Annotated in this window: 94 protein-coding genes, 1 tRNA gene, 2 pseudogenes and 1 riboswitch (2 of these 98 cut by a window edge); of the genes and pseudogenes, 41 read left to right on the forward strand and 56 right to left on the reverse strand. The window is 62.9% G+C overall.

What is annotated here, in order from left to right:
- On the forward strand, positions 1 to 1360 hold the 3' portion of the coding sequence (locus GSQ75_RS16285; RefSeq protein WP_158755935.1) for an amino acid permease. The gene continues 149 nt to the left of window position 1, outside the view; the window shows 1360 of its 1509 coding nt (coding positions 150-1509); its start codon lies beyond the left edge, outside the window; the stop codon is at positions 1358 to 1360.
- A 12-nt stretch (positions 1361 to 1372) separates the two neighbouring features.
- On the opposite strand, the gene GSQ75_RS16290 is transcribed toward GSQ75_RS16285, so the two are convergent.
- Positions 1373 to 2440 (reverse strand): GGDEF domain-containing protein, encoded by a 1068-nt coding sequence (locus tag GSQ75_RS16290; RefSeq protein ID WP_158755936.1) that lies wholly within the window; start codon positions 2438 to 2440, stop codon positions 1373 to 1375.
- Positions 2441 to 2706: 266 nt separating this feature from the next.
- On the opposite strand from GSQ75_RS16290, the gene GSQ75_RS16295 reads away from it, so the two are divergent.
- Both GSQ75_RS16295 and GSQ75_RS16300 read left to right on the forward strand, forming a co-directional pair.
- Positions 2707 to 4605: a M61 family peptidase gene (locus tag GSQ75_RS16295; protein WP_158755937.1), complete on the forward strand. Its 1899-nt coding sequence runs from the start codon at positions 2707 to 2709 to the stop codon at positions 4603 to 4605.
- Between the two features lie 166 nt (positions 4606 to 4771).
- A tRNA-Arg gene (locus GSQ75_RS16300) sits at positions 4772 to 4848 on the forward strand.
- 296 nt (positions 4849 to 5144) lie between these two features.
- On the opposite strand, the gene GSQ75_RS16305 is transcribed toward GSQ75_RS16300, so the two are convergent.
- Both GSQ75_RS16305 and GSQ75_RS16310 read right to left on the reverse strand, forming a co-directional pair.
- On the reverse strand, positions 5145 to 6629 hold the full coding sequence (locus tag GSQ75_RS16305; protein WP_158755938.1) for a PLP-dependent aminotransferase family protein: 1485 nt from the start codon (positions 6627 to 6629) through the stop codon (positions 5145 to 5147).
- Positions 6630 to 6938: 309 nt separating this feature from the next.
- Positions 6939 to 7241, reverse strand: coding sequence for a hypothetical protein (locus GSQ75_RS16310; protein ID WP_158755939.1), 303 nt, complete (start codon positions 7239 to 7241; stop codon positions 6939 to 6941).
- Positions 7242 to 7772: 531 nt separating this feature from the next.
- Between GSQ75_RS16310 and GSQ75_RS16315 the strand changes: the two genes are divergently transcribed.
- The 8 genes and pseudogenes from GSQ75_RS16315 to GSQ75_RS16345 all read left to right on the forward strand — a co-directional run bounded on the left by GSQ75_RS16315 (position 7773) and on the right by GSQ75_RS16345 (position 22852).
- Complete coding sequence (locus GSQ75_RS16315) at positions 7773 to 8054, forward strand: hypothetical protein (protein WP_158755940.1); 282 nt, start codon at positions 7773 to 7775, stop codon at positions 8052 to 8054.
- Between the two features lie 105 nt (positions 8055 to 8159).
- Positions 8160 to 10436 carry a winged helix-turn-helix domain-containing protein gene (locus GSQ75_RS16320; protein WP_254058617.1) on the forward strand — a complete coding sequence of 759 codons (2277 nt, stop codon included), beginning with the start codon at positions 8160 to 8162 and terminating at the stop codon, positions 10434 to 10436.
- A 755-nt stretch (positions 10437 to 11191) separates the two neighbouring features.
- Positions 11192 to 14041 (forward strand): TonB-dependent receptor, encoded by a 2850-nt coding sequence (locus GSQ75_RS16325; RefSeq protein WP_158755941.1) that lies wholly within the window; start codon positions 11192 to 11194, stop codon positions 14039 to 14041.
- Positions 14042 to 14610: 569 nt separating this feature from the next.
- The gene (locus tag GSQ75_RS16330; protein WP_158755942.1) at positions 14611 to 14874 is read left to right on the forward strand and encodes a transposase; all 264 of its coding nucleotides are present in this window, start codon (positions 14611 to 14613) and stop codon (positions 14872 to 14874) included.
- Between the two features lie 262 nt (positions 14875 to 15136).
- The gene (locus GSQ75_RS16335) at positions 15137 to 18187 is read left to right on the forward strand and encodes a TonB-dependent receptor (protein ID WP_254058618.1); all 3051 of its coding nucleotides are present in this window, start codon (positions 15137 to 15139) and stop codon (positions 18185 to 18187) included.
- A gap of 68 nt (positions 18188 to 18255) precedes the next feature.
- Positions 18256 to 18501 (forward strand): annotated as a pseudogene (locus tag GSQ75_RS19340) (tetratricopeptide repeat protein); the annotation flags it as partial.
- Positions 18502 to 18798: 297 nt separating this feature from the next.
- A complete protein-coding gene (locus tag GSQ75_RS16340) occupies positions 18799 to 20088 on the forward strand; it encodes a tetratricopeptide repeat-containing sulfotransferase family protein (RefSeq protein ID WP_254058620.1) in 1290 nt (429 codons plus the stop codon).
- 337 nt (positions 20089 to 20425) lie between these two features.
- A complete protein-coding gene (locus GSQ75_RS16345; protein WP_158755945.1) occupies positions 20426 to 22852 on the forward strand; it encodes a TonB-dependent receptor plug domain-containing protein in 2427 nt (808 codons plus the stop codon).
- A gap of 78 nt (positions 22853 to 22930) precedes the next feature.
- Here the strand turns inward: GSQ75_RS16345 and GSQ75_RS16350 are convergent, their stop codons facing one another.
- The 3 genes from GSQ75_RS16350 to GSQ75_RS16360 all read right to left on the reverse strand — a co-directional run bounded on the left by GSQ75_RS16350 (position 22931) and on the right by GSQ75_RS16360 (position 25552).
- On the reverse strand, positions 22931 to 23533 hold the full coding sequence (locus tag GSQ75_RS16350) for a hypothetical protein (RefSeq protein ID WP_158755946.1): 603 nt from the start codon (positions 23531 to 23533) through the stop codon (positions 22931 to 22933).
- A gap of 136 nt (positions 23534 to 23669) precedes the next feature.
- Positions 23670 to 24494 (reverse strand): NADPH-dependent 7-cyano-7-deazaguanine reductase QueF, encoded by an 825-nt coding sequence (gene queF / locus GSQ75_RS16355; protein ID WP_158755947.1) that lies wholly within the window; start codon positions 24492 to 24494, stop codon positions 23670 to 23672.
- A 65-nt stretch (positions 24495 to 24559) separates the two neighbouring features.
- Positions 24560 to 25552 carry an aldo/keto reductase gene (locus GSQ75_RS16360; protein ID WP_158755948.1) on the reverse strand — a complete coding sequence of 331 codons (993 nt, stop codon included), beginning with the start codon at positions 25550 to 25552 and terminating at the stop codon, positions 24560 to 24562.
- A gap of 104 nt (positions 25553 to 25656) precedes the next feature.
- Between GSQ75_RS16360 and GSQ75_RS16365 the strand changes: the two genes are divergently transcribed.
- Positions 25657 to 26556, forward strand: coding sequence for a LysR family transcriptional regulator (locus GSQ75_RS16365; RefSeq protein ID WP_158755949.1), 900 nt, complete (start codon positions 25657 to 25659; stop codon positions 26554 to 26556).
- A gap of 39 nt (positions 26557 to 26595) precedes the next feature.
- On the opposite strand, the gene GSQ75_RS16370 is transcribed toward GSQ75_RS16365, so the two are convergent.
- The gene (locus tag GSQ75_RS16370) at positions 26596 to 27348 is read right to left on the reverse strand and encodes a glutathione S-transferase family protein (protein WP_158755950.1); all 753 of its coding nucleotides are present in this window, start codon (positions 27346 to 27348) and stop codon (positions 26596 to 26598) included.
- A 191-nt stretch (positions 27349 to 27539) separates the two neighbouring features.
- Positions 27540 to 27944, reverse strand: a complete 405-nt coding sequence (locus GSQ75_RS16375; RefSeq protein ID WP_158755951.1) for an acyl-CoA thioesterase — start codon at positions 27942 to 27944, stop codon at positions 27540 to 27542.
- Positions 27945 to 28173: 229 nt separating this feature from the next.
- Between GSQ75_RS16375 and GSQ75_RS16380 the strand changes: the two genes are divergently transcribed.
- Positions 28174 to 30513, forward strand: coding sequence for a S9 family peptidase (locus tag GSQ75_RS16380; RefSeq protein WP_158755952.1), 2340 nt, complete (start codon positions 28174 to 28176; stop codon positions 30511 to 30513).
- An 82-nt stretch (positions 30514 to 30595) separates the two neighbouring features.
- On the opposite strand, the gene GSQ75_RS16385 is transcribed toward GSQ75_RS16380, so the two are convergent.
- From GSQ75_RS16385 to GSQ75_RS16405, 5 genes are all read right to left on the reverse strand, one after another.
- Positions 30596 to 31810, reverse strand: a complete 1215-nt coding sequence (locus tag GSQ75_RS16385) for an FtsX-like permease family protein (protein WP_158755953.1) — start codon at positions 31808 to 31810, stop codon at positions 30596 to 30598.
- Between the two features lie 8 nt (positions 31811 to 31818).
- Positions 31819 to 33123: an ABC transporter permease gene (locus tag GSQ75_RS16390; protein ID WP_158755954.1), complete on the reverse strand. Its 1305-nt coding sequence runs from the start codon at positions 33121 to 33123 to the stop codon at positions 31819 to 31821.
- Positions 33124 to 33277: 154 nt separating this feature from the next.
- Positions 33278 to 35206 (reverse strand): M56 family metallopeptidase, encoded by a 1929-nt coding sequence (locus GSQ75_RS16395; RefSeq protein WP_158755955.1) that lies wholly within the window; start codon positions 35204 to 35206, stop codon positions 33278 to 33280.
- 1 nt (position 35207) lies between these two features.
- Positions 35208 to 35594, reverse strand: a complete 387-nt coding sequence (locus GSQ75_RS16400; RefSeq protein ID WP_158755956.1) for a BlaI/MecI/CopY family transcriptional regulator — start codon at positions 35592 to 35594, stop codon at positions 35208 to 35210.
- Between the two features lie 128 nt (positions 35595 to 35722).
- The gene (locus tag GSQ75_RS16405; RefSeq protein WP_158755957.1) at positions 35723 to 36769 is read right to left on the reverse strand and encodes a ribonucleotide-diphosphate reductase subunit beta; all 1047 of its coding nucleotides are present in this window, start codon (positions 36767 to 36769) and stop codon (positions 35723 to 35725) included.
- 12 nt (positions 36770 to 36781) lie between these two features.
- Here GSQ75_RS16405 and GSQ75_RS16410 point away from each other — a divergent pair, with 12 nt between their 5' ends.
- Positions 36782 to 37156, forward strand: coding sequence for a four helix bundle protein (locus GSQ75_RS16410; protein WP_256369807.1), 375 nt, complete (start codon positions 36782 to 36784; stop codon positions 37154 to 37156).
- 57 nt (positions 37157 to 37213) lie between these two features.
- Here the strand turns inward: GSQ75_RS16410 and GSQ75_RS16415 are convergent, their stop codons facing one another.
- Positions 37214 to 39700 carry a ribonucleoside-diphosphate reductase subunit alpha gene (locus GSQ75_RS16415; RefSeq protein WP_158755959.1) on the reverse strand — a complete coding sequence of 829 codons (2487 nt, stop codon included), beginning with the start codon at positions 39698 to 39700 and terminating at the stop codon, positions 37214 to 37216.
- Positions 39701 to 39853: 153 nt separating this feature from the next.
- A riboswitch (cobalamin riboswitch) is annotated at positions 39854 to 40069 on the reverse strand.
- Between the two features lie 162 nt (positions 40070 to 40231).
- Positions 40232 to 40570 (reverse strand): P-II family nitrogen regulator, encoded by a 339-nt coding sequence (gene glnK, locus GSQ75_RS16420; RefSeq protein WP_077440644.1) that lies wholly within the window; start codon positions 40568 to 40570, stop codon positions 40232 to 40234.
- Between the two features lie 193 nt (positions 40571 to 40763).
- On the opposite strand from glnK, the gene GSQ75_RS16425 reads away from it, so the two are divergent.
- The 3 genes and pseudogenes from GSQ75_RS16425 to GSQ75_RS16435 all read left to right on the forward strand — a co-directional run bounded on the left by GSQ75_RS16425 (position 40764) and on the right by GSQ75_RS16435 (position 44992).
- A complete protein-coding gene (locus GSQ75_RS16425; RefSeq protein WP_158755960.1) occupies positions 40764 to 41018 on the forward strand; it encodes an accessory factor UbiK family protein in 255 nt (84 codons plus the stop codon).
- Positions 41019 to 41167: 149 nt separating this feature from the next.
- A pseudogene (locus GSQ75_RS16430) lies at positions 41168 to 42665 on the forward strand (YifB family Mg chelatase-like AAA ATPase).
- A gap of 509 nt (positions 42666 to 43174) precedes the next feature.
- Positions 43175 to 44992, forward strand: coding sequence for a sodium:proton antiporter (locus GSQ75_RS16435; RefSeq protein WP_158755961.1), 1818 nt, complete (start codon positions 43175 to 43177; stop codon positions 44990 to 44992).
- Between the two features lie 34 nt (positions 44993 to 45026).
- Here GSQ75_RS16435 and aceA read toward each other — a convergent pair whose 3' ends face one another.
- Both aceA and aceB read right to left on the reverse strand, forming a co-directional pair.
- The gene (gene aceA / locus GSQ75_RS16440; protein ID WP_158755962.1) at positions 45027 to 46328 is read right to left on the reverse strand and encodes an isocitrate lyase; all 1302 of its coding nucleotides are present in this window, start codon (positions 46326 to 46328) and stop codon (positions 45027 to 45029) included.
- 49 nt (positions 46329 to 46377) lie between these two features.
- A complete protein-coding gene (gene aceB / locus GSQ75_RS16445) occupies positions 46378 to 48006 on the reverse strand; it encodes a malate synthase A (RefSeq protein ID WP_158755963.1) in 1629 nt (542 codons plus the stop codon).
- A gap of 123 nt (positions 48007 to 48129) precedes the next feature.
- On the opposite strand from aceB, the gene GSQ75_RS16450 reads away from it, so the two are divergent.
- A complete protein-coding gene (locus GSQ75_RS16450; RefSeq protein ID WP_158755964.1) occupies positions 48130 to 49170 on the forward strand; it encodes a LysR family transcriptional regulator in 1041 nt (346 codons plus the stop codon).
- Positions 49171 to 49188: 18 nt separating this feature from the next.
- Here GSQ75_RS16450 and GSQ75_RS16455 read toward each other — a convergent pair whose 3' ends face one another.
- From GSQ75_RS16455 to GSQ75_RS16485, 7 genes are all read right to left on the reverse strand, one after another.
- Complete coding sequence (locus GSQ75_RS16455; RefSeq protein ID WP_158755965.1) at positions 49189 to 49785, reverse strand: 1-acyl-sn-glycerol-3-phosphate acyltransferase; 597 nt, start codon at positions 49783 to 49785, stop codon at positions 49189 to 49191.
- Positions 49782 to 50204, reverse strand: a complete 423-nt coding sequence (gene arfB, locus GSQ75_RS16460; protein WP_158755966.1) for an alternative ribosome rescue aminoacyl-tRNA hydrolase ArfB — start codon at positions 50202 to 50204, stop codon at positions 49782 to 49784. The genes GSQ75_RS16455 and arfB overlap by 4 nt, the downstream gene beginning before the upstream one ends.
- Positions 50205 to 50293: 89 nt before the next feature.
- Complete coding sequence (locus GSQ75_RS16465) at positions 50294 to 51007, reverse strand: pseudouridine synthase (RefSeq protein WP_158755967.1); 714 nt, start codon at positions 51005 to 51007, stop codon at positions 50294 to 50296.
- An 84-nt stretch (positions 51008 to 51091) separates the two neighbouring features.
- Positions 51092 to 52801: a ubiquinone biosynthesis regulatory protein kinase UbiB gene (ubiB, locus tag GSQ75_RS16470; RefSeq protein WP_158755968.1), complete on the reverse strand. Its 1710-nt coding sequence runs from the start codon at positions 52799 to 52801 to the stop codon at positions 51092 to 51094.
- Complete coding sequence (locus GSQ75_RS16475; RefSeq protein WP_158755969.1) at positions 52798 to 53448, reverse strand: SCP2 sterol-binding domain-containing protein; 651 nt, start codon at positions 53446 to 53448, stop codon at positions 52798 to 52800. Before GSQ75_RS16475 ends, ubiB begins: the two co-directional genes overlap by 4 nt.
- A gap of 26 nt (positions 53449 to 53474) precedes the next feature.
- Positions 53475 to 53945: a tRNA (uridine(34)/cytosine(34)/5-carboxymethylaminomethyluridine(34)-2'-O)-methyltransferase TrmL gene (trmL, locus tag GSQ75_RS16480; protein WP_158755970.1), complete on the reverse strand. Its 471-nt coding sequence runs from the start codon at positions 53943 to 53945 to the stop codon at positions 53475 to 53477.
- Positions 53946 to 53996: 51 nt separating this feature from the next.
- Complete coding sequence (locus GSQ75_RS16485; protein ID WP_158755971.1) at positions 53997 to 54200, reverse strand: hypothetical protein; 204 nt, start codon at positions 54198 to 54200, stop codon at positions 53997 to 53999.
- A 336-nt stretch (positions 54201 to 54536) separates the two neighbouring features.
- On the opposite strand from GSQ75_RS16485, the gene GSQ75_RS16490 reads away from it, so the two are divergent.
- Positions 54537 to 54950, forward strand: a complete 414-nt coding sequence (locus GSQ75_RS16490; protein WP_158755972.1) for a DUF4156 domain-containing protein — start codon at positions 54537 to 54539, stop codon at positions 54948 to 54950.
- Positions 54951 to 55034: 84 nt separating this feature from the next.
- Here the strand turns inward: GSQ75_RS16490 and GSQ75_RS16495 are convergent, their stop codons facing one another.
- Positions 55035 to 55448, reverse strand: coding sequence for a DoxX family protein (locus GSQ75_RS16495; RefSeq protein WP_158755973.1), 414 nt, complete (start codon positions 55446 to 55448; stop codon positions 55035 to 55037).
- A gap of 93 nt (positions 55449 to 55541) precedes the next feature.
- The gene (locus GSQ75_RS16500) at positions 55542 to 57260 is read right to left on the reverse strand and encodes a thiamine pyrophosphate-dependent enzyme (RefSeq protein ID WP_158755974.1); all 1719 of its coding nucleotides are present in this window, start codon (positions 57258 to 57260) and stop codon (positions 55542 to 55544) included.
- 235 nt (positions 57261 to 57495) lie between these two features.
- On the opposite strand from GSQ75_RS16500, the gene GSQ75_RS16505 reads away from it, so the two are divergent.
- The 5 genes from GSQ75_RS16505 to pssA all read left to right on the forward strand — a co-directional run bounded on the left by GSQ75_RS16505 (position 57496) and on the right by pssA (position 62826).
- On the forward strand, positions 57496 to 57990 hold the full coding sequence (locus tag GSQ75_RS16505) for a MarR family transcriptional regulator (RefSeq protein ID WP_158755975.1): 495 nt from the start codon (positions 57496 to 57498) through the stop codon (positions 57988 to 57990).
- 3 nt (positions 57991 to 57993) lie between these two features.
- Positions 57994 to 60111, forward strand: coding sequence for an FUSC family protein (locus GSQ75_RS16510; RefSeq protein ID WP_158755976.1), 2118 nt, complete (start codon positions 57994 to 57996; stop codon positions 60109 to 60111).
- The gene (locus GSQ75_RS16515; RefSeq protein WP_158755977.1) at positions 60101 to 60301 is read left to right on the forward strand and encodes a DUF1656 domain-containing protein; all 201 of its coding nucleotides are present in this window, start codon (positions 60101 to 60103) and stop codon (positions 60299 to 60301) included. Before GSQ75_RS16510 ends, GSQ75_RS16515 begins: the two co-directional genes overlap by 11 nt.
- An 8-nt stretch (positions 60302 to 60309) precedes the next feature.
- Positions 60310 to 61347 (forward strand): HlyD family secretion protein, encoded by a 1038-nt coding sequence (locus tag GSQ75_RS16520; protein WP_158755978.1) that lies wholly within the window; start codon positions 60310 to 60312, stop codon positions 61345 to 61347.
- A gap of 78 nt (positions 61348 to 61425) precedes the next feature.
- Entirely contained in the window at positions 61426 to 62826 is a 1401-nt protein-coding gene (gene pssA / locus GSQ75_RS16525; protein ID WP_158755979.1) for a CDP-diacylglycerol--serine O-phosphatidyltransferase, read from the forward strand.
- Here pssA and GSQ75_RS16530 read toward each other — a convergent pair.
- Together GSQ75_RS16530 and GSQ75_RS16535 are read right to left on the reverse strand one after the other, a co-directional pair.
- Positions 62810 to 63430: a GNAT family protein gene (locus GSQ75_RS16530; RefSeq protein WP_158755980.1), complete on the reverse strand. Its 621-nt coding sequence runs from the start codon at positions 63428 to 63430 to the stop codon at positions 62810 to 62812. The two genes, pssA and GSQ75_RS16530, sit on opposite strands and share 17 nt — an antisense overlap.
- Positions 63431 to 63460: 30 nt before the next feature.
- The gene (locus GSQ75_RS16535; protein WP_158756170.1) at positions 63461 to 63667 is read right to left on the reverse strand and encodes a DUF465 domain-containing protein; all 207 of its coding nucleotides are present in this window, start codon (positions 63665 to 63667) and stop codon (positions 63461 to 63463) included.
- A 111-nt stretch (positions 63668 to 63778) separates the two neighbouring features.
- On the opposite strand from GSQ75_RS16535, the gene ttcA reads away from it, so the two are divergent.
- From ttcA to GSQ75_RS16565, 6 genes are all read left to right on the forward strand, one after another.
- The gene (gene ttcA / locus GSQ75_RS16540; protein WP_158755981.1) at positions 63779 to 64645 is read left to right on the forward strand and encodes a tRNA 2-thiocytidine(32) synthetase TtcA; all 867 of its coding nucleotides are present in this window, start codon (positions 63779 to 63781) and stop codon (positions 64643 to 64645) included.
- A gap of 37 nt (positions 64646 to 64682) precedes the next feature.
- Positions 64683 to 65885, forward strand: coding sequence for an amino acid aminotransferase (locus GSQ75_RS16545; RefSeq protein ID WP_158755982.1), 1203 nt, complete (start codon positions 64683 to 64685; stop codon positions 65883 to 65885).
- A 159-nt stretch (positions 65886 to 66044) separates the two neighbouring features.
- A complete protein-coding gene (locus GSQ75_RS16550) occupies positions 66045 to 66962 on the forward strand; it encodes a recombination-associated protein RdgC (protein WP_158755983.1) in 918 nt (305 codons plus the stop codon).
- A gap of 118 nt (positions 66963 to 67080) precedes the next feature.
- Positions 67081 to 67851: a YgjP-like metallopeptidase domain-containing protein gene (locus GSQ75_RS16555; protein ID WP_158755984.1), complete on the forward strand. Its 771-nt coding sequence runs from the start codon at positions 67081 to 67083 to the stop codon at positions 67849 to 67851.
- A gap of 101 nt (positions 67852 to 67952) precedes the next feature.
- Positions 67953 to 68531 (forward strand): isoprenylcysteine carboxylmethyltransferase family protein, encoded by a 579-nt coding sequence (locus tag GSQ75_RS16560; RefSeq protein ID WP_158755985.1) that lies wholly within the window; start codon positions 67953 to 67955, stop codon positions 68529 to 68531.
- 88 nt (positions 68532 to 68619) lie between these two features.
- Positions 68620 to 69345, forward strand: coding sequence for a hypothetical protein (locus tag GSQ75_RS16565; RefSeq protein WP_254058621.1), 726 nt, complete (start codon positions 68620 to 68622; stop codon positions 69343 to 69345).
- Positions 69346 to 69442: 97 nt separating this feature from the next.
- Here the strand turns inward: GSQ75_RS16565 and GSQ75_RS16570 are convergent, their stop codons facing one another.
- The 9 genes from GSQ75_RS16570 to GSQ75_RS16610 all read right to left on the reverse strand — a co-directional run bounded on the left by GSQ75_RS16570 (position 69443) and on the right by GSQ75_RS16610 (position 80402).
- On the reverse strand, positions 69443 to 70030 hold the full coding sequence (locus GSQ75_RS16570) for a sterol desaturase family protein (protein WP_158755986.1): 588 nt from the start codon (positions 70028 to 70030) through the stop codon (positions 69443 to 69445).
- 164 nt (positions 70031 to 70194) lie between these two features.
- Complete coding sequence (locus tag GSQ75_RS16575; RefSeq protein WP_158756172.1) at positions 70195 to 71139, reverse strand: alpha/beta fold hydrolase; 945 nt, start codon at positions 71137 to 71139, stop codon at positions 70195 to 70197.
- A gap of 137 nt (positions 71140 to 71276) precedes the next feature.
- Positions 71277 to 73130, reverse strand: coding sequence for a M1 family metallopeptidase (locus GSQ75_RS16580; RefSeq protein ID WP_158755987.1), 1854 nt, complete (start codon positions 73128 to 73130; stop codon positions 71277 to 71279).
- Between the two features lie 73 nt (positions 73131 to 73203).
- Positions 73204 to 73845: a glutathione S-transferase family protein gene (locus GSQ75_RS16585; RefSeq protein ID WP_158755988.1), complete on the reverse strand. Its 642-nt coding sequence runs from the start codon at positions 73843 to 73845 to the stop codon at positions 73204 to 73206.
- Positions 73846 to 73923: 78 nt separating this feature from the next.
- A complete protein-coding gene (gene pip / locus GSQ75_RS16590; protein ID WP_158755989.1) occupies positions 73924 to 74874 on the reverse strand; it encodes a prolyl aminopeptidase in 951 nt (316 codons plus the stop codon).
- 25 nt (positions 74875 to 74899) lie between these two features.
- Positions 74900 to 76600 (reverse strand): acid phosphatase, encoded by a 1701-nt coding sequence (gene acpA / locus GSQ75_RS16595; protein WP_158755990.1) that lies wholly within the window; start codon positions 76598 to 76600, stop codon positions 74900 to 74902.
- 31 nt (positions 76601 to 76631) lie between these two features.
- Positions 76632 to 78194 carry a peptidase S10 gene (locus GSQ75_RS16600; RefSeq protein WP_158755991.1) on the reverse strand — a complete coding sequence of 521 codons (1563 nt, stop codon included), beginning with the start codon at positions 78192 to 78194 and terminating at the stop codon, positions 76632 to 76634.
- Between the two features lie 15 nt (positions 78195 to 78209).
- Positions 78210 to 79766: a peptidase S10 gene (locus tag GSQ75_RS16605; RefSeq protein WP_158755992.1), complete on the reverse strand. Its 1557-nt coding sequence runs from the start codon at positions 79764 to 79766 to the stop codon at positions 78210 to 78212.
- Between the two features lie 141 nt (positions 79767 to 79907).
- Positions 79908 to 80402 carry an Lrp/AsnC family transcriptional regulator gene (locus tag GSQ75_RS16610; RefSeq protein WP_158755993.1) on the reverse strand — a complete coding sequence of 165 codons (495 nt, stop codon included), beginning with the start codon at positions 80400 to 80402 and terminating at the stop codon, positions 79908 to 79910.
- A gap of 125 nt (positions 80403 to 80527) precedes the next feature.
- Here GSQ75_RS16610 and GSQ75_RS16615 point away from each other — a divergent pair, with 125 nt between their 5' ends.
- Together GSQ75_RS16615 and GSQ75_RS16620 are read left to right on the forward strand one after the other, a co-directional pair.
- On the forward strand, positions 80528 to 81448 hold the full coding sequence (locus GSQ75_RS16615; RefSeq protein WP_158755994.1) for a DMT family transporter: 921 nt from the start codon (positions 80528 to 80530) through the stop codon (positions 81446 to 81448).
- Between the two features lie 20 nt (positions 81449 to 81468).
- The gene (locus GSQ75_RS16620; RefSeq protein WP_158755995.1) at positions 81469 to 82167 is read left to right on the forward strand and encodes a glutathione S-transferase family protein; all 699 of its coding nucleotides are present in this window, start codon (positions 81469 to 81471) and stop codon (positions 82165 to 82167) included.
- A 7-nt stretch (positions 82168 to 82174) separates the two neighbouring features.
- Here the strand turns inward: GSQ75_RS16620 and GSQ75_RS16625 are convergent, their stop codons facing one another.
- The 3 genes from GSQ75_RS16625 to GSQ75_RS16635 form a co-directional block, all read right to left on the reverse strand.
- Positions 82175 to 82828, reverse strand: a complete 654-nt coding sequence (locus GSQ75_RS16625; RefSeq protein WP_158755996.1) for a Pr6Pr family membrane protein — start codon at positions 82826 to 82828, stop codon at positions 82175 to 82177.
- A gap of 68 nt (positions 82829 to 82896) precedes the next feature.
- The gene (ubiE, locus tag GSQ75_RS16630; protein WP_158755997.1) at positions 82897 to 83652 is read right to left on the reverse strand and encodes a bifunctional demethylmenaquinone methyltransferase/2-methoxy-6-polyprenyl-1,4-benzoquinol methylase UbiE; all 756 of its coding nucleotides are present in this window, start codon (positions 83650 to 83652) and stop codon (positions 82897 to 82899) included.
- Between the two features lie 10 nt (positions 83653 to 83662).
- Positions 83663 to 85018 carry an amidohydrolase family protein gene (locus GSQ75_RS16635; protein WP_158755998.1) on the reverse strand — a complete coding sequence of 452 codons (1356 nt, stop codon included), beginning with the start codon at positions 85016 to 85018 and terminating at the stop codon, positions 83663 to 83665.
- Positions 85019 to 85940: 922 nt separating this feature from the next.
- Here GSQ75_RS16635 and GSQ75_RS16640 point away from each other — a divergent pair.
- Positions 85941 to 88829, forward strand: coding sequence for an autotransporter serine protease (locus GSQ75_RS16640; protein WP_158755999.1), 2889 nt, complete (start codon positions 85941 to 85943; stop codon positions 88827 to 88829).
- 148 nt (positions 88830 to 88977) lie between these two features.
- Here GSQ75_RS16640 and plsB read toward each other — a convergent pair whose 3' ends face one another.
- The 3 genes from plsB to GSQ75_RS16655 all read right to left on the reverse strand — a co-directional run bounded on the left by plsB (position 88978) and on the right by GSQ75_RS16655 (position 93782).
- Positions 88978 to 91611, reverse strand: a complete 2634-nt coding sequence (plsB, locus tag GSQ75_RS16645) for a glycerol-3-phosphate 1-O-acyltransferase PlsB (protein WP_158756000.1) — start codon at positions 91609 to 91611, stop codon at positions 88978 to 88980.
- Between the two features lie 25 nt (positions 91612 to 91636).
- The gene (locus GSQ75_RS16650) at positions 91637 to 92569 is read right to left on the reverse strand and encodes a hypothetical protein (RefSeq protein WP_158756001.1); all 933 of its coding nucleotides are present in this window, start codon (positions 92567 to 92569) and stop codon (positions 91637 to 91639) included.
- A gap of 325 nt (positions 92570 to 92894) precedes the next feature.
- Positions 92895 to 93782: an HAD family acid phosphatase gene (locus GSQ75_RS16655; protein WP_158756002.1), complete on the reverse strand. Its 888-nt coding sequence runs from the start codon at positions 93780 to 93782 to the stop codon at positions 92895 to 92897.
- A gap of 139 nt (positions 93783 to 93921) precedes the next feature.
- On the opposite strand from GSQ75_RS16655, the gene GSQ75_RS16660 reads away from it, so the two are divergent.
- On the forward strand, positions 93922 to 94953 hold the full coding sequence (locus GSQ75_RS16660) for a hypothetical protein (protein WP_158756003.1): 1032 nt from the start codon (positions 93922 to 93924) through the stop codon (positions 94951 to 94953).
- Positions 94954 to 95043: 90 nt separating this feature from the next.
- On the opposite strand, the gene GSQ75_RS19255 is transcribed toward GSQ75_RS16660, so the two are convergent.
- The 3 genes from GSQ75_RS19255 to GSQ75_RS16670 all read right to left on the reverse strand — a co-directional run bounded on the left by GSQ75_RS19255 (position 95044) and on the right by GSQ75_RS16670 (position 98637).
- Positions 95044 to 95931 carry a sulfotransferase gene (locus GSQ75_RS19255; protein ID WP_254058622.1) on the reverse strand — a complete coding sequence of 296 codons (888 nt, stop codon included), beginning with the start codon at positions 95929 to 95931 and terminating at the stop codon, positions 95044 to 95046.
- A gap of 171 nt (positions 95932 to 96102) precedes the next feature.
- Complete coding sequence (locus GSQ75_RS19260; RefSeq protein WP_254058623.1) at positions 96103 to 96261, reverse strand: tetratricopeptide repeat protein; 159 nt, start codon at positions 96259 to 96261, stop codon at positions 96103 to 96105.
- A gap of 396 nt (positions 96262 to 96657) precedes the next feature.
- Positions 96658 to 98637 (reverse strand): UvrD-helicase domain-containing protein, encoded by a 1980-nt coding sequence (locus GSQ75_RS16670; protein WP_158756004.1) that lies wholly within the window; start codon positions 98635 to 98637, stop codon positions 96658 to 96660.
- A gap of 123 nt (positions 98638 to 98760) precedes the next feature.
- Between GSQ75_RS16670 and GSQ75_RS16675 the strand changes: the two genes are divergently transcribed.
- From GSQ75_RS16675 to GSQ75_RS16685, 3 genes are all read left to right on the forward strand, one after another.
- Positions 98761 to 100092 carry an NAD(P)/FAD-dependent oxidoreductase gene (locus tag GSQ75_RS16675; RefSeq protein ID WP_158756005.1) on the forward strand — a complete coding sequence of 444 codons (1332 nt, stop codon included), beginning with the start codon at positions 98761 to 98763 and terminating at the stop codon, positions 100090 to 100092.
- Positions 100093 to 100243: 151 nt separating this feature from the next.
- Positions 100244 to 100876 carry a thymidine kinase gene (locus tag GSQ75_RS16680; RefSeq protein ID WP_158756006.1) on the forward strand — a complete coding sequence of 211 codons (633 nt, stop codon included), beginning with the start codon at positions 100244 to 100246 and terminating at the stop codon, positions 100874 to 100876.
- Between the two features lie 29 nt (positions 100877 to 100905).
- On the forward strand, positions 100906 to 101673 hold the full coding sequence (locus tag GSQ75_RS16685; protein WP_158756007.1) for a hypothetical protein: 768 nt from the start codon (positions 100906 to 100908) through the stop codon (positions 101671 to 101673).
- Positions 101674 to 101682: 9 nt separating this feature from the next.
- On the opposite strand, the gene mutM is transcribed toward GSQ75_RS16685, so the two are convergent.
- The 5 genes from mutM to GSQ75_RS16710 are packed head-to-tail and all read right to left on the reverse strand — an operon-like array spanning position 101683 to position 105874.
- Entirely contained in the window at positions 101683 to 102510 is an 828-nt protein-coding gene (gene mutM, locus GSQ75_RS16690; RefSeq protein ID WP_158756008.1) for a bifunctional DNA-formamidopyrimidine glycosylase/DNA-(apurinic or apyrimidinic site) lyase, read from the reverse strand.
- Positions 102511 to 102525: 15 nt separating this feature from the next.
- Entirely contained in the window at positions 102526 to 103017 is a 492-nt protein-coding gene (locus tag GSQ75_RS16695) for a hypothetical protein (protein ID WP_158756009.1), read from the reverse strand.
- A gap of 3 nt (positions 103018 to 103020) precedes the next feature.
- Positions 103021 to 104376, reverse strand: coding sequence for a GldG family protein (locus tag GSQ75_RS16700; RefSeq protein WP_158756010.1), 1356 nt, complete (start codon positions 104374 to 104376; stop codon positions 103021 to 103023).
- A complete protein-coding gene (locus tag GSQ75_RS16705; RefSeq protein WP_158756011.1) occupies positions 104376 to 105146 on the reverse strand; it encodes an ABC transporter permease in 771 nt (256 codons plus the stop codon). The genes GSQ75_RS16700 and GSQ75_RS16705 overlap by 1 nt, the downstream gene beginning before the upstream one ends.
- On the reverse strand, positions 105143 to 105874 hold the full coding sequence (locus GSQ75_RS16710; RefSeq protein WP_254058624.1) for an ABC transporter ATP-binding protein: 732 nt from the start codon (positions 105872 to 105874) through the stop codon (positions 105143 to 105145). The genes GSQ75_RS16705 and GSQ75_RS16710 overlap by 4 nt, the downstream gene beginning before the upstream one ends.
- Before the next feature lie 209 nt (positions 105875 to 106083).
- Between GSQ75_RS16710 and GSQ75_RS16715 the strand changes: the two genes are divergently transcribed.
- Complete coding sequence (locus GSQ75_RS16715; protein WP_158756013.1) at positions 106084 to 107277, forward strand: fatty acid desaturase; 1194 nt, start codon at positions 106084 to 106086, stop codon at positions 107275 to 107277.
- A 388-nt stretch (positions 107278 to 107665) separates the two neighbouring features.
- Here the strand turns inward: GSQ75_RS16715 and rpmG are convergent, their stop codons facing one another.
- Entirely contained in the window at positions 107666 to 107833 is a 168-nt protein-coding gene (rpmG, locus tag GSQ75_RS16720; RefSeq protein ID WP_158756014.1) for a 50S ribosomal protein L33, read from the reverse strand.
- Positions 107834 to 107843: 10 nt separating this feature from the next.
- Positions 107844 to 108080, reverse strand: a complete 237-nt coding sequence (gene rpmB / locus GSQ75_RS16725) for a 50S ribosomal protein L28 (RefSeq protein WP_072759006.1) — start codon at positions 108078 to 108080, stop codon at positions 107844 to 107846.
- A 317-nt stretch (positions 108081 to 108397) separates the two neighbouring features.
- Between rpmB and secB the strand changes: the two genes are divergently transcribed.
- From secB to GSQ75_RS16740, 3 genes are all read left to right on the forward strand, one after another.
- Positions 108398 to 108901 carry a protein-export chaperone SecB gene (gene secB, locus GSQ75_RS16730; RefSeq protein ID WP_158756015.1) on the forward strand — a complete coding sequence of 168 codons (504 nt, stop codon included), beginning with the start codon at positions 108398 to 108400 and terminating at the stop codon, positions 108899 to 108901.
- A 10-nt stretch (positions 108902 to 108911) separates the two neighbouring features.
- The gene (locus GSQ75_RS16735; protein ID WP_158756016.1) at positions 108912 to 109937 is read left to right on the forward strand and encodes an NAD(P)H-dependent glycerol-3-phosphate dehydrogenase; all 1026 of its coding nucleotides are present in this window, start codon (positions 108912 to 108914) and stop codon (positions 109935 to 109937) included.
- A 113-nt stretch (positions 109938 to 110050) separates the two neighbouring features.
- Positions 110051 to 113068 (forward strand): DEAD/DEAH box helicase, encoded by a 3018-nt coding sequence (locus GSQ75_RS16740; RefSeq protein ID WP_158756173.1) that lies wholly within the window; start codon positions 110051 to 110053, stop codon positions 113066 to 113068.
- Positions 113069 to 113119: 51 nt separating this feature from the next.
- On the opposite strand, the gene GSQ75_RS16745 is transcribed toward GSQ75_RS16740, so the two are convergent.
- The 3 genes from GSQ75_RS16745 to GSQ75_RS16755 all read right to left on the reverse strand — a co-directional run.
- On the reverse strand, positions 113120 to 113803 hold the full coding sequence (locus tag GSQ75_RS16745) for an HAD family hydrolase (RefSeq protein WP_158756017.1): 684 nt from the start codon (positions 113801 to 113803) through the stop codon (positions 113120 to 113122).
- Positions 113804 to 113874: 71 nt separating this feature from the next.
- Positions 113875 to 114888: a glucokinase gene (glk, locus tag GSQ75_RS16750; RefSeq protein WP_158756018.1), complete on the reverse strand. Its 1014-nt coding sequence runs from the start codon at positions 114886 to 114888 to the stop codon at positions 113875 to 113877.
- Between the two features lie 113 nt (positions 114889 to 115001).
- On the reverse strand, positions 115002 to 115343 hold the 3' portion of the coding sequence (locus tag GSQ75_RS16755; protein ID WP_158756019.1) for a S53 family peptidase. 1266 nt of this gene lie beyond the right edge of the window; the window shows 342 of its 1608 coding nt (coding positions 1267-1608); the start codon falls outside the window, past its right edge; its stop codon occupies positions 115002 to 115004.

Raw genomic sequence — 115343 nt, forward strand, 5'->3', positions numbered from 1 at the left:
GCTGGCCGGCCAGCAGGCCGCCACCAATGCCGGCCCGGCAGTAGCGTTGAGCTTCATCATCGCAGGCCTCGGCAGCGCCTGCGCGGCACTTTGTTATGCCGAGTTCGCCGGGCTGATCCCGGTCACCGGCAGCGCCTATACCTACGGTTATGCCGTGCTCGGCGAGTTCGTCGCCTGGATCATCGGTTGGGATCTGCTGCTGGAATACGCGCTGGTGGTCGCGGTGGTGGCGATCGGCTGGTCCGGCTATGTGCAGGTGCTGCTGAACTCCGCCGGCGTGCATCTGCCGGAATGGGCGCAGCAGAGCATGAGCGCGCAGACCATGCAGTACTACCTGCAGCAGGTCTTCGGTATGCACGGTGCAACCGTGATCGCCGAGCCCAGCGACGGCCACCGTTTCAACGTGATTGCCGCCGGTGTATCGGTGGCGGTGGCGGTGCTGCTGACCGTGCGCACCGAATGGGGTGCGCGCTTCAATACGGCGGTGGTGACGATCAAGGTGATCGGCGTGTTGCTGGTGGTGTTGGTGGGCGTGTTCTACATCAATACCGCGAACTGGCACCCGTTCATTCCCGCACGCATCGTCGATGCCACCACCGGCATCGGCCACTTTGGCTGGCAGGGCGTACTGACCGGCGCCAGTGTGGTGTTTTTCGCGGTGTTCGGCTACGACACGCTGACTACCGCGGCGGAAGAATCGAAGCACCCGCAGCGCGACCTGCCGCGCGCGGTGCTGCTCTCGCTGGCGATCGCGATGGTGCTGTATATCGCGGTGTCGCTGGTGCTGACCGGCATCGTTCCGTACAGCACGCTCAGCGGCGAGGCCTCGGTGTCGGATGCATTCGAATCGATCGGCCTGCACTGGCTCAGCATCATTATCGCGATCGCCGCGGTGATCGGCGTCACCAGCGTGTTATTCGCCTTCATGCTGGGTGCGGCGCGGATCTGGTTCGCGCTGGCACGCGACGGCCTGCTGCCGGGATGGTTTGCGAAAGTCAGCCCGCGTTTCGGCACGCCAGCACGACCGACCATCATCCTTGGATTGTTTACGGCACTCATAGCCGGCCTGTTGCCGATCGGCGAGGTGGCCGAGCTGGTGAACATCGGCACTCTGAGCGCGTTCATCATCATCTGCGGCTCGATCATGCTGCTGCGTGTGCGTCGGCCCGACCTGCAGCGCAACTTCCGCACGCCGGCGGTATGGTTCACTGCGCCACTGGGCATCCTGTTCTCCGCCGTGCTGATCTACGGCTTGCCATGGATCACCTACGAGCGCTTCGTGATCTGGATGGCGCTGGGCTGTGTGATCTATTTCGGCTATGGCATCCGCCACAGCAAGCTGGCGCAGGCTGGTGGTTAGTGGGGTCTTCGATCAGACGCTGGCGATCCGGTCGCGTCCATTGTTCTTGGCCTGGCGCATCGCCTGATCCGCCCGCGCCAGCAGGGTCTCGACGGTCTCACCGGGCTGGCTGCATTCGGCGATGCCGATGCTGACGGTCAGTGCGCCATCCGGACGCCGGATGGCATGTACCGCCAGTCGCAGCTGTTCGGCCCGCTGACAAGCCTGCAGTAAATCGAGTCCCGGCAGCAACAACGCAAATTCCTCGCCGCCGATGCGGCCAATCAGATCGCTCTGGCGCGTCTGCGCGCGCAGGGTTGCGGCCAGGGCGACGAGTGCCGCATCACCTGCGGCATGGCCATGATCGTCATTGAGCTGCTTGAAGTGATCGGCGTCCAGGAACAGCATGCACACCGGTTTCTGCTGGCGGCAGATATCGCACAGCGCAAGCCGCGCCAGTTCGAGGAAGCGATTGCGCTGCAGCAGGCCGGTCAGATCATCGGTATTGGCCCTTTCGCGCAGCCGGCGCTCCAGCCGAAACTGTTCGAACAAGGTGCGTGCCATGAACGCACGCAGCACCGCAGCCAGCGAAACGGCAATCGCCATGTAGACGAGGTATTGCACCACGTGCAAGCCATCGGTACGCAGCACCAGCATGGGCAACGGCCCGAGCGCGCAAAGCGCCATCGCGATGCTGAAATCCCAGGTTTCGAGCCAGATCACCGACGACGTTACCGGCAGCAGCAGGCCCGGCATGACCCATGGTTGTCCCGGTGCGCGGCCGATGTTGTTGAGATTGATGCCGACTTCCAGCAACAGCACGCATGACAGGGCCAGCACACTGAGTAGCCGTGGCTGCTGCACGCGACGCGTCGCTGTTGCCACCAGCAGCAGTGGCAGGAGCGGTGCCACCCGCAATGACAACGGTACTGGCGAGCTACCCAGCAGGGCGCCCGCCGTGGTCGCAGCCGCATAACCCAGCATGGCGACCAGCATCAACGCATGGATCATCGGTGCCATCTGCTGTGCCAGATAGCGGGTGTACTCGCGGTGCTGTTCCGGATCGGCGGCGTGCGGGTTTTTGGCGAACAAGGCTTGCATGCGTCTACCGGTAATTGAGGAACAAAGTGATATCGGCATGGACGCAGCAAGATGGATGCCATGATCGCGTCGGCATGGCCGCGATGCCCCGGACCGGCACGCGATCATGACCTTCGGCATGGGTTAAGCGCGGCAGCAGAGGTCTAGCATCGACGTCTTGAATCCGCGCCATGACAACCCGGCAGCGCGGTTTTCCTGTGCCTGGCGGGTCTGGCAGCCATGCTGACAGATCCTGATCCATCCTCATGCCCCGTTGGAGAATGCTTTTGAAAGTCACCCGTCTCGCTTCCGCCCTCGTCGCCACCGCCTTCGGGTTGGCCAGTTTCGCTGCACTGGCGGATGTCCCGGCGCCGCAGGATGTGCCGTATCAGGGCACTTTGAAGATCAGCGTGGATGCCACCGACCTGGCCCATCGCATCTTCCGCGTGCACGAGGTGATGCCGGCGCAGCCGGGTCCGTTGACCCTGCTCTATCCGCAGTGGCTACCGGGCAACCATTCGCCGTCCGGCCCGATCGACAAGCTGGCCGGCCTGGTGGTGACTGCCAATGGCAAAGTGCTGCCATGGACGCGCGATACGTTGAACGTCTATGCGTTCCATGTCGAGGTGCCGCAGGGCGCCAGCAACGTCGAGGTGGATTTCCAGTTCTTGTCGCCGCAGAGCACCCACGAGGGTCGCGTGGTGATGACGCCAGAAATGCTCAATCTGCAGTGGAATGCCAACACGCTGTATCCGGCTGGCTACTACAGCCGACGCATCATGGCCGAGACCAGTGTGAAGTTTCCCGCCGGCTGGCAGTTTGGCAGCGCGCTGGAAGTGGCTTCGCGCGACGGTGATACAGTGAACTTCAAACCAATCAGCTACAACGATCTGGTCGATTCGCCGATCTACGCCGGCAAGTATTTCAAGCGCGTCGATCTGGATCCGGGCGCGAAGACGCCGGTGCACATGGACATCGTCGCGGATGCGCCGAAGTATCTGGAGATCACGCCGGCGCAGTTGAAGGTTCATCAGAACCTGGTGCAGCAGATGTACAAGATGTACGGCGCGCATCACTACGACCACTACGATTTCCTGTTCTCGCTCAGCGACAAGATGAGCGGCAACGGCCTGGAGCATCACCGCTCCAGCGAGGACGGCGTCGGCACCAACTACTTCACCGAATGGGACAAGAACGCCGTGCTGCGCGACCTGTTGCCGCACGAATTCAACCACTCGTGGGACGGCAAGTACCGTCGTCCGGCCGACCTGTGGACGCCGAATTTCAACGTGGCGATGCAGGATTCACTGCTGTGGGTGTATGAAGGCCAGACACAGTTCTGGGGTTACGTGATGGCCGCGCGCTCGGGCCTGTGGACTGAAGATCAGGCCCGCGACATGCTCGCCTTCGTTGCCGCCACCTATGACAAGGGTCGCCCCGGCCTCGCCAGCTGGCGCAACATCCAGGACACCACCAACGACCCGATCATCGCCCAGCGTGCGCCACTGCCGTACCGCAATTACCAGGGCAGCGAGGACTACTATTCCGGCGGCCAGATGATCTGGCTCGATGTCGATGCCAAGCTGCGCGACCTGAGCAAGGGCAAACATTCCATCGACGACTTCGGCAAGGCCTTCTTCGGCATGGACAACGGCAGCTTCGTCACCAACACGTATACCTTCGACGACGTGGTGAAGACGCTCAACGGCATCGAGCCGTTTGACTGGGCCAGCTACCTGCGCAGCCATCTGGACGGCCACGGCCCGTTGATCGGCGGCATCGAAGGCCACGGCTGGAAACTGGTCTATACCGACCAGCCCTCTCCCGCGGTGAAGGCGGTGGAGGCGCATCGCCATTTTGCCGACCTCACCTATTCACTCGGTCTCTCGGTCGGTAAGGACGGCATGATCGGCGACGTGCTGTGGGACGGCCCGGCATTCAAGGCCGGCATCTCGCCGGGCATGACCGTAGTCGCCGTCAACGGTCACGACTACGACGGCGACGCGCTCAAGGATGCGGTCACCGCAGCAGCGAAAGATCAGAGCCAGGGCATCGACCTGCTGGTGAAAGACTTCGACCAGTACAAGACCGTGCACGTCGACTACCACGGCGGCCTGAAATACCCGCATCTGGTGCGCGACAGCAGCAAGCCTGACACGCTGGCCGACCTGCTCAAGGCCCGCTGAGGCAAGCCGGCGCCGCGCTCCCGCAGCAACCGGGAGCGCGGAGGGATCGGCGGATGCTACTGTAAAGCCATCCCGCTGCTGCTGCGGCCTGGTTCATGCCCCTGGCAACTCCGCTATACTGCGCACCCGTGGTGCCGGCCTTCGCCAGCACCACGCGGTCATGCATGCGCCCGTAGCTCAGCTGGATAGAGTACTGCCCTCCGAAGGCAGGGGTCGTGGGTTCGAATCCCGCCGGGCGCACCATTTTTCCGCGATGCCTCCATGTTGTGCGTTTAACCATATTGGCCAAACGGCCAAGTTATGGTGAGGCGTTACTCGCCGCGCAGGCACGCGTAGAGGCGTTTTCCACCTTACGTGCCAGTTCGAACTTGCGCTGAAAAGAAGCTTGCGAGATCTGCACGCGCGGTCGGGCTTCAGCAGCAACGGTTGCGTGTAGCTGCGGTCATCGACGTTGAACCGACGGTATACGAGCTGGGTGGCGACCATGCGCCACCACTTTGTGACCGTGTTCGTGGGCTTCCCTCAAATGGGCCAAGCCATCATCCGGAATGTCGCCTCAAGGGCAACGATTCCATTGACGTACAGATCACTCTCGCATCTATCGCATCCAGGCATATGCCGAACAATTGGGCAGCCTCCTGCAGCTCCAAACTGGACAGCCCGCAGTAGCCGAGAAGAAGGCCAGGTATGGCGGGCGCCGCATGGTAGTGCGGCGCTATCGGGTACAGTCCGAGCCCGCGCTGATGCGCGTAATCGATTAGGGCCTCCAGCTGTGCGTGATCGTAGTCGCGCAACCAGACAACGACGTGCATGCCGGCATGCGAATCCGCAATCTGGATGCGCTCACCGGCATAACGTCGCAGCCCATTGAGCAGCACTTCGCGGCGCGCCTTGAGCGTTCTTCCCATTTGCCGCAGATGTCGCTCAAAGCCGCCGCTCTCCATGAAGTGCGCCAAGGCGGCCTGTTCAATCACCGGATTACAAATATCGGCCAGATATTTGGCATTGATGAAATCCTGACGCAGCGCTGCGGGCAACACCATATAGCCCAGACGCATCGAGCCGAACAACGTCTTGGAAAAGGTGCCCACGTAGATCACGCGGTCACCCTCGTCGAGCGAACGCAATGCTGCCAGCGGTTGGGAGTCGAAGCGAAACTCGCTGTCGTAGTCGTCCTCCAGAATCCAGCTTTGTCTTGCTTCGGCATAGCGCAACAGCTCCAGGCGTCTTGACAACGACATGGTTTGGCCGGAAGGGAACTGATGTGAAGGTGTTACACAGATCAGGCGGGGTGCTTGCACCGGCAACTCAGCACATACCAGGCCCTCGCGGTCCGTGCGCACGGGCAGCAGGTTGGCCCCGTGCGCAGCGAGTGACTGCCACATGCCGAAATAATGCGGTTCTTCCATGACAGCAGCGTCTCCTTCGTTCAGCAGGACACGCGCGGTCAAGGCATAGGCTTGTTGTGAACCATTGATGATGAGCACGTGGTTCGGATGCGCATCAACACCGCGCCGAAGTGCCAGGTAGCGACAAATCTGTTCACGCAAGGCAAACAGTCCTTGCGGGTCTCCTCGTTCAAGCGGGGTATAGACCGCAGCGCGAGCGAGTTCACGGGCCCAGAGGGTACTCAACGCCGGTTGGGTCATCGGTTCGCCATATTGCATGTTCAGACGCAGCCCGTGATGGCGGCGCGTAATCAATGGGTCTCTCTGCGTTCTCGCACGCTTTGCGTAGAGGGACGGTGCTGCGATGGGCTCCGCTTTCAGCAAGCGAAGTGGCGGAGAGGTATGCAAGTTGCTGACGTAGCTGCCAGCGCCAACCCGGACATAGACGAAGCCTTCGGCACGGAGTTGCTCATAAGCCGCCAATACGGTGATGCGCGACATGCCAACTTCCAGGGCAAGTGCGCGGGTGGACGGAAGGCGCGTATTGGCTTTCAATCGCCCGCTGAGAATGGAAGCTTTCAAGGCACGGGTAAGTTGTGCGTAAGCCGGCCCTTGACCATCGAATTCGAGGAACATGGAAACCTCAACTAATGGTTGTACGGCTCACGCGGCTGTCCGGATCAGCACGCTGCGTCCGCAGCGCCCTCGAACTGACCGCATCTCTGTCGAGGCGACCGCGCGTGATTCTGAGGTGCCGGAGGACTCCGGCCGTGCCCATACGATTGCGCCGCACGTGATGCAGCTCCCCGTGAGGTTCGCCATCATGGCGTGCGGCTTTTCGCCGCCATGACGACGAACGAAGGGGGCGGACCACCTGCGGGCGGCGGCAAGCGGCGAAATTCACCGTCACTTCTGTCGATGCGCTCGGCGTGACGCCCGTCATCCTCATCGACTCGGCACGCTCGCCACGGCGCCTGCACTCAGTACCGGTGTGGCAACGATCCGAGGTGATTCGTCGATCGCCCGTGCAACGATGGTCTGCGGCCCCAGGTCCACATGGCGCCGGGCCTCCATCATTCGGGCTTCGTGTTGTGCCTTCGCGAACTCAGCTGGCGAATGGGCGACGATAGCTAACACCGCGAAGCCGTTGTGGAGCTCAACAATTTGCTCGTCCTCGTGGGCGATGGCCACAGTGCCGATGCAGGTCAAACCGAGAGCGAGGGTTGCGCCAATCATCAGTCGTTTCATGATGTTCTCCCGATGGGGATGGATTCCCGTACGCAGAATCCTAGGTGGCTGCCGCGGGTGCTGCTTGAGAAAATCTCGCTAAAACCGTGAGGCGTTTGCTAGGTTATTTACAGAAACGAGCGCGATTCGTTGGCGCGAGCGGTCGGGGGAGTGTTTCGTCTTTGCTCTGTCGCGTCGGGCAGCGCGGTCGACGCGAAGCTGGTGGCGCGCAGCAGCGGGCCAAAAGCAGAAGTCGTGCGGACGGCGCGCCACGTACGCTGTCCCGAATCGATGTGCATTGACCCGAGCAATACGTGGGCTGCGGATTCCAGTCCGATTAACACCTATTCTGGACAGAAATGACCAGTACAGTGCTGCTGACCAATGTCATCCGGGGCTTTGGTTGTTCTCAATGGAGTGAATGTCGATTTGCCAGTCCCTTGTTCGTCGTTCAGACGTACGGTCTTTTGTTGCGTCAGACGTGCAGTCACGCCCGGCGGGTCGAGCGCACCTCATACACCTCATAAGGGAGCGGAATAAGGGAGCAAAGAGATGAAGAGAAAATCCATTTTTTTCATATACTTGGCATCCACATACATGTTCGCCGCGCCGGTTGTCGGCGTCGCCGCACAACAACCGTGCCCTGGCTACCCACACGTGGCGTCACTTTCCCAATACCCGATGACTGATCGTGCTGCGGAAATAGTGTTGGCGCGGAGCGCTGCGCCTGCAGCGGTGCCGATGGAGCCGGATGTTGGCAAGCCGGAAATGTGCCTTTTAACCCATGGCGGACATTGCAGAACCAGCGTAAAGGTGACCAACAACAGCATCTGATTCAGATGGCGCTGGAATGCTGTTCGGTCAACAACGAAGTCCACACTTGGCCATACCGAGGCTCGCGTCAGACTTGGTGTAGCCTGAACAGGAGCAGGAGCGGGAATGGAGGTCGAACAAATGGCTGTAGAGTCCGCCCCTGCCGCATGGATTGCATTCGGTAGGGTCGAGATCGACACCTTGGGTCATCGCCTGTTTGTCGATGGCGGCGAGGTCGCGCTCGAGCGCAAGGCATTCGCCGTACTCGTGCTGTTGGCGCGTGAACCCGGCCGTGTGTTGAGCCGTGACGAGATTCTCGACGTGGTGTGGGGGCATACCCATGTCACGCCTGCCGTACTCAGCCGCATCATCGCAGTGTTGCGTCATGCGCTCGGCGAGAGCGGCGAGGAAAGCCACTATCTGCATACGGTGCATGGCATCGGCTTCCGCCTCGATGCCCAGGTGCGATCCGCCGCGTCGCGTGAGAAGTTGATGGCGTACAGGGCATCAGCGGCCACGGAACCTGCGTTCTTGCCGGCCCTCACCAGCGATGTCGCCGCGCGACCGACCACAACGGCAGCGAGTCCGGCGACGCTACCCTTGCGGCCTGGCAAGACACGTCGGCTCGAAAGGCGACTCGTTGCCATTATCACGGGCCTGCTCGTGGTGGCGGCCGCGATGCTCGGGTGGCGCCAATTCGCACATCACCCTGCGGACACGGTGCCGGCGGTCGATCTCAAGTCCATCGCGGTGCTGCCGTTCGAGAGTCTCAGTACAGACCAGAACAACGCGTATTTCGCCAGCGGCATGCAAGACATGATCCTGACCCAGTTGGTGGGTATCGGCGGACTCAAGGTGATCTCCCGCACCTCGACAGAGAAGTACCCGAGCCATCCGGAAGACGTGAAAACCATAGCGCGACAATTAGGCGTGGCGTCGCTGCTCGAGGGCACGGTACAGAAGGCCGGCAATCAGGTGTTGATCAATGTGCAGCTGATCGATGCAAATAGCGGCAACCATCTCTGGGCGAAAGCCTACACGCGCACGCTGGACGACGTTTTCAATGTGGAAGGCGAGGTTGCGCAGAACGTGGCGGAGGCGCTGAAGGTGCAGCTGACGTCCGCCGAGACTGCGCGTATCGACAGAGTGCCGACCTCGAACGCCGTAGCCTACGATTTGTACCTGCAAGCCGGGGCACATGCCAACCGCGCTTACGATGATCCCACGCTGTCATCGTCCGAGTTACCCTTTGCGATCTCGCTGTATCAACAGGCACTGGCCAGGGATCCGGACTTCGCGCTGGCCGCGGCTGCGCTGTCGCGCGCCCATATGCAGATGTATTTCTTTGCACCTGATCGCACGAACGCGCGACTGGATGCGGCGAAGACCGCCGCCGATCGCGCCCTGGAGCTGCAACCGAATCTGGGCCAGGGACATTACGCGCTGGGGTTGTATGACTACTGGGGGCATCGGGACTATGCCGGTGCCACCACCCAACTGGAGCTGGCTCGGCGCGCATTACCCAGCAGTGCCACCGTGGAACTCATTATCGCCGCGATCGCCCGGCGCCAGGGTCACTGGGATGAGGCGGTGGCGCTGTTTCACACCGCCACCGTACTTGATCCACATAGTGAATTTGCGTTCGACCAACTCGCCGTGACCTATGAAAGCATGCATCGCTACGCAGATGCCGACCTGGCCTATGCCGGTGCCATCGCGGTGAGCCGGGATCCCGTCGCCAATCGCGTGGCGCAGGCCTTCAATCGCCTGATGTGGAAGGGTGATCCGACACCGCTGCACGCCGCGCTGGCCGCGCTCGCGCCGGGCAGCGATGCCTACACCAGCAATATCATGACCATGTATTTCGAGCACTGGTTGGCGCGCGATTATGCCGGTGCCATCAAGATAGCCGAGGCGGACAAGGCCGATGACTGGGCCGACCCGAACAACATTGTTCTGCCCCGACACCTGTATGTGGCGTGGGCCTTGCAGGCGGCGGGAGACACGGCCAAGGCGACGGCGACGTATGCCGAGGTTGCGGCGCGCATGCGCACCGCCCTCGTCGAGCGACCGGACGACGCGGACCTGCATCTGGCTCTGGGATTTGCGTATGCCGGGCTCGGCCGAAAACCCGAGGCTGTCGCTGAAGGTGAGCGTGCCGTCGCCTTGATGCCGGTCAGCAAGGATGCCCTCACCGGACCGGATATGCTCGCGGCGCAAGCGCAACTGTATGTGCGGGTTGGTCAGCCCGAGCAGGCCATTGCCCTGATTGGGCATGTGCTGTCCATACCTAATGGCGCCCCCCTCTCGAGTGCGTTGCTCCGGCTCGACCCAGCCTGGGATCTGCTGCGCGACGATCCACGCTTCAAGGCGCTGCTGTTGAAGTACCCCAGCAGCGGCTAGCCTGCCGTTCGCACCGCTCCACACCACACCACACCAATCCAGGCCAGTGCGTGGACACCCTTCTGATGGACCTCCAGGTTCTTGGTTTGGGCCTCGAAAACCTCCCAGGGACGTTATCCCGGCCGCTATCAACAACCGCCGGGATAACGCGCCTGATAAAAGGTTTTGGAGGCTCCTTGCCATGAAAAATTCAAGCTTCCTCCTTCCCGGCAGTTATTCCGTTTTTCCGGTCTAGTGGTCATGGAAAACTTGAAGAAAAGTGGTTATATCGAACTTTGTCTCACTTGGGTCAGGTTGCCTGCCATTAATGGAAACTGGTCCTATCCGAACCGAGTCAAAGTGGATATATGAAATCACTTTTCGTTTAGATATCGTGAATACCTGTTAAAAATGATATTAAGCGTTTTGAATAATTGGTGATAAGTCTATTGAGCCGCCGTTCTCGACAATTGCTGCTTTATTAGAAGTGGGATAGGGGGCGATGGCGGATCATATTTCAAGTAATTACGCGGCTCGCGAATATTCGAAAATGATTTTGTTTGCGAGAATGTCTTGTGGTCGGCTTTTCTGATATCGAACAGAGCATGGCTTTATTGTGTCGACATTAAATGCCTGCATCAGAAACTCGCTTGCACAAAATAAAATCGACAATGAGACTGCATCGACTCCGCATTGAAAATGCGTGCTGGTGGGGATTGTTCAAGGTGCGTGCACCGGCCTCAATCATCTTTCCTAAATCCGGGGGAATATGGATAATGATCAAGTCGAAATTGACGGTTGCCGTGATGGCAACCCTGGCGCTTGGCTATACCTCTGCCTATGCGCAGTCGGCCCAGACCGATGCATCCCAGCAGAGCACATCCCAGCAGAGCACCGATCAAGCGCCGGACACCGCCAACGCCAAGAAGCTGCAGGCGGTCACCGTAACCGGCTCGCTGATTCCGCAGACGCAAATTGAGACGGCAACGCCCACAGTGACCATCACGGCGGACCAATTGAAGGCGCGTGGATTTGCCACGGTGGCACAGGCGCTACAGCAATCTTCCAATGCGGTGGGCAGCGTGACAGGCCCTGAGGCTGTAGGAACTTTCACACAGGGCGCGCAGACGCTTAGCTTGTTTGGTCTATCACCCGGCTACGTGAAGTACCTGATCGACGGCCGCCCGATGGGCAATTTCCCCGCGCTCTACAACGGCAGCGATGTTTTCAACAATCTGAGCAGCATTCCGGTCGAGATGGTCGACCACATCGACATCCTGCCGGGCGGGCAGTCGTCATTGTACGGTTCGGACGCGATTGCGGGCGTGATAAATATCGTGCTCAAGAAAAAGATCGACGCACCGGTGCTGGACGTGCGCTATGGCTGGAACAGCAACGGCGGCGGTGCGGCGCGCCGGGGCTATCTGGCCGATAGTTTCAATGTCGGCAAATTCAACCTGATTGCCGGCGTGCAATTCGAGAGTACACAGCCTATCTGGGCCTACGATCGGCCGCTGACCGCCCAGGCTGATCTTGATGCCGTTGGCGGACCCATCGCGGAGCGGGATTATTTGGCCACTGATCCCACGCTGGGCATTGATAGCTATAAATTCGCGGATCCCAACAATTGCGCCAACACGACGGCTGGGTTCGGCGGAACGACGGGGTACAGGTATCGCGCCAATAGCGGAAATTATTGCGGGTCGTACTACGGGGAACAGGCTTACGTCACGCTGGCCAATGAAAGCAAGACCGCAAACCTGTATACACACGCAACCTTTGACGTCAACGATAACCTGCAGTTGTACAGCGACCTGCTCTACAACTACCAGGAGCAGAAATACCAGCCGGGAGGGGCCGCCGACTGGCTGACTTCAAGTTCAGGCCTGACATTTTACGACCCCATCCGGGCTCAGTATACGGATCTGCAGCGTATCTTCTCGCCGGAAGAAGTGGGTGGCTACCAGAACTCCATGAACAAGCAGATTGAAAACGCCTATATGTTCAGTCTGGGTGGAAAAGGCACGTTCGGGCAGTCGAACTGGGACTACGATCTGGGCTTTACGCATTCCAACGACAAGACCGACGAACGTGATTACGTCGCTTTCACGAATCCCATCAATACCTTCTTTACCAATCGTGTGCTGGGCCCGGACTTGACATCGACCCTGGGGCCGGATCCCGATGGTTATGGGGTACCCGTCTTCGAGCCCAACTACGCCGCTTTCTATACCCCGATTACGCCAGCGGAATATCATAGCTTCACCGGTTATGCCACGACATTGGGCAAGACCTGGGACAATATGTTGCGCGGACAGGTGACTAATGCCTCGCTATTCACCTTGCCAGGCGGCGATGCCGGCCTCGCGGTCGTGCTGGAAGGAGGCAACCAGGGCTGGGGCTATGTGCCGGACCCGGGTTATTTCAATGGAGATATCTACAATTATACCGCGGACCAGGGTGCGGGGCATCGCTCGCGCTATGCCGCCACGACCGAGTTGAATTTTCCTCTGCTGCAGCAGCTGACCGTGGATGTATCCGGTCGTCAGGACGGATACGAAGTATCCGGCCACCAGGTTAAGCACAATACGTATACGGTGTCACTGGAATATCGCCCTTTCGAGAGTCTGTTGCTCAGGGGCAAATACGGCACGGCGTTCAAGGTGCCCACCTTGGCTGATGAGTATTCCGGGCCGAGCGGCTACTACAGCACGGTCACCGATTACTACAACTGCGCTAAGTTGGGGTTCACGGGCCCCACCTTGGGCCAGTGCCCGGGCGTCTATTCTCAAGCAAGCTATTTCAATAGCACCTCGGGCAATGTCAATCTGAAGCCGATCACGGCGAAAGACTGGAATTATGGCGTCGTATGGGCGCCGACATCGAAGCTCTCGGTGACCGTCGATTATCTGCACTTCGACATCCGCAACGAAGTGGGGACGGTGCCACCGGACACGATTTCACAGGAGAATTCCCTTTGTCTGCAGGGGATTCTTAATCCCACTACGCCGAGTTGCATCAATGCGATCAACGCGATTACGCGCAATCAATTCGGTACGATTGAGGATATCTACACGCCGAATCAGAACATAGCGCGGGAACGGGTCAATGCCATCACCGCCAATCTGAATTATCAAGTAGATATTGGCATCTATGGCAGCTTGTCGTTCTCCGGTAGTTACAGCGACGAGCTGAAGCATGAAGAGCAGCCGCTCGCGGGCGACCCGTTCATCAACTACCTGGACAGCCCGCTGTACAGTACCGACTTCAAGACCAAAGCCAATGCCTCGGTGACCTGGAGCCTAGGTGAATGGACCGCCACGTTGTTTGCCAACCGTGATGGTCGTTCGCCTAACTATCTGGCAACCACTCTTGATAATTATTCATCGCCCGGTACGGGTTATCTGGCAGCTTGGGTTACCTATAACGGCAGCGTGCAATACAACCCGACGAAAAATCTGACGCTGTCCTTCCTGGTGAACAACTTGTTCAACAAGATGCCGCCAGTGGATAACAGTTATCCGGGCTATGTATTCGGCCCCTACAACTCAGCGAATTACAGCGTATATGGGCGCCAGTTGTATCTGGAGGCGACGTACAAGTTCGGCAACCGCTCTGCCCAGTAATTGCCAGAGTCTGATTGCAATTCAAATGGCCCGGCCTTCGCGGGCCATTTTTATGCATGTGTATTGGCCTCTATAGCTTGTGAGATGCCCATCTACCAGCCCACCCCCTCGACAGTGACCCCTGCCTCGGACTGCTACAGATTGAACGCAATCTGCTCTTCGGTGAACTTCGACTTCTTTATGGCGGCAGACTTCCTTTGGGCCTGAGTATCGCCGAATCTCTCTACTTCCGGGTCGTGATATTTCGAGGGGCGGTACCTAATGGTATTCGGCTGTCTGATAGTGGTCATAACGAAATTGAAGAAGAGTGGCTATATAGGACTTTGCCCGACGTTGTTCCGGGTGCCTTTACTTTTTGATGACTGGTCATACCCAGACTGAATCAAAGTGGATATATGAAATCACTGTTCGTTTAGATATCGTAAATGCGAGGTAACAACGAAAGAAATGCATTTCAAGTGAATCATTATCTCGTGATCAAGCCCAATTTGCGTCCGGCATCAATGGTCACGATATAAGCGCTTAATCGAATAGTTGCTTGCTGCCGGTTGATAAGGAAGGGGGCATGAATGCGTCCGACATATTATCCAGAAGAACTGAAGGCTGAAGCCATAAAAATGGTTGTGGAGCGCCATCTCCCCGCGTCCGTGGTTGCGTCGAGACTTAATGTTCGAACCGACGCGGTTCGAGTATGGGTGAGAAGGTTTCGTTTCAGCAGTAGGCCATTGCCTGGCGCCGAATTTCACCGCCTGAAGGTAGATCTTCATGAGGTGGCTGTCGAGCGCGATGCTTTAGTTAGTCTGGCGGCCCGCTTGCTTGCCAAGTTTGGTTGACGGCTTGCCAGTGCCGGCCTGCATTAACGATCTGGCTGCCCGTTATCAATGATGGCTGCTCCGGCTGAAGCAGCCAGGTATCGATGACGGCCGCAACCACATTTACTTTACTGATATATGGCTTCGATGAAGAGGCCGAAAAACGATCAGGGTGGCAGCTATTCCTGGTTCATGAAAATCATCGGAGGGTGTCATGAAATTTGGGGTCAAGAGACTTTCTTCGGCAGTTCGGATCGCCCTTTCTCTCGGCGCGGTTACTGCCATGGGTATCACCACCAGCGCATTTGCCCAGACCGTCGGCAATCAGCCTGCGACGCAGAATTCCAGCAACGCGCAAACGTCGGATCAAGCCAATCCTCCAAAAAAAGTAGCTACCTTGCAGACGGTTGTGGTCACCGGTTCGCTGATCCGCCGCGTGGATCTGGAAACCTCCAATCCGGTGGTCACGATTGACCGCGCGCAGATCGAGGCGACTGGCAAGATGACGCTGGGCGACCTGGTACAGGATCTGCCGGCGATGACAGGCGGCAACACCAATCCGCAGGTCAACAACGGCGGCGGTACTGGCGCTTCCACCATCAACCTGCGTGGTCTTGGTGCAAAACGTACCCTGATTTTGGTCGATGGTCAGCGTGTGATTAGTTCCATCGGCACGGTTACTTCGACCGAAGGTGAATCGCCGGATGTGAACGCCATCCCGGCTGCCATGATCGATCGCATCGAAGTATTGACCGACGGCGCTTCGGCGACCTATGGCTCTGATGCGATCGGCGGCGTGGTGAACTTCATCCTGCGCAAGGACTACCAGGGCGCGCAGTTCACGGCCAACGTCGGCGAATCCGACCACAACGACGGTGACCAGTCGGGCTACAGCTTCACTTTCGGACAGACGTCCGACAAGGGAAGCATCATGGGCGGCATCGAATACAACAAGCAGGACGGCGTGGAAGCGGGCAACCGCAGTTTCTCCAAGAACGCGGTGTCGATCTATGGCACCAATGGCACGGGCCCGAGCGCGCCGCAGCCGGTGACCGCCCACGTCGGTGGATCATCGTCTTCACCCTACGGTCATATCCAGGTCACCGGCACCCCCGTGCAGGGACTTTTTGGTTGCAGCTTCGTGGCGCTTAACCCGGGTGGCAACAGCGCAGACGTCAACACTTCCAACTACCACTGCTACCAGGACAACGGCCCGAACAGCGACAAGTACAACTACGCGGCGGTCAACCTGATCCTGACCCCGCAGGAGCGCACCAACGCGTTCCTGATGGGCACCTACAACCTGAGCGACAACGTTCAGGCCTACATGAATGCCTACTTCAACAAGACCTCGTCGAATTTTCAGCTGGCCCCTGGCGTCTACGGCGACCAGCCTTATGTCGCCGCCAACACGATCATCGATGTCAACAATTACTTTAACCATTTTGGCGCCACCTTCAGCAGCGCCGGCCCGACCTACAACGCTCGTCTGGCCTCCCTCGGCAACCGTGTGGCGACGTTTGGTTCCAACACCGGTCAGGTCAATCTCGGCTTGAAGGGCACTTTCTCGTTATTCAGCCAGGACTGGAACTGGGATGCCGGCCTTGACTATGGCCATTCGGGCGCGGTCACCACGACCTTGAATCTGCCGAATGCAGGCAAGCTGTACACGGGCCCCTCCTACATGTCAGCCACAGGCCTGGCGTGCGGAACGGCGGCGGCTCCTATCGCCTGCCCGGCTGGAATCACTTCGACGGCTTTGGGGTTCAATCCGTTCGACCTGTACTCACCGGGTTCGGTCGCTGCGCTGAAGGCAGCCGCGGCACCGGCCGTCACCAATGAATATTCGAGCCTCAAGGAGTGGCACGCAGGCATCAATGGTGGCCTGTTCAGCCTGCCCGCGGGCACGGTGCAATTGGCGGCTGGTGTCGACTATCGCCAGGAATACCTCAACTCGAACGTGGATCCACTGCTGGCATTCGACCCGGTCGCCGGTACCTGTGTGCTGGGTAGCCAATGTGTCTCGGCCACGCGTGGCGGCTATAACGTGAAGGAGGTCTTTGCGGAAACCTTGATTCCCATTCTTAGCGAGCTGCCGCTTATCAAGTCGCTGAACGCAACCATCGGCGATCGCTACTCGCGTTACGACAATGGCTACGGGAGCACCAACAACTTCAAGTTCGCGGTGGAGTACAAGCCGATCGACGATCTGTTGCTGCGTGGCACCCTGGCGAACGTGTTTCGTGCCCCCAATCTCGCGGAGGCATTCAATGGGGCGGCGGCCGACGCACCGAAGCTGTCAAACGATCCCTGCAATGGCTATACCGGCACGCCGGTCAACCCCGCCTGCGTCAATGTGCCGACGAATGGCACTTTCATCAACCAGGCCGTCGCCGCCAACAACCAGATCACCGGCATTCTGTCAGGCGCCCAATTCGCCGGTATCCAGCTCAAGCCTGAGCAGGGCAAGTCGTTTGACTTCGGCGCGGTCTACAGCCCGTCGTGGGCACCAGGCCTGTCAACCACGGTTGATTTCTGGCATGTGTATCTCAACAACACCATCACCACGGTTGATGCGCAGAGCGTCCTCGATGTCTGCGCCGCTGGCAACCTCGCGTTCTGCTCGCAGATTCATCGCAATCCGGTCGTCGGACCCAACCAGGGCCAGATCCTGACTATCGGCGAGCCAACCGCCAACTTGGGTACGCTGAATACCGGCGGCGTCGACTGGTCGGTAGCCTACAAGTTGCCCGAATTCTCCTTCGGTAAATTCACGCTCGGCATCAACGCCACCTACCTCAAGTATTACAACCTGCAGACTGCCCCGGGTACGGCGGGCAACACGACCTATACCGATGCGGGCCATTTCCTGTCATACGGTTCGGCGCAGGAAGCGGCCTGCCCGGGCGAGGGCACCTGCCTGTTCCCGCGCTGGCGTGCCCAGGGTTTCGTGAACTGGCAGCTGGGTAATTGGGATGCCTCCTGGCGCATGCGTTACATCGGTCGCTTCCAGATGGGTTCGGCGAGTCCGTCGCAGGATGTGTTCCCGGATGGCCAGTGCTATTACCAGGGCAAGCCGAATCCGGCGGGCGGCGTTTATCACTGCACCATCACCGGTGCGGAGTTCAAGTACGGCGCCACCGTCTACAATGACGTGTCGTTTGGCTACAACATCGAACCGTTGAACACGCGCATCGACTTCGGTGTGAACAACGTCTTCGACAAGCAGCCGCCCGTGCTGTACGCGAACAACTCGCTCAACGCCGACACCGACCCGAGCGATTTCGACCTGATGGGTCGTTACTTCTGGGCCCGCGTGACGGTCAAGTTCTGAGCGTCAAGCGAGTGCGTTAACCTTGAAGGGCCGCGTGAGTCGATCACGCGGCCCTTTTTATTGATGTCATGACTACTGAAACCACCACCCTGATCGTTCAGGCCCTGCAGGCAGCGAGACCAGCCGATGCGGAACGACTCTGTCGTGCGCAACTGGCCGATAACCCCAATGACGAGCAAGTAGTGCAGTTGCTTGCCCTCAGCCTGCATTTTCAGCGCCGCCTTGCCGAAGCCCTTGCGGCTTACGCCCGCTTGACCGAGTTGCAGCCAGAGTGCAGTGCCTATTGGTGCAACTACGGCACCGCATTGCTGGAAAGTGGCGTGACACCGGAAGCAGAGCGCGCGTACGCGATTGCGATCAGGCTGGATCAGGGCAATCTCATGCCCAAGGTCCAGCTGGGTTTGCTGTTGCTCGCGCGCAAGGACTGCCTGGCCGCGCGCGAGACATTGCTTGACGCGTTCGAACTCGACAAGAATTTGCCGCTGACGCGAATCCATGCGGCAAACGCCTGTTGCCTGTGCCAGGATTTTCATGGCGCCGCGGACTTGCTGAAGCCTTGGCGAACATGGTTGCCGCTGGAGAGCGAACCGCTGCAGCTGGAGCTGGCCAAATTGCTGCAGCTGATGGGCGATACGCCGTCCACCGCCGTACTTTTCGAGGATCTGATTGCCCGCAACCCGTCCCATCTGGAGGCACGATTGCTGCTGGCGAAGGTGTACGAAAGAATGAACGAACTCGCCCGCAGCGAGATCATGGCGCGCGCTCTGCTTGGGGACCCCATTGTCTCGACCGAGGCGGCAAGGAGCGACGTCCACCACCTGCTCGCTACACTGGCCCTGAGAAACGGCGACCTCGCAAACGCGCGATCCGTGCTGGAACAATGCGGACCGCGGCACGCCAGCGACTACGCGCATTATTTCGAGTTGGGGGAGACATACGACAAGCTCGGCGCGCCGGGCCAGGCAATGCAGGCCTTGCGGACGGCGCACGAATGGCAGGTGCAGGAGCTACGGATAGCGTCGCCTGAGTTCTTCCTGCCGGAGTGCCCGGCGCTGCCCGCAGCACTTCCACTGGTGACTCCCGATGCCTATCGCCGGTGGTCGACAACGAAGGTGCCCGACTCAAGGGATTCGCCAGTCTTCATCGTGGGCTTCCCCCGTTCCGGAACGACCCTGCTTGAACAGATGCTGGACGCACATCCGGGCCTGCAGTCGATGGACGAGAACCCTTTCTTCAACCGGCTTGCCGACAAGCTGAAGAGTCATGACGAGGGGATCATGGACAAGCTGGAACTGCTCCAGCAACGCGATTGCGACGAGCTGCGCAAGCTCTATCTGGTCATGGTTTCCGAGAAGATCCCGCGGCGCTGGGATGCGCAACTGGTGGACAAGAACCCGCTGAACATGCTCTGGGTGCCGCTGATATACCGGCTGTTTCCCCGGGCGAAGTTCATTCTTGCGGTGCGCCACCCGTGCGACGTGATCCTGAGTTGCTATATGCAGAACTTCCGTTCCGGCATCCTGGGTGCCGCCTGCGCCAACCTGCCGCGGCTGGCTTCCGCTTACGTGGGTGCGATGGATTACTGGCTGCAGAATATGGGTATCTTTCAGCCTGATGTGCTGGTGTCACGCTATGAGGATCTTGTGGCAGATTTTCCCGGGCATACTGCGCGTATCGCCCAATTCTTGGGACTGGATGATGCGACGCCGATGTTGCGGTTCGACCAGCACGCGCGCAACAAGGGATACATAGCCACCCCGAGTTACAACCAGGTCATTGAGCCAGTGAACAGAAAGGGCTTGAATCGCTGGACGCGGTACCAGCAGGAGTTCGAGCTGGTGCTCCCCACGCTCGAACCCATGCTGCGACACTGGGGCTATTCGGTTGAGGCTGACGATTGAGAACTCGCTATGCCAATACCGGATGATGTGACACTGCAAGCCAGGCGGGCACCCCATAATCGGCTGACTCAGCTTGGGAATCGAGCCGCGCTGTTCCCGGAATACTTCTCCCGTAATTGCCAGATGCTGCGGCAGCGCAGCGAGCCTGCAACCACCTGCTCGTAGTAGCGTCTGCTCCAAGGGGGCGGGGTCTTGTGCTGCCTTTCAGAGGGCGGACGTCGCAAGAGGTGATGGGGTGCCACGGTGAAAGCCGCGGGACATGCCACTGTCATGCACGGCCGACAACATGTCCGGTCATGCTCGTCTCGAGCGGGCCATGCGGTATCAGGGGAAGTGCATGTCGAATTCCAAAGCAGACGTTGGTGTGCTGGCGTCACGCCGCACCTGGCTGTCCTGGTCCATCCAGTGCCTGTTGCTGGGTATGGCGCCGCTGGCTGTGCAGGCGCAGGACCAGCCGTCTGCCAATACACCAGCGCCAGCCAGTACGCCGGCGCCGACCAGCGCGGTCAACCTCAACCGGATCGTGGTGACCGCGCAGAAGCGCGAGCAGCAGGAAAAGGATGTGCCGATCTCGATCTCGGCGTATTCCGGCAATTTCCTGAAGACGCTCGGCATCACGCATATGGATGATCTGGGCCGCTACGCGCCGGGCGTGCAGATACAGGTGCAAAGCCCGAACACACCCAGCATCGCGATACGCGGCATCACCACCGACGACACATCGGCCAATACGCCCGGGCGTGTGTCGGTCTTTCAGGATGGCGTGGACATCAGCCGCGCGGTTGGCTCGATCGTGGCCCTGTACGACATGGATCGCATCGAGGTGTTGCGGGGCCCACAGGGCACGCTGTTCGGTCGTGGCGCCGAGAGCGGTGCGCTCTCGCTGATCGACAACAAGGCGAATGACACCACTTCGGGCGGCTTCACCACCGAGTTCGGCAATTACGACAGCCGCATGTTCACCGGTTTCTTCAATACCCCGCTCAGCGCCGACGTGGATGCGCGCGTGGCGGTCTACGACAGCGAGCACGAGGGCTACATCCAGAACCTCGCCGGCGGCACGCTCGATGGCGAGGACACCAAGGCGGTGCGCGCCAGCCTGCACGTGAAGACCGGCGAGCAGAGCAGCATCGATCTGGTCGCCAACTACCAGTACGACACGCCTCCGGGCACCGATTTCCGCAGCCTGCTGCCGGACAGCCAGGGCTCGACCAACGTGTTCGGTGCCGCCGACCTCAACGAAGGCGGTGCACTCGGCATTCGCCGCAAGGTCTACAGTCTCGCCGCGCTGGGCAGCTTCCAGCTCAGCGACGACTGGACTCTGAACACCACCACCGGCTTGCGCAGACTCGATTCCAACGAAGAGTTTGACGCGGACGGCTCGCAGCTCGATATGCTCAACTTCGGCAATCATTCGCGGACCCACCAGGCCAGCCAGGAAATCCGCTTCAACTACGACAGTGGTGGGCGCTTCACAGGTTTCTTCGGCGCCAACTTCTTCTACGAGAACGGCAGCCAGGCGGTACCGTTCAACACCGACGAGCGCAGCCTGCTGATCGACCTGATCCCGCTGGCGCGCAGCCTCGATCCCGGTGTGGTCAATCTTCTTTTCGGCCCGACGGATCCGCCGTTGCTGACCCCGAATTTCCAGCCGAACCAGCCCTACAGCGTCATTCCATTGCTCAACACCCCGCTTAATCCGGATGAGAAAGAAGGCTTCGAGAACTACGGCAGCACACGCTCGTACGAGGTGTTTGCCGACGGTACCTTCCACATCAACGACAGCTTCGATATCACTGGCGGCTTGCGCGCGTCGCGCGAGGACATCACCGCGGGCTATCAGGTGTTCAACGCCACTGGCCCCAATGCGGCCAGTATCGGGCCGGCCTTTGCGCTGTTTGGAGCCGGTGTCAACGGTATTACCGCGCCCAACGACCTGTTCGCGCCGACCAACGGCAAGCTCATCGGCGCGAAGAGCACCAATTCGGTGGTGGGCCGCCTGATCGGCAGCTGGCGCGTCAACGACGACATCAATGCCTATGTCAGCGTCTCGCGTGGTCGCCGGCCGGATGCGCTGACCTTCAACGTCAATCCCAATGGCAGCTATACCAAGGAGGTGTTGCCGGCGGAAACCTTGTGGAACTACGAGGTTGGCGTCAAGGGTTCGGCGGATGAGGGCAAGTTCGTCTACGACCTCTCCGCGTTCTATTACAAGTACACCAATTTCCAGAGTCAGGTGTATCAGAACGGGCAATACATCGCGGTGAATTCCGGCCGCGCGCACGCGCCGGGTTTCGAGACTTCGCTGCAGCAGGAGTTCACCTCCGAGCTGAGCGCTTTCCTCAATTACAGCTACCTGCATGCGCGTTTCGACGACACTGACCAGAACGGCAACCCGCAACAGTACGCGGGCAACCATCTGCGGCTGGCGCCGGACAACACGGTGTCGCTAGGCCTGTTGTGGAATGTTCCGTTGGCCGCCGATCGGGCGTTCTACTTCCGCCCCAGCTACACCTGGCGCTCGAAGGTGTACTTCGAGGACGACAACAATCCCAACTACGTGCAGGCCGGCTATGGCCTGCTCAACCTGCGCACCGGCGTGACGTTCGACAAGGGACGCTGGGACCTGGGCATCTGGGGCAGCAACCTCGCCAACAAGAAATACCTGATCGATGCAGGCAACACCGGCGAGGACTTCAATCTGCCGACGTATATCCCCGGCGCGCCGCGAACCTATGGCATCAGCATCAGCGGCAAGTTCTGAGTGCGCTGCCACACCGCGTAGCTCAAATGCAGAAAGGGCCCAGCGGGCCCCTTCTGCATTTGAAGCGGGAAGATCGGATCAGTGCTTGCTGATCTCAAAGTTCTGCGTGGTGACCGGCTTGCCATCGAGCGAGATCTCGATCTTGTAATGGCCTTCCGGCCACAGATCCGGGTTCTGCACCATGAACGTGGTGACGGCCGGCCCATCGGTGGCGAGGGCCTGACTGATGCTGCTGATCAATTGGCCGTTGCCTTCCAGGTAACTCCATTTGGCGTTGAGCGTGGCACCGTCGCTGCGACCGGTGGTGGCGACGCTGGCGTAGATGATCTTGTCGCTGGCGGCAAAGCGGTTGCCAGCCTGGCTCACCTGATGCGCGGCATTGACGGCGTTGCCGAGCGTCACGCTGGCCACACTGAGCGCAGCGGTGGCAGAAGCGACAGGTATGTTGGCTACGGTGGCATGCACTGTTGTGTTGGCGATGGCTGGCGTGGGCGGTACGGTTGCAGCTTTCTTGCTGGTGCTGGCCGCAGTGGGCTTGGCAGCGGTTGGCGCAGTAGCGGTAGTCCTCGCAGCCGCCGGCGAACCGGCTGGCGGTGCCGGGGCGTGCTTGCCGCAGGCGCCGAGCAGCAGGCAGGCAAGACTGACGCTGTACAGCGCGACCGAGCGTATGGAACGTGTCATGCGGAAACTCCACTGGCGTGACGCGGCGGTGGCCGCAGCGCTGTCCGGATACCTGGATCAAGGATACCGAGGCTAGCCCTGTCGATCTGAAGCGCCGATTACCGGGTGATCGCGCCACCGCGATCACCGTGGGAATCTACTGGCGAACCGTGCGTGTATTGTTCGGTGTGGCCGGCATGCTGCTGCGGAAGGGGTTGATGTCCAGGCCGCCGCGGCGGGTGTAACGCGCATGCACGCTCAGCTGCTGTGGAGCGCAGCGCTGCATCAGGTCGACGAAGATGCGCTCCACGCATTGTTCGTGGAACTCGTTGTGATCACGGAACGAGACCAGGTAACGCAGCAGACCGGCGTGGGCGATCGGCGCGCCACGATAGACGATCTGCACGCTGCCCCAATCGGGCTGGCCGGTGACCGGGCAGTTCGAGCGCAACAGGTGCGAAACCAGGGTTTCCACGACCGGGTTGGCACCGGCATCCGCATGCAGGAAATCCGCCTGCGGTGGGCCGTAGTGGTCGATGGCAATGTCCTGGCCATCGAGCAGATGGCCGTCCAGATCGGCGACGGCGTATGCGGCCGCACTCGCGTCACGGAGTTGCACATCGACCAGGGCACCGGCGGCGGCGGACAGATCCCGTGTCAGCGTGGCGGCAAGCGTGGCAGCATCATTGACGCGCTCTTGCGCGAACCCGTTCAAGTACAGCTTGAGCGATTTCGACTCGATGATGTTCGGCGAAACTGCCGGTACGCGGAACTCGGCCAACGCCACCACAGGTTTTCCACGCACGTCGAGCCATGAAAGCTCGTAGGCGTTCCAGATGTCGACGCCGTGGAACGGCAGTGGCTCGGCCACACCGATTTCCGCGCGCTTGATTTCGCGCGGTATCGGAAACAGCAGACTGGGGTCGTAGCGGTCGGCATAGATGGTGCTCTTGCCGAGCGGTGAATGTTCAGGGGTACTCATGCGGCGAAGTTTAGCGGTTTTGGCTGCTCTCCCTTCGGTCGCAGGGAGAGCAACAAGAGCAGACGTTACACGTTGACCATCTTCATCATGGCTCCGGCATATCGCTCGCCGGCCACGGCATCCGGCGGAAACACCGCATCGATCGCCTTGAGTTCGGCAGCGCTGAGTTGCACGTCGAGCGCACCGAGGTTCTCGTCCAGCCGCGAACGCTGCTTGGTGCCGGGTATCGCCAGCACATCCTGGCCCTGCGCCAGCACCCAGGCCAAGGCCAGCTGAGCCGGCGAGCAGCCCTTGTCCGCGGCCAGCGCCTTCACCTGTTCGACCAGTTGCAGGTTGCGGGTGAAGTTGTCGCCCATGAAGCGCGGACTGCTGCGACGGTAGTCGTCGGCATCGAAATCCTCCGGCGTGCGGATCGCGCCGGTGAGGAAGCCGCGGCCCAGCGGCGAGTAGGCGACCAGGCTCACACCTAACTTGCGGCAGGCGGCGAGCATGCCGTTCTGCTGTGGGTCGCGGGTCCACAGCGAGAACTCACTCTGCAGCGCGGCGATTGGATGCACCTTGTAGGCGCGTTCCAGCGTGCCGCCGGATGCTTCGCTCATGCCGAGATGACGCACCTTGCCGGCATGCACCAGTTCGGCCATGGCACCGATGGTTTCCTCGATCGGCACGTTCGGATCGACGCGGTGCTGGTAGTACAGGTCGATGGTTTCGATGCCGAGCCGCTTCAGGCTGGCGTCGCAGGAGGCGCGCACATACTCCGGACGGCCGTCGACGCCGCGTGCCTGCGGATTCGCCGGATCACGCACGATACCGAACTTGGTGGCGATGAAGGCCTGCTGGCGACGGCCCTTGATCGCCTTGCCAACCAGCTCCTCGTTGGTATGCGGGCCATACACATCGGCGGTATCGAGCAGGTTGAGGCCGCGCTCCAGCGCGTGGTGGATGGTGGCGATCGATTCGACATCGTCACGCTGGCCGTAGAACGCGCTCATGCCCATGCAGCCGAGGCCGAGGGCGGAAACCTGAGGACCGTTCTTTCCAAGAGTGCGGGTCTGCATGGCGTTGCTCCGGTGGGTGAAGGTGGGTGCATGGTGCGCCGTGCCGGCATTCGGATAAATGCTCAATAATGGCCATCACTATTTCATTAGTGACAACAATCATCATGGATCGTCTCGAAGCGATGCGGTTGTATACGCGGATTGTCGAACTGGGCAGCTTCACCGCTGCCGCGGACGACCAGAACCTGCCGCGTGCCACCGTCACCCACGCGATCAAGCGGCTGGAAGTACGGCTCGGCGCACAACTGTTGCAACGAACCACCCGTCGTGTGCGCACCACCCGCGACGGCGAGGTGTATTACGGCCACTGCGTGCGCCTGCTGGCCGATATGGACGAAGTCGAAACCGATTTCCGCGAGGCTGCGGTACAGCCGAAAGGGCGCTTGCGAATCGATCTTTCCGCCGCGCTGGCGCGACTGCTGGTGATCCCGGCACTGCCCGCATTCTGCGCGCGCTTTCCGCAGATCGAACTGGATATCGGTACCGGTGATCGTTACGTTGACCTGGTGCGCGAAGGCGTCGACTGCGCGGTACGGGTCGGTGAGCTGGGCGATACGGGGATGATCGGTCGGCGCGTCGCCCTGTTGGCGCAGGTCACCACAGCCAGCGCCGATTACGTACGCCGACACGGGCGGCCGGAATCGCTGGTGGCCTTGCATGAGGGTCACTACGCAGTGAACTGGGCCTCGCCGACGACGCGCCGTGCCGAACCGCTGGAATTCATGGTCGGTCGCAAGCGTCGCGAGGTGAGCCTGCCCGGAAAAATCACCGTCAGTGGAGCGGATGCCTATCTTGGATGCTGCAAGGCTGGTCTCGGTATCGCACAGTTCTCGCGCTATCGGATCGAACAGGAGCTGGCCAGCGGCACGATGTGCGACCTGCTGCCGGCAACACCGCCGCCACCATTGCCGATGACCGTGCTGTATCCACCGCAGCGGCAGATGCCCGCGCGGCTGCGCGTGTTCGTCGACTGGCTGGTCGAGCTGACGGCCGGGCAGCGTTGAGGTTGCTCGCAAGCCAAGGAAGCGACTGCAGCAGCATGATTAAGACTCGCGCGATGTACCACGCCGGGGCGTACTGGTTCCGAGTGTGTCACTGGTCAGTGGTGCGCCGGCAGTGATCAGCGCGCCACGTTGCTCGGCCAGCGGCAGGCGCAGCATGCAGTCCTCGAAGCGGGCGAGTTTCTGGAATGCCGCAAGAGCCTGGACCTGCGCGACGAGCGCTGCGCAGCGTGGCCAGCGCACAGCATCAATCGCGTAGCGCACGAATGAGGCCGTGCGGAAAAAGCTGGCGATGCTGATGTCGGCGATCGACAACGGGCCGAACAGGAAACCGTCTTCCGGCAGCTGGCTTTCCAGGTAGTCCAGCGTGGCGGGAATATCCACTTCGCGCGCGTGCTTCACCACGGCTTCATCGGTGGTTTCGCCGAAGATATGGCGCCTGATCGCCAACTGATAGAACAGCCGCCAGATCAGCCCGTCGGCCAGACGCGTGTCGGTGTATTCCTCCAGCCAGCGTGCCTGTGCACGGTCGGCAATGTCAGCCGGATACAACGCTGGCGCGGGATACCTTTCTTCCAGGTACTGGCAGATCACCGAGGAATCATTCAGCACGAAACCGTCGTCGATCAGCACCGGGATGCGCCGCAGCGGGCTGAGCCGCGAGAACTGGTCGTTGCCGACGAAGGGTGCGATCGGATCGATCTCGTAGTCGATCTCCTTCAGCTCCAGGCACACCAGCACCTTGCGCACATAGGGCGAGATGTAATTGCCGATGATTCTCAGGCGAGCAGGCATCGAACGACTCCGTTTACGGCAAGCAAAGGTAGAGCTGCACTGCTTGCGGCAAGCAAGACATGGTTACGCCGCTTGCGGCCAGCAAGATATGGCTTTGCCGCTTGTGGCAAGCAGAATGTGGTTTCGCTGCGTGTTACAGGGCAATCAGCCTGAGCGAGGTCGCGGCCAGACGTCAAGCGGAAGACTATGCTTCAAGAATTTACGTTTAGATGTACGACAGGCAGCGCCGGGATCGGCGTCGGCGAGCCGTTGGAATCCAGCGCGATCATCACGAAGCGACCGGTGGTGCACACACGGCGATCGCCGCTGAGCAGATCTTCGGCGGTCATCTCTACCTCGACGTGCATCGAGCTGCGGCCGACATTGACCACGCTGGCGACCAGTTCCACCAGTTGGCCCGTACGCACCGGCACGCGGAAGCTCACCTCTTCGGATCGCGCGGTGACCACGGTGCGTCGTGCGTAACGCGAGGCGACGATGAAGGCGGCCTTGTCCATCCACGCCAGTGCCTGGCCGCCGAACAGCGTGCCGAGGTGGTTGGTGTGGTCCGGGAAAACCATTTCGAGCAGGCGGGCTTCGGTTTGGGCAGTCGTCATGGGGTCGCATTGCATGGTGGGAAGTGTGGCTGGCGGCAGTACTTGGTGGCGCCAGCGGAGAAGTGCGGCGCCAGTCTAGTTTGTTTGCGGCAAACGGCGTGATCGCGTAGTCGCATGGACCTCTGGCATGGGTAGCCGGGGGCCGTATCGCGTTAGCATCGTGCGGATAGGGTGCGGAGCCGGCCATCGGGCCGCTCTGACGCCATCCGGTTTCCCGTGGGAGAAATGCATGCATTCGATGATCGGCAAGTCGTGTCTGTCCGGTATGGTGGTGATGGGGTTGTTCTCGAGTGGCGTGGTCGCCGCGCAGGGCAGCACCTTGAGTGCGAGCGACTACGCGCAGGCGGAACGCTTCATGGTTTACAACACCGCGCCGCTGGTCGATCACGACGTGCACCGAGTGAAGTGGCTGGACGACACCCACTTCTGGTATCGCGACCACGATGTCCGTGGCGATCACGTCATGCTGATGGACGCGACCACCGGCAAGGTCGCGCCGGCGTTCGACCAGGCCAAGCTGGCCGCCGCGCTGGGCAAGGCCAGCGGCCAGCCGCTAGACACGAAGAAACTTCCACCGCTGCTCGATTACAGCGTGAAGCCGGATGGACGTTACGACGTCGACCTCGGCGGCAAGCATTACCTGTGCGACCTCAAGGGCACCGGCGAGTGCACCGACGCGGCGAAACTGGTGAAGACCGGCAGCGAGCCGGGGCTGCTGTCGCCGGACAAGAAGACCGAAGCCTTCATCCGCGACTGGAACCTGTGGCTGCGTGACGTAGCGACCGGCAAGGAAACCCAGCTGACCACCGACGGCGTGAAGGACTTCGGTTACGCCACCGACAATGCCGGCTGGATCCATACCGACCGTTCCGTGCTGAACTGGTCGCCGGACTCGACCAAGATCGCCACCTACCAGCAGGACCAGCGCGGCGTGGGCGAGATGTACACCGTGCGCACGAAGGTCGGCCACCCTGAGCTGGACGCGTGGAAATATCCGCTGCCCGGCGACAAGAAGGTGTTCATGATCGAGCCGGTGGTGATCGACGTGGCCTCGCGCAAGATGGTGCGCCTGCAACTGCCGCCGCAACAGCGCCTGTCCAGCCTGTGCGACGACATCAGCTGCAGCAGCGACGGCCATTGGGACGACCTGCAGTGGGCGCCGGACAGCCGGACCCTGGCGCTGGTGACCACCTCGCGCGACCGCAAGCACGAATGGTTCCGCGTGGCCGATGCCGCGACCGGCGCCGTGCGCACCGCGTTCGACGAGAGCGTCAAGGATTACTTCGAAAGCGGCATGGACACCGCCAACTGGCAGTACCTGCCCAAGACCAACGAGGCGATCTGGTTCTCCGAGCGCAACGATTGGGGCAACCTGTACCTGTACAGCCTCGCCAGCGGCAAGCTCGAGCATGCGATCACCAGCGGCGAGGGCAACGTCGTCGACGTGCTGCACCTCGACCGCAAGGCGCGCACGCTGTGGTTCACCGGTGTGGGCCGCGTGTCGGGCGTGAATCCGTACTACCGGCAGTTCTGGAAAGTCGGTCTCGATGGCGGCCAGTCGGTGCTGCTGACGCCCGAGGACGCCGACCACATCATCAGCATGTCGCCCGACGGCAAGACCTTCGTCGACAGCTATTCCACGCCCACCGTGCCACCGGTGACCGTGCTGCGTTCGTCGGATGATGGCCACATCATCGCCACCGTGGCGAAGGCCGACATCACGCGCCTGAAGGCAGCCGGCTGGGTGCCGCCGATCCCGATCACGGTGAAGGCGCGCGACGGCAAGACCGATCTGTACGGCATGATGTTCAAGCCGACGAGCTTCGACCCGCACAAGAAGTACCCGATCATCGACTATGTCTATCCCGGCCCGCAGACCGGCTCGGTGCGCGGACGCAGCTTCTTGCCTTCGCGCGGCGACAACCAGGCGCTGGCCGAGCTCGGCTTCATCGTGGTGGCGATCGACGGCATGGGTACGCCGTGGCGCTCGGCCAGCTTCCATCACACCTGGTACGGCGACATGGGCGACAACACGCTGCCCGATCAGGTCAAGGGCATCCAGGAGCTGGCGCAGCGCTATTCGTGGATCGACATCAACCGTGTTGGCATCTGGGGCCATTCCGGTGGCGGCAACACCACCGCCGACGCGATGTTCCGCTACCCCGACTTCTTCAAGGTCGGTTGGGCCGAGAGTGGCAACCACGACAACCGCAACTACGAGAACGACTGGGGCGAGAAGTACCAGGGTCTGCTGGTGACCAACAAGGACGGCAGCACCAACTACGACAACCAGGCCAACCAGGACATGGCGAAGAACCTCAAGGGGCGCCTGATGCTGGTGCACGGCACGATCGATGACAACGTACCGCTGGGCGAGACCATGCTGGTGGCCGATGCGCTGATCAAGGCCAACAAGGATTTCGACATGCTGATCATCCCCAACGTCCACCACGGTTATGCGGCCGCCACGCCGTACGCCACGCGCCGGCGCTGGGACTACTTCGTGCACAACCTCGCCGGTGACACCCCGCCGAAAGAGTACGAATTGAAGGCGTGGCCCTGGATGTGAGTTCGCCAGTGAGAGCATCAGTATCAGCGGAAGCCTGAGCGGTTCCGCTGATGCTTCACCCGGCTGACGCACGCCCTGCCGGTCAGTCCGCCCGGGTGGCCACCACCGGCGGTACCGCTGCCGCGCGCAGCGCCGGGCCGAGCACCGCGCCTTGGCCGAGCAGCCACAGCAGGACGGCGCCGATCGGCAGGTAGAGGAACGGCAGTCGCGGCAGTTCGTAATGCGTCATCAACCACAGGTTGACTGCATAGGCCAGCAGCATGCCCAGCACGGTGCCACCGCTGACGATCAGGAAATTCTCGGTCTGCACATAACGCAGGATGTCGCCGCGAGTGGCGCCGATGGCGCGGCGAATGCCGATCGAGCGCCGTCGTTGCTGCACCCAGAAACTGGCGAGGCCGGCGATACCCAGCGCGGTGACGAACAGCAGCCCGGCCGCCGCCGCCAGCAGCAGGCCGATCATGGTGCGGTTGCGGCGGAAGTAGTCGTCGCGCAACTGGGTGAAGGTCTGCGATTTTCGCAGGATACGATTGCCATCGAGTTGGTTCAGCACGTCGCTCGCCTGTTGCAGCACGCGCTCGCGTTCCTGCGGCGCGGTGCGCAGGACATAGCTGATATCCACGGTGTCCGGCAACAGCGGAAGCAGGGTGCTGTACTCGTTGCCCACGGCCTCGCGCAGCTGCGGCCGCAGCAGATGATCGACCACGCCGACGACGCGTACCGGATTGTCGCCGGGATAGATCTCCTTGCCCAGCGCGCTCTGACCCGGAAACAACCGCTCGGCCAGCGCGCGGGTAATGATGGTGACCGGTACATGGTTGATGCCGGCCCAGTCATGCGCACTGTCCATCGGCAGGTATTCGTCAGGCAGGAAATCGCGCCCCCCGACCAGATGCAGACCCAGCGTTCCGAGCTCGCCCGGGGTGCCGTTGTAGGCGGTGGCGGTGAGGTCGGTTTCGGCGTTCGGCGTGGTGGCGATGCCATTGCTCCAGTCGTTGCCGTTGAACGGCAGCGCATCGACCGCGGCCACGGATCTCACGCCGGGGATCTGGCGCAGGGCGGCCACGTCGGCGGCATGTCGGGTCAGTGGATTTTCGTTCTCGTCCAGGCCGATGCTTTCGACCGTCACCAGCTCATCCTCGGCCAGTCCGCTGGGCTGACGCAGCTGGGCGGTGCGGTTGACGATCATGAACACCACATTGCAGACGATGGCGCAGGTCAGGCCGACCTGCAGCACCAGCAGCAGCACGGTGAGCTTGTGGCGGGTAAGGCTGGATAGCAGCGGTCGCAGTGGCATGGATCACCTCATTGGGTCTTGAGCTGCAGGGCGGGAGCGATGTGGCAGGCGCGCCAGGCCGGCAGCAGTCCGGCCAGCACGCTGGCGCATACCGCCAGCGCAAACGTGCCGAGCAACATGGCGGCATCCATCTGAGCCAGTTGCGCGTAGCCGTCGGGACGCTGGCGCACGCTCCACAGGCCGAGCTCGGCGATACCGAGGCCCAGCACGCCGCCGGCCAGCCCGATCACCGACGACTCGATGCCGAACTGCAGGAAGATGTCACGTCGCCGTGCACCCAAGGCCCGGCGCACGCTGACCTCGCCGCTGCGGCGCAGGAATTTCGCCAGCAGCAGGCCGACGATGTTGAGCATGCATACGCCGAGAAAACCCAGCGCCAGCCACAGCTGCAGGCGCAGGTCGGAGGGGATCACCTGCTGCCTGGTGAGCCAGTCCATCAGGCCGTAGAGCCGGGCATCTACGGGGCGTGGAAAGCGGCCATGCGCCTGCTGATCGCGCCAGTAGTCGCCGAGGAAATCCCGATAGGCGCGTGCCTTGGCCGGGTTGTCCAGCTGAACCCAGAACTGCAACCAGTTGCAGTGGTCGCTGGTACGGGCATCGCCGCCGTTGCCCCAGCACATGAAATTGCCGACGAAATTGAGCTGCAGATCCAGCGCCGTCTGCAGCGGCAGGAAAAACTCGTCGGTCTTGCCGAAGGCGCGGTCGTTGACCTGGGTATAGAAGGTCGGCTGCGGATACCAGTCGTCCAGCACGCCGATCACGCGGAAGTCGGTGTTCTTCAGTCGCACCGTGCGGCCGATGCTGGGCATGTCACCGAACAACTTGTGGCTGAGCTCGGCGTTGAGCACGATGACCCGCGCGCGCTGCTCGTCCTCCTGTGCGGTCCAGCCGCCGCCGGCACGGAACGGCACGTCGAACATCGGAAAGAAGTCTGCCGTGACATAGTGTCCGGACTGGAAGAACGGTCGCAGCGAACTCTGCAGGGGACGGATTGGCGCCGAACCCGAGGCCATCGCGGCCTGCCGATCCGCGCGATGGGCGCGCAGCAGATTCATCGCATCCGGCCAGGTCAGGTTGCCGTTGGGCGCACTGTCCTTGGTGGTCTTGCTGCGCACCAGCGGGCGGGCGTCGAGCTGTGGCACAAACAACTGCGCGCTGCGGCCGGGCAGCGGATCGCCCGACATCACATGCAGCACGGTGATCATGGTCATGCTGGCGCCGATGCCCAGGCCGATGGCGAGGATCATCAGCGCGGTAAGCACCTTGCTGCGTTTCAGGCTGCGCAGCGCAAGAGCGAGGTAGTAGCCGAACATCGTGGAATCTCCTGGCCATCTGCGGACGCAGTTTCCCGGCACCGCCTGCCGAAACAGGCGGCTCGTTGAGCCTTCGAACTGACTGCCGGCGAAATGGATGGCCGCGTGCGCCGGCAGCGCGCGGGTAACGGCAATCCGGTCGCTGCGGCGTTACTCAGCGCCGGCTTACGTTCTCGGCCAGGCCTTTCGCCAGTGCTTCGTTCAGCAGCTTGTTCATCGCCTGCTCGGCGTCATGTGCGGCTTGTTGCTGGCGTTGCTCCAGCGCGTGCTGCTGTTTTTCAAGCCCTGCCTGCTGCGACTCCAAGGTGCGCTGACTGGCATCGAGTTCACTCCGCAATGCCGCGTGGCGTTGCTCGAGCCGCGCCTGTTCTGCCTCGAGTGTGCGCCGTTGCGCGTCGAGCGCTCGCTTGTCGTCGGTCGTTTGCACTGCCGCTTGTGCCGAGAATTGCGCCTGTCGCTGTGCTAGCTCGGCCTGCTCCTGGGCGAACCCGGCATCACGCGCGGCCAGGCCGGCCTGCTGGCCGGCAAGCCGGCCCTGTTCGCCCGCAAGCTGACCTTGCTGGCGTGCCAGTTCGGTCAGCGGTGCATAAATGTTCCTGGCGTGTTCGAGGAATGCCTTGTCGCGAATGATGTAGGCAGCGCTGCCGTGGCGGAACCACAGCATGGGGGCCTTGTTCGCCTGGTGCAGATCCTTGACCGCGGCGAGGTCGGTATCCGAACCGTTGATTGTGATGGTGTCGCCATCGAACAGTGCAAAGCCATCGCTGGCATTGGCGCGGGTGTCGATGTCGATGTGCCGGGCCGAGAAGCCACCGAAGCTCGGCGGAACGGGAGGAGGTGGTGGTGCAGGGGGCGCCACAGGCGGAAGCGGCGGAAGCGGTGGTGGTGGCGGAGCCAGATGAGTTGGCAATGCGCCCGGCAGCGATGGCATGGCGGGGAGTGCTGCAGGAGCCGGAGCAGGGTGAGCAGCAGGGGCTGCTGTCACAGCCGTGTCCGGACTTGCCTGTGCCTGATCCGTACTACTTGCGGTGACGCGATAAGGAAGCACGCCGGCAAGTGCGACGAGTGCGACGAGTATCCAGCCGCGCGTGCGCGACATGGCGTTGGTGTTTTGCTGCAACATGATCAGTCGCCTCCTGAGGTTCTGGAATGTTGGAGATGCACCGGCGAGGCCGGAGTGCATGGGATAGGCCACGCCGAGGCGCAACAGCAGGCGCCCGTAATCCTGCGGTGCCGCACTATGCTGCTGCAGCACCTGCGCATCACAGGCGGCTTCGCGATGAAGTGCGTACTCGCGCATCGCCCACGCCACCAGTGGGTGGAAAAAGAACAGCCGTTGCGCAATCGCCGGTGCCCAACCCAGCCAGAGATCGCCGCGACGCAGATGGGCTAGCTCGTGGGCGAGCGCCATCGATGATTCTTCCGGCGTCAGTACCTCGTTGGCTGGCAGCAGGACGCAGGGGTGCCACAGACCGGTTACCTGGGGCGACGTAATCGCATGTGACATGCGCAACTGAGGACAGTGGCGCAAGCCGAGCATGCGGACCTGCTGTACACACGCTGCCTGCAGCTTTGCATCGTGCAGTGGCGTGGATTCGCGTAGCACCTGGCGCGTTTTCCGCCATTGCCGCGCGACGAGCAGCAACTGTGCAAGCAGGCCGGCGAGCCACATGGTCACCACAAACGAACGCCAGGGGAACGGGCGCGTCGGCGTCGACGCGTGCGTTGTCGTCTGCGCGGTTGTCATCGTCGGAGCCGTTGGCAAGGACGGCACGGCAACCTCTGATGGCGTGGCGGCTTCGTCCGATGGCGCGATCGCGGCGATCTGTGGACTGGCCGTTGCTGCGATGGGTGCGGGCGGCGATGCCGGAGACAGCAGCGGCAGTTCTACCGGTGTGCTGGCGACCAAGCCGACGATCAACTGCACGCTGAGTATCCACCACAGCATGCAGCGGATCGCCGGTGACAATCGCGGCATCCAGCGACCCAGCAGCCATAGCGCGCCGATCAGCAATACCGCCTGCGCGGATGTCCAGGCGAGGCGGACCAGCAAGGTATCGGTCAGGGTGTGAATCGCGTTCATCTCACGACTCCTTGCGCTTGGACTGCAGCTGCGTGACCAGCGCTTCCAACTGCGCCAGTTCGGTGTCGGAGACCTCGGCGTGCTCGGACATCCAGGCCACGAACGGCGAGACCGAACCGCTCAGCGTTTTCTCGACAAAGCTGCCGACGGCGCTGCGCATTGCCTCACCGGGCCCGGTGGCGGTGCTGTAGCGGTACATGCCCTTGACCTGCCGGCGCTTGAGATATCCCTTGCTGCGCAGGCGTTCCATCATGGTCAGCACGGTGGAGCGCGCCAGTCCGCGCGGCTCGCCGTAGCCGATGGCCACTTCACCTACCGAGGCATGGCCGCATTCGTCGATGTGATGCAGCAGCGCCAGTTCCTGGTCGCCTATGGTGGATTTGCGCATGGCCGGAGGTCCGCGTGACTACATATGTAGTCACGCTACGCCATGCTTACACGTGTAGTCAATAGGCCGGGCGGCACTCCCGGCGCTCGCTGCGTGGCACAGCCGGGCCAACCGGCGAACCAGGCGCGTCAGAACGCCACGTCGAACGCCACTTCCCCTTGCACGCCGACTTGATACGCCGACACCCGGCGCTCGAAGAAATTGGTCACTTCCTGTACGTCCTGCAGATCCATGAAGTCGAACGGGTTCTTCGCGCCGTACTTCTTCGGCATGTCGAGCTGGGCCAGGCGCTGGTCGGCGCAGTATTCGAGGTACTGGCGCATGTCCTTCACCGACAGGCCGACCACGCCGCCGGAGAGCACGTCCTCGGCGAACAGGGTTTCGCAGGCGATCGCGTCTTCCATCATCTGCTCGACCTGCGCGCGCATGGTGTCGTCGAACAGCTCGGGCTCCTGTTCGCGCACCGTGCGCACGACATCGAATGCGAAGGCCATGTGGCCGCTCTCGTCGCGGAACACCCAGTTGGTACCCGCGGCGAGGCCATGCAGCAGGCCGCGCGAGCGCAGGTAGTAGACGTAGGCGAATGCTGCATAGAAGAACAGGCCTTCGATGCAGGCGGCGAAGCAGATCAGGTTGAGCAGGAACTGCCGCCGCTGTTCGCGCGTTTCCAGTCGCTGCAGGCCCTGGATCGAATCGATCCACTTGAAGCAGAACTCGCCCTTGGCGCGGATCGAGGGGATGTTCTCGATCGCCGCGAACGCCTTGTTGCGCTCGGCCGGATCAGGAATATAGGTGTCGAGCAGGGTGAGGTAGAACTGCACATGCAGCGCCTCCTCGTACAGCTGGCGCGACAAATACATGCGTGCTTCGGGCGAATTGATGTGCTGATACAGATTCAGCACCAGGTTGTTCGACACGATGGTGTCGCCGGTGGCGAAGAACGCTACCAGGCGATGGATCAGGTGGCGATCGGCGGCGGACATCTTCGACGAGAGGTCGGCCGTGTCCATCGAGAAATCCACTTCCTCGACCGTCCAGGTGTTCTTGATCGCGTTGCGGTACATCTCGTAGAAACCGGGATAACGCATCGGGCGCAGGGTGAGCTCGAATCCCGGGTCGAGGAGCGAAGGAGAGAGTGAAGAGGAGTGAGAAGTGAGAGACGATGTTTCGGACATGGAGGTGTTCCTATGCATTATCGAGAGACGGTGGTCTGGAAGAGAGCCATGCAAGTCGCTCTGGAGGTCTATCGGCTCATGCGGTTCCTTCCGCGTGAAGAGACGTATGGCATGCGTGCGCAAATGACCCGGGCGGCGGTATCTGTGCCAAGCAATATTGCTGAAGGCTGGACTCGGGAGTCGAAGGCGGAGAAACGCCAATTCCTCACCATTGCGCAAGGCTCGCTTGCGGAATTGGAAACCCAGCTGACGCTGTGTGAAGAGATCGGTTGGATGGATGTTGCGCAAACGCATTCCCTTCGGGAATGCGTCGACGAAACCAGCCGCATGCTAACGACATTCCGCCAACGCCTGCGATCACAAGGCCGCCCTAGCAAAGAGGAGTGAGAAACGGGCTCTTTGCCTTCTCTCACTCCTCACTCCTCTTCATTCACTTCCTGCTCGTCACTGGCAAGCCTCGCAGTACTCGGGGTTTTCCAGCGAGCAGAACACCGCGGCATTGGCCTGCGCCTGATCCACGACCAGCACGGTCTTGTCCGTCGACACGGTGGTTTTGGTGATCTTGGTGGCGGGGCGCGAGCGCAGGTAATAGGTGGTCTTGATGCCGGCCTTCCATGCGTACATGTACATCGAGCTGAGCTGGCCGATGTTCGGGTTTTCCATGAACAGGTTCAGCGACTGGCTCTGGTCGATGTAGGCACCACGCGCGGCACCGAGTTCGATCAGTGCCTTCTGCGGCAGCTCCCACACCGTGCGATAGATCGCGCGCAGGCGTTCCGGAATCACGGTTATGCCCTGGATCGAGCCTTCCGCCAGTTTGATCGCGTCGCGAATTTCTGACGTCCACAGGCCGAGTGTCTTCAGTTCGTCGGCAAGGTAACGATTGACCTGCAGGAAATCGCCCGACAGCGTCTCGCGCTTGAACAGGTTGCTGACCTGCGGCTCGATGCACTCGTAGCAGCCGGCGATCGAGGCGATCGTGGCAGTCGGGGCAATCGCGATCAGCAAAGAGTTGCGCAGGCCATGTTGCTTGATGCGTTCGCGCAGCGCATCCCAGCGCGCGCTGTCTTGCGGCGTGGCATTCGGCCAGTAGTCGAACTGCAGTTCACCGTTCGCCGCGCGGCTCTCGGCGAAGCCCGGGTGTGCGCCTTCGACCGCGGCCAGTTCGGTCGACATCGACAGCGCGTGGAAATAGATCTCCTCGGCGATGCGGGTGGACAGTGCCAGCGCTTCGGTTGAATCGAACGGCAGCCGCAGTTTGAAGAACACGTCCTGTAGGCCCATCACGCCGAGACCAACCGGCCGCCACTTCATGTTGGCAGTACGCGCGGTGTTGATCGGATAGAAGTTGAGATCGATCACCCGGTTGAGCTGGCGCACGGCGGTACGCACGGTCGAGGCGAGCTGTTCGAAATCGAACGCGTAGCTTTCATCGGCGGCGCGGACCACGTGCCGCGCCAGGTTCACCGAGCCCAGATTGCACACGGCCGTTTCGCTGGCCGAGCTCACTTCGAGAATCTCGGTGCACAGGTTGGACAGGTGGATCACATTGTCGGGATGAGCGGTCTGGTTGCTGGTGGCGTTGCAGCGATCCTTGAACGTCATCCAGCCGTTGCCGGTCTGTGCCAGCGTGCGCATCATGCGGGCATACAACTCGCGCGCTTTCACCGTCTTCACGGCGAGGCCGTTCGCTTCGGCTTCGCGATAGGCGCGATCGAACGTCTCGCCCCAGCTGTCGACCAGATGAGGCATCACCTTCGGATCGAACAGCGACCAGTCGCCATCGCTTTCGACGCGGCGCATGAATTCGTCGGGAATCCAGTTCGCGATGTTGAGGTTATGCGCGCGACGTGCGTCATCGCCGGTGTTGTCGCGCAGCGCGAGAAAATCCTCGATGTCGGCGTGCCACGATTCGAGATACACGCAGGCCGCACCCTTGCGCTTGCCACCTTGGTTCACCGCGGCGACCGAGGCGTCCAGCGTCTTCAGCCACGGCAGCAGGCCATTCGAATGGCCGTTGGTACCCTTGATCAGCGAGCCACGCGAACGCACCCGCGAATAAGCCAGGCCGATGCCGCCGGCGAACTTGCTGAGCTTGGCGACGTCGGCGTACTTGTCGTAGATCGACTCCAGCGAGTCGAGCGGCGAGTCGAGCAGGTAACACGAGCTCAGCTGCTCGTGTGCGGTGCCGGCGTTGAACAGGGTGGGCGAGCTGGCGATGTATTCCAACGAGGACAGCAGCCGATAGAGTTCCAGCGTTTCGCCGATCTCGTTGCCGCCGAGCGCGCAGGCGATGCGCATGAAGAAATGCTGCGGCGTCTCGATCACGAAACGCAGCTGCGGATGGCGCAGCAGGTAACGGTCGTACACCGTGCGCAGACCGAAGTATTCGAAGCGGCGCGTGGCGAGCGGATCGATCGCGTCGTTCAACTTGCGTGCGTTGATGGCGACGAAGTCGCGCAGGCGCGCGTTGAGGATGCCCAGTTCCGCGCCGCGCGCGATCGACTGCGAGAAACTCTGGATTTCCTGGCCGCTCACTTCCTTGTCGATGTAGGCCCCGAGCAGGCGCGCGGCGAGCTGGCCGTACTCCGGCTCTTCAGCCGTCAATGCCGCGGCGGTGCGGATCGAAAGCTGGTCCAGCTCCTGGGTGGTGGCGCCGTCGTAAAGGCCGCCGATGGTCTTCAGCGCCACGCGCAGCGGGTCGACGCCATGCAGACCTTCGCTGCTGCGGGTCACCGCGCGCACGATCTTGTTGACGTCGACGGTTTCCTGGCCGCCGTTGCGCTTGGTCACGCGCATCTGGGCCGGGTTGTGCGGTGGGGTCAGGGCGAAGGTGTCGTCGGGTGACGCCGCTGCCTCGGTCACGGCTTCGGCGGGTGAATCGACGCGCGCGGCGGTGCGCTCGCGGGTAGCGGTGTTCTGAGGTTGCATGGCTATTGGCTCCCGGCATGGACATCAAACACCTGCTCCCGCGCGCAGGGCCTGAAGCGATGGATTCCGGGAACGGGTCACAGTGCAGGCGCCATGCGGCCTACTGCACTGCGACGTGCCTCCCCGCGGAAGCCGTCACTACGCACCGGGACACGTTCGTCCCGATGTGCCGGCAGGTCTTCGGACTTGCGGACATGGATCTTGCGATCCGCCTACTTGTCCCCGCTTCCCAGTCGTTGACGACCAGTGCATGTGGCGACGTTCGTTTCCGCTTTACCGCTGCGGGGCAGTTCCGGAATTACACCGGATTCCCTTTTAAGCCCGACCGACGATCGCGTCTGGACGGGCACCGACGGACACAACATATCGGGTGCACCGGGCAGGGTCAACCCAACAAGTTGTGCACAAGTCGGGGGATAAGCCGTGCGCGGCAAGGCGCGGCGCGGGCTGCCACGGGATTACTTTTTTTCGTGGCTTGAGGGTTACTGAGGGGCCGGAACCATCCGGCGCGTCAGGGTGCGCTGACAGGGATCAGAGCGCGTCGTGGTCCAGTTCGCCGGTGCGGATGCGGATCACCTGCTCCAGCGTGCTGACGAAAATCTTGCCGTCGCCGATCTTGCCGGTGCGGGCGGAGTGCTGGATTGCTTCCAGCACGCGATCGAGCTGGTCGTCGGCAATCGCCACTTCCAGCTTGATCTTGGGCAGGAAATCGACCACGTATTCGGCACCGCGGTACAGCTCGGTGTGGCCTTTCTGGCGACCGAAGCCTTTCACCTCGGTCACCGTCACGCCCTGCACGCCGACCTCAGCCAGCGCCTCGCGCACATCGTCCAGCTTGAATGGCTTGATGATCGCCACGACCAGCTTCATGGGTCTTCCTCAGTCGGCAGGCATCGACACGACAGGCGATGCAGAAGCGCATTCTGCCTGCCTGGCTTGGTGTTGTCGCCTGATAACGGTGTGTGTAGGACAATTCCTACAGTTTTTGACGGAGCGTACCGATGGCGTACTCACAATCCATTTATCTAGAATTCATTTCGACAAGCTTGAGGCGCTGTTCACGATGAACAGGCAGGATATCGATCAGATTGCCCTGCGACTTGTGTCGTTGGTACCGCCAGGACTGGCACAGGCGCAACAGGATTTGCGCGCCAACTTCCAGGATGTTCTGGCGCAGGGACTGCGCCGCCTCGATCTGGTCACCCGCGAAGAATTCGAAGTCCAGACACAGGTGCTGGCGCGTACCCGCGCCAAGGTCGACGAATTGGAGCGACGCGTGGCCGAACTTGAGGCTGCCGTAGCTGCCCGCGGGGGCTAGCAACAACCAACCTCCCGGGAGCCGCCCCCGATCCGTCACCCTCACCCCGAGAACGATCGGGGGCGGTTATTTATCCAGCACTGTCGATGGAGTCGCGTGATGTCCTTGCATATCAGCGACTCCTTCGTGCGTCAGCGGCCTGCGGTCGCATGAGTCTTGCCGTCACCCTCAGCCGCGCCCAGGAAGGGATCGCCGCGCCGCAGGTGATGGTGGAAGTGCACCTGTCCGGTGGCTTGCCGGCAACCAATATTGTCGGCCTGCCCGAAGCCGCGGTGCGCGAGGCGCGTGATCGCGTGCGCGTGGCGATCCAGAACACCGCTTTCGAATATCCCAACCGTCGGGTCACCGTGAATCTGGCGCCAGCCGAGCTGCCCAAGGATGGCGGTCGTTTCGACCTGTCGATTGCGCTGGGAATCCTCGCGGCCAGCGGTCAGGTGCCGCGCGAGAAACTGGATGACTGCGAATTCCTGGGTGAGCTGGCGCTGACCGGTTCGCTGCGCAGCGTCTCCGGTGTGTTGCCGGCGTTGCTGCGCGCGCGCGCGCGGTCGCCGCGTGGTGGTGCCGCGCGAGAATGCTGCCGAGGCCGCGCTGGTGCCGGATGTGGATGTGCGGGTGGCGGACACGCTGGCCGAAGTATGCGGCTGGCTGCGTGGCGCGCAGGAATTGTCCGCGCCGATCGGCATTCCCAGTGATGGCGGTGCTGACAGTGGCCCGGATTTGAGTGATGTGCGTGGCCAGCTGCAGGCGCGCCGTGCGCTGGAGATCACCGCCGTCGGGGGCCATCACCTGTTGCTGATGGGGCCGCCCGGCACCGGCAAGACCATGCTGGCCGAACGGCTGCCCGGCATCCTGCCGCCGTTGTCCGAATCGGAGGCGCTGGAAACCTGTTCGGTGCTGTCGGTGGCCGGGCAGGATACGGATCTTGCGCAATGGCGACGTCGGCCATTCCGCGCGCCGCACCATACTGCATCGGCGGTGGCCCTCGTTGAAGGTGGCTCGTACCCGCGCCCGGGCGAAATCTCGCTGGCGCACAACGGCGTGCTGTTCCTGGATGAGTTGCCGGAGTTCAGCCGGCACGTGCTGGAAGTGTTGCGCGAGCCGATGGAATCCGGCCACATCGTGATTTCGCGGGCGGCGCGACAGTCGACGTTCCCCGCACAGTTCCAGCTGGTCGCTGCGATGAATCCCTGTCCCTGTGGATACGTCGGCGATCCCCGTCAGCGCTGTCATTGCACGCCAGATCAGATCCAACGTTACCGCTCGCGCATTTCCGGCCCGCTGCTTGATCGCATCGATCTTTGCGTGGAAGTACCGCAGGTACCCCTGGCCGACCTGGGTTCAGCACGCAGTGTGCATGACGAGGATTCGGCTACCGTGCGTGCGCGCGTACTCAAGGCGCGGCGGCAGTCGCTGATGCGGGCGGGACGGCCGAACGCGGAAATCAGCACGCGCGAACTGGAGCGCGATTGCGCACTGGGTCCGGTCGAACGGCATTGGTTCGAGACGGCGCTGGAGCGGCTGGGCTTGTCCGCGCGCGCCTATCACCGCGTGCTGCGGGTCGCCCGCACGATTGCCGACCTTGATGGTGGTGCCGCTCTGCTTGAACGCGAGCATCTGGCCGAAGCACTGCAATACCGACGGTTCTGAATGGGCTGCCGGTCGTTGCGCGACTGGCGTTCACTGCGGTCGGCTGGACGTATCCACCGGCACATGTTCCGATAGCCGCCAGATATGCACAAATTCCTACTTCTTGTAATGTTGTTCGCACTAGCCAGCTGCGTAAATGCAGTGAAAATGTGCGGTCTTGAGGCATCTCCCGAGTGGAGGCAGCTTCGCGCGGCTCCGCCTGAGCAAGCTGAACTTATGAGGCTTATCAAAAGCAAAGAATCTCCATTTCCCTCATACGATCAGCACAATCACTACTGGTTTCAACGCGCGGACGGAGCACTCTTGTTATGCCGTCAAGATCCGCAGCCGTCCTCAGATCCGTGTAGCAGCGACGGTTGGCAGTTCACACATCACGGTTCCGCTTGGCAGGCTCAAAATAAATGGACTAACTTGTGTCCAATCGAATAATTCCGTGAGCGCATAACTACTCGTTCAAGGCGGACGCTTCGCCACCACTAAACTCCATCGATATTTTCCCAGGGATTGCGATGACTATCGAGCTCGGCCTGATGCTCGCCGGCATGCTGATGATCGGCTTCCTGTCGCAATGGCTGGCGTGGCGCGTGAAGCTGCCGGCGATCCTGTTCCTGCTGCTGGCCGGCATCGTGCTGGGGCCGGTCAGTGGCGTGCTCGATCCGGACAAGCTGCTGGGCGATCTGCTGTTCCCGATCGTGTCGCTGGCAGTGGCTCTGATCCTGTTCGAAGGCAGCCTCACTTTGCGCTTCCACGAGTTGCCGGGCATCGGCCACGTGGTACGCGGACTGGTCAGCTACGGCGCGGTGACCGCGCTGTTGCTGCTGGCGCTGGCGGCGCACTTCGTGGCTGGGCTGAGCTGGTCGATCGCCTTGCTGTTCGGTGCGCTGGCCTGCGTGACCGGGCCGACGGTGATTGCACCGATGCTGCGCACGCTGCGGCCAAATGCGCGCATCGCCAACACGTTGCGCTGGGAAGGCATCGTGATCGATCCGCTCGGCGCGCTGTTCGCGGTGCTGATCTTCGAGGCGATCGTGTCGCGCCAAGAAGGCCACACCATCGGCATCTTCATCGCCACGATCGGTTGCGGCACGGTGATCGGTGCGCTGAGTGCGTGGCTGACAGGATCCCTGCTGCGCCGACAAATGATTCCCGAATACCTGCAGAACTACGCGGTGCTGGCGGCGGTGCTGTTTGCCTTCAGTGTCTCCAACGTGATCACCCATGAATCGGGATTGCTGGCGGTGACCATCATGGGCATCGCGCTGGGCAATATGCGCGGCGTGCACATCGACGACATCCTCGACTTCAAGGAAAGCCTGACCACGGTGCTGGTGTCGGTGCTGTTCATCCTGTTGGCGGCGCGCCTGCACTGGCCGCTGCCGGACGGCATGCTGGGCGCCGGCATCGCGCTGTTTGTGATTGCCCAGTTGGTGGTGCGGCCGCTGACCGTGTTGCTGTCGAGTCTGGGCAGCGCACTGACCTGGCGCGAGCGCGCCCTAATCGGCTGGGTGGCGCCGCGCGGTATCGTGGCGGCGTCGGTGTCGGCGCTGTTTGCACTACGCCTCAATGCGCTGGGTGTGGCGGGTGCCGGAGCTCTGGTGCCGCTGGTCTTCATCCTGATCATCGGCACCGTGGTGTTGCAGAGCGCGACCGCGCGGCCGCTGGCGAAGTGGCTGAAGGTGGCCGAGCCGGAGCCGCGCGGCCTGTTGATCTTCGGTTCCGACGAGGTGGCGCGGGCGATCGGCAGGGCGCTGGACGAGGCGGGCTTTCGCGTAATGCTGGCCGATGATGACTGGGAAGGCATCCGCCGGGCGCGCATGGAGGGACTCACCACGTTCTTCGGCAACCCCGCCTCGCCGCATGCCGAGCGCCATCTGGATTTGACCGGGATCGGCCGGCTGCTGGCCGTGTCCACTCATCGCGAGCGCAATTCGCTGGCCTGCGTGCATTACCGGCAGGAGTTTGGCCGCGACAAGGTGTATCGGTTACGCAACCTGACGCCACAGGAAAGCACGGATCGAGCGGCCTTGTCCGGCACGCTGTTGGCGCCGCCGCTGTTCGACGAGGAGATGACCCACGGCCGTTTTGCCGAAATGCTCGGGCACGGCTGGCGCATCAAGACGACCCGGCTCAGTGCCACGTTTGACTGGCCGCACTTCATCGAGCAATACGGTTCGAATACGGTGCTGATGTTCGGGGTGGAGGAAAAGGGCGCGTTGCGCGTGGCCTCGACGAAGCGAGAGTTGGAACCGAAGCCGGGCTGGACGGTGATTGCGCTGGTGCCACCGGCATTGCCGGAAGCGAGCGTGGCTACGCCCGTTTCCGCCTGAGTGCACCGCCCTGCGGGCAGGGCGGCGCGTACTGTCAGCCGACCGCGTGCCGCGGCGCGAACTGTGCTTCCTCGGTCGAACCGGTCAGCGCGGTGGTCGAGGACTGGCCCTGCTGGATCGCCTGGGTCACCGCGTCGAAGTAACCGGTACCCACTTCGCGCTGATGCTTCACTGCGGTGAAGCCACGCTCGGCCGCAGCGAATTCCTTCTCCTGCAGTTCGACGAACGCGCTCATCTGACGGCGCGCGTAGCCGTGAGCCAGGTCGAACATGCCGTAGTTCAGGCTGTGGAAACCGGCCAGCGTGATGAACTGGAATTTGTAGCCCATCGCGCCCAGTTCCGTCTGGAACTTCGCGATGGTGGCGTCGTCCAGATTCTTCTTCCAGTTGAAGCTGGGTGAGCAGTTGTAGGCGAGCATCTTGCACGGGAATTTCGCGTGGATGGCCTCGGCGAACTTGCGTGCATCCTCCAGGTTCGGCTTGCTGGTCTCGCACCAGATCAGGTCGGCGTACGGCGCATAGGCGAGGCCGCGGCTGATCGCCTGGTCCAGGCCTGGATGCACGCGATAAAAGCCTTCGACGGTACGCTCGCCGGTGACGAAGGCCTTGTCGTTCTCGTCAATGTCGGAAGTGAGCAGGTCGGCGGCGTCGGCATCGGTGCGTGCTACCAGCAGGGTCGGCACGCCGGCGACGTCGGCGGCGAGGCGCGCGGCGTTCAGCTTGTCCACCGCTTCGCGCGTCGGCACCAGCACCTTGCCGCCCATGTGACCGCACTTCTTCACCGAGGCCAGCTGGTCCTCGAAGTGCACGCCGGCGGCACCGGCCTCGATCATCGCCTTCATCAGCTCGAATGCGTTCAGCACGCCACCGAAACCAGCCTCGGCGTCGGCCACGATCGGCACCAGCCAGTCCATGTCGTCCTTGCCCTCGGCGTGATGCAGCTGGTCGGCGCGCAGCAAGGTGTTGTTGATGCGCTTGACCACCAGTGGCACCGAGTTCGCCGGATACAGCGACTGGTCCGGATACATCTCGCCGGCGACGTTGGCGTCGGCCGCGACCTGCCAGCCGCTGAGGTAGATCGCCTGCAGGCCGGCCTTGACCTGCTGCATCGCCTGATTGCCGGTGAGGGCACCGAGCGCGTTGACGAAGTCTTCCTTGTGCAGCGACTTCCACAGTCGTTCGGCGCCGCGGCGTGCCAGCGAATGTTCGATGGCGACGGTGCCGCGCAGACGCACCACATCCTCGGCGGTGTAGTTGCGCTGGATGCCGGTCCAGCGGGTGTTGTTGTTCCAGTCCAGGGTGATCTGTTCGGCAGTGGGCAGCGTGGTGTTTTTCATGGCGTGGCTCCGTGGAATCGAAGGTGGTGCGAGGCTCGGCCGGCGGGCGTCAACCGAGCTGGTCGTAGGCAGGCAGGGTGAGGAAGTTGCCGAGCTGGTCGGCATGGGTCAGGGCAGACAGCAGGGCAGCGGCAGCATCGACGCGACGTGCGCCGGGTACATCGCTGTCGCGCAGGCGATGGGCATGTGCCGCGAGTGCGTGATCGAACAGAGCGAAGTCGATCGGTGCGTGGTCGGCGAACTCCAGCGGCCCCCCGGCCGGCGTCCCGTCGGCCGGAACGTCGGCATGGTGCAGCCACTGCCACAGCTGCGCGCGGGCGATCTCGGCAGTGGCGGCGTCTTCCATCAGGTGGTGGATCGGCACGCAGCCGAGGCCGCCCAGCCATGCCGCGGTGTAGCGCAGGCAGACTTCGACGTTGTTGTCGAAGCCGGCACGGCTGATGGTGCCGTTCGGCGCGACAAGCAACTGTTCGCGGCTCACCTGCACATCCGTGCGCAGCACATCGAGCTGGTTCGGTGTCGGCATGTACTGGTCGAAGATCTGCTGCGCCACCGGCACCAGTGCCGGATGCGCGACCCAGGTACCATCATGGCCGGCCTGCACCTCGCGCAGCTTGTCGGTACGCACCTTGGCCAGTGCAGCTTCGTTCGCAGCGTCATCGCCCTTGATCGGAATCTGCGCCGCCATGCCGCCCATCGCGAATGCGCCGCGGCGGTGGCAGGTCTGGATCAGGAGCTCCGAATACGCCTTCAGGAACGGCACGGTCATCAGCACTTGGCCGCGTTCCGGCAGCAGGCGGTCGCGATGGCCGCGCAGGGTTTTCAGATACGAGAAGATGTAATCCCAGCGACCGCAGTTGAGGCCGACGATGCGGCCACGCAACGCGTGCAGGATTTCGTGCATCTGGAACGCTGCTGGCAGCGTCTCGATCAGCACGGTGGCCTTCATGCAGCCGGTCGGCAGGTTCAGCTCGCTCTCGGCCAGCGCCATCACCTCGTCCCACAGCGCTGCTTCTTCCATCGCCTCCAGCTTGGGCAGGTAGAAGTACGGGCCGCGGTCGCGCGTCTGCAGAGCGTGGGCGTTGTGGAACACGAACAGGCCGAAATCGACCAGCGCGCCGGCCATCGGTTCGCCATCCACGCTGAGGTGCTTGTCGATCAGGTGCCAGCCGCGCGGGCGCACCACCAGCACGGCGGGATTGGCATTGACGCGGTAGTGCTTGCCTTCGGCCGTGGTGAGTTCGATCGTGCCGTTCACTGCGTCGCGCAGGTTGAGCTGGCCGTCGAGCTGGTTGGCGAAGGTCGGTGCCGAGGAATCCTCGAAGTCAGCCATGAACACCTTCGCGCCGGAGTTCAGCGCGTTGATGATCATCTTGCGCTCGACCGGGCCGGTGATCTCGACGCGGCGATCCTGCAGTGCCGCCGGAATTGGTGCCACGCGCCAGTCCGACTCGCGGATCGCGGCCGTGTCGGCACGGAAATCCGGCAGCTCGCCGGCGTCGTAACCCGCCTGGCGGACGCGTCGGGCCTGCAGCAGGCGCTGCCGTGTGGACTCGAACTGACGATGCAGTTGCGTCAGGAAACCCAGTGCGGCGGGCGTCAGGATGCTTTCGTAACCGCTGCGGTCGGCGTGGATCTCGATCGTGCCCGACTCGAGTCGTTCCCTGGGTACTGCCATGACTTCGCTCCGTTCTCTTGGGACTCCGAAGCTAGGTCACGAATCATGTGTTTGACAAAGTGAATGTTTCAATCATTCCTATGAGCGTTGACAATGTTATGTCTAACATATTGAATTGGAAACATGAAAAGACCGGTTGAATCGCTGAACAAACCCAAAAAAGTGCGCCGCAGCGCAACAAAAAAGCCGACCGGCGGCGAACCGGCGAATGAAAGCGGTGCCCGTTACTACTACAAAGGCAATCGCCACAAGCAGTTACGGGCATTTGTGACGGTGGTGAAACTGGGCACGCTGACCCGTGCCGCCGAAGCGTTGTACCTGTCGCAACCGACGATCAGCCTGCAGCTGCAGGCACTGGAACGGGAACTCGGGGTGAGCCTGGTCGAGCGTCGGCGCCGGCGCATCAACCTCACCAATGCCGGCGAGGCGCTGTATGAGCTGGCGCGGCCACTGGTCGAGGGCTGGGAAACCCTCGATCGCGACTTCCAGAGTCGGGTGCAGGGACTGCAGGGTGGCCGGCTGACCATCGCGGCCGGTACCTCGACCATCCAGTACCTGCTGCCCGAGCTGGTGCGTCGTTTTCGCGAGCGCTTTCCTGCCGTGCAGCTTCAGCTGGCCAATGTCACCGGCAAGGACGGCATGGCGCTGCTGCGTGCGGACGATGCCGACTTCGCGGTCGGCTCGATGCTGGACGTGCCGAACGACATCGCCTGGGCACCGGTGCATCACTACGACCCGATGCTGATCATGCCGCCGGATCATCCGCTGGCGGCGAAGGAGAAGATCACGCTGGAGGATCTGTCACCGTACGGGCTGATCCTGCCGCCGCAGCGCCTGTCCACTTACCGGCTGGTCGACCTGGTGTTCCAGCAGCGCCAGGTGCCGTACCACGTCGCGATCGAGGTGGGCGGCTGGGACGTGATCAAGGAATACGTGGCGATGGGCATGGGCATCTCGATCGTCACCGGCATCTGCATCACCGAGGCCGATCGTGGACGTCTGGCCGTGCGCAACATGAAGCAATACTTCCCGCAGCGCAGCTATGGCGTGGTTATGCGCAAGGGCAAGTTCCTCAGTGCGGAGGCGCGCGCCTTCATCGACCTGATTCGTCCCGGCCTGCTGACTCATCGCGATTACGACGAGTCCGGGCACTCGCAGCGCTGATGTGCCGATGAAGACGGTTCAAACGTTGCGGTGCTTGCCCTTGAACGGCGCGTAGAACGCGCGCAGACGGGCGATGTCCGCTTCCATATCGTCGCTGGTCGGAAACAGCGTACCGAGCTGGATGGTCTTGTCGGGATAATGGAACGCCACAGGGAAAATCGGCACGCCGGCGTCATGGGCGATGTGCCAGAAGCCGCTCTTCCAGCGCACGACTGGTTTGCGCGTGCCTTCCGGTGCAATGCCAAGCCAGAGTTTTTCGCGCTGGCGGAACTGGTCGATCATCTGCTCGACGATGCCCTTGGTGGCGCCGCGATCGATGGCCATGCCGCCGAGCCGGCGCAGCAAGCCACCGAGCGGTCCGTGGAACAGCTCCTGCTTGGCCATGAAATGCACGTCGGCGCCGATCGCCACTTTGATCAGCAGGCCCCAGACGCCGTCCCACCATGACGAATGCGGGGCGGCGATCAGCACCAGCCGGGGGACGTCGGGGAACTCGCCGGCCAGTCGCCAGCCGGCCACGCGCAGCACGGCGCGGCAGGCCCGGCGCTGTAGTCCATTGTGCAGATGCGGCATCTGCGATGGCAGTTGCGCCGGTGTTGGCAGATATCCCTTCATTCGAGATCCGGTTTGCGCGAACGGGCCTGCTTGATCTTGCCACGCTGTTGCTTGCCGACCAGGCGGCGCTCTTTCGAGGCGCGCGTAGGTTTGGTGGCAACGCGTTTCTTCGGCGGCATCAGGACGCCGCGGATGATCTCGACCAGGCGTTCGCGCACGTCGTCGCGGTTGCGCGCCTGGTCGCGGAATCGGCGTGCCTGGATGACCAGCACGCCTTCGCTGGTCAACCGGCGATCGCGCCGCGCCAGCAGGCGAGTGCGGATTTCTTCCGGCAGCGACGGCGAGTTGATCACGTCGAAGCGCAGCTCCACCGCGCTCTCGGTGCGGTTCACATGCTGCCCGCCGGGGCCGTCCGCGCGCAGGAAGCGCTCGAACAGTTCGGATTCGGGCAGGGTGATGCTGGGGCTGACGATCAACATGCAGGGAGTGTAGAGGGCTAGAAGTGAGTAGGTGAAGCGAGGAGTGAGAGGTGAGAGAAAACGGCCGCGCGTCCCGCCCCTGCTTTCGCTCACGCCTCTTCACTGACTCCTGGCAATATCCAGCCGAAACGCTCAAGCAGTGCGGTGTACTCCTGGTCGAGCGGCGCCTCGATTTGCATCGCCTGACCGCTGAGTGGATGCGAGAAACGCAGCCGCAACGCATGCAGCAGCATCCGATGACAGCCGAAGTGCTGTTTGTATAGCCGGTTATGATCGCCGCGACCGTGCTGGCAGTCGCCGATTACCGGGTGATGGATGTGCGCCAGATGCTTGCGGATCTGCCGGAAGCGGCCGCTTTCCGGCTCGGCCAGCACCAGCGCATAACGCTGCTGCGGATAGCGGCCCAGCTCGATCGGTACTTCGATCGTGGCCAGTCGTTGGTACTGCGTGCGTGCTTCGCGCCGCGGCCCGGTTTCGCGCGAGCCGGGCAGCGGATAGTCGATCACGCCTTCCAGCGGGTCGGGCCAGCCACGTACCACCACCAGATACTGCTTGTGTACCGAGCGGCCCATGAACTGTTCGCCGAGCGTGGCGGCGACGTTCTTGCTGCGCGCGATCAGCAGCACGCCGCTGGTGGCACGATCGAGCCGGTGCGCCAGATACACACTGTCGCCAATCTGCTCCCGCATCTGGTCGATCAGGAATTCCTCGGCGTTGCCGACCATCTTCGAGCGATGCACGGCGAGATTCGCCGGCTTGTTCACCGCGATCAGCGCGTCGTCCTGGTAGAGAATTTCAAGCATGTGTGTTGTTCATGTAGGAGCCCGCTGGCGGGCGATGGATCGCGCAAGAGTATCGCCCGCCAGCGGGCTCCTATATGGCCGTGATCAGCGGCGCGGCCAGCCGATGGCGAAGGAGAGCAGCCCGGCAACAGCGACGAGCAGCGGTGACCACACGTCATGCTGGGGAGTGAGCGTCCACAACAGCGCGGCGGCGATCAGTAGTGCTGCGCCGAGGAAGCTGCAGGCGAGCAGTTTGTGCTGGCGTTTTGCGTTATCCAGGGTCAGCTTCAGCGCCATGGGATCGCTCACGCTGCGTTGTTCACCGCGGCCGATCTGACGCAAGGCATCGCGCACGAGTTCCGGGAGTTGCGGGGCGATGTGCAGCCACTCAGGTAGCCGCTTGCGCACATCGCGCAAGGTGCGCAGCGGACTGTAGCGTTCGCGCAGGATGCGCTTCAGCACGGGATGTGCCACCGCCCAGATGTCGATCTCCGGATCGAGCATGCGGCCGACGCCTTCGATGTTGAGCAGGGTCTTCTGCAGCAGGATCAGCTGTGGCTGCAACGTCAGCTCGAAGCGGCGCGCGGTCTGGAACAGCTTCACCACCAGCTCGGCCAGCGAGATCTGCGACAGAGGGCGGGTGAAGTACGGCTCGCACACGGTGCGAACCGCCGCTTCCAGTTCGTCCATTCGCACGTCAGCTGGCATCCAGCCGGCGGCGACATGCAGCTGCGCGATGCGCGCGTAGTCGCGTTCGAACAGGGCGATGAAGTTCTGCGCAAGCCAGTACTGGTCGGCCTCCGGCAGCGAACCCATGATGCCGAAATCCAGCGCGATGAAACGCGGCTCGCCGGTGCGCGTCGGGTCGACCCAGATATTGCCGGGGTGGGCATCGGCGTGGAAGAAGTTGTCGCGGAACACCTGCTCGTAGAACACGCGCACGCCTTTCGCGGCGAGTGCCTTGCGGTCGAGGCCGGCGGCGTCGATCGCGGCGATGTCGTCGCTGCTGATGCCGTGCACGCGCTCCAGCGTCAGCACGCGCTGCGCGGTCAGTTCCCAGTGCACCGCTGGCACGTACAGATCCACGCCGCTGTCGAAGTTGCGCTTGAGCAGACTGGCGCTGGCGCCTTCGCGCTGCAGGTCCAGCTCGTTCTCCAGCATCTTCTCGACTTCGGCCACCACGTCGAGCGGGCGGATCTTGTCGGCGTTCGGATGCCAGCGCTGGGCCAGCTCGCCGAGCGAGTGCAGCAGTTTCACGTCGCGCGCGATCTGCGCATCGATGCCGGGGCGCAGCACTTTCACCACGACCTCGCGACCGTCGTGCAGCGTGGCCGCGTGCACTTGGGCGATCGAGGCGGAGGCCAGCGGCGTTTCGTCGAACCGGGCGTACAGCTGGCCAACCGGCGATTTCAGTTCGCGCTCGACGATCGCGCGCGCTTCGCTGCCGGGGAACGGCGCGACCTGATCCTGCAGCAACGACAATTCGTCGGCGATGTCGGCCGGTATCAGGTCGCGTCGGGTCGACAGCACCTGGCCGGCCTTGACGAAGATCGGCCCCAGTTCGGTCAGCGCCAGCCGCAGTCGTTCGCCGCGCGACAGCTGCGCCACGTTCGCGCGCGGCCGCGTCAGCAGCGCCAGCCGCAGTCGTTCGCCGCGCGACAGCTGCGCCACGTTCGCGCGCGGCCGCGTCAGCAGCGGCCGCAGCAGTTTCAACGGACGGTACAGATGCGCAGCGTCGACCAGTTCGTCGAGGCGGTACGCCAGCAGGACCGAGGCGACCCGCAGCAGCCGTGGCACCACCTTTAGCGGCGTCACGCGGCGTTGCCTTGCAGGCGTTGAATCAATCGTTGTACGCGCGACTCCAGCCGCTCGCTGCGTTCGCGCAGGTGGTCTACGCCATCGAGGAAGCCCTCGACTTCGCCCGGCGCCAGCGCGATGCGTGCTTCATCGCGAAGCCAGTCGGCGCTGTCTTCGGTGAGATGTGTCGCGGTTTCGCGGGCGTGAGCGAGACCTTTGCGCACGGCCTTCGCCAGCGGCACGCCGAGCACGTCGCCGAATGTGCGGGCGAACGCCTCCTCGAAATCCGGGGCGAACTTGCTGGCGAGTTTTTCCAACCGGCGTGCCAGCTCGGCGTCACCGGCGATCTCCACCTTGCCCGGTGCGATGCCGTCGTCGTCGCGGCGGAACATCATCGCCAGCAGGCTGCCCGGGGTGGCGGCGACGCGCAGCTGGCTATCGTCTTGCGGCGGCCCGACGTGCAGACGGGCGTCTTCAACGGTCACTGCCAGTGCGATTTCCGGTCCGCGCAGATGCAGTTGCACGCTGCGGCCGTTCAGCGCGGCCAGCCGCTGCTGCGTGTCCGGATCCAGCGACAAGGTGTGGTTCAGCGCGGTTTCCAGCGCGCGGCCGGCGAGTTTGCGCAGTGGTTGCGGCAACCAGGAGTTGGGAGTGGCGGCATTCATCCGGCGATTGTAGCCGGCCGCCGGGGTTAGACGTTCGCGGCGCCAGGGAAGCCGAGCTGGCGCCAGGCCTCGTACACCGCTACGGCGACCGTGTTCGACAGGTTCAGGCTGCGGCTGTCCGGGCGCATCGGCAGGCGCAGGCGTTGTTCGGTGGGGATCGTTTCCAGCACCTCCGCCGGCAAGCCCGCAGTCTCGCACCCGAACAGCAGTGCATCATCGTCGGCAAATTGTGCATCGACATGGGCGACCCGACCGCGGGTGGTGAAGGCGAATACGCGTGGCGCGCCGATCAAAGCGAGGCAACCGGCCAGGTCGTCATGCACCGTGACGCGGGCGTACTCGTGGTAGTCCAGGCCGGCGCGGCGCAACCGTGCATCGTCGAGCTCGAAACCGAGCGGTCGGATCAGGTGCAGCGCGGCGCCGGTATTCGCACAAAGGCGAATCACGTTGCCGGTATTCGGCGGGATCTCAGGGCGGAACAGGATGACATGCAGCATCCGGTCATTATCGCGTGCCCGCGCACTCCGGCGGTAATTTGCGTTGCGTGCTCAACCATTCAGTCGCGGGCAGACCACGCCATCCGCCGGTAGCGCGCAGGCAGTCGGCGCGGTCGGCAGGATGGAGCTGACGCTGCGGCTGCTGGCTAGCTGCACGGCCGGTGGGGTGGCAGTCACCATGGCGCCCATGACCAGTGAGCAAACGGCCATGCAGGCAACGAAGAGAGTGCGCAACATAAAGGTTTCGAATTTCATGATCATGTCTCCGATGAAGGGGTGGGTTCCTGTAGCCATATCGGAGCAAGTGCCATGCCAAGGGCGATATTAAATATAAGATGTTGATATATAAGCAATAGATGTGCGTGCACATGGCGATTTTGACTGTCCGCGGACAACCGGACGGGCACGACCCGGACAGTTGGATGAGAGGCGCCGGGGTGATTGGGATTGCGATCAGCAGCTCACGGTGATCGGCGTTTCGGATTCGTTGGGGGACGCGCTGGCGTCCTCGCGTTAGGATGGAGGCGAGTTGGCACGGTCTAGTTCGTTTCCCCCAAACGCCCCTTTCCAGTTACTGCTGCGGAGCCATCCATGCGTAAAACCCTGTTGTTGCTCGTTCCCGTCCTGTTGCTCGGTGCATGCGCCTGGGGCATCACCCTGGACGATGCCGCCAGGAACGTCCACACCGCGTGGAATGGCGATGTCTCCGGTTGCCGCGATCTGGGCAAGGTCACCGTCTCGGTGATGGACCACGTCGGTCCGGTCGATCGCAACAACATCACCGTGCGCGACGAGCTGGAAGTACTGGCGCGCAATCAGGCGGCGCAGATGCACGCCGATACAATCAAGCCATTGGCCGACCCAGCCGATGGTTCGCAGCCGTGGGGCGCGTATCAGTGCGGCTCGCGCCAGATCAACCCGATGCACTCGCCGAATGCGCCGGTCAATCCCAATCCCAACGCCGCGCCCGGCGACACGCAAACCTTCCCGGTACACAGCGGCTGAGCCAAGCCACGGGTTCGGGATGGAAAAAGGCGCCCTTGGGGCGCCTTTTTCGTAAGCATCCACGTCGTGGCGACCAGCGGCTATCTATCTCCGATCGATGGAATACTTCCCTGCTCCAGTGACCGACAGCAACAGCAGGCCGCCCACGATGCTCACGTTCTTGTAGAAGTTGATCATGTTTTCCATGCGCGCGGCGTCGACCATCGTCCAGTAGTGATGTCCGATCATGGCGGTGGCCAGGGTATAGACAGCGAGTAGGAGTGCCACTGGCCGCGTATAGAAACCGATCACGATGGCAATGCCGAGGAAGAATTCCGCGACGACCGCGATGACGGCTGATACCTCAGGAAGCGGCACTCCCTGTGCGGCCATATAGCCGACCGTACCGGAGAAACCCGTGAGCTTGCTCCAGCCGAAGATCACGAACAGAACCATGAGCAACACCCGGGCAATCAGGATCAGTTCGTCCTTGCGGTTCTCGAAGAGTGTGTATCGCATGACTATTCTCCTTGGTTTGAAGTACGCACCACGAAAGCTGAGGTGAGTGAACCAGATCCATTTGCGAGCCTGAGTGAGGGGCAGGCAACGATTTCACTTGAGGAAGTTCGATTCAATCAAGTCGATCACGTCATGCGCACGGCCGCTGAGCACAGCCTTGGCGCCATACAGCACGGTCCCAAGCACCATGCCCGGCTCGATACGCGGCGGCATCACCAACTCCGTGCGATTGACGTGCACATCAAGCAACGCCGGACCGGGATGCGCGAGGAACTCGAGGATGGCCGGCTCCAGCTTTTCGTTGTGGTCGACGGTCCAGCCGCGGAAGCCAATGATTTCCGCCAGTTTGCCGAAGTCGGGATTCTGCAGATCGGTAAACGCATTGAGCAGGCCCTCGACCTTCATTTCCAGTTCGACGAAGCCGAGCGTGCCGTTGTTGAACACGACGATCTTGAGCGGGATCTTCTCCTGGATCGCCGTCAGCAAGTCACCCAGCAGCATCGCAATACCGCCATCGCCCGACAGCGCGATCACCTGCCGCTCGGGCAGCGCCTTCTGGATGCCCAGCGCCTGTGGCATCGCGTTGGCCATGGTTCCGTGCAGCAGGCTGGTGAGAGTGCGGCGTTTTCCATTGACGCGGATATGCCGCAACAGCCAGACCATCGGGCTGCCGCCATCGGCGACAAAGATCGCATCGTCGGTCGCGTGCTGATCCAGCAGCGATGCCAGCTGCTGCGGATGGATCAGGCCATCGCCGCCCGGCCTGGCCTGATGCTCAAGATCCGCCAACGCCTCACGGAACAGTGCCAGACATTCGTCCAGGTAAGCGTGCTCCGCGCGTGGATTCAGGCGCGACTGCAGCGCGTCCAGGGTCGCAGCGATGTCGCCGACCGCGCCGATCTCGACCGGGTGGCGCCGGCCCAGATGGGTCGCGTCGATATCGATCTGGATCACGCGTGCATCTTTCGGATAGAACTGCCGCCACGCGAAGTCGCAGCCCAGCAGGATCAGCGTGTCGCAGCTCGTCACGGTGTGGAAGCCGGCCTTCGAACCGAACACACCGGTCATGCCGACATTGAACGGGTTGTCCGGCTCCAGATAATCCTTCGCCCGCGAGGTGTGGGCCATCGGTGCCTTCACGGTGTCGCAGAAACGCACGACCTGGTCATGGGCATCTTCACAACCGGCGCCGGCATAGACCGCAATACGGCCACCTTCGTTGATCAGCGCGGCGATGCGGTCCAGTTCGGCATCCGCGGGGCGCGTCACCGGCGTCGGCACATGTACTGCATAGGCCAGACCGTCCTCCACTTCCAGCGCCGAGATATCGCCGGGCACGATCAGCACGGCGACGCCGCGTTTGTTGAGGGCGGTCTGCGCTGCCAGCGTGGCGAGCCGGCGTGCTTCAGTTGGATTGATCAGCACCTCGCAGAACACACTGCAATGACTGTAGATCGGTTTGAATTCGACTTCCTGTGGAAAGTCGATGCCGAGTTCGTTGGTCGCCACCTGGCTCGCGATCAGCACCAGCGGCGCACGGTTGCGGTTCGATTCGTAGATGCCGTTGATGAAATGCAGGCTGCCCGGCCCGCAACTGCCCGCACAGGCGGTGAGTGTGCCGGTCATATAGGCCTCGCCGCCGGCCGCGAACGCACCGGCTTCCTCATGCCGCATATGCACCCAGTCGATCCCGCTGCGGCGGATCGCGTCGGTGACGTGGTTCAAGGTGTCACCGACCACGCCGTAGCAACGCTTCACGCCGGCCTTTTCGAGTACGTCGACGATGATGTCCGCCACTTTCTTCTTTGCCATGACAACACTCCGGGGTTGTATTGACGCTAGCAGCGTGCGTCGACGCTACGGGGCAATGGGGCATATTGCCGTAAACCGTACTCCTCTCTCTGGATCAGGGCATCCAACAGACGGCGATCGAGAACCGTGCCCGCGATCCCTTGCATCGGATATTGCCGATTTCATGCGACGCGGATAAGATTCACATATAGATATTACATTTATGTATTAAATGATCGCGGATCAGGCCAAGGCCATGAGCAGCTTCCTTCCTACCGAACAGCGCCTGCAGATCACTTGCCGGCAGCATCCCGCGTTTCCGCGTGAGCCGGCCGTGCTGGTGCGCTTGATCAAGCACATCTACAAGCGAGTGCATGACGATGCCAATGCGCTGCTCAAGCCATGGGGCATCAATCATCCGGAATACAACTTGCTGATGATGCTGTACGGCACCGAGAGGTATACGCTGAACCCGTCACAGCTGGCGGAGGCGGCGGGGGAGAAATCCGCCAACATCACCCGGCTGACTAACGAGCTGTGCGACAAGGGGTTGATCGAACGCACCGCCAGCGACGAAGATCGTCGCAAGATCGCACTCACCTTGAGCAAGGCAGGCATTGCGATGATCGAGAGCTTTCTGCCCGACATCTGTACCTTGCTGGAGCGCCAGACCGCCGGTCTGCAGCCGCGCGAAATGCTGCAGCTGGAAAAGCTGCTGAAGAAATTCCTGGGTCAACTCGAGCTGGCCTGAGCGATGTCGACTGTCCCCGCCATCGATTCCGTGCCGGCCATGTCGCGCTGGCCGTGGCTGGCCGAGTTTCTTGCCGGTGAGCGGCGCGCGTGGATCTTCGTGGGCAAGTCGCTGCTGGCGATCTACACCGCCGCGTGGCTGGCGATGTGGCTGCAGCTGGAACAGCCGGCGACCACCATGATCACGGTGACAATCGTGATGAATCCGCACAGCGGCATGGTGCTGGCGAAGAGCTTCTATCGTGCGATCGGCACGCTGGCCGGCAGTCTGTTCGGATTGGCGCTGATGTCAGTGTTCCCGCAACAGCGCGAGCTGTTCCTGCTGAGCCTGTCGCTGTGGGTAGGGCTATGTGCCGGCGGCGCTACGCTGTATCGCAACTTCATGTCCTACGGTTTCGTGCTGGCCGGTTACACCGCCGCGATCGTCACGTTGCCGGCGATAAATAATCCGCTCAACGTGTTCGACTCGGCCGTGATGCGCGTGAGCGAGGTGCTGCTCGGCCTGCTGGTGGCTGCGGTCGTCAGTGACCTGGTTTTGCCACAGCGGCTGCGCATGGTGCTGCGCCAGGGCGCGCGCGAGCAGTTCGCGAAGTTCACCGACTTCGTGCGGGGTAGCACCGGCGGCCTGATTCCACGCGCGCAGATGGAGCAGGTGCACTTGGCTTCGGTGCGTACTGCCGTGCACTTGGAGGACATGCGCGCGTCGGTGATCTTCGAGGATCCGGAGGCGAACGTGCGGAGCACGCGCATGCGGCTCCTCAATCAGCGCTACATGGCCGCCGGCACCAGCTTCCAGTCGCTGCACCACCTGATCAATCGGCTGCAACGCGGTGGCAACCCGGCGGTCGCCAATACCTTGATCACGCTGTATCGGCCGATCGGTGTCGCCTTGTCGCCCGAACCCGTACAGCAGCACGATCCAGCAGTACTCGCGGCACGCTTGGCGGAATGCGTGGCGCAGTTGCCGGCGCAAGTCGCGGCCTCGCGCGCATCGCTGGTCGAGCCGGCGGTGCTGCTGGAATTCGACACCGGCGCCGCCCTGTTGCAGCGCTTTGCCACCGAGTTGCGTGATTTTTCTGCGCTGGAAGTGTCGCTGCGTGGAAAGCAGGCGCGCGGCACGGTGGAGCGGGTGCACTTTCGCCGCGCCAACGACATCGCCGGCGCGGCGATTGCGGTATTGCGCACGTTCCTCACCATGGGCGTACTCAGCATGTTCTGGCTCGCCAGCGGCTGGGCGTATGGTGCCAGCGCGATGCTGCTGGCAACGATCTTCAGCGGCCTGCTGGCGGCTTCGCCGAATCCGATCAGCGCCGCCACGCACACCTTGTTCGGCTATGTAGCCGGCATGCTGGCCGCGTTCGTCGTGGTGTACGGGTTGCTGCCGGGAAGTGACGACTTCGCCGCGCTGATCGCCGCCAGCGCGGCATTCCTGCTGATCGGGCCATACCTGACTACGCGTGACACGCTGCCGGGTGTCGGCGCCGGCTACTCGCTGGGCTTTGTCTACATCCTCGCGCTGAAGAATCCGATGGTGTATGACCCGACACATGCCTTCAACGACGCGATCGCGCAGGTCGCCGGTATCGTCTTGGCCGGCCTCGCCTTCGTGTTCGTACCGACAGTGATCGGCAGCGCCTGGCAGCGTGCGCGCCAGGTGCGCCGGATGCGTGAACTGGTGGCGCTGGTGGCGAATGCGCCTCTGGACGGGTTGGCGTGGCGTTTCGAGAGCCTCAGCCGCGACCTGTTCCAGCAGGTGGTGACGCATACGCGGCCAGGCAGTGACGAATCGCGCAGCCTGTTGGCGTGGGGGCTGGCGGTGCAGGAGAGTGGTCGCGCGGTATTGGAGTTGCGTCGGGAGTTGGCCGACAGCCACGACCTTGCTCCGGCCGCGCGCGCTGCCGCGACCGCGGCGGTGCAGGCCGTGGGACGGCTGTATCACCAGCCTGATGCAGTGCGATGGCATGACGCCGATGCTGCGGTGCGCGAGGCGATCATCGCCACGGCTGCCGTGCCGGCGGTGCGCCAATATCTGTATCAACTGCACAGTGCGTTGCGCGATGACGAATCACCGTTCGCCATGTACATCCCGCCATCCTCGCCGGAGTCCGTCCATGCCACATGAAGTCGCCATCTATGGCGTGCTCGTGCCCGGACTGCTGCCGGTGTTCCTCGGTTGCCTGTTGCTGATGGTTCTGCTGGATCTGGTGGTGGGTCGCCTCGGTCTGTATCGCCATGTGTGGCATCCGGCGTTGTTCCGGTTTGCCGTGTTCGTCTGTCTGTTCGGCGCCGCCGGACTGTTGCTGATCCATTGAGTCATCTCATGAAAACCCAGTCATTGCTGCGCTTCCTGTTCACTGCCGTGGTGGTCGTCATCGCGCTGCTGCTTGGTCATGCGCTATGGAAGCACTACCTGTACGCACCGTGGACGCGTGATGGCCGCGTGCGTGCGGAAGTGGTGCGCATCGCGCCGGATGTGTCTGGACTGGTGACGAAGGTGGCCGTGGTCGACAACCAGACCGTGCACAAGGGCGATGTGTTGTTCACGATCGATCCGGACCGCTACAAGTACGCGATGGCGCAGGCTGAGGCGAACCTTGCTGCCGCCGAGGCCAGTGCGCGTGCTGCCGGGGCCAACATCAATGCCGCACTAGCCGCGGCCAACGCGCGCAAGACCGAGTTCGAGATGCGCCAGGAGCAGGCCGCACGACGCCAGCAGCTCAGCGATGTGATCGCCAAGGAGTCGCGCACCGACGCGGCCGCCGCCGCCGAGGTCGCCCGTGCCAGCTGGCAGCAGGCGCAGGCCAGTGGCAGCCAGGCCAGTGCCGCGCGCGAGCAAGCGCAGGCCGCGGTGGAGCAGGCACAGGTGGCGCTGGATACCGCCCGGCTCAACCTCGCGCGCACCAAAGTGCTGGCGCCGACGGATGGCTATGTTACCAACCTCGACGTCCGCGTCGGCGACTATGCCGCAGTCGGTAGCCCGCGTCTCGCGCTGATCGACAGCCACAGCTATTACATCTATGGCTACTTCGAGGAAACCAAGCTGCCGCAGTTGCACATCGGCGATCCAGTCGACATCCGTCTGATGGCCGGTGGCGTGCACCTCAAGGGCACTATTGCCGGCATCGCGCGTGGCATCAGCGATCGGGACAACCCCAGCGGCAGCAACCTGCTGGCCGACGTCAATCCCACCTTCAACTGGGTGCGTCTGGCCCAGCGCGTGCCGGTGTACATCGCGATCGATACCAGCGACTTGCCGCCGGATACCGTACTCGCCGCCGGCATGACCGCCACGATCGAGGTGCACCCGCACCAGACGGACCATGCGGCGGCTGACAAGTCGCCGCGCGTCGGCATGTAAGAGCCTGTCATGGGCTTCAGGTAGGCGCATCCGCAACAGTTTGCGATGATGGGGGATGTTGCGGATGCCATGCCCCCCATGAACAAGTTGATGACCACGCCCCGTCGCCTGGCGCGACGCATTCTTTCGCCGCTGCGTAGACCCAAGGCGCAGGCGTTGCTGGATGCGCTGCCGGCGTTCGCCGTAGCAGCCGCAGCGATCGAGGTGCTGCCCGATCCGGCAGCGTTCCGGCACATGCTGTTGCAGCAGATCGCGCAGGCCACCCGGCGCATCGTGATCGTGACCTTGTACCTGGAGGATGACGAAGGCGGCCGCGAGGTGCTGGACGCGTTGTATGCGGCGAAGGCCACGCAGCCGGCGCTGCAGATTTCGGTGTTCGTCGACTGGCATCGGGCGCAGCGCGGACTGATCGGCAAGCAGAAAAGTGCCGGCAATGCGGGTATGTACCGCGAGTACGCCGCGCGGCTCGGGCCCGGCGTCGACATCTACGGCGTGCCGGTGCAGAACCGCGAGCTGTTCGGCGTGCTGCACCTGAAGGGCTTCGTGATCGACGATGCGTTGCTGTATAGCGGCGCGAGTCTCAATGACGTCTATCTGCAGCGGCATGGGCGTTATCGGCTGGATCGTTACCATCTGTTGCGGCATCGCGGACTGGCCGATGCAATGGCAGCTTTCGTGCAGCGTTGTTTCGTCGGGAGCGAGGCGGTGCGCCGCTTGAATGTGCCGGACGTTCCCGCCACGCGCACGCTGCAGGCACCGATCCGCGACTTCCGCCAGGCCTTGCAGCAGGCCCACTATGAAGTGCCGCACGACGCGCCGGGGCCAGCTGACGTGGCGGTGACGCCGCTGCTCGGTTTCGGTCGCAGCGACAACGCGCTCAACGACATCCTGCTGGCGCTGTTGCGCAGCACACGCGAGCGGGTGATCCTGCTGACACCATATTTCAATCTGCCGCGTCCGGTGCGTATCGTGCTCGGTCAGTTGCTGCGGCGCGGCTGCACGATCGACATCATGGTCGGCGACAAGACGGCGAACGATTTCTATATTCCGCCGGGGCAGCCGTTCAAGACGATCGGGCTGTTGCCGTATTTGTACGAAAACAATCTGCGGCGTTTCGCGCGGGCGCATCGTCAACAGATGATCAGCGGCCAGCTCAACCTGCATCTGTGGCACGACGGCAACAACAGCTATCACTTGAAAGGCCTGTTCGTCGATGACGACATGGCCGTGCTCACCGGCAACAACCTCAACCCGCGTGCGTGGGCGCTGGATCTGGAAAATGGCCTGCTGCTGCGCGACCCCGCGCGCTTGCTGCATGCAAAGCATCAGGCCGAATGGGCGGCCTTGAAACGACATGCCACCAGGTTGCCTGACCACCGCGCGCTGGAAAGTCCGCGGCACTACCCCGCGGAGGTGCGCAAGCAATTGAAGCGATTGAACCGCACCCGCCTCGACCGGCTGGTCAATCGCCTGCTGTAGTGGCCTGTGCACCGCTCAGGCGCTGCAGTCGCAAGCCAAGCCAGCGATCAACGTCCGGCCATTCGCTGGCGAGAATGGAATAGCAGACGGTGTCGCGCAGCGTGCCATCGGGACGTCGCTTGTGGGCACGCAGCAGCCCGTCGCGATGTGCGCCGAGGCGCTCGATCGCGCGCTGCGAATCGAGATTGCGATGATCGGTGTGGAACTCCACCGCCACGCAGTCCAGTGTCTCGAACGCGTGCTTGAGCAGCAGCCGTTTGCACGCGGTGTTGAGGTGGCTTTTCTGCCAGCGTTTCGCGTACCAGGTGTAGCCGATCGCGAGGCGCGGCAACTTGGCTACGAAGTCGTAATAGCGGGTGGTGCCGACGATTTCGCCGCTGGATTTCTCGCGTACGGCGAATGGCAGCATCAGGCCATCGGCATGACCTTGCAGTGCTTTTTCGACATAGGCGCGCGCGTGGCCCGGTGCCGGTGCACTGGTGAACCACAGGTTCCATAGTTCGCCATCGGCGGCGGCGGCTTCCAGTGCGGCCACGTGATCGAGGCTCAGCGGTTCCAGCACGACGTATTCGTCCTGCAGGCAGGTCAGGGTAAGGGGATTCATCGGTAGTCCGGCGGGAGAGGCAGATGACGCTCAGGCGTCGAGATCGGGAATCAGCTTGCTTTCGAGCCGCGCGATGTGATCTTTCAGCAGCAGCTTGCGCTTCTTCAGCCGGGTCAACTGCAGTTCGTCGCGGCCGATCGCGGTGGCCAGCTGTTCGATCACCAGATCGAGATCGCGATGCTCCATCCTCAGCTCGGCGAGCAGATGGACGATTTCGGCGTGATCCTGAACCTGCATGGCGGCGGCGATGGCTAGGGAGAACCCTCCTAGTCTAGCGCCGTTTGGCATCTCCGGAAGTTGATCGGCCAGCCGGCTACAATGGGGGTCGTCTCCACCTGCTTGGCCATCATGTCCGCCCATCCTGCCCATACCCGCACGCCAGCCGCCGAGGCCGACAGGCTGGCCCGGCGCCTGCGCCACCAGGTGGGGCAGGCGATCATGGATTTCGGCATGATTGAGGACGGTGACCGGGTGATGGTGTGCCTGTCCGGCGGCAAGGACTCCTACACCTTGCTGGACATGCTGCTGCAGCTGCAGGCGAAGGCGCCGGTGCGCTTCGAGCTGATCGCGGTGAACCTGGACCAGAAGCAGCCGGACTTTCCCGAGCACGTGCTGCCGGAATATCTCAGCGCGCGCGGCGTGCCGTTCCATATCATCGAGCAGGACACCTACAGCACGGTGACGCGGGTGATCCCGGCCGGCAAGACCATGTGCAGCCTGTGTTCGCGGCTGCGTCGTGGTGCGCTGTACAGCTGGGCGGCAGCCAATGGCATCACGAAGATCGCGCTCGGCCACCATCGCGACGACATCCTTGCCACCTTCTTCCTCAACATGTTCTTCCAGGCACAGCTGAAGGCGATGCCACCGAAGCTGCGTTCGGACGACGGCCGTCACGTGGTGATCCGGCCGCTGGCGTATTGCTGCGAAAGTGACATTGCCGCCTATGCGCTGAATGAAAATTTTCCGATCATCCCGTGCAATCTGTGCGGCTCGCAGGACAACCTGCAGCGCAAGGCGGTGCAGCGCATGCTGGCCGAGTGGGAGCAACTTCAGCCCGGCCGCAGCGAGAACATTTTCCGCGCGCTGGCCCATGTGTCACCCTCGCAGTTGGCCGATCGCATGTTGTTCGATTTTGCCGCGCTGGGCGCGCAGTCGAGTGTGTCTTCTCCGTGGCCAGTCGACGCAGCGGATGAGACCGCCGCCACGCAAGCTTGAACCTTTTCATCCCCACATCACCTGTCGAGTAACCGCCGTGTCCTTCTTTGTATCCGTTGAAATGGCCCCGGGCGATCCGATCCTGGGTTTGACCGAGACCTACCTGGCCGACCCGCGCCCGGGCAAGATCAATCTGGGCGTGGGCATCTACATCGACGAGCAGGGCCGCATCCCGCTGTTGCCGACGGTGCACGAAGTCGAACAGGCGCTGGTCGCGGCCGGCAAGCCGCGCGGCTACCTGCCGATCGACGGCCTGCCGGCGTACAACCAGCTCACCCAGCAGCTGCTGTTCGGGGCCGAATCGCCGCTGCTGGTTGCCGGTCGGGTAGCCACCGCGCAGACCATCGGCGGCAGCGCGGCATTGCGCGTGGCGGCGGATCTGCTGAAGCAGGTGGCCGGCGCCGGCGCGAAGATCGCGATCAGCAACCCGAGCTGGGGCAACCATCATGTGGTGTTCCGCACGGCTGGCTTCGAACTGCTTGAGTACCGCTATTACGATCCGGCCAGCCATGGCCTGGATTTCGCCGGCATGCTGGAGGATCTGGGCAAACTGGAGCCGGGCACCGTGGTGTTGCTGCACGCGTGTTGCCACAACCCGACCGGCGTGGACCTGGATGCAGCGCAATGGCGGCAGGTGATCGCACTGCTGAAGGAGCGCCGGCTGCTGCCGTTCATCGACATGGCCTATCAGGGTTTTGACCAGGGCATCGAGCAGGACGCCCTCGCCGTGCGTCTGCTCGAGGCGTCAGGGATCGAGGCGTTCGTGGTGGCCAACTCGTATTCCAAGTCGTTCTCGCTCTACGGCGAGCGCGTGGGCGCGCTGTCGATGGTCGGCGCCGATCGCGACGAGGCGGCGCGGCTGCTGTCGAAGATCAAGCAGACCATTCGCGCGAACTATTCCAGCCCGTCCACGCATGGCGCCAGTCTGGTCGCCGGCGTGCTCGGCAGTGTCGAGCTGCGCGCGCGCTGGGAGCAGGAGCTGGGCGAGATGCGCTCGCGCATCCATGCGATGCGTGCCGGTTTTGTCGACAAGCTGGCTGCGCTCGGTGCGCCGGATTTCAGCTTCATCAACAAGCAGGCCGGGATGTTCTCCTATTCGGGCCTGAGCAAGGCGCAGGTGCACCGGCTGCGTGATGAGTACGCGATCTACGCGCTCGACAGTGGTCGCATCTGCGTGGCGGCGCTGAATCGCGCAAACCTCGATACGGTGGCCGCGGCAGTCGCTGCCGTTAGCCGCTGACACCCTCATGACCGTCATCCCGGCGAAAACCGGGATCCAGCGTCTTTGCCCTTCTCAAGGCACTGGCTGACCAGCTTCGCTGTTATAAGGCACCTCCGGCTTTTGCCGGAGTGACGACGAAACCACCTGCCTTCGGGCCGTACCTCATCCGGATATTGAATGTTCTTTCGCAATCTCACGCTATTCCGTTTTTCTCCTACCGTTGCCACCGATCTGAAGCGCCTCGATGACGCGCTGGCCGAACATCGGCTGCGCCCGTGTGGTCCGCTGGAGATGTTCACCAAGGGTTTCGTGCCGCCGGTCGGGCGTGGCGAAGGCGAGCCACTCACACATACCGTGAAGCACTGCACCCTGTTCACCGTTGGCGGCGAAGACAAGCTGCTGCCGGCCGCGGTGATCAATGACGAACTGCATCGCAAGGTACAGAAGATCGCCGAGGAAGAAGGCCGCAAGGTCGGTGGTCGCGAGCGCAAGCGGATCAAGGAGGATCTGCTGAACGAGCTGTTGCCGCGCGCCTTCGTGCGCAACTCGCGGATGTCCGCCTATGTCGACACCAAACATGGCTGGCTGGTGCTGGATACCTCAAGCCGCAAGTCGGCCGAGAACGCCTTGACCCAGGTCCGCGAGGCGCTGGGCAGCTTCCCGGCTGTACCGCTGGCGCCCGAGGAAGGCCCGCGCGTGCTGATGACCGACTGGCTGGCCAACGGCAACCTGCCGGCTGGGCTGGCCCTGGGCGACGAGTGCGAGCTGCGCGACCCGGCCACCGCCACCGGCGCGATCGCTCGCTGCCGCCGGCAGGACCTGGATGCCGAGGAGGTCAAGGAGCACCTGCGCAACGGTAAACAGGTCTTCCTGCTTGGTCTCACCTTCGATGAGCGGATCAGCTTCGTGCTGGGTGAGGATCTGGTCATCCGCAAGCTGAAGTTCCTCGATGTGGTGATGGACGAGCTGGGCGACAGCCAACAGGACGCCCAGGCCGAGCTGGACGCCAGTTTTGCCTTGTTGACGCTGGAACTAGAGCGGCTGCTGGGCAAGCTGGAGGAGTGGTTCGGGTTGCCACGCCCGGCCGACAGCTGAACGAAAAACCATTCCCGTTTGACCTGCCGGAGCGCCATACTGGTCGTCCGCCCGCTTGCGGGCGGCGCGGAATCCCCCACTGATATCCGAACAGGCCTTGGTACGAACGGGCAGGCTTATGGCGCAGCATCTGGAAGGCGATTGGCTGGAACTGGCGACGGTTGGCGGCAGCATCATTCGGGTGCTGAAGGCCGCCCATCCGCGCGCGCGCCGGCTGCGCCTCACGGTCACTCCGACGGGTGCGCGGGTGACCTATCCGTACGGCACCCATCCGGCCCAGGTCAACGCGTTCCTGCGCAGTCACGCCGAGTGGCTGGAGCAGAAGCTCGACGAGTTGCACCTGATCGTCAAGCCACTGCCGCCGTTGCGCATGGGCTATCCGTGCAACTTCCCGTTGCGCGGCGAGAAGGCGGAACTGGACTGGGCTGAAGGTGCCTATCCGAAGATCGAACCGCACGCGGCCGGGTTGACCCTGGTGATTCCGCGTCCGCATACCCGCGCGTTGCCGATTGCCCGTGGCCTGCTCGCTTCGCATCTGGAAGTGTTGATTCGCCGTGACGTCTCGCGCTGGCTGGCCATCTATGTGCCGCAGCTTGGGCTGGCGCCGACCGCGTTGAAGATCCGTCCCATGAAGAGCCTGTGGGGCAGCCTCGATACCCGTGACCGCATCAATCTCGATCTCGCGCTGGCGCTGGCACCACCGGCTGCGTTGCGTTACGTGCTGGTGCACGAGCTGTGTCATCTCAAGGTGCGCAACCACTCGCCGCGGTTCTGGGCACAGGTCGGCAATCTGCTGCCGGAATGGCGTGAGCAGCGCGACTGGCTGCGCCAGCATGGTGCGATCCTCAAGGCCGAACTCGATCGTCTGGTGGGCGACGTCGCCGATTGAGCAGGCGCCGCTGAAGGAACGGCCGATCAAGCCGGTCTATCGGAAACCTGAAAAAGCGCGAGAATGAGCGCGCCTGACGACTTCATCATCCAGGGGTGATCATGGATATCTCGTTCACTACGTTGGCCGTGGCGGCATGGCTGTTCTTTCTGGGCTACTGGCTGTGGAGTGCGCGTCGGCTGAAGCCGTCCACGCGCGCGGAGCCGGCGCTGCCGCGCTTCTTCAAGTACTGGCTGCCAATCATCCTGGCGATCCTGCTGATGTGGCCCTCAACCTGGCTTGATGGCACGCCCCTTGGCGATCGTTTGCTGCCAGATACCTATGCGACGGCGCTAACCGGCCTGCTGCTGATCGTGGCCGGCGTGGTGTTCGCGTGCTGGGCGCGTTACATCCTCGGCAGCAACTGGAGCAGCGAGGTGCAACTCAAACAGGACCACGAACTGATCGAACGCGGGCCTTATCGCTACGTGCGCCACCCGATTTACACCGGCATCCTGCTCGCGCTGCTGGGCACCGTCGTGCTGCTTGGCGAATGGCGCGCCCTGGTGGGCTTCGTCATCATGTTCGTCTCGTTCTGGCGCAAGTTGCGGCTCGAGGAAGCCTGGCTGAGCGAGCACTTTGGCCCGGCTTACGGCGAATACATGACCAGGGTGAAGGCACTCGTGCCCGGGATACTATGAGAGGCGGCATGCCTGCGGGCGTGACGTATCAACCGGTACCGGGTTCGCGCGTTCTCGACTCTTGCCACTCAATCACAAGGAAAGTCAGATGCTGCGTCTGCTGATCGCTTCAAGCTTGTTGTTGCTGTCCGTTTCGGTCGTGGCTGAAACCATTGATGCGCCGATGGTGAAGGCCGGGGACAGCTGGGTTTACAAGGTGACTGTTGAACGGGGGCCGCAGGGTTGGGCCCAGCACAATGAGGATTTCTCGGTAGCGCACGCCGATGCATCCACGATTTTCGTATCTGTCAAACAGAGCGGATCGCAACAGGCGCCGACCGAGGAGTTGGCCGGTGCGGACTGGAGCCGTTCGCGTGACATCAACGGCAAGCAGCAGGTAGTCAGTCGCCCGTTTGCCTTCCCGCTGGAGGTGGGCAAGAAGTGGGAGCTCAAATACACCGAGGCCAATCCCAACCCGAAGCATCTGAGCGAGACTTTGCAAACCGGATATACCGTCGTCGGCTGGGAGGATGTCGAAGTGCCGGCCGGCAAGTTCAAGGCCTTGAAGATCGAGGCCGAAGGCAACTGGACGGCTGTAGTGGCACCGATGAATCAGGCTTCAGCGCAAGCGGTTAACACGACAGGTGGTTCGGCCGCGCTGGTCCAGACCAACCGCGTGACGCCGCACACCGTCTCGGGCCGTACCTACCGGGCTTTCTGGTACGTGCCCAGCGTCAAGCGCCTAGTCAAGTCAGTCGAGGAGTCCTACAGCTCCAACGGCATCCGCAGCGAGCGTTTCACCTACGAGCTGGTGTCGGACAAAGTCTCAAGCTGACTCCGTCATCGGGCACCTCGCTGATACCTGTACGACTGCTGCAGGTGCCGGGGGTGCCTGATCTACCGGGAAATCCGGCAGCAGCCGTCAGATCGGTTCAGAACTTCCGAGGCTGCCGCGTGTAGCGTGTGCCCAGCAACACGTCCCACAGCGGCGTGGTGACGCCGAAGTTGCTGTCCGGGTGGTAATGGTGCACGTGGTGGGCGCCAGCCCAGCGCCGCAGCAGCGGGTGCTTGAAGCGGACATGGTGGATGGTGAAGTGGCTCAGTCCGTAGGCGATGTAGCCGAAGGTCACCGAGCCCATCATCAGGTAGGCAAACCCGGTGGGCATGACCAGCACGCACAGGCCCGTCAGGATGAGCAACACGGCTCCCGGCAGGAAGAACGGCAACGAATCGTAGCCAAGCGGCCGCTCGTGATGCATGCGGTGCCCCTGCTCGAACAGCGGGATCCGCGTGTGGAACATCCAGCGGTGAAAGAAATATTCGACGAAGCTGAAGGCAAACAGCCCCAGCGCAATCGCCAACAAGGCGGTCAGGGGGCCACCGGCATTCAGGCGCCAACCCTCGACAATGAGCAGCAGGCCCAGGGTGACGTCCACGCCGACCTCGACCCAGTAATTGGTCTGCGTACTGGACATGCGCACGATGGAATCCACACCCGCCCGCATGAGGTTTCGCGTCATCGGTCGCTGCATGTTTCCGTCATCTTGCAAGAAAACACTCCAATCTCCAGAGTCATGGCCTTATTGTCACATGTTGTCATGCGCAATTCACAATGATGTGTCACGGGCAGCTGACTCGCAGCTGACCCGCGCGCGCAGGTTGGCGCCGGGTGCGTGGCTCAAGCTCAATGTGACAACGCGAATCCGCTGAGGATCTGCGCGGTTTCCTCAGGCTTCTCCAGCATCGGCATGTGGTTGCAGCCGATCAGGGTACTGGTGCTGATCGAACTGGCATGGGTCAGGCCATTGCGCAGGCTGTCCAGCGCCGAAATGTCGACGATCTTGTCGTCATGGCACCACAGGCCGAGTACCGGCATTTCGAACTGGCCCAGGCGGTTCTGCAGTGCGAGGTATTGCGACGGGTCACGCAGCTCGTTGAAATTGCTTTCGATGAAGGCGCGATCCAGCTGGTTGCGCTTGATGAGCACATCGATGATGCGGCCTGGCATATCGAGTGGTTTCTCGAAGGCCAGCGCGGTGGCGCGCGCAAAGCCGACGCGGTCGTCGAACAGGAATGGGTCCTTGCCGGCCATGGCCTCGCGGGTAAACGCGTTTTCCTGAGCCTTCAGGCCATACGCATCGACCAGCGCCAGCTCGGTGACATGCTCCGGGTGCTCGGCCGCATAGACCCCGGCAATGGCGCCGCCCAGCGAATGGCCGACCAGTACAAAGCGCTGCAACCTGAGCGTTTCCACGAAGGCCTGCAGCCGAGCGGCCTGGGCATCGACGTTGTAGCTGGCACCGGCCATGCGCGAGGACTCGCCCCAACCGGGCATATCGGGAATGATCAGGTGGAAGTGCGGCGTGAGCAGTTTGGCGACCGGTAGCCAGACCTCCTTGTTCGCGGCAAAACCGTGTAGCAGCACGATGACCGGGCCGTCACCGCCCTCGTAGTAGACCCAGCGGGTGTCCCCGGCCTGCACCGAATGCTTCTCGAGATGCGCGGTCATTGCCTCGCGCATGTAGTTCGCGCGCAGCAGCAACTGCGGCGCGAACAGGTAACTGCCACCCAGCACGATGATCAGGATTCCGCCGAGCCACGCCAGGAATTTCAGCCGGCGCAGCAGCATGCGTTTCCAGAGTGGGGTGGCGGTGACGTTTGTTGATGGCGGCATGATGGTTTCTTGATGGGTCGTGACTGGCAATGCTCCCTCCCCTGCGACCTAAGGGAGTCCCTTTTCGGGGCACACAGGGGGAGGAGCTGTGATTACTGCGCTTTCTTTGCCTTGGCGATCAGATCTTCCACCACCTGCTGGGTCAGTGGGTGGTAGCCGGCCTTGGCCTTGGCGTAGACCTGTTCGGCATAGGCCAGACCTCCCGGTGTCCCAACCAAGGCCTTGTACAACGGCACGGTCAGATACAGCCGGCCGATGCGGATCATGTGCTCGGCGGCAGCCGGCCACACGGCCTTGTCACCGGCAGTGATCGCATGGCTGTACCAGCGCATGCCGATCTCGGCGTTCGGCGTGCCGGTAAGATGCCAGGCGGCGTCGAGCTGCTGGATCTTGGCCAGCGGGGTGACGTCCGGCAGGCGGTCGAGGAAGTACATCCATTCCTGCGTGTTCCAGTCTTTGGCGCCGAGCTTGTCGGCCGCCATCTGGCCGGCGAGAAAGGCGCTGCGCTCCTGATCGATGGTGTCGAAATGCGGTGAATCGGGCAGCAGCGCATCCTTCGGGATGCCGCTGCCGTAGACCCAGTCCTGCACCTCGGCCCAGCTCATCTTGCCGGGATACTTCTCGATCAGGTTCGGCTTCATGTAGTTGAGCATCTGCTCGGTGGTGATGCTCTGGAACGCGAAGTGGTTGAAGTAGCTCTTGAGGTAGTTGTCGAACGTGGCACGACCGAAACGCTGTTCCAGCGTGCGCAGGAACCACGAGCCCTTGTCATAGGCAACGTCGGACAGCGAATCGTCGGCGTCGATGCCGCGCGGGTCCGGTGCCAGCTTCTGCGAGTTGGCCGGCATTGCACCGATCTCCTTCTGCAGTGCGCGGGCCGACAGCAATGCTTCCTCATCGGCCAGGCCCTTGCCGTACAGCGCTTCGGTGATGCGCCCCTGCACGTAGGTAGTGACACCTTCGTTGAGCCAGATGTCGCGCCACGACGCGGCGGTGACCAGGTTGCCCGACCACGAATGCGCCAGCTCATGCGCGACCAGCGAGACCAGGCTCTTGTCGCCGACCAGCACGGTCGGCGTGGCGAACGTCATGTCCGGGTTTTCCATGCCGCCGTACGGAAACGACGGCGGCAGCACCAGGATGTCGTAGCGGCCCCAGCGATACGGACCGTACAGCTTCTCCGCGGTGGCGATCATCTGTTCGGTGTCTTCGAACTCGTGCGCCGCCTTGCCGACCACCGAGGGCTCGGCATAGACGGCCGAACGCGGGCCGGTTTCCTTCACCGCGATGTCGCCGGCGCCGATCGCCAGCAGGTAGGACGGGATTGGATGCGGCTGGTCGAACGAGTAGTCGCCATTCAACGGATGCTTCGCATCGTTGAGCGCGCTCATCACCACGCGCACATTCTTCGGCGCGGAGACGTGGGCGGTATAGGAGAAACGGATCGCCGGTGAATCCTGCAGTGGCACCCACGAACGCGCGTGGATCGACTCGGATTGCGAGAACATGAAGGGCAGCTTCTTGTCCGCCGTCTGCGCCGGGGTCAACCACTGCAGGCCGGACGCGTCCGGCGATGTGGTATAGACGATGCGCACCTGCGCCGGATGCGTCGGCGTGGCGATCGTGAGCTTCTCGCCGAGCTGCTTGTCGCGCGGCGCCAGCGCATATTTCAGCGGCGTGGTTTTGCCATCGGCGCCGAGCGCTTCGATCTTCGCGATCTTCAGGTCGCGCGTGTCCAGCACCAGCGACGGCGCCTGCGGGTTCTTCCATTCCAGTTTCAGCGTGGCCTGGCCATCCAGCTGCTTGTGCGGGAAGTCCAACTTCAGGTCGAGGTCGAGATGGGTGATGACCACCTGGTCGGGCTGCGCATAGGAATGCGGTTCGCTGGCGTAGGCTGCCAATGGCAGCAACAACGCGCCAAAGGCGAAGGATGGCAGGAGGCGCATGGGGAAATCTCGAACCGGAAAACCCCGAGTATGCCACTGCCCTTGTTCCGCTCGCCCGTGGCGAAAGCTGGGGTTACGGCAATTCGTTCACCGAATGCGGGTCGATCGCATACGGATGCATGGCGGCGAGGAAGCCCGGCTGAGCCTCAATCCACGCGATCCACGTACGAAAATGTGGATAGGCATCCAGCGCCAATCCGGCTTCCCCGGCGCGGCTGGCATAGGCGAATACCGCCATGTCCGCGATGGTGTAACTGTCGCCGGCGAGGAAAGGGCGCGTCGCCAGTTCGTGCTCAAGGATGCCCAGCGTGCGCCGTGCCCCGGCGCGCTTGCCCTCGATCAACTCGGGCGAACGTCGCGACAGCTTGCCGGTCATCGTCCAGTGGCGCAGCGAGCCGATCACCGATTCCACACGCTCCTGTTCGAAATGCAGCCATTGCTGCACCTTGGCGCGATCGAACGGATCGGCGGGCAAATACGGCGTGCCCTCGGCGAGGTAGTTGAGGATCGCATTTGATTCCGCCAGCACGCGGCCATCGTCGAGCTGGATTGCCGGCACGGTGCCGGTCGGACTGATGCGACGAAACGCCGCGGCCTGTCCTTCACCTTCGAAGATGCTGATCGGCACCGTGCGATACGGCCGGCCCAGATGATTCAGCAGCAGGCGCACCTTCCAGGGATTCTGTGAGGGCAGGTAGTCGAACAAGGTCAGCATGGGCATCTCCGTGGATAGGTGATGCCGATACTGGGCGTCGCAACCCTTGGGTGATATACGTTTCTTGCGCGCGAAACTTCAGACGTAGCGATCCGCCAGTTTGTCGGTGGCCTGCACCAGCTGATCGACGATCGCGGGCTCCGACGCGGCATGGCCAGCCAGCACGATGTGGAAGTCGGCTTCCGGCCACGCAGCATGCAGGTCGCAGGCACTTTTCGCGGGACAGATGATGTCGTAGCGGCCGTGCACGATGGTGGCGGGGATGTGGCGGATCTTTGTGACATCGCGCAATAGCTGATCGGGTTCGAGCCAGCATTGGTTGCGGAAATAATGTGCCTCGATACGCGCCAGACTCAGCGCGACCTCGGGTGCGGCGAAACTCGCCTCGGTCTCCGGGCTTTCTTCCAGCGTGATGCTGCCGCCCTCCCATGCGCCCCATGCCTGCGCGGCGGCGAGCCGTACGGCCTCATCGGCCGAATTGAGTCGCCGCCAATAGGCCTCCATCATCTCGCCGCGTTCTTCCGCCGGAATCGCCGCAGCGTAACGCTGCCACTTTTCCGGCAGAATCCACGACACGCCACCTTCCTCGTAGAACCAGCGGACTTCCGCCGGGCGGCACAGGAAGATGCCGCGCAGCACCAGGCCGAGCACGCGTTCGGGATGCGTCTGCGCGTAGGCCAATCCCAGTGTGGAGCCCCATGAGCCACCGAACACCACCCAGCGCTCGATGCCGAGTTGTTCGCGGATCGTCTCGATGTCGGCGACCACTTGCCAGGTGGTGTTGTCGGTGAGGTCGGCGAACGGAGTGGAGCGGCCGGCACCGCGCTGGTCGAACAGCACGATGCGATAACGCGCCGGATCGAAGAAACGCCGGTGATACGTCGCCAGCCCTGCACCAGGCCCGCCATGCAGGAAGATCACCGGCAGGCCGGCGGGATTGCCGCACTCCTCCACGTACAGCGTGTGGATCGCATCGACCGCGATGCGATGGGTCTGGTACGGCTCGGTCTCGGGGTACATCTCGCGCATGACAGCGGTTCCGTTGATGCAGTGATTACGTAGCGTCGAATTGCAGCGCCGCTGTGAGGTCGCCGGGTGGCGGACCACCGGCGGCGATCATCGCCTCGTCGCGCAGCTTCAGGCCAGGCAGTTGCTCCAGCCCGAAGCGGCGGGTTATGAAGCGCAGGATCGAGCCAGTGTCGTAGATGGTGTGATCGACGAAGCCCTTCTTCGCGTACGGCGATACGACCAGCGCCGGGATGCGCGAACCCGGTCCCCAGCGATCGCCCTTGGGCGGCGCCACGTGATCCCACCAGCCGCCGTTCTCGTCCACCGTGACCACCACCAGCATGTGCGGCCATTGCGGACTTTTCTGCAAGGCCTCGACCACCTTGGCAAGGTGACGGTCGCCGGCTTCCACGCTGGAATAGCCGGCATGCATGTTCAGATCGCCTTGCGGCTTGTAGAACGACACCGGCGGCAGCGTGCCGGCCTCGATCGCGGCGATGAAATGATTGCTGTCGGAACTCTCACCGATACCGGCATCGCGCAGGTGCTGCTGTCGTGCCGGTGTGCCGGGCGCGAAGCTGCGGAAGTAGTTGAACGGCTGATGATGGATCTGGAAGTTCGGGCTTTCCGGAAACACGTGATGGTCGCCGTCGCCGTGTCCGTCCAGCGCGAGTTGCCAGCCGCCGGCGTACCAGGCCCAGTCGACCCCGGCATTCGACAGTGCATCGCCGATGGTCAAATGCACCTGCGGCGGCAGCGTGGTCGGGCTGTCGGCGTCGGCGAGTTGGGGGTAGTGCGCATCGTGGCTGAATGCTGGTGCGTAGGCCGGGCCGATCGTGTTCACCGCCCAGAAGTCGGGCGTCAGCGCATCGGGCGAAGCGAACTTCGCGCGTCCCTGCATCGCGCTGGCTGGCGTGTTGTCGGTCAGTACCGGGCGGAGCCCGGTGGGGTCATCACCTTCGACCTGGGCCAGCTGGAATTTTCCTGGCCGCTGATCCGCGTTCGGGTAGAACGGCGGTTGTGCGGCAGCCAGGTATTGATGGTTGAGAAACGAACCACCGAAGGCGCCCATGAAGAAGTTGTCGCACAAGGTGTATTGCTGCGCCAGCTGCCATAGCTGCAGGTTGGTCGCGTTGTCGCCGTAGTGACCCATCACCATCGCGCCGGTATTGCCCCAGGCGACGAAACCATCATTCCTGCCGCCATTGATCTGCAGCTGGTTCTCGTAGAAACGGTGCACCAGGTCGCGTGTGACCACGCCGTGCGGCAATGCTTCGCCCGCTGGCGTATGCAGGGCAAAGGGGCGATTGGGCAAGCCGGTGATGGCATCCTCACCGATCTGGTAGTGCCGGCCATCGACGACCTGCGCATGCGGCGCGAGGCCGCCCCAGATCGGCGGCAAGCTGGTGAGCAGGCTGCCGTCGCGGTCGCGCTGGCGGTATTCGGGCGAGTCGAGATCCTTCAGTGGTTGCGCCAGCCCGGGGAAGTGCGCGAACAGATTGTTGAAGCTGCGGTTCTCGGCATACAGCACCACCACCTGCTGGATGTGCCGGCGCAGCAGGGCGTCGAGCGTATCCGCACTCGTGTCAGCAGTCGCTACTGACCGGCTGTCGCCGGGCGGACGGCAGCTGCCCAGGGTCAGTGCCGCACCGGCCAGTGCGATGCCGCCGAGCAGGCGCCGGCGTTCGGGATTGGGCGGTGCGTCGTCAGCCGCCACCGGCGGCTGGTCAGTGGGCTTGCGGGTCATCGGATCGGTCGGCAGGTATCAGCCTCCGATTCTAGGACTGTGGCGCCGTCTCGTCATAGAAGCGCGCCAGGTCCGCCTTGACCTGCTTCAGCGCATCCACGTCGAAATAGATCATGTGCCCGGACGGATAGAAACCGAACTCGATGTTCTTGCGGACCGCCGGGTCGAGGCCGAGATGGCCGAGGTCGAACTCGGTGGCATAGAACGGCGTGGCGAGGTCGTAGTAGCCGTTGGCCGAGAACACTTTCAGGTGCGGATTGCGGCGCATCGCGTCGGCCAGGTCGGTGCCGACGTACGGTGCCTGGGTGAAGCCATGGCCACCCTTGCGCTTCCAGTCCCAGCCACTGTTGATCACGCCGTAGTTGTTGGGCAGATAGGCGTGATCGCCGGTGTACTTCAGTTCGCTCTCGGCGTACTGGTTGAACGCCGCAAGGTAGGCGCCGGTGGCGGCGTCGCTGGCGGCATCACCGTCAGGCGTTTCGCCGGCGGCATCCGGGTCAATGCCTTCGAAACGGCCGTCCAGACGTCCGACCGTGCGGCGCTGGTCGCGCAACAGCTCCTTGCGAAAACGGCTGGGATCGATGCGCAGGTTCGCCTGCTTTATATAGGTTGGCGACAGGCCGATGTACTGGCTGAGCTGGTTGGCGATGCGGTCGGCCTCGGTCGGCTCGATCGCGTCACCCTTGGCCAGCGCCAGCGTGTAGTCGGTATCGGCGAAATGGCGCACGCCGGCGAGGAAGCTGGCGATATCGGCCGGCTTGTTCGGCACCTTGTTGTGGTACCAGGCGATCGCCGCCTCGCTGGGCAGGTTGACGATGTAGGCATGGTCGACGCCAGTGCTGGACCACACGTTGAAGTCGAGGATCGACGACATCAGCACGACGCCGTTGAACTCCATGCCCTGGTCCTGCAGCAGCTTCACCAGCACTGCCGAGCGGGTGGTGCCGTAACTCTCGCCGAACAGGAACTTCGGCGAATTCCAGCGATGGTTGTCGCTGACATAGCGGGTGATGAACTTCGCGAACGCATCGGCATCCTGATCCACGCCGTAGAAGTTCTTGCCCTCGGCGGCGCCGACCAGTTGCGAGTAGCCGGTGCCGGGCGCGTCGATGAAGACCAGGTCGGTCTTGTCGAGCAGGCTGTAGTCGTTCGGCACGGTTTCATACGGCGGTGGCGGGATCGGCTGGTCGCCGCGGTTGGCCACGCGCACCGGACCGAATGAGCCCATGTGCAGCCACATGCTGGAGGAGCCGGGGCCACCGTTGTACATGAAGGTCACCGGCCGCTTGCCCGGCTTGCCATCATCCACGGTGTAGGCGACATAGAACACGCTGACCGTGGGCTTGTCCTTGTCGTCCTTGATCAGCAAGGTACCCGCGGTGGCCTTGTAGCTGATCGTGCGATTGCCGATGCGCACGCTGTGCTTGCTGACCACGGCACGCTCGGGCGGGATCGGCAGTTCGTCCTTCTTGCTGTCCTTGTCGGTCTGCGCGGTCTTGGCGGCATCCTTCGGCGTGTCGTCGTCGGCGTGTGCAGGAGCACCCATTACCAGCAGCAGGGCGAGGGCGAGCGGAGCGAATAGAGATTTGTGCATGATGGCGATTCCGTATCAGCGCTGCGGAGCGGCATGGTCGTAGAAGGGCGCGAGGTCGCTCTTGAGCTGTTTCAACGCGTCGGTGTTGAGATAGATCATGTGCCCCGAGGGGTAGTACAGGAATTGCAGGTTGCCGCGCAGCGACGGATCGAGGTTCATGTGCGCGAGGTCGTACTCGGTGATGAAGAACGGCGTGGCGAAGTCGTAATAGCCGTTGACCGAAAGTACCTTGAGGTTGGGATTGGTGCGCATCGCGTGGGCGAGATCGCCGGCCACGTAGGCCAGTGGCAGCGGGCGCCGCACGCCGGCGGCCTTGTGCTTCCAGTCCCAGTTCTTGCTGATCTCGTCGAACGTGGGCCGGTAGTCCAGATCGGTGTGGTAGTTGAGCTGCTTGTCGATGTAATCGTGGAACGCGCCGACGAACGCACCGCTGATGCCGCTGTCGGAGGCGTCGTAGTCGGGAGTTTCGCCCGCGGCATCCGGGTCGGTGCCGGTGAAGCGGCTGTCATAGCGGCCCAGGGTGAGGCGCTGGTCACGCAGCAACTCCTTGCGGAAGCGGCTGGGATCGACCCGCAGATTGGCTTCCTTGACGTACTGCACCGACAGGCCAGTATAGGCGGCAAGCTGCTGTGCCACGGCATCGAGCTGAGCGTCCGGGAGATTCTGTCCCTGCGCCAGCGCAGCGGCATACGGGCCTTGCGCCCAGGCGCGGACCTGCTCGAGGAAGGTCTTCAGGTCGGCGGGCTTGTTCGGAATCTTGTCGTGGTACCAGGCAGCGGCGGCATAGGTCGGCAGGTAGCCGACGTAGCTTTCGTCGTAACCCGGGATACGGATGCCGTAATTGAGGATCGACGACATCAGGATCACGCCGTTGAACGCCATGCCCTTGTCCTGCAGCGCGTCGACCAGCGCAGCGGAACGGGTGGTGCCATAGCTTTCGCCGTAGAGGAATTTCGGCGAGTTCCAGCGCTTGTTGAGGCTCACGTAACGCTGGATCGCGCGGGTGAACGCGGAGATGTCCTGGTCCACGCCCCAGAAGTCCTTGCCGGTGGCCTTGCCCAGCGGACGCGAATAGCCGGTGCCGACCGCATCGATGAAGACCAGGTCGGTCTTGTCGAGCAGGCTGTCGCTGTTTGGCACCAGATGGTACGGCGGCGGTGCGGTGGCCTCGGGGCTGGCTGTCTCGATCCGCATCGGTGCGAACGAACCCATGTGCAGCCACATGCTGGAAGAGCCCGGGCCGCCGTTGTACAGGAAGGTCACCGGCCGTTTCTCCGGCTTGCCGGTGTCGACCGTGTAGGCCACGTAGAACACGCTGGCCTGCGGCTCGTTCTTGTCGTCGCGGATGATCAGCGTGCCGGCGGTGGCGGTGTAGCTCACCGAATGGCCATGGATGCTGACGCTGTGCTTCGTGCGAGTGGCGGTTTCGGTGGCTGCGGCCTTGGCGTCATTGGCTTCGGCATGCTTGCCGGTGCCGGCCTTGGCCGACGCGGGGGCTTCGTCGGCATGGCTGGCAGCCAGCGGTGCAAACACGAACGCGCTGGCCAGCAGCAGGGAAATCAGGTGGCGCATGGGGACTCCAATCACATCGAACCAGTCATGGAGTATGCGTGCCTGCCCGCGTCTGCGACCGTGACAAAAGTACTAGGTCATAGTTGGACGTCTAAATACGCTGGCGCATGTCGTACGACGGCGCGGATATCAGGCAGGCAGTCAGCCGCGCGACATGGCCCGCGCGGCATTCCACATCGCGCGCGTCACCGGACGGTTCTCGTGTGGTGTCTGCAACACGATCAGGGTAGTGGTGCTGGTGCTAGCGCCGGTCTTGAGCAGGCGGTCGAGCACCGACTCCAGGTGGCTGATCGACATCGCCACCACGTGCAGCAGGGCCGAGTCCTCGCCGGCCAGGCGCCGGCATTCAAGCACTTCGGGGATATCCGCCACCAGCGCGCCGATGCGCGCGCAGGTGATGCCGTCGCAGCGCAGCCGGATCATCGCGCTGATCTCGTAGCCCAGCCGCTTCGGGTTGACCGTGGCGCGGTAACCGCTGATCACCCCGGCTTCCTCCAGCCGCTTCACCCGTTCGGCTACCGCTGGCGCAGACAGGCGCACCTTGCGACCGAGTTCGGCGTAGCCCAGGCGCGCGTCCAGCTGTAGGGCTTCCAGCAGCTGCCAATCTTTGCTGTCCAATTCGGGTTTCGATTCCAAGGCGGGATCACTCACTGTTTGATTCGATCAACGGCGAAACATCAGGAAAACGATTCGATGCATTATTCCTCGGCGTCATCGCCAAGACTAGGATGCGCACTTCCCTGCCTCGGAATCCGTTCCCCATGGACACCTCTGAGCGCCTTGACGGGCGCGCACTTTTCTACATCGGCATCGCGCTGCTGACCTGGTCGTCGGCGTACGCCGCGATTGCCTATGCGCTGGCCTCGTTCACCCCGGGCGAGGTGGCGTTCGCGCGGCTGACGATCGGCTCGCTGTGCTTCGCCGTGCTGCTGCTGGTGAGGCGCGTGCCGCTACCCGCGCGACGCGACTGGCCGCAGCTGGCGTTGCTCGGCGTGATCGGGCTGACCGTGTATCACCTGTGCCTCAACTACGCGGAAACACGCATCGCCAGCGGTACCGCGGCGATCCTTATCTCGCTGGTTCCCGCCGCCACCGCTGCGGTATCGGCGATCTGGCTGCATGAACGCTTGTCCGCGCGCACGCTGACCGGCCTTGGCATAGCGCTGGTCGGTGTGGTGATGGTGGTGCTGGCCAGCGGCAAGCAGGTGAAGTTCGAACCGATGGCGGCGCTGGTATTGCTCAGCGTGCTCGCCTCGGCGATTTACTGGGTCGGCCAGAAGCCATTGTTCGCGCGCAACAGCATGGTCGGCGTTACCGCATTCACGTTTTTCGCCGGTACGCTCGGTGCGCTGCCGTTCGGTACGGGCGTAGCGCAGGCGCTCATCGCTGCGCCGTGGTCGCATATCGCCGCGTTGCTGTGGCTGGGCATCGCGCCCACCTTCATCGGTTATCTCGCGTGGAATGCCGCGTTGCGCCGGGTCTCTGCTTCGCAGGTCTCCAGCTTCATCTACTTTTCGCCGCCGATCGCGGTGTTGATCGGCTGGCTATGGCTGGGCGAGCGCCCCGGTATGCTGACCCTGGTTGGTGGCGTGGTCACCGTTGGTGGCGTGGTGCTGGCGAATGCGCGGCGGCGGACCGCACCGATCGTTCCGGTAGCGTCCGACACCTGCGAACAGAACTGAACCAGTTAGAGGGCAGCGGCATGTACGAGCTGTATATCGCCAACAAGAACTACTCGTCCTGGTCGTTGCGGCCATGGCTGCTGTTGAGTGAACTCGGCATTATATTCGAGGAGCGGCTGGTGTCGTTCGCGCCCGGCACCGGATCGAGCTGGAGTGCCTTTCGCGCATTCTCGCCGAATGGCAAGGTGCCGTGCCTGCACGATGGCGACACGGTGGTATGGGATTCCCTGGCGATTGCGGAGTATCTGGCCGATCGTCATCCGGGAGTGTGGCCGGCCGATCCGAAGGCGCGCGCATGGGCTCGCTGTGCGGCCGCCGAGATGCATTCGGGCTTCAGCGCCCTGCGCATGTATTGCGCGTTGAGCTGCGGTTTGCGCATCCGCTTGCGTGACGATCTGCCAGCGGCGTTGCACAGCGATATCGCGCGTATCGATGAGTTGTGGCGTGAGGGTCTGGCCCGCTTTGGTGGCCCGTTCCTGGCTGGCAACGCGTTCGGTGCAGTCGATGCGTTCTTCGCGCCGGTTGCCTTCCGCATCCAGACCTATGGCTTGGCGCTGAGTGATACGGCGACTGCCTACGCGCAACGCCTGCGCGAACTGCCGCCGATGCGTCGCTGGTATGCCGACGCGCTGCAGGAGAGCTGGCGTGATGCGGAGCACGAGGAAGAGGTGAAGCAGTTCGGCACCTTGCTGGCGGACTTGCGCGTGCCGGCAGGCTGATGTCGTTTCAGGGCTGCACAGACAGCGGCGTGCGCCGCACCTGCCAGCGTCCCAGTGCAACCAGCAACAACGCGACTGCGACGAATACCAGCAGCACCGCGCAGGCATCGACCAGTACGAGCAGATAACCCAGCTTCGTGACGTCGAGGAACGGATAGGGATACCAGTGATCCACTGCGCCACGCGCCAGCACGTAGGCGAAATAGGTAGCCGGATACAACTGCCAGACGATAACCTGCGGCCAGCGCAGCGTCGCCTTCGGCACCGCCAGCCACCAGTACAGCAGGAACAGCACCGGCATCACCACGTGCAGGATATTGTCGGTGACGATCTGCCAGCCCTGCGGCTGCCATAGCTGGCGCAGCATCAGGTTGTAGATCGCTGCGACGATGACGATGCTCATCGAGATCGCGGTATGCACGTCGGGCCGGGTGAAGAAACGGCTGAGTGTTCCACGCGGCCCGCGTGCATCGGCAGTCAGCGCCAGTGCCACCAGCACGTTGGTCAGGATGGTGAAGTAGCCGATATAGGTCCATACCCCGGCCAGTGCACCTTGCCCATTCGCTATGCTCAGCTGGATCGACAAAAGCAGTTGTAGCGCGAGCGTGAACCAGCCGAGCAGGGCGGCAATGGCGGCGAACAAGCGGTAACGGTTCGGCATGGACGCAATCACTCGATGGGATCAGGCCGATTCGATCTGGTAAGAGATCCGTGTCACGGGTCTGCAGCCTAAAGCTTGTACGCCCGATGGATCGCCACGATCCCGCCACTCAGGTTGCGCACTTCGACGCGGCCGAAGCCGGCGCGCTCCATCATGCCTTTGAGGGTCTGCTGATCCGGATGCTTGCGGATCGACTCGGCGAGGTACTGGTAGCTGTCGGCGTCGCCGGCGAACAGCTGGCCCAGCTTCGGCAACACCTTGAACGAGTGGAAATCATAGAGCTTGCCGAACAGCTCGCTCTGCACCTTGGAGAACTCCAGCACCAGCAGGCGGCCGCCGGGCTTGAGCACGCGGCAGATGTCGGCCAGTGCCTTGTCCTTGTCAGTGACATTGCGCAGGCCGAACGCCATCGTCACCGCATCGAACGAGTTGTCCGGGAACGGCAGTACTTCGGCGTTGAGTTGTGCCCAGCGCAGGCCGCTGACCAGACCACGATCAGTCATGCGATCGCGGCCGACGCCAAGCATCGCGGCGTTGATGTCGCCGACCACCACTTCACCCGCGTCGCCGACAACGGGCTTCAGCAGCGCGGCGATGTCGCCGGTGCCGCCGGCCAGGTCCAGCACGCGGTCGCCGCGGCGCACACCGCTGATGGCCACGAAATGCCGTTTCCACAGCCGGTGCACGCCGAACGACATCAGGTCGTTCATCAGGTCGTAGCTGCGCGCGACCGAGGTGAATACCTGGCCGACCAGCTTCTGCTTGTCACCGACCGGGACGTCGCGGAAGCCGAAATGGGTGGTCTTGGATTGCGGATCGTTCATACGCGTAATGCTACAGGGTTGGCTTGCCGCCGTCCTTGTAGACCACGCCGTCCTTCATCACGAAACTGACATGCTGCATCGTGGTGATGTCGTCCAGCGGGTTGCCGGGTACGGCGATCACGTCAGCCTGGCGGCCCACCGCAATCTGCCCCAGCTGGTCCTGCTTGTGCAGCAGTTCGGCGGCATGGGTGGTGGCGGCCTGCAGCACGAACATCGGCGGCATGCCGGCCTGCACCATGTACTCGAACTCCTTCGCATTCTCGCCGTGCGGATAGACGCCGGCATCGGTGCCGAACGCGATCTTCACGCCGGCCCGGTACGCCTTGCCGGCGGTGGCCTGGATGATTGGGCCGACCTGCTCCGCCTTGGCAGCGACCTGTGGCGGGTACCAGCCTTCCTTCGCTTTCCCTTCGACGAACTTGCCGGCGATGATGGTCGGCACGTACCAGGTGCCGTGCTCCTTCATCAGCTTGATGTCTTCGTCATCCATGAACGTGCCGTGCTCGATCGAGTCGACGCCGCCGAGCACCGCGCGGCGGATCGCTTCGGCGCCGTGCGCATGCGCCGCCACGGTGAAGCCGTAATCGTGCGCGGCGGCGACGACGGCCTTGATCTCCTCGAGGGTCATCTGCGAATTGCCGACACTGCTGCTCTCGTCGAGCACGCCGCCGGAGGGCATGATCTTGACCAGGTCGGCGCCGTCCTTGTAGTGCTGGCGCACGGCTTTCCAGGCGTCTTCGGGCGAATTGATGATGCCGTCCTTGGGGTCGGGATCGCCCTGCAGGTCCCAGCGATAGCCGTCGGTTGGGTCGGCGTGGCCGCCAGTGGTGCCGACGAACTGGCCGGCACTGAAGATGCGTGGTCCGGGCACCAGGCCGGCATTGATCGCATTGCGCAGCGCGATGGATTCATTGTGCTCGTCGCCGACGTTGCGCACCGTGGTGAAGCCAGCCAGCAGGGTGCGCTTGGCGTAGACCGTGCCCTCGATTGCGTAGTCGGCGGGATTCAGACGGAACTGGTCGCTGTAGGTGGTCTTGCTGAACTGCATGGTCAGGTGGGTGTGCGAATCGATCAGGCCCGGCATGCAGGTGGCGTCGGCGAGTTCGATCTGCTGGAAGCCGGCGCCGGCCTTGTTCGCGGCATCCTGGTAGGGCTTGCCGTCAAGGCTGCCGCTGCGCAGCTCCTTGATGCGTCCGTCTTCGACGATTACGGTAGTGGGACCCAGCAGCTTGCCGGCCACAGGGTCGACCAGGCGGGCGCAATGCAGCACGCTGACCTCGTGGCTTGCGGGTGCGTCGGTAGCCAACGCGGCGGCTGGCAGCGACAGGGCGATGGCAGCAAGGGCGAGCGCGCGGCTGGTGGTCATGGATGGTCTTCCGGCGGGGCAAGCGGCCATCTTAGGCGTGCATGCCGGCCACCGTCACCGTGACATTAGGCATGGCGATCCCCTGCGAATGCTTGTGTACCGCGTGTGGCCAAGGCGCTCAGCACATTGGTCTGCCGGGGAGCTGGGTGATGCGCTGATATCCCCTGGTTGCCGATTTATTTATCGCGCTGCGCATGGCGATGGCGAACTGCAACGGTAGCAATGTTATTTCCCACTTGGTGGTATTTGCATGCGTGTTTATGGCGGTCAAGGCGCGCCGCAATATAATACGAATATCGTTGTAATTTACGATTATGCCAGGCCATGACTTGGCTTTATCAATCGGCTTGTCGTAGCCCTTCGCAGATACCGTCGAATTCTGTAATCGCGTAGCATTACCTACAGAACAGGGGCTTCGATCAATGCATCAGCTTGGCGCCGTATCGCGCATGGGTTGATGTGCGATTTCTGCAAGAGACGTCGTGCTTTCATCAGTTCCGATCTCGCTGTTTGCCCTGATGGCAAATAGCTGGATCGGCTGCGTGGAACAATGCACGAAAGGCACCTGGAACAGGGCAGAAACAGAGATAAGTGGGTTGCGTTTGCCCTGCTTGTCTCAATCCAGGATTTCGAAGGATCGATGGCTGATGAACCGATTGGGCAACACGCATCTCAACACCTGGATACCGATCGGGCAAACAAGCCGACTTCTGATTTGCGTGCTTGGCAGCTGCTGGAAGCTGTCTTGTGCTGACAACACCGCGTCAACTTCCATTCCTTGGCAATTGAACTGACATCACGGCAGCGAATAGCTGTTGCGTTGAGGTCAGCTCGTACCCTGATTTTATGTGTTGCTACTACCGGCGTGGCTTGCACGTCCTGCGACACTTTTATCCCGACTCAAAAGCATGGAGCTGTATTGATGAGCCTGATTAATCGTCACAACGCAATCGCACTTGCCGTGGCTATTGCCTTGACCAGCACGCTGACAGCTTGTGGCGGCGGAGGTGGGGGCAATGTTCGACCAACCCCCATCGCCCCGCCACCTGCGCCCGCACCGGCACCAGCGCCCGCACCGGCACCGGCACCGGCACCGGCACCGCCTCCGTCCGGCTACAACCCGAGCCAGCTTGATCCGGAAAACGTTCCGCAGGCGTGGGCGATCGGCGGCAGCCCGACCAGCAATCAAGGACAGGGCGTGGAGGTGGGTATCATCGATTCGGGTGCGCAAGCAGACAATCCCGCACTCGTAAATCGCATCAGCTGGTTCAAGGATTACGTCGATCCCACCAATACGACGCCGCAGGACCCGTACGGCCACGGTACGGTCATGGCAGAGATGATCGGCGGCACGGCGAATGCAGACGGCCCCAGTGGATCCTACAACTACGGTGGCGTGGCGCCGCAGTCATCACTGTATGTGGCGCGGATCAGCGACGGCTCAGGCAACTACGACTTGAATTTGGTGCCGCAGGCCCTGTCCGATCTGACCGCGCAGGGAGTCAAACTGATCAACAACTCCTATGGCGGCTCCACATTGATCACGAGTGTTGCCTTCAACAATAGTGAGGTAGTAGCGGACTACACCACCTTCTCGTCGGTCATTGGAAACCAGCAGCTGGCAGTTTGGGCGGCTGGCAACAGCGGCAATGCGCAACCCAGCGTGGAAGCGGGCCTCCCATATTTCCACCCGGATATCCAGCAAAACTGGCTCGCGGTAGTCAATGTGGAGCTGAATTCCAGCGGCCAGGTGACGGGCCTTGATCCCACGTCCAATGCCTGCGGCGTGGCAGCGTCATGGTGCCTGGCTGCCCCAGGTTACATCTACTTCACACCGGTGGCCGGTACGGTGTTCTCAACGGGAGTCGGGGACGGTACCTCAGCTTCCGCAGCGGTGGTTACCGGTGTAGCCGCCCTGGTGTGGCAGCGCTTTCCTTATTTCACTGCAACGAATGTTCAGGAGACTCTGCTCACGACTGCCACGCCGCTGGGAGATCCATCTCTGTTCGGCTATGGCCTGGTCAACGCGCTTAAGGCGGTGAACGGCCCCGCTGCATTCAATTGGGGCGGATTCATCGTCAATAACATGCCTAACGGAACTACCGGCGTATTTGCCAACGACATCAGTGGTACGGGTTCATTGGTGCTCGGAGGATTCGATCTGGGTACCCTGGTGCTCACCGGCAACAACACCTACACCGGTGGCACGACAATCGAGTCAGGCACGCTGAATCTGACAGGTTCTCTCGCCTCCGATGTCTCGGTGGGAAGTAGTGGGTTGGTGGTGGGTGGGTTGGAGGGATCCGGAACCATCAATGGCAACCTAACCAGCTCCGGCTTTGTGTACAGCATGAATGGCGGACTCAAGATCAATGGCAATTACACCGTGCAGGTGGGAACCACAAACGAAGGTACTCCCAGCGAGGAAACCGACATCGAGCTGGGTAGCCCGCTGCGGGTTTCGGGGACGGCAACGTTAAACAGTTCGCCGGTTGTTGCGGTTATACCCAACGGCTATACACCACAAATCGAAGAACCGCTGCTTTACGCTGGGGCTATCTCGGGTACATTCAGTTCGCTCGGAATCGGCCTGAGTGGGAGCGGGACTCCCATCTACTACACCGGTACGCTTTCCTATACGCCCATCGAAGTTGATGTTGCGCTCACGCGTGAATCCGTTTCGAGTGTTGCAGAAGCGGTGATGCCGCAGGTCGCAACAACGCAGCAGACGGCGCAGCATATCGAAGCGGCGTTGAAGCAGGCGGATCAATGGGCTGTGAACAGCCCTGCCCAACATGAAACGTTCCTCAATGCCGCGGGTGAATTCCTGCATGCGGACTCGATCGCGGAGGCGGCAGCGTCGATCAACAGCCTATCCGGTCAGTTGCTAGCATCATCGCAGGGCTTGACGTTCGAACAGGCTGGCATCGTGAATCGCACGGTGGCCGATCGCCTGACGGATATCGGTAATGGCGGTTCGCAGCAGGGTGCCTGGTTCCAGGGCACCGGCGCGAGTGGTGATATCGCGCGCAGCGGTTATGCCACTGGTAGCTACACGGGTGGTGGTGCTGTCGTTGGCTACGATGCTGCCTTGTCCGACTCTTTCAGTCTGGGTGCCGGACTGGATTGGAATCGCCTGGGTTCCACTTACACCATGCAGGGCGGTACCAGCAGTTCGCGCAGCACGGGCGGCATGCTGTACGGCAAGTGGACGGACAACAATGTGTACCTCTCCGGCCGGCTTGGTCAGGACTGGATTTCCAGTTCGGTCAGTCGGTGGGCCGATCTCGGCATCACGCCCGCGGCGATCTACAGCACGCGCCACGACCGCATGGATTCGGCCTATCTGGAGGCGGGTTACAACGCCCGATCCGACGCGTGGACGACGACGCCATTCGTGTCATTGGGTGACGGATATCTTTCGCGTGGAACGATTGCCGAGCAGGGTGCGGGTGGTTTCGGCATAGCGGCAGGTAGTGAAAACTTCAATCAGAGCAATGCCCAGATCGGCGCGCGTATCGCCTATCACTGGATCTGGAATGGCGGCCAGATGTCGATCAAGGGCTTTGCCTTGTACCAGCGCGTCCTGGCCGGTAGCGACCTTGGCTTCACCGCCGCCTATGCCGGTGCGCCGGATGCAACATTTCAGCTGGAAGGCGTGAATTCGCCACGGAACTCAGGCTGGGTTGGCCTGGGCCTCAACACCGTGCTGGATAACCGCTGGTCGTGGTTCGTCAATCTGGACGAACAGGTCGCGTCAGGTGGTACCAAGGCCAGCGTGCTGAGCGCAGGGGCGCAATACAGCTTCTGATCGACGGCTGGTTGCATGGCGTCGACATAGGCCGATGCCATGCAACCAGCAGATGATGGTTTTGAAGGATGCTCGAAATGAGTACCTGTTACGTGCGGACGATGAGACACGCCAACTAACGGTGATCCAGATCCCGTGCGCAGTACGCTCAGGATTTCTCGTTATCCATCGGTGCATGTTCATGCCGTTCGGCGATCACATGCCGTTCGTGCAGCTCCTCGCTGACGTGTGCTGTCTCGACCAGCCCGGATTGCGCATGCGCTACTTCGGCGGCGTTCGGTGCGGATTCCTTTTCATTGCCACCGGGTGTGATCTTGAGGATCGAGTGGCGTACTTCGCGTGACAGGATCACCTTGGCGTCGCGCACGATGCCTTCCAGTGCGCTGGCGTAGTCAAGCTTGCCGGCGTCGTCGGTCCACACGATGCGGCGTTCGCGCAGCTTCTGGATGAAGCCGCGGAACAGCGCCTTGTCGAAGAACTCTGGTGCCGACAGTTCGTTGAGCAGGCTCAGCCGCTGGGCAGTGAGTGCGCAGGCATTCTCGAGTTCGGCGCCGGTCATCGTGTGCGGCCCGTTCTTGGCCAGCGCGGCGATGGTGATGTAGTAGCGCTCGAATGCCTGGATCAGGCTGCGCGCGATCACTTTCAACTGGAAGGCGCTGTCGTCCTGGCCGGGGGCACGTTCCAGTACGCGGCCGTCGCCGGTCGATTCAAGCATTCCGCGGCGCACGAAGAAGTCGATGGTTGCCTGCAGTTGTGCGCCGAATCCTTCCTCATCCCACGGCAGGAACAGCTCGCCCTGGATGAACGGATAGATGATCTTGCCCAGCCGCAGCACCGAGGCGCGCGACATGCGGCGGTTGTTGAGGAAGCAACAAGCCACCCAGGCGGCGGCGGCGGTGAGGTGCAGTACATTGTTGCGGAAGTAGCTGAGCAGCACGGCCTGCTCGCCGGTGGCAGTCAACACGTCGCCCAGCGGGTGCTGCACGCGCTGGATCCAGCCCATCTGTTCGCCGTAGGCGATGATCCCGGCCGGGTTCATCGGGGTCAGCGTGACGCGATCGGAATACGGCAGCTGCTCCAGCATGGCCTTGCTCAGTTCGAGCTGGGCGAGCAGGTCGCTCTCGGCCATAGCATGCTTGGGCGTGGCGAGCAGAGCGAGCGCCAGCAGGTTGATCGGATTGACGTCGGCGGCGCGGTTGATATTGACCTGGATCTTTTCGGCTAGCTGGTCGACCACGCCGTTGAGCCACTCGGGCTTGGCATCCGGGTCGGCACTGGTTGCACGCCAGTCGGCGCTGGCGGCCTCCAGCAGCGGGGTCAGTTCGATCGGCTCACCGAAGTTCAGTGCCACATGGCCATAGCGCTGGCGCAGCACCTTCAGCCCGCGCAACAGGCCGAGCAGGGACTCCTTTTCCTTCGGCTTGCCGCTGAGTTCGCCGGTATAGCTCTTGCCCTCCATCAGCTTCTCGTAGCCGATGTACACCGGCTGGAACAGCACCGGCCGGCGTGGCGCACGCAGGAAGGCGCGCACGGTCATCGACAGCAGCCCGCCGCGCGGTGCCAGCAGACGCCCGGTGCGTGAGCGGGTGCCCTCGGTGAAGTATTCGATCGGCACACCGCGGTCGATCAGCTGCGCCATGTATTCCTTGAACACCACCGAGTACAGCGGATTGCCGGTGAAGCTGCGGCGCATGAAGAACGCGCCGCCGCGACGCAGGATCGGCCCGATTCCCGGCAGGTTGAGGTTCACGCCGGCGGCGATATGCGGCACCACCACGCCGGACACGTGCAGCTGATAGCTCATCAACAGGTAGTCGGCATGGCTGCGATGGCTGGGCACATAGACCACTTCGTAGCCGGGCGCCGCGGCGCGGGCCTTGTCGAAGTGGTGCATCGCGATGCCGTCGTACAGCTTGTTCCAGAAATTCGACAGCAGGAACGACACCGAACGCACCACCGGATGCGAGTAGTCGGCGGCGATTTCCATGACCAGCTTGTGTGCCTTGCGCCAGGCCTTGGCATGGCTGATCTTTTCCTTGGCGGCGTTGGCGGCGATCGCGGCGCGCACCGGTTCGGCGTTCAATACCGCGTCGACCACGGTGCGCCGGTGCGACAGATCCGGGCCGATTACCGCGGCGCGGATGCGGTGGAAGTGGGTGCGCAGGACCCGCGCGATCTTGCGTGTGAAGCGTTCCGGTGAGATCTCGCCGGATTCAGTCAGCACCTTGCGCAGCGATACCGGCGCGGAGAAGTGCACCACGGTGTCGCGTCCGTTCAGCAGCAACGCCAGCAGCCGGCGGAAACGGCCGACCATCACCCAGTTTTCCGAGAACAGCACGCGGAACCAGCCGCTATCGCGGCTGGGCGCGCGGCCGACGTAGATCGACACCGGCACGATCTGGATGTCGCGATCCGGCATGCCTTCCAGCGAGCGCACCAGCTGCCGCAACGGTTCGTTTGGCGCGCGCTTGCGGTTGCGGCCGAAGATCCAGCCGTCGCGCCGGGCCAGCGCAAACACCGAGCGGCGGCGGCGGGTACCGGCCAGCGCCTGCATCGGGTTGGGCAGGCCGGCCTCGCGGCAGGCGCGCTGCAGGATCAGCGCGTCGGAGAAACCGTCACGCTCGATCACATAGCAGACCGGTACGCCGGCCTGCAGCAAGGCAGCCGGTTCGGCCGGGTCGCGACGGATGCGCACCCAGGGCTGCAACAGTTGCCCGGCCAGGTTGAACCACCAGGGGGCACGCTGGCGAACGGTGGAATCCGCGGTGTAGATATTCGGCATCCGCCTATTCTAACGGTTGCGCTGTTTAGTCTTTCGTTGGCACGGTGCCCGCGCTGGCCGGGGCACTGCCACTGCTGGCCGGTGGCTGGCTCAGCTGCTGGTGCGAGCGGCGCGCATTGTTCAGCATGTCCTCGCTGTACCAGCGGCCGTCCTGCTGCACCAGGGTCGATTCGGTCGACAACGGCTTGCCCAGCAGGGTGTAGTCGATCTTCACCACCGCGTGGCCGTTGCTGCTGGATACCGGGGTGAGCTTGACCGAGTTCAGCGTGTCGTCCAGCGATAGGCCGTAAATAACCAGCAACTGCTTGGCGCCGGTGAGGCCGGTCGAGTACTTCGCCATCGCGGTGTCGAAATCCATCGCGCGCAGTTGATCCGGGCTTTTCAGGTCCAGCTTGCGTGCGGTGGTCACCGCCACGCCGATCGCCTGTTTCGCCTTGGCCTGATCGAACCACGGTGTCTGTTGTGCCCACGGCGCGAGCACATCGAGCGCGCTGCTGGTTTGCGCCTTCTGCGTGTCGGTGAGGTTCTTGTCCTGTGCGATGCGGTTCTTCATCAAGGCCTCGCCGACGCTGACCAGTGCGGGCAGCTGATCCTTGTATTGCTGCTGCATCATCGCCAGTTTCGGCTGCAGTTCGGCGTACAGCTTGTTCTCGGCGTCGGGTCCGGTGAGCTTCTGCATCGTTTCGTTGAACTTGGCGCGATCGTCGTCGGTGATGGGCTGCTGGTCCTGTTCGTGATGGCTCCAGTCGGCGCGCAGATTGGCGTAGTCGGCCGGTGGCAGAGCGTGTTTCCACAGGCCGTTGAGGTCACCCGTCTTGAGCAGGTCGATCGAACCCTGCAACGCGGCCTCTGGCGTGCTGCCGCCAGGTTGCCCGGCTTCGTCCTTGCCGTGGCAGGCGCTCAACAGCAGCGCGGCGAACAGGAGCAACAGGGCGTAACGAAGGGTAGGCAGGCGCATTGAAAGCTCTCGCGGTGGGATTGGCGGCGGGACGAAGACACGCCGGTGCGGCGCGGTGAGCGGGCAGGGTAAGCGGCGTGGCTGCAGGGAGACAAGGGCCGGGCGCAAGATTTCACGCTGCCAGATGCCACCCCAAAAAAGAAAACCCCGCGGGCGCAAGCCTCACGGGGAAATCCGGCAGAGCCGGAAGGGAAATGGCCTTGCCTGCAAAATTGTTGGTCAGCAGGTGTTGGCGATTCAAATATTACTTGTTCGTTAAAGTTAAGACAACACTTTTCTTTATTACTGTAAACATATGATTTAAATAGAATTTATATTCTATCCATTACCGATAGTGCAGCGCATCGATCTTCTGTTGCCGCCGTTGCTGCACAGGAGCGCTCCAGTCGTTGTTGAACAGCGCCGGCTCCCATGAGCCATAGGTGGGATTCGGCAGCACGAACCAGCGGGTACCGATCCACGGCAGGTAGTCGGCGACCGCCTTGCGGCGGCCGGCGTCGGTATTGTTCAGCACGTCGACGAAGTCGCCGAGCTGGTCGCCGAACTGCATCAACACGCGGTAATGCTGGCTGATCAGCTGGCGGCGGCAACCTTTCTCGGTGCCGGCCTGGTCGCAGCCGTCGACCACCGTGCCGAGCCCGAGAAACGCTTCCGGGCCGCTCACCGGGAAACCCACTTTGCGCAAATTGGCCAAGGTGGCCTGATCCAGGTCTTTGGCGCGGTTGGAGATATAGATCACCGCGATGCCGTGCTTTGCGGCGAACTGGGTGAACTCCACCGCACCGGGCATCGCGCGGGCCTGTTCTTCCTTGCACCATGCCGCCCAATCAGCTTCGTTGAATTCGCCGCCACTCTTCACCACGCGTGCCTGATACGGCGAGTTGTCCAGCACGGTTTCATCGATATCCAGCACCACGGCGGCCTTCAGATTCTTGAGTGGCGCGATGCGATCCTGCTTGTCCAGGGCATCCCACTGTTTGTCGCGCAAAGCGGCCAACAGGCGCGACTCGGCATCGCGATAAGTCTGCAGATAGATCAGGTCGTGCTCGATCGCGGTCTGGCTCCACGCCACCGCATTCAGGTTGTCGTTGGCGGCGCCGACAACAGTCGGAGCCTGCGGCGGTGGCGGCGCGGCGGCGGGATGCGATGGTGTGGCGGCGCAGCCGGCCAGCAGGACGAACACGGCCAGAGCCGAGGGCAGGCGAACAGACATGCAAGAATCCTTTGAACACAAAAATCATGACGATGACCGAAGTTTACGACAGCCGCATGTCGGGGTTGGCAGGCCGGAGCTAGCAGCCACGGTGGGCTGCTGACAGACTGGTGGCCCGACACTCACGGTTGCGACTCGCATGAATTCTCCTACGCCCGTGCCACGCGAGTCTTCAACGGCGATCCATTACGCGAGCTACCTGCTGGCTGCGGCGGCGTTGCTGCTGGTTCTCGAGTTGCACTTGTTGTCGGCGTTGCTATCGGCCCTGCTGGTCTACGAACTGGTGCAGTCGATGACGCCGTTGCTGGGCAAGCGCATATCGAGTGAGCGTGCGCGAATGCTGGTGGTCGCTGCACTGGGCGTGATCGTGGTTGGCCTGTTGATCCTGCTGATCCTCGGTGCAATCAGCTTCTTCCGCAGCGAGATCGGCAACCCCGAGCTGCTCTGGCAGCAGCAGCTGATGCCGCTGGTGGAAAAGGCCCGCCAGCAATTGCCGGCCATGGTGGTCGATCACCTGCCGGACAGTGTCGATGACTTACGCGTGGGCGCGGCCGAGCTGGCCCACAAACACGCGGCGACCCTGCAACTGGCCGGCAAGGGCGCGGCGAGGGTGTTCGTACACATCATCATCGGACTGGTGCTGGGCGCGATCATTGCGCTCAGCCGCACCCATCCGGCGCATCAGGTCGGTCCACTAGCCGCGGCGCTGGGCCAGCGCTGCCAGCTACTGGCCGAGGCGTTTCACAACATCGTGTTTGCGCAGGTCAAGATCTCGTTGATCAATACCTTGTTGACCGCGATCTTCCTGCTCGGCGCGCTGCCGCTGCTGGGCATCCACGTGCCGCTGGCCAAGACGCTGGTGGCGCTGACTTTCGTTGTCGGCCTGCTTCCTGTGGTCGGCAACCTGATTTCCAACACTGTCGTCACCGTCGCTGCGTTGTCGGTGTCGCTCGGGGTTGGCGTCGCCGCGCTCGGCTTCCTGATCCTGATCCACAAGCTGGAGTACTTCCTCAACGCGCGCATCGTCGGCATCCAGATCAACGCCCGTGCGTGGGAGCTGCTGATCGCCATGCTGCTGATGGAGGCCGCCTTCGGTCTCGCCGGCGTGATCGCCGCGCCGATCTACTACGCCTACCTGAAGAGCGAGCTGGTAGCTGAAAAACTGATCTGATCTGCACTGGAAAGTGTCAGGTGGACAGACTGTGCAACATTCAGGGATCGAGCTTGATGCCGGCACCGATCAGCAGATCCTGCAGCCCACTCAATTGCGTCTCGTACTTCTTCCAGCGCTTGAGGGCACTGCGGTGATGGGTGCACGCACCTGCACGACGCTGGCGGTGGCAACCGCAGCAGGGTTGTCCTCGAAGTGCAGGCAGGCGTCGTGCCAGGGCAGGTCACAGAATTCCAGCAGCTGGCGCGAGCTGGACTCCTGAGTGTCTACCAGCGTTTCGTATTGCACTTCCAGAATGCGTCCAGGAAATATGCGCCGCCAGTGCGCCATCAGGCGATCAAACAGGACGTAGTACCTGCCGGTGTCGAGCAGATCGAACGAATAGTCGAAGTAGGGCGATTTCGGTGCGAAGAGCTGGCGAAAGTTGCTGAGGCAGGTATCCATCGGATCGCGCCTCAAGCAGATGATCTTTGCGTTCGGCAAAGCATGGGCAATGAATCCTGCATACAGGAAATTGTGCAGCAGCTTGTTAATGAAACGCGGCTTGTGGCTGGTGCCCGGCCGAGTGCTGGAAAGATAGGTTTCGCCAAGCTGCCTCCAGTCGACGCTGCGTGCCCGGATGATCGTGTCCGTATCGACCAGCGCGGGCGTCCGGCTGCCCGAGACATGCTTGAGGGACATGCCGAAATTCAGCAGTTCCCCAGCGGAATGCACATCGGGGTGGCTTGAAATGATGCGCTCGACCAGGGTGGTGCCGGAGCGTGGCATGCCGATGATGAAGATGGGTTCGTCAGTCGGGCAACCTGCCGCCAAGTCTAAGTCTCGCGGCGCGGAAAACGTATCTGCAATGGCCGCAAACAGCACCTCGTCCTGCCGAATGGAGTAATCGGGGTTGGCGCCTGCCGACTTGCCACGCACGAGATGCTCGAAGGCCTTGGGATAGTCGGCGAGATCTTCATATTCCTTGGCCAGGGCCATGTTGAGGCCAATCAGCGCCGGGCTGTTGGCAATATCAGCACCGAGCTGCGACAGCTGTGATTGCAGCCGTTCGACATGATGGCTGGCTGGCGTCTGCCGGCGAAGCTGCGCCAGACTCAGGTGGGCGCGCCAGTACTGTGGATCCAATGCCAGGCAAGCCTCGAGTTCGGCCTAGGACGCATCGATCTCACCCGTTGCCAACAGCGCCGTGGCGAGGTTGTAACGATAAAGTGCATGCGCCGGGGCAAGCTCTGCAGCCTGGCGAAATGCCGTTTTCGCCGAGCCGTAGTCACCGACCTGGGTGTAGATCACACCCAGCGTGTCCAGCATCAGGGGGGACTCTTTGGCGACAAGGCCATCGCCCGATCGGCAACCACCTGGGCATCCGATTTCTGAGTGCGAGGGTGAGCGCCTTCGCAAACTGCACCATGAAGTCTGCTCGCGTGGGATCCAGGGCGACCGCCTTTCGCAGATACTCCAGCGCTGGCGGCATCTGCTGCAATTCCATATGGGCCATGCCGGCGATGTAATGCACTCCTGCGTGACGCGGCGCGAGGATCAGCAGACGCTCGGCCACTTCCTGCGCTTGCCCCAGGCGCGTCGATTGAACGCTGTCGTGAGCTGGGCATAGAGTTCGGCCGGATCAGTCATGGAGTTCCAACTCGTGGCGTTGGCAAACGCAAAAATTCTTGCGGTTGCGGACGAGCCGCGTCAACGCGGGTTTCATCATCCCGCCAGCATTGCAGCGATGCGTGCCATATGCGATTCGGCGGTTTCACGTACGGCTTCCTTGTCCGCTTCCGGATCCTTGCCCTGCCAGTGCAGATCAGCTTGCGGCAGTTCGTGCAGGAAGCGGCTGGGCTGGTTGGTGTGGACATCGCCGTAGCGTTTGGTTTTCGCCGACCACGACAGGGTCAGCAGTTCCTTGGCGCGGGTGATGCCGACGTACATCAGGCGGCGCTCCTCATCGATCCGCCCCTCATCGATGGCGCCTTCGTGCGGCAGGGTACCGTCCTCGCAGCCGACGATGAAGACGAAGCGGAATTCCAGGCCCTTGGCCGAATGCAAGGTCATCATGCGCACCGCGTTGCCGGGTTCGTCGCGGTCGGCGTGGCTGAGCAGGGCGAGTTGCGAGGCGAGATCGCCGGCGCTGTTGCCACCTTTTTGCATCGCGCGGAACCAGTCGGCGAGTTCCTTCAAATTGCCGAGCTTGCGCTCGCGCACACTGGCGTCGGGCGTGCTGGTGGCGATCTGCGCGGCGTAGCCAGTGCGCTTGAGGATCAGCTCGACCAGGTCGGCGGCGTTTTCATGCAGCGCTGTGCTGCGCAGTTCGTCGAGCAGGTTCGCAAACGAGGCAAGTGCCGCCGCCGGGCGTGGAGTCAGCTGCCGCAGCACGCTGTCGCTGCGGGTGGCATCGAGCAGCGAGCTGTGCCGGCTCTGTGCGAGCTGGCCGAGCTTCTCCAGCGTGGTCGAGCCGATCTCGCGCTTGGGTACGTTGACCACGCGCAGGAACGCGGCGTCATCGCTGGGATTGGTCAGCAGGCGCAGATAGCACAGCAGGTCCTTCACCTCGGCGCGGTCCAGGAAGGAGAGCGCACCGGTGAGGTGATAGGGAATTCGCGCCAGCCGTAAAGCCTTTTCCAGCACGCGTGCCTGGAAATTGCCGCGATACAGGATGGCGATGTCGTGCCAGCGCGCCTTGTGCTTTTCTGCCAGCGTGGTGGCGATCGCGGCGACACGCTCGGCCTCGTGCTCGGCTTCCTTGCATTCGAGTACGCGGATCGGCGCGCCTTCGGGATGCTCGCTCCACAGCTTCTTTTCATGCAGGTGCGGATTGTTCGCGATCAGCTGGTTCGCCGCACGCAGGATGCGCTTGCCGCAGCGATAGTTCTGCTCCAGCTTGATCACGCGCAGGTTCGGCCAGTCGCGGCCGAGCTGGTCGATGTTTTCCGGGTTCGCGCCGCGCCACGCATAGATGCTCTGGTCGTCGTCGCCGACGCAGGTAATGCCGCCGCGCTCACCAGTGAGTGCCTTCAGCAGGCGGTATTGCGCGTCATTGGTGTCCTGGTATTCGTCGACCAGCAGGTAGCGCAGGCGCTCGCGCCAGGCGTCGCGGCATTCGGTGTCGCTTTCCAGGATGCGTAGCGGCAGCCGGATCAGGTCGTCGAAGTCGACCGCGTTGAACGCGGCGAGGCGCTGCTGGTACATGTCGTAAATCGTCGCGGCCTCAAGCTCGCGCGGGCTGCGCGCGGCAGCCAGTGCTTCTTCCGGCGAGAGACCGCCGTTCTTGGCGCGGCTGAGCAGGTTGCGGATGCCGAACAGCACGTCCGGCTTGACCCCTTTCGGCGCCAGCTCCTTGACGATGCCGTTGCTGTCGTCGGCATCCAGCACGGAGAAGCCGCGGCGCAGGCCGGCACGGGCGTGCTCGATCTGCAGGAACTTCAAACCCAGTGCATGGAAGGTGCACACGGTGAGCGCGGCGGCATCCTCCGTGCTGACCAGTTGGCCCACGCGCTCGCGCATCTCGCGTGCGGCCTTGTTGGTGAACGTGATCGCGGCGATCTTCGAGGGTGCCAGCTTCTTGCGCGCGATTAGGTAGGCGATCTTCTGGGTGATCACGCTGGTCTTGCCGGAGCCGGCGCCGGCGAGCACCAGCAACGGGCTGTCGCAATGTTCGACGGCGGCCAGTTGTTGCGGATTGAGCATGGGTCGAGGCGATGCGTGGGGCGGCGGCCGATGGTAGCAGAGCCCTGCTGGTGGGCCGACCAGACTGCGCCATAATCGGGCATTGGGGCGCCGTCTGGGTGATGGCTCAAGAATGGAGGAAGCATGGCGGATCAGGCGGTCGAACAATGCGATGTGGCGGTGATCGGTGGCGGTCCAGGCGGCAGCACGGCGGCGGCGCTGCTGGCGCGCCGCGGCTACAAGGTGATCGCACTGGAGAAGGCGCACCACCCGCGTTTCCATATCGGCGAATCGCTGCTGCCGATGAACCTGCCGGTGTTCGAGCGGCTCGGCGTGCTGGACAAGGTGCGCGCGCTGGGCGTGTTCAAGCCCGGTGCGGACTTCGGGGCGGACAACGAGCGCGGTTACAACACTTACGCGTTTGCCCGTGCGATCGGCCAGAGCCCGCCGCATGCGTATCAGGTGTGGCGGCAGGATTTCGACCAGATGCTGTACCAGCACGCGCGCGAATGCGGCGCGGATGCGCGCGAAGGGCATGAGGTGGTGCGGGTCGAGCAACGCGATCCACGCGAGACCTGGCTGGATGTGAAAACCGATGACGGCCAGAGCTATGCGATCCAGGCGCGTTATGTGGTCGATGCCAGCGGTCGCGATGCGTTTCTTTCCGCGAAAAAGCAACTGCGACGCAAGAACGACCAGCACCAGAGCGCGGCGATCTTCGGTCACTTTCGTGGTGCCGAATACCGACCCGGCGAGGATGCGGGCAACATCAGCATCTACAGCTTCGAGCACGGCTGGATGTGGATGATCCCGTTGCCGGATGGCGTGATGAGCGTGGGTGCAGTGTGCCGTCCGGACTACCTCAAGCAGCGCAAGGGCCGCACGCTGGAGTTCCTGCTGGAGACGTTGAAGCTGAGTCCCGGGTTGTGGCGACGTGTCGAGCATGCGGACTTGATCGGCAACGAGGTGCGCGTCACCGGCAACTATTCCTATGACTCGACGCAGATGGGTGGCCCGGGCTGGGTACTGGTCGGCGATGCGTTCGCTTTTCTCGACCCGGTGTTCTCCTCTGGCGTGTACCTGGCGATGAGTGGTGCGGAACAGGCCGTGGACGTTGTCGACCAGTCGCTGCGCGAACCGCGGCGCGAGGCAGCCCTGCTGCGCAAGCTGGAGAAGCGACAACGCGCCGGTATGGCGCGCTTCTCGTTCTTCATCTACCGCTTCAACGGGCCAGTGATGCAACAGATGTTCCGCCAGCCGCGCAACACCTGGCAGCTGGAGCAAGGCGTGATCTCGATGCTCGCCGGCGACCTGTTCGATACACCGAAGGTGCTGTGGCGGCTGCAGCTGTTCAAGCTGGTCTACGCGATCTGCGGCCTGCGCGACTGGCGGCGCTGGCGCGCCGAGCACAGGTACCGGCTTGCGCAGGCGCGCGCGCAGTTCACCGGCGGCAACACGCCTTTGGACCGGGAATAGAGAGTCGGGAATCGGGAATCGCTGGCCTGGGCATACCGTCGTGGCGACGGCGAATCGTCGCTGAGTTTATGCAACACTTGTCCGATGCAGCATGCCTTCGCAGGCGGTGGCCTGACGATTCCCGATTCTCTATTTCCGATTCCCGGCTCCCATGGCCAAGCTCTATTTCTATTACTCGGCAATGAATGCCGGCAAGACCACCACGCTGTTGCAGAGTGCGTACAACTATCACGAGCGCGGCATGCGCACGCTGATCCTCACGCCCGCCCTGGACAATCGCTATGGCGAGGGCGTGGTGGCCTCGCGGATCGGCCTGAAGGCGAACGCGCGTCGTTTCGGTGCCGCCGAGGACCTGCTGGCGCTGGTCGAAGCCGATATCGCAGCGCACGGTGCGTTGCATTGCGTGTTTGTCGACGAGGCGCAGTTCCTCGGCAAGTCGCAGGTATGGCAGCTCAGTGATGTGGTCGACAGGCTCAACATCCCGGTGCTGGCGTTCGGCTTGCGCACCGACTTTCGAGGTGAACTGTTCGAGGGCAGTCGCTATCTGCTCGCCTGGGCGGATAATCTGGAAGAGATCAAGACGATCTGCCATACCGGCCGCAAGGCCACCATGGTGGTACGCGTGGATGAACATGGCCGTGCGGTTACCGAGGGGCCGCAGGTTGAGATTGGCGGCAACGACCGTTATGTCTCGGTGAGTCGCGCCGAGTTCAAGAAGATCAGCGAAGGTAGTGGCCGCATTGAGCTGCAGCAATCCGTGCTGCCCCTAGGCGAAAGCCGTTGAGCGCCCAACACGAAGGACGAAGGAATCCCATGAGCGACCCGATCACCATTCCCGCCTGGCAACGCCCGCACTGGCAGCCCAGTGACGAGGAAGTCCTGCTGCAGTTCTACGTGTTCGGTCACTTCGGCGCGGTGCGCGTGCCCTCAAGTGAATACGGCAGCCCGGGGCTGCCCGTGGAGATCGAGTCGACCAACCACTATCACAGCGCATTGCGCCAGTGGGAAGGCTATCCGCTGAAAGGCGCGATGGGCCGCATGTTCAAGGACGATGCGCCCGAGGCCTACAAGCTCGCCCTTGATGCGCCCGAGGTGCTGATTGTGCGAGGAAAGCTCAAGGACAGCGCGGACACGGAATATCTGCGCGATACCCTCGGCGTGCTGGCCGGCCTGCTCGACATCGGCGGCGTGGCGATCCTCGATCCGCAGACCCTGAGCCTGCTGGATGCCGATGCCTGGCGCCGGCAGTACCTGATCCGCGATGGTGCGCCGATCCGCAACCACCTGCTGATTTTGCGTGACGGGGAAGCCGAGCCGGGCCACTCCTGGATTCACACCCGCGGCATGCGCAAGTTCGGACGCCCTGACATCAGCATCCGCCATGTACCCGATCGCGCGATCGATCGCGCCGGCATCCTGTGCGAACGGCTGGTCGAGCTGGAGGCGCTCGGTGCGCACTTTACCGACGGCCAGGCCCTGGATATCGAAGGCATTCCCGGTGGTGTCGTGTTGCATCTGGGCGGCGGGCTGGAAGCCCCGCAGTTCAACAATACCTACGTCGAGTTCCACTGGCCGGAGTGAGCGACCAGCTCAACGCTGGCAGTGCGGACACCAGAACGTCGAGCGCTGTCCCAGCACGGCTTGCCTGATCGGCGTGCTGCAGATTTTGCACGGTTCGCCTTCGCGGCCATACACGTTGAGCTCGCGGAAGAAGTAGCCCGGCGCACCGTCGGGATTGAGGAAATCGCGCAAGGTGGTGCCCCCGCGCTCGATCGCCCAGGCTAGGATGCGTTTCACTTCCATGGCGAGTCGCGCATAGCGTGCGCGCGAGACGGTGCCGGCAGCGCGACGCGGGTCGATGCCGGCGGCGAACAACGCCTCGCTTGCGTAGATGTTGCCCACGCCGACGACGATCGCGTTGTCCATCAGGAACAGTTTCACCGCCGCCGTGCGGCCGCGCGAAAGATGCCACAGCAGGTCGCCATCGAACGCGTCGGTCAGCGGCTCCGGACCCAGCTTCGCCAGCAGTTCATGCGTCTCGCCGGGCGCCTGCCATAGCAGGCAGCCAAAGCGGCGTGGGTCGGTGAAGCGCAGGATGCGTGGAGCTTGCGCATCCGTGCGCTCCAGCACGATATCGACATGATCGTGCTTGCCGACCGGTGCATCCGGCGGCAGCACACGCAAGACGCCGGACATGCCCAGGTGCAGCAGGGCACTGCCGACTTCGGTATGCAGTAACAGATACTTCGCGCGCCGCTCCACTGAGTCGATGCGCTGTCCTGGTAGCAGCTCGCCGACTTCCGCAGGTATCGGCCAGCGCAGGTCCGGTCGACGCAGGATCACGCCGGTGACGCGCCGACCGATCAGGTAGGGCGCGATGCCAAGGCGTGTGGTTTCGACTTCGGGCAGTTCGGGCAAGGCAGGTCCCGCGACTCAGTGCAGCTCGGTGGTCTTTAGGGCTGGCGATCGTGGCGTGTAGCGCAGCGACACCAGTGCTATCCGTTGGCCAACGCGGACGAAATGCTGCGGCCCGGTGACCGAGGATTCGCCGAACTCCAGCGGCTGCCCGTCCAGCGTGAGTATTGCCTGCGGCGGTGCCAGTCCGATCTTCGCGGGATCGAAGTCACTGGCGGGGCGCCAGCTGAGAACGCGTGCCGCTGCGGTGTCGGCCAGCTCGGCGAGGCGGCCATCGATGGCTCGTTCCGGCGTGCCGTCGGTGCGCCACCAGTGACCGTCGCGCTTTTCATAATGCATCGTCGGCGAACCGGACAGGGTCAGCGTGATATGGCTGATGCTGTGCGGATCAAGCGCCAGCAAGGTGCCAGGCTCACCTTGCGCATCGCGTCGCAGCTGCCAGCCGGCCAGCACCAACAGGGCCACAACCACCAGCAGCAGGATCAGGCGTTGGCGAGTAGCGCGCTTCATCATTCAGCGCCGGCGCCGGCGCCACACGATCAGGCCGCCGATCAGCAGCAGCAGCAGCGGCAGCACGATCATGAAGCTGACGCTGACCATGTCCAATTCCGTCTGCGAGATCACCAGCAACCGGTCCGGTGCGCCGCGCGGCGGCAGGTCGACCAGCTTGTCGTCGCCAAGCAGCCAGTCGAACACCCGCTCGCCCAGCGCGCGGTTGCCGCCGTTGCCGAGGAAGGTGTTGGAGAGGAAGTCACCGTCGCCGATCACCACCGCACGCTGCTCGCTCTTGTCCGGGCTCGGCGACAGCCGGCTCAGTGCGAAGCCGAAATCCAGCGGGCCTTTCAGCTCGCCGGAGGTGGCGTCGAAGCGGATGTCCGAGGGCTTGTTGTTGTCGATCGGATGGAATTCGGTCCAGCTCTGTGCACTGCTACGCAGGAACGACTTGACCGCCCAGCCGCCCTGCGTCACCTGTGCCAGCGCGGATACCTGCGGGAACAGCGTGGCCAGTGTGAAGCCGCGGGTAATCGCCTGCGGCGGATAGTCACCCAACGCGATCAGTCGCGGATCGTGCAGCCCCAGCGCTGTGCCGGAACCATCGACCAACACGCCGGGCAGCACGCGAATGCCGAGTGCGGTGGCGAGCGGGTTGAGGCCGAGATCGTCATTCGACGGTTCGGTCAGCCACAGCAGGTTGCCGCCGTTCTGCACGTAGCCGACCAGCGCCTGCACCGCGCCGGGCGGCAGCGCCAGTGAAGGGCTGGCCAGCACCACCAGGTCGGTATGTTCCGGTACTGCGGGGACCTGGGCGAAGTTCAGCGGCACTGCACGCATGCCGCGACCTTCCAGCTGGGTCATGAAGGTGCCGAGGTCGGCATTGGCCTGGCCGTCGGCACGGCGCTCGCCATCACCGGTGACGAAGGCGACGACGCGGTCATTGCCGCGGATCAGCTTTTCCAGCGCATTGGTGAGGCTGCGTTCGGACAGCTCGTCCAGCCGTTGTTCGCGGTTCTGGTAATGCAGGATCAGCGCGCCATCGACGGTGATGCCCAGCTCGCGCATCTTCGCCGGATCCAGTTGCGGGTCGACGAAGCGCAGGCTGAGATCGGGTTTCACGGCTTGGTAGCGTTGCAGGAAGCCAGCTACCGCCTGACGCAGGTCGCCTTGCGGGTTCGCGTAACTGACGATCTCCACCGGACCGTTCAACTGGGCCAGCACCGCGCGACTCTCTGCCGAGAGGCTGGTGCGGCCGTTGGCAGTCCAGTCGGCCTCGTGTGCATAGCGTGTGCTCAGGTAACCGATCGCACCCGCGGCCAGCAACAGCAGCAGCGCGAACAACCAGCCATCCAGACGTTTGAACAGGGTGCGCATCAGCCACGCTCCTTGTCGGCGACCAGTCGCCGCGTGGCCAGTGCCAGCGCCAGCACGGTCAGCAACACGAACCAGACGATGTCGGTGGTCGATACCAGCCCGCGCAGCAGCGATTGCAGATGCGTACTCATCGCCAGCCAGTTGATCGCGCCATCGTTCATGCCGGCCATCTGCGCGCCCAAGTTCACACCCCACAGCGCCAGTGCGATAACCAGCGCGGCGGCGGCGGCGATGGCCGGATGCGAGGCGAAGGCGGAACAGGCCACGCCCAGCGCCCCCAGCGCAGCCAGCATCAGCATCAGGCCCAGCGTGGCAGCAGCCAGCTTGCCCCAGTCAAAATGGGTGGCGTGCATCAGCGCCAGCGGCATCGCCAGTGTCAGTGCCAGCCACAGCAGCAGCCAGCCCAGTATCGCCAGGTATTTGCCCAGCACGATGCGCGAGGCGGGTACGCCGGCGGCGAACAGCAGCGGCAGCGTGCCGCTGCGGCGTTCACCGGCAAGCACCGACATGGTGATCAGCGGCACCACCATGAATGCGAGCTGGGCGAGCTGCGCGAGCAGGGGCACGGCCACCAGGTCGACGAAGCCGGGACCGTCCGGCTGCGCGGCACGCTGGATCTGTCCGGCCAGGAAATTGCCCAGCAGCAGGGTGAAGTTCCATGCCAGCCACGCCAGCGTCAGCGCCGCGAGCACCCAGGCCAGCGGACGCACCAGCAGCCGGCGCCACTCCAGTCGTGTCACCGCAAAGGGACTCACGAAAGCCGGGCTCATGCGGCACGCGCCGGTTGGTTATTGCCGCTCATCGCAATCTCGAAGAAGGTTCGTTCCAGCGCTGCGTGATCATCGCTGTGCACGGCGCCATCGTGGCGCAGCGTGCCCTCATGCAGGATCGCCACGCGATCGCAGACGGCAGTGACTTCAGTCAGCAGGTGCGTGGACAGGATCACCGCTGTACCGGCGGCAGCCTGTTCGCGAATCAGCGTGCGCAACGCGGCCACCTGTACCGGATCGAGCGCATTCGCCGGCTCATCCAGCACCAGCAGGGCCGGTTTGTGCAGCAGGGCGCAGGCCAGGCCGAGGCGCTGGCGCTGGCCTTGCGACAGCACTCCAGCGAGACGCCGGGCCAGCGGCTGCAGTTCCAGTCGGTCGATGATTGCCGTACGCGCTTGTTTCAGTGCCGCGCCATGCAGGCCGCGCAGGTGACCATGCGCGTCCAGATGCTCGCTTACCGTCAGTTCCGGCCACAGCGGGGCACGTTCGGGCAACCAGCCGATCAGTTGGCGCGCCAGTTCCGGCTGCTCCAGGAAATCCGCGCCGTTCAGCTGGATGCTGCCGCTGTCCGGGCGCAGCGCGCCGGCAATCATCGACAAGGTGGTCGATTTGCCGGCGCCATTGACGCCGAGCAGGCCCAGCACCTGGCCGTGTTGCAGCAACAGGCTCAGATCCTGAACGGCGGGGCGGCCGGCGCGGCGCCGGCTGAGCTGGTCCAGTCGCAGCATGGGCGCTGCGGATACGTCGGTTGGCAAGGTCATTGCCTGATTGTCACGGTGCCCCCACTGTTTAGACAACAGGTGATTGTCACGCGCGTGAACTAACGACGTATTAGCTTCTCCCTCTTGACTGGCTGGTACCATTGTGGGCCAAGCCATGCTGGTGGGTATGGAAGCCCCTCGATTAGACTGATTCCGTCCCTTACTCGGTGTTTTCCATGCTCGATGCAGTGCTCAATTTCCTGAACCACGGCCTCACCGGCGCAAGCTGGGGGCAGATCGTGGTCTACATGCTGATCGTGACCCAGCTCACCATCTTCACGGTGACGCTGTATCTGCATCGCAGTCAGACCCATCGTGGTGTGGATTTCCACCCGGTGCTGGCGCATTTCTTCCGTTTCTGGGGCTGGCTGACCACCGGCATGGTCACCCGTGAGTGGGTCGCAGTGCATCGCAAGCACCACGCCAAGGTCGAGACCGAGGAAGATCCGCACAGCCCGATGATCTACGGCATCAAGAAGGTGTTCTGGGACGGCGTCTCGCTGTACCGCGATGCCTGCGAGTCGAAGCAGGACATGGAGCAGTACGGCCGTGGTACGCCGGATGACTGGGTCGAGCACAACGTGTATGGCGCGCATCCGTACTGGGGCCCGACCCTGATGCTGCTGATCAGCATCGCGCTGTTCGGCGTGATCGGCGCCGCGCTGTGGGCGGTGCAGATGGTGTGGATCCCGTTCTGGGCCGCCGGCTTCGTCAACGGCATCGGCCACTGGGCCGGCTACCGCAACTTCGAGAGTGCCGACACCGCGCGCAACCTGATCCCGTGGGGTTTCTGGATCGGCGGTGAAGAGCTGCACAACAATCACCATGCCTTCCCCAGCTCAGCCAAGTTCGCGCTGCGCAAGTGGGAATTCGATATCGGCTGGGCGGCGATCTGCGGCCTGCGGGCGATCGGTCTGGCCAAGGTGCTGCGCGTGGCACCGTCGCTCGATGTGCGCCCGAACGTACGTCTGCCGGACGCTGAAACCCTGAAAGCCGTGCTGACCCACCGCTTCCAGGCGATGACCGACTATTACCGCGGCGTGATCGTGCCGACCTTGAGCGACGAAGCCTTGCATGCCGGCGAAAGCCTCAAGTCGATGCCGCGCCGCATCCGCTTGGCCATGGCCGATGGCGGCCGCTGGCTGGACAGCGAAGGTCGCGAGCGCATGCAGGCCGTGCTGGCCAAGCGCCCGACCCTGACCATCGTGTTCGAGTTCCGCAACCGCCTTGCGGCGTTGATGGAACAGCGCGGTGCAGAGCAGGCGCTGAAGGGTCTGCAACAGTGGATCCACGAAGCCGAGGAAAGCGGCATCCGCACGTTGCAGGAATTTGCCCAGCGGCTCAAGGGCTACGCGGTCGCGACTGCCTGAGCTTGCAGCCAAGTTACTGTTTCGACAAAACCCGCCCTCTGGCGGGTTTTGTTTTTTGGGCCGGTGAGAGTGTGTAGCCAGAGACCTCGAAATTCCTTGCAGTGTCGTCATTCCGGCGAAGGCCGGAATCGCTTTTCAACATCGAAGCTGGTCATTGGCTTTTCGGTTGCGGAATGGATCCCGAGCTGGCCTTTCGCATCAGCCATGCAGACCCTGGTTTGAGTAGTAGCCATGCGGGCAAAAGAAAACCCGCCACGGGGGCGGGTTTTCTTTTGGGGCGTCAATATCGCTGTTGCAGATGCGGAAGCAAGAGCAGAAGCGATCCCGGCCTGCGCCGGGATGATGTTCCGGCAAAGCCGCTCGCGCCAGGCGCGAGCGGGCCGTCACATCACTTGATCTTGCCTTCCTTGTAGAGCACGTGCTTGCGCACGACCGGATCGTACTTCTTGAACTCGAACTTTTCCGGCGTGTTCTTCTTGTTCTTCTGCGTGGTGTAGAAGTGGCCGGTACCGGCCGAGGAGATCATGCGGATCTTGTCTTGGGTCTTGTTTGCCATGATTTAATCCTCAGACCTTGTCGCCGCGGGCACGCATTTCGGCAATCACGGCTTCGATGCCATTCTTGTCGATCGTGCGCAAGGCGTTGTTGGACACACGCAGCTTGATCCAGCGATTCTCGCTGGCGACCCAGAAGCGACGCTCATGCAGGTTCGGCAACCAGCGGCGACGGGTACGGTTGTTGGCGTGCGAGACGTTGTTGCCGCTCTGCACACCCTTACCGGTGACTTGACATACACGGGCCATGACTTGCCTCCGTTGAATGACTTCAGAAGCCGGGGCTTTGAAAGTCGGTAAACACCCGTTAGCCAGGGTGACATCGGCCCAGCGGCGCTGTGCGCCACGCGATGCTGGAGGTTGTTGCCACGCATGATCGTGAGGTCCGTACCGCGTGGCGGACTACCCGGAAACACCGGGTCGATCGAGGCGAGCCGCGTATTCTCGCAGAAAAACAGGGCTGTGCGCAATCTTTCCGGGGCAGGGGGCTTCCGCTTGGCGTGCGTCGCGGGGGGATGTATGGAACAATCGGTCTCTTTTGACAGACCGAACTTGAGGGATCCCCGATGGCAGAAGTAAGCACCAACGACCAGGTCAACGGTCAGGACAACCAGCCGCAGCTGGTACTGCAGAAGATCTATGTGAAGGACGTCTCCTTCGAGGCACCAAATGCGCCACAGATCTTCCAGGAAATCGACGCGCAGGAACAGCCGCAGGTGCAGCTCAATCTGGCCCAGCGGGCGGCCGACCTGGGCAACGGCCTGTACGAAGTGGTGCTCGGCCTCACGCTGACCTGCACGGTCGGGCAGCGTACCGCGTACCTGGCCGAAGTGGAGCAGGCCGGCCTGTTCGGTGTCTCTGGCTTCAACGAGATGGATCACGCCGGGATCATTGGCAGCTACTGCCCGAACCTGCTGTTTCCGTACGCCCGCCAGGTGATTTCCTCGCTGGTGATCGAGGGCGGCTTCCCGCCGTTCTTGCTGCAGCCGATCAACTTCGATGCGCTGTTTGCGGAACAGCAGCGCCGCTCGATGGGTGGTGGGCAGTCTCCGGTCACGCTCAACAGCTGAGCGATCCGGCATGGCTGAACGTCCGACCCTGGCCGTCCTCGGTGCCGGTTCCTGGGGCACCGCGCTGGCGGCCCTGACGGCGCGCAACGGGGTGCCCACCCGGTTGTGGGGGCGTGACCGTGCGGCGCTGGCGGCGATGCAGGCAAACCGTTGCAACCAGCGCTATCTGCCGGACATCGAATTGCCGGTGGAGCTGGGTTACGAGAGTGATCTGGCCGTCGCCGTGCGCGGTGCCGGGATCGTGCTGATCGTGGTGCCCAGCCATGCCTTTGCTTCGATGCTGACCGAGATGGCGCCACTGCTCGATGCGGATACCGCGATCGCGTGGGCGACCAAGGGTTTTGAACCCGGCACCGGGCGCTTCCTGCATGAGCTCGTTGCGAGACAGCTGCCCGGGCGTGCCGCGGCGGTGATCACTGGCCCGTCGTTTGCGCGCGAGGTGGCCGCCGGCCTGCCCAGCGCGGTTACCGTGCACTCGGACGACAGCGCGTTTGCGCATCAACTGGCCAGCCTGCTGCATGCGCCGAACCTGCGTGCGTATTCCGGCAGCGACATGCTCGGCGCCGAACTCGGCGGCGCGATGAAGAACGTGTTGGCGGTGGCCACCGGTATCGCCGATGGCATGGAGCTGGGCCTGAATGCCCGTGCCGGCTTGATCACCCGCGGCATGAACGAGATGCTGCGTCTTGGCGTGGCGCTTGGTGCACGGCCGGAGACGCTGATTGGCCTATCCGGCCTTGGCGATCTGGTGCTGACCTGTACTGGTGATCTGTCGCGCAACCGCCGTCTCGGCCTTGCGCTGGGACAGGGCATCGCGATCGACGAAGCAGTGCGCCGGATCGGCCAGGTGGTGGAAAGCATCCTCACCGCCGACGAAGTGGCGCGACTGGCCGACAAGCATGGGCTGGATCTGCCAATCAGTGCCGGCGTACGCGCGGTGCTGCATGGCGAGGTGACGCCGGTCAACGGACTCAAGGCGCTGATGGCGCGCGTGCAGAAACCGGAATACCCGCGCGGCCTGTTCGGCACCGCCTGAGTCCGCCGGCGAACTGCAGCACGGTCTGACAAGATCGGCCACGCAATGACGCCGCACGGAGCCCCGGCACTGCTAAGCTCATCGTTTTGGTTGTCGCCACGGATCGCATGCGCATGCAGCAACCGGACGAGAAGCAGCACGCCACCACAACGCCAGTCGGCGACGACGAAGCCCTGCCGCAGGCATGGCGACGGTTGCTGGCGGCGCCAAAACCGGTCGCGGTTGAAGATCGCGGCGTACTCGGTTTCTTTCTGGACGTAGTGCCGGAAGAAGGCGCCGCGTTTGCCCGGCTGGATGTGGCGCCGGTACTGCTGAGCGTGGCCGAGCACGGCCGCTACGCGCGGCCCATACCGATGGACAGCCGGCACCTGGCGCAGTCCACGCTGCCGCCACACGAGCAGCGGCTCGCCGCCACCATGCTCGGGCTGCCACAGAGCGTGCGCAAGAGCCGCAGCTATGCGCGCCTCAGCGGTCATGTCGGCGACACCTTGCTGGCCGAGATTCTCGATACCGCGCCGTGCTTCCTTGGCGGCCTGGCCGGCTTGCGGCTGTCGCGCGGCAAGTCACACCAGCTCAACTGGCATTGGCAGATGGAGCCTGACGGCAGCCAACGCCTGCTGCCGTTGATGCCGCACAGCCAGCGCCTGCTGCGCCTCGACAGCCTGTGGTACCTCGACGCCGAGCGCGCCACGCTGGGCCTGTTCGACGCCGCGGCCGAGGAGACTCACTGGCTGGAACTGCCGTCGCTCAAGCATGAGCACGGCCGCCGCCTGCGCAATCGCCTGCCGGGCAGCCGCCTGGCCACACGGGTGCCGTTGCCGCAGGTGTTCGGCGAGCTGCGCCGCTCGCAGCTGGCACCGAAGCCGGTGCTGGTCCTGCACGCACTGACCCGGCACGCACGGCTGGCCGCCGGCACGCCGCCGCTGGGCTATGCGCGGCTGGCCTTCGACTATGCCGGCGAGCGTCTGCCCGGCCGCGGCGGCGAGCCACTGGTGCGTCGTGTGCGCAACGGCCAGTTGGTCGAAATCACCCGCCGCCGTGCCGAAGAACTGTCCGCGATGGAACAGCTCGAACGCGCCGGCCTTACCCCCGGCGTGGACACCGAAGGTCTGCCATGGGACGTCGCCGATACCTTGCCGGATGATGCGTGGCTGTTCCCCGGCACCGGCTACGCTGGCGCGCTGGAGGTCAACACGCCGGCGCGCTGGCTGGCGCTGCGGCCGAAGCTCGAATTGGAAAACTTCCAGGTCGAGTACGCACCGAGCTTTCCATTCGAAGTGCTGGAAGGTCCGGTGCACTGGTATGGCCACGCAGTGGAAGATGCCGACGATCACGCCTTCGATCTGGAAATCGGCATCGAGGTGGACGGTCAGCGGCACAACCTGCTGCCGGCCGTGGCGCAGGCATTGGCCGAGCATCAGTTGAACCTGAGCCCCGCGCCGAACGAGCCGGAAGATGCGGTCTGGTATGCGCCGGTCGATGCGCGCCGTCGCGTGCCGGTGCGTCTGAAAGAGCTGCGCGGCCTGCTGGCACCACTGGCCGAATATCTGGAAAAGCCGCGCAAGAAACTGCATCTGCCACGGGTGCAGGCGGGGCGACTGGAAGAGCTGGTCAAGGCGATGCCCGGTGGCAGCACGCTGGAAGCGTCCGAGCCGCTGCTTGGATTTGCCGCGCGCTTGCGCGACGCCGCCGAACGCGCCAGCGATGTCGTGCCGGAAGGACTCACGGTGGAACTGCGGCCTTATCAGCGCGAGGGCCTGCGCTGGTTGAACGCGCTGGCCGAAGCGGGCGTGGGCGGTGTGTTGGCCGACGACATGGGTCTGGGCAAGACGCTGCAGCTGATCACCCACCTGCTCTCGCTGAAGCAGAGCGGCGCGCTGACCCAGCCGGCGCTGATCGTGGTGCCGACCAGCCTGATTCCGAACTGGCAATCGGAGATCGCCCGCTTTGCGCCGAGCCTGCACGTGCTGACCTTGCATGGGCCGCAGCGCGCCGAAGAATTTGCCCAGCTCGGCGCGCAGGACATCGTGCTGACCAGCTATGCACTGTTGCCACGCGACGTACTGCCGCTGCGCAAGCAACTGTTTGAGCTGATCGTGCTGGACGAGGCGCAGCAGGTGAAAAATCCACGCACGCAGGCGCGCCGCGCGCTGCTCAGCCTGCGTACCTCCCGCTACGTCTGCCTCACCGGTACGCCACTGGAAAACCATCTCGGCGAGCTGTGGTCGCAAGTCGACCTGGCGGTACCCGGCCTGCTCGGCGATGAAGGTGCGTTCCGCCGGCATTACCGTGTGCCGATCGAAAAGCAGCACGACGAAGAATGCCAGCAGCGGCTGAACCTGCGTCTTGCGCCCTTCATCCTGCGCCGGACCAAGGGGCAGGTCGCGCAGGAATTGCCGCCGAAGACCGAGATCACCCGCCGCGTGGTGCTGGAAGGTCGCCAGCGCGATCTCTACGAAGGCCTGCGCCTGTCACTGGCGGAGGAGTTGCGCGAGGTGATCGCCCAGCGCGGTATCGCGCACTCGGGCATCGTGGTGCTCGATGCGCTGCTCAAGTTGCGCCAGGTCTGCTGTGACCCGCGCCTGGTGAAACTCGAGGTGGCGCGCGGCGTGCACGAATCGGCGAAATTCGAACTGCTGATGGACATGCTGCCGGCGCTGCTCGATGAAGGCCGCAAGGTGCTGCTGTTCTCGCAGTTCACCGGCATGCTGAAACTGATTGCTGCCGAGCTCGATCGCAAACGTATCCGCTATGTCACTCTCACCGGTGAGACGCGCGACCGCGCCGAACCGGTGCAGCGTTTCCAGAACGGCGAAGTACCGTTGTTTCTGCTGTCGCTGAAGGCCGGCGGCGTCGGCCTCAACCTCACCGCCGCCGACACCGTGATCCACTACGACCCGTGGTGGAATCCTGCCGCCGAGGCGCAAGCCAGCGATCGCGCGCATCGCATTGGGCAGGACAAACCGGTGTTCGTGTTCCGCCTGATCACGTCAGGCACGGTGGAGGAGCGCATCGAGGAATTGAAAGCACGCAAGGCCGAATTGGCCGCCGCGGTGCTGGAAGGCGGCGGCAGTCGCGAGAAGCTCAGCTTCGATCAGGGCGACCTGGATGCGCTGCTGGCGCCGGGATGAAAGAAAATCTGATTCAGATTTTCGACGTACCGAAGTCATCCCTAGGCAGATTCAATCCCGCGTAGTGATTTCGTCGATATTGCGCAGCATGTCGGCAGGATCTTCGTAGACGCGGAACGCGCCGGCCTGCTGCAGTTCGGCTATGCCATAGCCACCGGAGAGCAAGCCGACGCCGAGTGCGCGGGCGCGCTGCGCAGCGATCATGTCCCAGACGCTGTCACCGATCACCAGCGAGTGCTGGATGTTCACGCCCAGCCGTTCGGCGGCGGCGATGAACAGGTCGGGGTCCGGCTTTGCGTGCCGCACCTGATCGCGAGTGACCACGGGAACCTTCGATGGATCGACGCCGAGCGCAACGAGATTGTGGTGCGCGGTTTCCATGCGGCCGCTGGTGGCAATCGCCCAGGGAAATTTATTCTTCGTCAGGAAATCCAGCAGTTCTCGCGCTCCGGGTAGCGGTCGCACCGCATCGGCGGCGGCCAGCCGTCCGAAAGCGGCGGCGTGGTTGTGACGCAGCCGCAGCAGCGTCTCTTCGCTCATCGTGATGCCGGTTTCGCGCTGCAGCATGTTGAGAAACAGGCCGCCGCTCATGCCGATGCGGCGGTGGATGCGCCACACTGAAATGTGCACACCCTCGGCATCCAGCGACTCCTTCCAGGCCAGTACATGCTGGTAGACGCTGTCGACGAGGGTGCCGTCGAGATCGAACAGGAGGGCGGTTCTATCGAGCGACATGGATGTGCCGGTGATGCTGAAAATCAGTCATCGATGGTGTCACGCAGAATGTGATGAGCCCGGGGAACATGCTAGTCGTGACGGTGCAATAGCGAACCGCCGGATTCCACCACGGCCAGTGCGGCGGCGCCGATCAGGCCCGGTTCGGGATTCATGATTGCCTGCGTCGGCACCTGTTCCATAGTGACGCGGAAGCGCCCCTTGGCCTCGAAGCGCTCGCGGAAATTGCCACGCTCCATCCACGGCAACAGAATCGGTACCAGACCGCCGGTGAGATACACGCCATCCCATGCGCCCAGGGTCATCACCAGGTCGCCGGCGACGCTGCCGAAGATGCCGGCGAAGGTTTCCACCACCTGCACGCACATCGGATCGCTGTTCGCGTTGGCACGCGCGCTGATGTCTTCGGGTTTCAGCGGCTCGGGAGTGTGCCCGGCGATTTCGCAGAGCACGGTATACAAATCCACCAGACCATTGCCGCAGACCAGCCGTTCGTTGGACACCCGGCCGTAGCGCTGGTTGAGGCGCTTGAGTATTTCGATGTCCTCGGGCGTGTGCGCGGCGAAGCCGGCGTGACCACCTTCGGTCTGCAGCACGCTGCACTTGCCCTGACGCAGCAACAGGCCGCCGACACCGAGTCCGGTGCCGGGGCCGACGATCACAAAGGTCTGTTCTTCCTTAGCACCCAGCTTCGGCAACGGCAGCTTGCCGACCGGTACCAGATCAGCCGGCTGCAGCAACATCACTGCCATGCTTTGCGCCGCAAAATCGTTGACCAGGCGCACGGATTGCAAATTCAGCTCGGCCTGCAGCTTGCGCGCCGAAATAGCCCATGGATTGTTGGTGATCTGCACCGTCTCGCCATCGCTGATGCGGCCGGCGGCGGCGATCAGTGCATGCTGTGCCTGCAGCCCGCTGTCGACGAAGTACTGGCGGATGGCGTCGGCCAGCGAAGCGAAATCACGGACCTGATAACGCCGCACGTTGTCCATTTGAAACGGCATGCTCGCCGCCGGGTCCGAAATCGCAAAGCGCACGTTGGTGCCACCGAGATCGGCGAGCAGGGTCGGGGCGGGGACGTGCATCGGAACTCCATGTGATGTTGCTAAAACAGCAAGCCTGCCGTGAATGCTGACCAGCGTCCAGCACCCGGTCAATCCGGGGTGCTGGCGCGTGGCATTGGCTGGCCCGGATCAGCTTACGATTTGCCCTTGTGCTTGCCGCCGGAAACAGGCGGTTTGTGGCTGCCGCCCTTGGGCTCGTGGCCTGAGGGGGAGGGTGCAGGGCTGCCCGTCGCGCCCTGTAACGCGCTGAGCAGGGCCTGCCCGTTCGGGCTACCCAGGCCGGTGCAGGCGTCCCAGCCCGGGCCGGCGGTGTAGCTGCCGTTGTTGCCTTGCGTGATGTCGTGGAACGCTGTTTCGCCGATGGCGTACAGCGCGGCATTGGCGGCACCCAGCGAGTGGCCGAGCTGCTGGTTGAGGCGCGCCACCAGTCCAGCCCACAGCGGCGCGACCGCACTGGTGCCGCCGATGACCTCGGT

The organism is Dyella sp. S184 (assembly GCF_009766065.1).
Taxonomy (GTDB): Bacteria; Pseudomonadota; Gammaproteobacteria; order Xanthomonadales; family Rhodanobacteraceae; genus Rhodanobacter.

Bases quoted from the DNA above. Each gene is read 5' to 3' on its own strand.
- queF (WP_158755947.1), bottom strand. From the start codon at position 24,494: ATGAGTACCCCTGAACATTCACCGCTCGGCAAGAGCACCATCTATGCC.
- GSQ75_RS16575 (WP_158756172.1), bottom strand. From the start codon at position 71,139: ATGCTGCTGCGCCGGCTGAAATTCCTGGCGTGGCTCGGCGGAATCCTG.
- GSQ75_RS16650 (WP_158756001.1), bottom strand. From the start codon at position 92,569: ATGCGCCTGCCTACCCTTCGTTACGCCCTGTTGCTCCTGTTCGCCGCG.
- rpmG (WP_158756014.1), bottom strand. From the start codon at position 107,833: ATGGCAAACAAGACCCAAGACAAGATCCGCATGATCTCCTCGGCCGGT.
- GSQ75_RS16605 (WP_158755992.1), bottom strand. From the start codon at position 79,766: ATGCGCCACCTGATTTCCCTGCTGCTGGCCAGCGCGTTCGTGTTTGCA.
- GSQ75_RS16555 (WP_158755984.1), top strand. From the start codon at position 67,081: ATGGCGCAGCATCTGGAAGGCGATTGGCTGGAACTGGCGACGGTTGGC.
- GSQ75_RS16360 (WP_158755948.1), bottom strand. From the start codon at position 25,552: ATGCAGACCCGCACTCTTGGAAAGAACGGTCCTCAGGTTTCCGCCCTC.
- GSQ75_RS16640 (WP_158755999.1), top strand. From the start codon at position 85,941: ATGAGCCTGATTAATCGTCACAACGCAATCGCACTTGCCGTGGCTATT.
- GSQ75_RS16715 (WP_158756013.1), top strand. From the start codon at position 106,084: ATGCTCGATGCAGTGCTCAATTTCCTGAACCACGGCCTCACCGGCGCA.
- GSQ75_RS19255 (WP_254058622.1), bottom strand. From the start codon at position 95,931: ATGGCCCTGGCCAAGGAATATGAAGATCTCGCCGACTATCCCAAGGCC.
- GSQ75_RS16330 (WP_158755942.1), top strand. From the start codon at position 14,611: ATGCGTCCGACATATTATCCAGAAGAACTGAAGGCTGAAGCCATAAAA.
- GSQ75_RS16490 (WP_158755972.1), top strand. From the start codon at position 54,537: ATGCGTAAAACCCTGTTGTTGCTCGTTCCCGTCCTGTTGCTCGGTGCA.
- aceA (WP_158755962.1), bottom strand. From the start codon at position 46,328: ATGAAAAACACCACGCTGCCCACTGCCGAACAGATCACCCTGGACTGG.
- GSQ75_RS16695 (WP_158756009.1), bottom strand. From the start codon at position 103,017: ATGAAGCGCGCTACTCGCCAACGCCTGATCCTGCTGCTGGTGGTTGTG.
- GSQ75_RS16350 (WP_158755946.1), bottom strand. From the start codon at position 23,533: ATGACACGTTCCATACGCTCGGTCGCGCTGTACAGCGTCAGTCTTGCC.
- GSQ75_RS16475 (WP_158755969.1), bottom strand. From the start codon at position 53,448: ATGAATGCCGCCACTCCCAACTCCTGGTTGCCGCAACCACTGCGCAAA.
- GSQ75_RS16400 (WP_158755956.1), bottom strand. From the start codon at position 35,594: ATGCGCAAATCCACCATAGGCGACCAGGAACTGGCGCTGCTGCATCAC.
- GSQ75_RS16505 (WP_158755975.1), top strand. From the start codon at position 57,496: ATGAGCAGCTTCCTTCCTACCGAACAGCGCCTGCAGATCACTTGCCGG.
- GSQ75_RS16380 (WP_158755952.1), top strand. From the start codon at position 28,174: ATGCATTCGATGATCGGCAAGTCGTGTCTGTCCGGTATGGTGGTGATG.
- glnK (WP_077440644.1), bottom strand. From the start codon at position 40,570: ATGAAGCTGGTCGTGGCGATCATCAAGCCATTCAAGCTGGACGATGTG.
- GSQ75_RS16335 (WP_254058618.1), top strand. From the start codon at position 15,137: ATGGGTATCACCACCAGCGCATTTGCCCAGACCGTCGGCAATCAGCCT.
- GSQ75_RS16530 (WP_158755980.1), bottom strand. From the start codon at position 63,430: ATGAATCCCCTTACCCTGACCTGCCTGCAGGACGAATACGTCGTGCTG.
- GSQ75_RS16495 (WP_158755973.1), bottom strand. From the start codon at position 55,448: ATGCGATACACACTCTTCGAGAACCGCAAGGACGAACTGATCCTGATT.
- GSQ75_RS16700 (WP_158756010.1), bottom strand. From the start codon at position 104,376: ATGCGCACCCTGTTCAAACGTCTGGATGGCTGGTTGTTCGCGCTGCTG.
- GSQ75_RS16520 (WP_158755978.1), top strand. From the start codon at position 60,310: ATGAAAACCCAGTCATTGCTGCGCTTCCTGTTCACTGCCGTGGTGGTC.
- GSQ75_RS16670 (WP_158756004.1), bottom strand. From the start codon at position 98,637: ATGCTCAATCCGCAACAACTGGCCGCCGTCGAACATTGCGACAGCCCG.
- GSQ75_RS16620 (WP_158755995.1), top strand. From the start codon at position 81,469: ATGTACGAGCTGTATATCGCCAACAAGAACTACTCGTCCTGGTCGTTG.
- GSQ75_RS16415 (WP_158755959.1), bottom strand. From the start codon at position 39,700: ATGCAACCTCAGAACACCGCTACCCGCGAGCGCACCGCCGCGCGCGTC.
- GSQ75_RS16435 (WP_158755961.1), top strand. From the start codon at position 43,175: ATGACTATCGAGCTCGGCCTGATGCTCGCCGGCATGCTGATGATCGGC.
- GSQ75_RS16550 (WP_158755983.1), top strand. From the start codon at position 66,045: ATGTTCTTTCGCAATCTCACGCTATTCCGTTTTTCTCCTACCGTTGCC.
- GSQ75_RS16305 (WP_158755938.1), bottom strand. From the start codon at position 6,629: ATGTTCCTCGAATTCGATGGTCAAGGGCCGGCTTACGCACAACTTACC.
- ttcA (WP_158755981.1), top strand. From the start codon at position 63,779: ATGTCCGCCCATCCTGCCCATACCCGCACGCCAGCCGCCGAGGCCGAC.
- pip (WP_158755989.1), bottom strand. From the start codon at position 74,874: ATGCGCGAGATGTACCCCGAGACCGAGCCGTACCAGACCCATCGCATC.
- acpA (WP_158755990.1), bottom strand. From the start codon at position 76,600: ATGACCCGCAAGCCCACTGACCAGCCGCCGGTGGCGGCTGACGACGCA.
- GSQ75_RS16560 (WP_158755985.1), top strand. From the start codon at position 67,953: ATGGATATCTCGTTCACTACGTTGGCCGTGGCGGCATGGCTGTTCTTT.
- GSQ75_RS16655 (WP_158756002.1), bottom strand. From the start codon at position 93,782: ATGTCTGTTCGCCTGCCCTCGGCTCTGGCCGTGTTCGTCCTGCTGGCC.
- aceB (WP_158755963.1), bottom strand. From the start codon at position 48,006: ATGGCAGTACCCAGGGAACGACTCGAGTCGGGCACGATCGAGATCCAC.
- GSQ75_RS16615 (WP_158755994.1), top strand. From the start codon at position 80,528: ATGGACACCTCTGAGCGCCTTGACGGGCGCGCACTTTTCTACATCGGC.
- GSQ75_RS16465 (WP_158755967.1), bottom strand. From the start codon at position 51,007: ATGCTTGAAATTCTCTACCAGGACGACGCGCTGATCGCGGTGAACAAG.
- pssA (WP_158755979.1), top strand. From the start codon at position 61,426: ATGAACAAGTTGATGACCACGCCCCGTCGCCTGGCGCGACGCATTCTT.
- GSQ75_RS16735 (WP_158756016.1), top strand. From the start codon at position 108,912: ATGGCTGAACGTCCGACCCTGGCCGTCCTCGGTGCCGGTTCCTGGGGC.
- GSQ75_RS16535 (WP_158756170.1), bottom strand. From the start codon at position 63,667: ATGCAGGTTCAGGATCACGCCGAAATCGTCCATCTGCTCGCCGAGCTG.
- GSQ75_RS19260 (WP_254058623.1), bottom strand. From the start codon at position 96,261: ATGCTGGACACGCTGGGTGTGATCTACACCCAGGTCGGTGACTACGGC.
- GSQ75_RS16515 (WP_158755977.1), top strand. From the start codon at position 60,101: ATGCCACATGAAGTCGCCATCTATGGCGTGCTCGTGCCCGGACTGCTG.
- rpmB (WP_072759006.1), bottom strand. From the start codon at position 108,080: ATGGCCCGTGTATGTCAAGTCACCGGTAAGGGTGTGCAGAGCGGCAAC.
- GSQ75_RS16395 (WP_158755955.1), bottom strand. From the start codon at position 35,206: ATGAACGCGATTCACACCCTGACCGATACCTTGCTGGTCCGCCTCGCC.
- secB (WP_158756015.1), top strand. From the start codon at position 108,398: ATGGCAGAAGTAAGCACCAACGACCAGGTCAACGGTCAGGACAACCAG.
- arfB (WP_158755966.1), bottom strand. From the start codon at position 50,204: ATGTTGATCGTCAGCCCCAGCATCACCCTGCCCGAATCCGAACTGTTC.
- GSQ75_RS16565 (WP_254058621.1), top strand. From the start codon at position 68,620: ATGCTGCGTCTGCTGATCGCTTCAAGCTTGTTGTTGCTGTCCGTTTCG.
- GSQ75_RS16290 (WP_158755936.1), bottom strand. From the start codon at position 2,440: ATGCAAGCCTTGTTCGCCAAAAACCCGCACGCCGCCGATCCGGAACAG.
- GSQ75_RS16740 (WP_158756173.1), top strand. From the start codon at position 110,051: ATGCAGCAACCGGACGAGAAGCAGCACGCCACCACAACGCCAGTCGGC.
- GSQ75_RS16425 (WP_158755960.1), top strand. From the start codon at position 40,764: ATGAACAGGCAGGATATCGATCAGATTGCCCTGCGACTTGTGTCGTTG.
- GSQ75_RS16600 (WP_158755991.1), bottom strand. From the start codon at position 78,194: ATGCACAAATCTCTATTCGCTCCGCTCGCCCTCGCCCTGCTGCTGGTA.
- plsB (WP_158756000.1), bottom strand. From the start codon at position 91,611: ATGCCGAATATCTACACCGCGGATTCCACCGTTCGCCAGCGTGCCCCC.
- GSQ75_RS16325 (WP_158755941.1), top strand. From the start codon at position 11,192: ATGATCAAGTCGAAATTGACGGTTGCCGTGATGGCAACCCTGGCGCTT.
- GSQ75_RS16375 (WP_158755951.1), bottom strand. From the start codon at position 27,944: ATGACGACTGCCCAAACCGAAGCCCGCCTGCTCGAAATGGTTTTCCCG.
- ubiE (WP_158755997.1), bottom strand. From the start codon at position 83,652: ATGAACGATCCGCAATCCAAGACCACCCATTTCGGCTTCCGCGACGTC.
- GSQ75_RS16320 (WP_254058617.1), top strand. From the start codon at position 8,160: ATGGAGGTCGAACAAATGGCTGTAGAGTCCGCCCCTGCCGCATGGATT.
- GSQ75_RS16455 (WP_158755965.1), bottom strand. From the start codon at position 49,785: ATGAAGGGATATCTGCCAACACCGGCGCAACTGCCATCGCAGATGCCG.
- GSQ75_RS16510 (WP_158755976.1), top strand. From the start codon at position 57,994: ATGTCGACTGTCCCCGCCATCGATTCCGTGCCGGCCATGTCGCGCTGG.
- GSQ75_RS16310 (WP_158755939.1), bottom strand. From the start codon at position 7,241: ATGAAACGACTGATGATTGGCGCAACCCTCGCTCTCGGTTTGACCTGC.
- GSQ75_RS16405 (WP_158755957.1), bottom strand. From the start codon at position 36,769: ATGTCCGAAACATCGTCTCTCACTTCTCACTCCTCTTCACTCTCTCCT.
- GSQ75_RS16370 (WP_158755950.1), bottom strand. From the start codon at position 27,348: ATGCCTGCTCGCCTGAGAATCATCGGCAATTACATCTCGCCCTATGTG.
- GSQ75_RS16570 (WP_158755986.1), bottom strand. From the start codon at position 70,030: ATGACGCGAAACCTCATGCGGGCGGGTGTGGATTCCATCGTGCGCATG.
- GSQ75_RS16625 (WP_158755996.1), bottom strand. From the start codon at position 82,828: ATGCCGAACCGTTACCGCTTGTTCGCCGCCATTGCCGCCCTGCTCGGC.
- GSQ75_RS16500 (WP_158755974.1), bottom strand. From the start codon at position 57,260: ATGGCAAAGAAGAAAGTGGCGGACATCATCGTCGACGTACTCGAAAAG.
- GSQ75_RS16485 (WP_158755971.1), bottom strand. From the start codon at position 54,200: ATGAAATTCGAAACCTTTATGTTGCGCACTCTCTTCGTTGCCTGCATG.
- GSQ75_RS16315 (WP_158755940.1), top strand. From the start codon at position 7,773: ATGAAGAGAAAATCCATTTTTTTCATATACTTGGCATCCACATACATG.
- GSQ75_RS16410 (WP_256369807.1), top strand. From the start codon at position 36,782: ATGCATTATCGAGAGACGGTGGTCTGGAAGAGAGCCATGCAAGTCGCT.
- GSQ75_RS16685 (WP_158756007.1), top strand. From the start codon at position 100,906: ATGAGCGACCCGATCACCATTCCCGCCTGGCAACGCCCGCACTGGCAG.
- GSQ75_RS16580 (WP_158755987.1), bottom strand. From the start codon at position 73,130: ATGCGCCTCCTGCCATCCTTCGCCTTTGGCGCGTTGTTGCTGCCATTG.
- GSQ75_RS16710 (WP_254058624.1), bottom strand. From the start codon at position 105,874: ATGCTGCGACTGGACCAGCTCAGCCGGCGCCGCGCCGGCCGCCCCGCC.
- GSQ75_RS16705 (WP_158756011.1), bottom strand. From the start codon at position 105,146: ATGAGCCCGGCTTTCGTGAGTCCCTTTGCGGTGACACGACTGGAGTGG.
- GSQ75_RS16635 (WP_158755998.1), bottom strand. From the start codon at position 85,018: ATGACCACCAGCCGCGCGCTCGCCCTTGCTGCCATCGCCCTGTCGCTG.
- GSQ75_RS16450 (WP_158755964.1), top strand. From the start codon at position 48,130: ATGAAAAGACCGGTTGAATCGCTGAACAAACCCAAAAAAGTGCGCCGC.
- trmL (WP_158755970.1), bottom strand. From the start codon at position 53,945: ATGCTGCATGTCATCCTGTTCCGCCCTGAGATCCCGCCGAATACCGGC.
- GSQ75_RS16345 (WP_158755945.1), top strand. From the start codon at position 20,426: ATGTCGAATTCCAAAGCAGACGTTGGTGTGCTGGCGTCACGCCGCACC.
- GSQ75_RS16365 (WP_158755949.1), top strand. From the start codon at position 25,657: ATGGATCGTCTCGAAGCGATGCGGTTGTATACGCGGATTGTCGAACTG.
- GSQ75_RS16660 (WP_158756003.1), top strand. From the start codon at position 93,922: ATGAATTCTCCTACGCCCGTGCCACGCGAGTCTTCAACGGCGATCCAT.
- GSQ75_RS16745 (WP_158756017.1), bottom strand. From the start codon at position 113,803: ATGTCGCTCGATAGAACCGCCCTCCTGTTCGATCTCGACGGCACCCTC.
- GSQ75_RS16585 (WP_158755988.1), bottom strand. From the start codon at position 73,845: ATGCTGACCTTGTTCGACTACCTGCCCTCACAGAATCCCTGGAAGGTG.
- GSQ75_RS16385 (WP_158755953.1), bottom strand. From the start codon at position 31,810: ATGCCACTGCGACCGCTGCTATCCAGCCTTACCCGCCACAAGCTCACC.
- GSQ75_RS16675 (WP_158756005.1), top strand. From the start codon at position 98,761: ATGGCGGATCAGGCGGTCGAACAATGCGATGTGGCGGTGATCGGTGGC.
- GSQ75_RS16680 (WP_158756006.1), top strand. From the start codon at position 100,244: ATGGCCAAGCTCTATTTCTATTACTCGGCAATGAATGCCGGCAAGACC.
- glk (WP_158756018.1), bottom strand. From the start codon at position 114,888: ATGCACGTCCCCGCCCCGACCCTGCTCGCCGATCTCGGTGGCACCAAC.
- GSQ75_RS16390 (WP_158755954.1), bottom strand. From the start codon at position 33,123: ATGTTCGGCTACTACCTCGCTCTTGCGCTGCGCAGCCTGAAACGCAGC.